General features: G+C 46.6%; 86 protein-coding genes and 1 pseudogene (2 of these 87 cut by a window edge). 45 read left to right on the top strand and 42 right to left on the bottom strand.

Annotated elements, in window-relative coordinates; translation table 11 throughout:
* Window positions 1–366: the end of a branched-chain amino acid transaminase gene (locus tag ACJJIQ_RS18190; RefSeq protein ID WP_445362650.1), read on the top strand. 588 nt of this gene lie to the left of the window's left edge; the window shows 366 of its 954 coding nt (coding positions 589–954); its start codon lies beyond the left edge, outside the window; the stop codon is at window positions 364–366.
* A 52-nt stretch (window positions 367–418) separates the two neighbouring features.
* Here ACJJIQ_RS18190 and ACJJIQ_RS18185 read toward each other — a convergent pair whose 3' ends face one another.
* Window positions 419–1,762 (bottom strand): UDP-glucose dehydrogenase family protein, encoded by a 1,344-nt coding sequence (locus tag ACJJIQ_RS18185; protein ID WP_444940579.1) that lies wholly within the window; start codon window positions 1,760–1,762, stop codon window positions 419–421.
* Between the two features lie 24 nt (window positions 1,763–1,786).
* Complete coding sequence (locus tag ACJJIQ_RS18180) at window positions 1,787–3,064, bottom strand: O-antigen ligase family protein (RefSeq protein ID WP_445362649.1); 1,278 nt, start codon at window positions 3,062–3,064, stop codon at window positions 1,787–1,789.
* A 344-nt stretch (window positions 3,065–3,408) separates the two neighbouring features.
* On the opposite strand from ACJJIQ_RS18180, the gene ACJJIQ_RS18175 reads away from it, so the two are divergent.
* Window positions 3,409–4,296, top strand: coding sequence for an ELM1/GtrOC1 family putative glycosyltransferase (locus ACJJIQ_RS18175; RefSeq protein WP_445362648.1), 888 nt, complete (start codon window positions 3,409–3,411; stop codon window positions 4,294–4,296).
* Here ACJJIQ_RS18175 and ACJJIQ_RS18170 read toward each other — a convergent pair.
* Both ACJJIQ_RS18170 and ACJJIQ_RS18165 read right to left on the bottom strand, forming a co-directional pair.
* Window positions 4,293–4,958: a YrbL family protein gene (locus tag ACJJIQ_RS18170; protein ID WP_445362647.1), complete on the bottom strand. Its 666-nt coding sequence runs from the start codon at window positions 4,956–4,958 to the stop codon at window positions 4,293–4,295. The two genes, ACJJIQ_RS18175 and ACJJIQ_RS18170, sit on opposite strands and share 4 nt — an antisense overlap.
* A complete protein-coding gene (locus tag ACJJIQ_RS18165; RefSeq protein WP_445362646.1) occupies window positions 4,951–6,081 on the bottom strand; it encodes a glycosyltransferase family 4 protein in 1,131 nt (376 codons plus the stop codon). Before ACJJIQ_RS18165 ends, ACJJIQ_RS18170 begins: the two co-directional genes overlap by 8 nt.
* 238 nt (window positions 6,082–6,319) lie before the next feature.
* On the opposite strand from ACJJIQ_RS18165, the gene ACJJIQ_RS18160 reads away from it, so the two are divergent.
* Both ACJJIQ_RS18160 and waaA read left to right on the top strand, forming a co-directional pair.
* Entirely contained in the window at window positions 6,320–7,240 is a 921-nt protein-coding gene (locus tag ACJJIQ_RS18160; protein WP_445362645.1) for a glycosyltransferase family 2 protein, read from the top strand.
* 103 nt (window positions 7,241–7,343) lie between these two features.
* Window positions 7,344–8,669, top strand: a complete 1,326-nt coding sequence (gene waaA / locus ACJJIQ_RS18155; protein WP_444895904.1) for a lipid IV(A) 3-deoxy-D-manno-octulosonic acid transferase — start codon at window positions 7,344–7,346, stop codon at window positions 8,667–8,669.
* A 14-nt stretch (window positions 8,670–8,683) separates the two neighbouring features.
* On the opposite strand, the gene ACJJIQ_RS18150 is transcribed toward waaA, so the two are convergent.
* Entirely contained in the window at window positions 8,684–10,207 is a 1,524-nt protein-coding gene (locus ACJJIQ_RS18150; protein WP_445362644.1) for a TolC family outer membrane protein, read from the bottom strand.
* Between the two features lie 350 nt (window positions 10,208–10,557).
* Between ACJJIQ_RS18150 and ACJJIQ_RS18145 the strand changes: the two genes are divergently transcribed.
* The 4 genes from ACJJIQ_RS18145 to ACJJIQ_RS18130 all read left to right on the top strand — a co-directional run bounded on the left by ACJJIQ_RS18145 (window position 10,558) and on the right by ACJJIQ_RS18130 (window position 14,835).
* Window positions 10,558–11,211 carry a paraquat-inducible protein A gene (locus ACJJIQ_RS18145; protein WP_445362643.1) on the top strand — a complete coding sequence of 218 codons (654 nt, stop codon included), beginning with the start codon at window positions 10,558–10,560 and terminating at the stop codon, window positions 11,209–11,211.
* Window positions 11,212–11,347: 136 nt separating this feature from the next.
* The gene (locus tag ACJJIQ_RS18140; RefSeq protein WP_413663550.1) at window positions 11,348–11,884 is read left to right on the top strand and encodes a paraquat-inducible protein A; all 537 of its coding nucleotides are present in this window, start codon (window positions 11,348–11,350) and stop codon (window positions 11,882–11,884) included.
* The gene (locus tag ACJJIQ_RS18135; protein ID WP_445362642.1) at window positions 11,877–14,261 is read left to right on the top strand and encodes a PqiB family protein; all 2,385 of its coding nucleotides are present in this window, start codon (window positions 11,877–11,879) and stop codon (window positions 14,259–14,261) included. Before ACJJIQ_RS18140 ends, ACJJIQ_RS18135 begins: the two co-directional genes overlap by 8 nt.
* A gap of 22 nt (window positions 14,262–14,283) precedes the next feature.
* The gene (locus ACJJIQ_RS18130; RefSeq protein ID WP_445362641.1) at window positions 14,284–14,835 is read left to right on the top strand and encodes a DUF4136 domain-containing protein; all 552 of its coding nucleotides are present in this window, start codon (window positions 14,284–14,286) and stop codon (window positions 14,833–14,835) included.
* A 69-nt stretch (window positions 14,836–14,904) separates the two neighbouring features.
* Here ACJJIQ_RS18130 and ACJJIQ_RS18125 read toward each other — a convergent pair whose 3' ends face one another.
* Window positions 14,905–15,957, bottom strand: a complete 1,053-nt coding sequence (locus ACJJIQ_RS18125; protein ID WP_444915365.1) for a glycosyltransferase — start codon at window positions 15,955–15,957, stop codon at window positions 14,905–14,907.
* Between the two features lie 37 nt (window positions 15,958–15,994).
* Window positions 15,995–17,035 (bottom strand): glycosyltransferase family protein, encoded by a 1,041-nt coding sequence (locus ACJJIQ_RS18120; RefSeq protein WP_445362640.1) that lies wholly within the window; start codon window positions 17,033–17,035, stop codon window positions 15,995–15,997.
* 145 nt (window positions 17,036–17,180) lie between these two features.
* On the opposite strand from ACJJIQ_RS18120, the gene ACJJIQ_RS18115 reads away from it, so the two are divergent.
* From ACJJIQ_RS18115 to parE, 6 genes are all read left to right on the top strand, one after another.
* A complete protein-coding gene (locus ACJJIQ_RS18115; RefSeq protein ID WP_445362639.1) occupies window positions 17,181–17,843 on the top strand; it encodes an NUDIX domain-containing protein in 663 nt (220 codons plus the stop codon).
* 87 nt (window positions 17,844–17,930) lie between these two features.
* Window positions 17,931–18,452: a DUF1249 domain-containing protein gene (locus ACJJIQ_RS18110; protein ID WP_445362638.1), complete on the top strand. Its 522-nt coding sequence runs from the start codon at window positions 17,931–17,933 to the stop codon at window positions 18,450–18,452.
* 41 nt (window positions 18,453–18,493) lie between these two features.
* Window positions 18,494–19,318, top strand: a complete 825-nt coding sequence (gene cpdA, locus ACJJIQ_RS18105) for a 3',5'-cyclic-AMP phosphodiesterase (protein ID WP_445362637.1) — start codon at window positions 18,494–18,496, stop codon at window positions 19,316–19,318.
* A gap of 344 nt (window positions 19,319–19,662) precedes the next feature.
* Complete coding sequence (locus ACJJIQ_RS18100) at window positions 19,663–20,337, top strand: hypothetical protein (protein WP_445362636.1); 675 nt, start codon at window positions 19,663–19,665, stop codon at window positions 20,335–20,337.
* Window positions 20,338–20,439: 102 nt separating this feature from the next.
* Window positions 20,440–21,033 (top strand): YqiA/YcfP family alpha/beta fold hydrolase, encoded by a 594-nt coding sequence (locus tag ACJJIQ_RS18095; protein ID WP_445362635.1) that lies wholly within the window; start codon window positions 20,440–20,442, stop codon window positions 21,031–21,033.
* Window positions 21,034–21,045: 12 nt separating this feature from the next.
* Complete coding sequence (parE, locus tag ACJJIQ_RS18090) at window positions 21,046–22,932, top strand: DNA topoisomerase IV subunit B (protein WP_445362634.1); 1,887 nt, start codon at window positions 21,046–21,048, stop codon at window positions 22,930–22,932.
* 437 nt (window positions 22,933–23,369) lie between these two features.
* Here parE and ACJJIQ_RS18085 read toward each other — a convergent pair whose 3' ends face one another.
* Entirely contained in the window at window positions 23,370–24,497 is a 1,128-nt protein-coding gene (locus ACJJIQ_RS18085; protein WP_445362101.1) for an ISAs1 family transposase, read from the bottom strand.
* Window positions 24,498–24,666: 169 nt separating this feature from the next.
* On the opposite strand from ACJJIQ_RS18085, the gene ACJJIQ_RS18080 reads away from it, so the two are divergent.
* The 4 genes from ACJJIQ_RS18080 to ACJJIQ_RS18065 all read left to right on the top strand — a co-directional run bounded on the left by ACJJIQ_RS18080 (window position 24,667) and on the right by ACJJIQ_RS18065 (window position 29,369).
* On the top strand, window positions 24,667–25,176 hold the full coding sequence (locus tag ACJJIQ_RS18080) for a hypothetical protein (RefSeq protein ID WP_445362633.1): 510 nt from the start codon (window positions 24,667–24,669) through the stop codon (window positions 25,174–25,176).
* Between the two features lie 83 nt (window positions 25,177–25,259).
* Window positions 25,260–26,201, top strand: a complete 942-nt coding sequence (locus ACJJIQ_RS18075) for an IS1595 family transposase (protein WP_445362153.1) — start codon at window positions 25,260–25,262, stop codon at window positions 26,199–26,201.
* 119 nt (window positions 26,202–26,320) lie between these two features.
* Window positions 26,321–27,271 (top strand): IS5 family transposase, encoded by a 951-nt coding sequence (locus ACJJIQ_RS18070; RefSeq protein ID WP_445362188.1) that lies wholly within the window; start codon window positions 26,321–26,323, stop codon window positions 27,269–27,271.
* A 1,477-nt stretch (window positions 27,272–28,748) separates the two neighbouring features.
* The gene (locus ACJJIQ_RS18065; protein ID WP_445362632.1) at window positions 28,749–29,369 is read left to right on the top strand and encodes an FG-GAP repeat protein; all 621 of its coding nucleotides are present in this window, start codon (window positions 28,749–28,751) and stop codon (window positions 29,367–29,369) included.
* A 119-nt stretch (window positions 29,370–29,488) separates the two neighbouring features.
* On the opposite strand, the gene ACJJIQ_RS18060 is transcribed toward ACJJIQ_RS18065, so the two are convergent.
* On the bottom strand, window positions 29,489–30,439 hold the full coding sequence (locus ACJJIQ_RS18060; protein WP_445362188.1) for an IS5 family transposase: 951 nt from the start codon (window positions 30,437–30,439) through the stop codon (window positions 29,489–29,491).
* Between the two features lie 110 nt (window positions 30,440–30,549).
* On the opposite strand from ACJJIQ_RS18060, the gene ACJJIQ_RS18055 reads away from it, so the two are divergent.
* Window positions 30,550–31,575 carry a hypothetical protein gene (locus ACJJIQ_RS18055; RefSeq protein WP_445362631.1) on the top strand — a complete coding sequence of 342 codons (1,026 nt, stop codon included), beginning with the start codon at window positions 30,550–30,552 and terminating at the stop codon, window positions 31,573–31,575.
* Between the two features lie 859 nt (window positions 31,576–32,434).
* Window positions 32,435–34,369, top strand: a complete 1,935-nt coding sequence (gene asnB / locus ACJJIQ_RS18050; RefSeq protein WP_444918377.1) for an asparagine synthase (glutamine-hydrolyzing) — start codon at window positions 32,435–32,437, stop codon at window positions 34,367–34,369.
* A gap of 138 nt (window positions 34,370–34,507) precedes the next feature.
* Here the strand turns inward: asnB and ACJJIQ_RS18045 are convergent, their stop codons facing one another.
* Window positions 34,508–35,299, bottom strand: coding sequence for an SDR family NAD(P)-dependent oxidoreductase (locus ACJJIQ_RS18045; RefSeq protein ID WP_445362630.1), 792 nt, complete (start codon window positions 35,297–35,299; stop codon window positions 34,508–34,510).
* Window positions 35,300–35,410: 111 nt separating this feature from the next.
* Here ACJJIQ_RS18045 and ACJJIQ_RS18040 point away from each other — a divergent pair, with 111 nt between their 5' ends.
* Window positions 35,411–35,767: a winged helix-turn-helix transcriptional regulator gene (locus ACJJIQ_RS18040; RefSeq protein ID WP_444918375.1), complete on the top strand. Its 357-nt coding sequence runs from the start codon at window positions 35,411–35,413 to the stop codon at window positions 35,765–35,767.
* A gap of 60 nt (window positions 35,768–35,827) precedes the next feature.
* Window positions 35,828–36,541: an NUDIX hydrolase gene (locus tag ACJJIQ_RS18035; protein ID WP_444918374.1), complete on the top strand. Its 714-nt coding sequence runs from the start codon at window positions 35,828–35,830 to the stop codon at window positions 36,539–36,541.
* A 142-nt stretch (window positions 36,542–36,683) separates the two neighbouring features.
* On the opposite strand, the gene ACJJIQ_RS18030 is transcribed toward ACJJIQ_RS18035, so the two are convergent.
* Together ACJJIQ_RS18030 and ACJJIQ_RS18025 are read right to left on the bottom strand one after the other, a co-directional pair.
* The gene (locus tag ACJJIQ_RS18030) at window positions 36,684–38,099 is read right to left on the bottom strand and encodes a nicotinate phosphoribosyltransferase (RefSeq protein ID WP_444918373.1); all 1,416 of its coding nucleotides are present in this window, start codon (window positions 38,097–38,099) and stop codon (window positions 36,684–36,686) included.
* A gap of 204 nt (window positions 38,100–38,303) precedes the next feature.
* Window positions 38,304–39,362, bottom strand: a complete 1,059-nt coding sequence (locus tag ACJJIQ_RS18025; protein ID WP_445362629.1) for a bifunctional nicotinamide-nucleotide adenylyltransferase/Nudix hydroxylase — start codon at window positions 39,360–39,362, stop codon at window positions 38,304–38,306.
* Window positions 39,363–39,555: 193 nt separating this feature from the next.
* Between ACJJIQ_RS18025 and ACJJIQ_RS18020 the strand changes: the two genes are divergently transcribed.
* Window positions 39,556–39,951, top strand: a complete 396-nt coding sequence (locus ACJJIQ_RS18020; protein WP_108734714.1) for a hypothetical protein — start codon at window positions 39,556–39,558, stop codon at window positions 39,949–39,951.
* A 57-nt stretch (window positions 39,952–40,008) separates the two neighbouring features.
* Here ACJJIQ_RS18020 and ACJJIQ_RS18015 read toward each other — a convergent pair whose 3' ends face one another.
* Window positions 40,009–40,923 carry a LysR family transcriptional regulator gene (locus ACJJIQ_RS18015; protein ID WP_413663530.1) on the bottom strand — a complete coding sequence of 305 codons (915 nt, stop codon included), beginning with the start codon at window positions 40,921–40,923 and terminating at the stop codon, window positions 40,009–40,011.
* 117 nt (window positions 40,924–41,040) lie between these two features.
* Between ACJJIQ_RS18015 and ACJJIQ_RS18010 the strand changes: the two genes are divergently transcribed.
* The gene (locus ACJJIQ_RS18010; RefSeq protein WP_445355539.1) at window positions 41,041–41,763 is read left to right on the top strand and encodes an SDR family oxidoreductase; all 723 of its coding nucleotides are present in this window, start codon (window positions 41,041–41,043) and stop codon (window positions 41,761–41,763) included.
* A 611-nt stretch (window positions 41,764–42,374) separates the two neighbouring features.
* On the opposite strand, the gene mmsB is transcribed toward ACJJIQ_RS18010, so the two are convergent.
* Both mmsB and ACJJIQ_RS18000 read right to left on the bottom strand, forming a co-directional pair.
* Complete coding sequence (gene mmsB, locus ACJJIQ_RS18005; protein WP_445355540.1) at window positions 42,375–43,268, bottom strand: 3-hydroxyisobutyrate dehydrogenase; 894 nt, start codon at window positions 43,266–43,268, stop codon at window positions 42,375–42,377.
* A gap of 18 nt (window positions 43,269–43,286) precedes the next feature.
* Entirely contained in the window at window positions 43,287–44,798 is a 1,512-nt protein-coding gene (locus ACJJIQ_RS18000) for a CoA-acylating methylmalonate-semialdehyde dehydrogenase (protein WP_445355541.1), read from the bottom strand.
* Window positions 44,799–45,124: 326 nt separating this feature from the next.
* Between ACJJIQ_RS18000 and ACJJIQ_RS17995 the strand changes: the two genes are divergently transcribed.
* From ACJJIQ_RS17995 to ACJJIQ_RS17985, 3 genes are all read left to right on the top strand, one after another.
* Window positions 45,125–46,168 carry a hypothetical protein gene (locus tag ACJJIQ_RS17995; RefSeq protein ID WP_445362628.1) on the top strand — a complete coding sequence of 348 codons (1,044 nt, stop codon included), beginning with the start codon at window positions 45,125–45,127 and terminating at the stop codon, window positions 46,166–46,168.
* A 252-nt stretch (window positions 46,169–46,420) separates the two neighbouring features.
* Complete coding sequence (locus ACJJIQ_RS17990; RefSeq protein ID WP_445362153.1) at window positions 46,421–47,362, top strand: IS1595 family transposase; 942 nt, start codon at window positions 46,421–46,423, stop codon at window positions 47,360–47,362.
* Between the two features lie 21 nt (window positions 47,363–47,383).
* Window positions 47,384–47,608 (top strand): DUF7661 family protein, encoded by a 225-nt coding sequence (locus tag ACJJIQ_RS17985; protein WP_445362627.1) that lies wholly within the window; start codon window positions 47,384–47,386, stop codon window positions 47,606–47,608.
* Between the two features lie 211 nt (window positions 47,609–47,819).
* On the opposite strand, the gene ACJJIQ_RS17980 is transcribed toward ACJJIQ_RS17985, so the two are convergent.
* Window positions 47,820–48,422 carry a GNAT family N-acetyltransferase gene (locus ACJJIQ_RS17980; protein ID WP_445355544.1) on the bottom strand — a complete coding sequence of 201 codons (603 nt, stop codon included), beginning with the start codon at window positions 48,420–48,422 and terminating at the stop codon, window positions 47,820–47,822.
* Window positions 48,423–48,884: 462 nt separating this feature from the next.
* On the opposite strand from ACJJIQ_RS17980, the gene ACJJIQ_RS17975 reads away from it, so the two are divergent.
* Complete coding sequence (locus tag ACJJIQ_RS17975) at window positions 48,885–50,360, top strand: DEAD/DEAH box helicase (protein ID WP_444919254.1); 1,476 nt, start codon at window positions 48,885–48,887, stop codon at window positions 50,358–50,360.
* Window positions 50,361–50,485: 125 nt separating this feature from the next.
* Here ACJJIQ_RS17975 and ACJJIQ_RS17970 read toward each other — a convergent pair whose 3' ends face one another.
* Window positions 50,486–51,787: an amidohydrolase gene (locus ACJJIQ_RS17970; RefSeq protein WP_445362626.1), complete on the bottom strand. Its 1,302-nt coding sequence runs from the start codon at window positions 51,785–51,787 to the stop codon at window positions 50,486–50,488.
* Between the two features lie 853 nt (window positions 51,788–52,640).
* Here ACJJIQ_RS17970 and ACJJIQ_RS17965 point away from each other — a divergent pair.
* From ACJJIQ_RS17965 to ACJJIQ_RS17955, 3 genes are read left to right on the top strand one after another with little or no spacing between them, the layout of a single operon-like run.
* On the top strand, window positions 52,641–54,998 hold the full coding sequence (locus tag ACJJIQ_RS17965) for an efflux RND transporter permease subunit (RefSeq protein WP_445362625.1): 2,358 nt from the start codon (window positions 52,641–52,643) through the stop codon (window positions 54,996–54,998).
* Window positions 54,979–55,794: an outer membrane lipoprotein-sorting protein gene (locus ACJJIQ_RS17960; RefSeq protein ID WP_445362624.1), complete on the top strand. Its 816-nt coding sequence runs from the start codon at window positions 54,979–54,981 to the stop codon at window positions 55,792–55,794. Before ACJJIQ_RS17965 ends, ACJJIQ_RS17960 begins: the two co-directional genes overlap by 20 nt.
* An 11-nt stretch (window positions 55,795–55,805) precedes the next feature.
* Complete coding sequence (locus ACJJIQ_RS17955) at window positions 55,806–56,990, top strand: hypothetical protein (RefSeq protein ID WP_445362623.1); 1,185 nt, start codon at window positions 55,806–55,808, stop codon at window positions 56,988–56,990.
* A gap of 69 nt (window positions 56,991–57,059) precedes the next feature.
* Here ACJJIQ_RS17955 and ACJJIQ_RS17950 read toward each other — a convergent pair whose 3' ends face one another.
* On the bottom strand, window positions 57,060–57,653 hold the full coding sequence (locus ACJJIQ_RS17950; RefSeq protein ID WP_445362622.1) for a TetR/AcrR family transcriptional regulator: 594 nt from the start codon (window positions 57,651–57,653) through the stop codon (window positions 57,060–57,062).
* Between the two features lie 352 nt (window positions 57,654–58,005).
* Here ACJJIQ_RS17950 and ACJJIQ_RS17945 point away from each other — a divergent pair, with 352 nt between their 5' ends.
* The 6 genes from ACJJIQ_RS17945 (at window position 58,006) to ACJJIQ_RS17920 (ending at window position 65,148) form a co-directional block, all read left to right on the top strand.
* Window positions 58,006–58,302, top strand: a complete 297-nt coding sequence (locus ACJJIQ_RS17945; RefSeq protein WP_413663518.1) for a hypothetical protein — start codon at window positions 58,006–58,008, stop codon at window positions 58,300–58,302.
* A 60-nt stretch (window positions 58,303–58,362) separates the two neighbouring features.
* Window positions 58,363–58,674, top strand: coding sequence for a cupin domain-containing protein (locus ACJJIQ_RS17940; protein ID WP_444911629.1), 312 nt, complete (start codon window positions 58,363–58,365; stop codon window positions 58,672–58,674).
* Between the two features lie 329 nt (window positions 58,675–59,003).
* Window positions 59,004–59,312 (top strand): DUF1272 domain-containing protein, encoded by a 309-nt coding sequence (locus ACJJIQ_RS17935; RefSeq protein WP_445362621.1) that lies wholly within the window; start codon window positions 59,004–59,006, stop codon window positions 59,310–59,312.
* Between the two features lie 191 nt (window positions 59,313–59,503).
* Window positions 59,504–60,466 carry a glucokinase gene (gene glk / locus ACJJIQ_RS17930; RefSeq protein WP_444892164.1) on the top strand — a complete coding sequence of 321 codons (963 nt, stop codon included), beginning with the start codon at window positions 59,504–59,506 and terminating at the stop codon, window positions 60,464–60,466.
* A 170-nt stretch (window positions 60,467–60,636) separates the two neighbouring features.
* A complete protein-coding gene (locus ACJJIQ_RS17925) occupies window positions 60,637–63,501 on the top strand; it encodes a TonB-dependent receptor (protein ID WP_444907118.1) in 2,865 nt (954 codons plus the stop codon).
* A 135-nt stretch (window positions 63,502–63,636) separates the two neighbouring features.
* The gene (locus ACJJIQ_RS17920) at window positions 63,637–65,148 is read left to right on the top strand and encodes a tryptophan halogenase family protein (protein WP_445362620.1); all 1,512 of its coding nucleotides are present in this window, start codon (window positions 63,637–63,639) and stop codon (window positions 65,146–65,148) included.
* Window positions 65,149–65,238: 90 nt separating this feature from the next.
* On the opposite strand, the gene ACJJIQ_RS17915 is transcribed toward ACJJIQ_RS17920, so the two are convergent.
* The 5 genes from ACJJIQ_RS17915 to ACJJIQ_RS17895 all read right to left on the bottom strand — a co-directional run bounded on the left by ACJJIQ_RS17915 (window position 65,239) and on the right by ACJJIQ_RS17895 (window position 73,330).
* On the bottom strand, window positions 65,239–65,538 hold the full coding sequence (locus ACJJIQ_RS17915; protein WP_444895935.1) for a hypothetical protein: 300 nt from the start codon (window positions 65,536–65,538) through the stop codon (window positions 65,239–65,241).
* A 31-nt stretch (window positions 65,539–65,569) separates the two neighbouring features.
* Entirely contained in the window at window positions 65,570–67,489 is a 1,920-nt protein-coding gene (locus ACJJIQ_RS17910; RefSeq protein WP_445362619.1) for a VCBS domain-containing protein, read from the bottom strand.
* Between the two features lie 421 nt (window positions 67,490–67,910).
* On the bottom strand, window positions 67,911–70,082 hold the full coding sequence (locus tag ACJJIQ_RS17905; protein ID WP_445362618.1) for a tetratricopeptide repeat protein: 2,172 nt from the start codon (window positions 70,080–70,082) through the stop codon (window positions 67,911–67,913).
* A 3-nt stretch (window positions 70,083–70,085) separates the two neighbouring features.
* Window positions 70,086–72,083, bottom strand: a complete 1,998-nt coding sequence (locus ACJJIQ_RS17900) for a DUF3857 domain-containing transglutaminase family protein (RefSeq protein WP_445362617.1) — start codon at window positions 72,081–72,083, stop codon at window positions 70,086–70,088.
* A gap of 398 nt (window positions 72,084–72,481) precedes the next feature.
* Entirely contained in the window at window positions 72,482–73,330 is an 849-nt protein-coding gene (locus tag ACJJIQ_RS17895; RefSeq protein WP_445362616.1) for a DUF3014 domain-containing protein, read from the bottom strand.
* A gap of 270 nt (window positions 73,331–73,600) precedes the next feature.
* On the opposite strand from ACJJIQ_RS17895, the gene ACJJIQ_RS17890 reads away from it, so the two are divergent.
* Window positions 73,601–75,247 carry an alpha-amylase family glycosyl hydrolase gene (locus tag ACJJIQ_RS17890; protein WP_445362615.1) on the top strand — a complete coding sequence of 549 codons (1,647 nt, stop codon included), beginning with the start codon at window positions 73,601–73,603 and terminating at the stop codon, window positions 75,245–75,247.
* Window positions 75,248–75,314: 67 nt separating this feature from the next.
* Here ACJJIQ_RS17890 and ACJJIQ_RS17885 read toward each other — a convergent pair whose 3' ends face one another.
* Window positions 75,315–76,166 carry a universal stress protein gene (locus ACJJIQ_RS17885; protein ID WP_444907127.1) on the bottom strand — a complete coding sequence of 284 codons (852 nt, stop codon included), beginning with the start codon at window positions 76,164–76,166 and terminating at the stop codon, window positions 75,315–75,317.
* 982 nt (window positions 76,167–77,148) lie between these two features.
* Window positions 77,149–78,090 carry an IS1595 family transposase gene (locus ACJJIQ_RS17880; RefSeq protein ID WP_445362153.1) on the bottom strand — a complete coding sequence of 314 codons (942 nt, stop codon included), beginning with the start codon at window positions 78,088–78,090 and terminating at the stop codon, window positions 77,149–77,151.
* A 696-nt stretch (window positions 78,091–78,786) separates the two neighbouring features.
* On the opposite strand from ACJJIQ_RS17880, the gene ACJJIQ_RS17875 reads away from it, so the two are divergent.
* Window positions 78,787–81,336, top strand: a complete 2,550-nt coding sequence (locus ACJJIQ_RS17875; RefSeq protein WP_445362614.1) for an alpha amylase C-terminal domain-containing protein — start codon at window positions 78,787–78,789, stop codon at window positions 81,334–81,336.
* Between the two features lie 86 nt (window positions 81,337–81,422).
* Here ACJJIQ_RS17875 and ACJJIQ_RS17870 read toward each other — a convergent pair whose 3' ends face one another.
* The 5 genes from ACJJIQ_RS17870 to ACJJIQ_RS17850 all read right to left on the bottom strand — a co-directional run bounded on the left by ACJJIQ_RS17870 (window position 81,423) and on the right by ACJJIQ_RS17850 (window position 94,042).
* Complete coding sequence (locus ACJJIQ_RS17870; RefSeq protein WP_445362613.1) at window positions 81,423–84,503, bottom strand: FG-GAP repeat domain-containing protein; 3,081 nt, start codon at window positions 84,501–84,503, stop codon at window positions 81,423–81,425.
* Between the two features lie 712 nt (window positions 84,504–85,215).
* Window positions 85,216–88,329: a PQQ-binding-like beta-propeller repeat protein gene (locus tag ACJJIQ_RS17865; RefSeq protein WP_445362612.1), complete on the bottom strand. Its 3,114-nt coding sequence runs from the start codon at window positions 88,327–88,329 to the stop codon at window positions 85,216–85,218.
* Window positions 88,330–88,796: 467 nt separating this feature from the next.
* A complete protein-coding gene (locus tag ACJJIQ_RS17860) occupies window positions 88,797–89,420 on the bottom strand; it encodes a hypothetical protein (protein WP_445362611.1) in 624 nt (207 codons plus the stop codon).
* A 215-nt stretch (window positions 89,421–89,635) separates the two neighbouring features.
* Window positions 89,636–91,549: an alpha-amylase family glycosyl hydrolase gene (locus ACJJIQ_RS17855; protein WP_445362610.1), complete on the bottom strand. Its 1,914-nt coding sequence runs from the start codon at window positions 91,547–91,549 to the stop codon at window positions 89,636–89,638.
* A gap of 51 nt (window positions 91,550–91,600) precedes the next feature.
* Window positions 91,601–94,042, bottom strand: a complete 2,442-nt coding sequence (locus ACJJIQ_RS17850) for a glycoside hydrolase family 31 protein (RefSeq protein WP_445362609.1) — start codon at window positions 94,040–94,042, stop codon at window positions 91,601–91,603.
* Window positions 94,043–94,228: 186 nt separating this feature from the next.
* Here ACJJIQ_RS17850 and ACJJIQ_RS17845 point away from each other — a divergent pair, with 186 nt between their 5' ends.
* Together ACJJIQ_RS17845 and ACJJIQ_RS17840 are read left to right on the top strand one after the other, a co-directional pair.
* On the top strand, window positions 94,229–95,746 hold the full coding sequence (locus tag ACJJIQ_RS17845) for an MFS transporter (protein ID WP_413663498.1): 1,518 nt from the start codon (window positions 94,229–94,231) through the stop codon (window positions 95,744–95,746).
* A gap of 177 nt (window positions 95,747–95,923) precedes the next feature.
* Window positions 95,924–97,327: an alanine/glycine:cation symporter family protein gene (locus ACJJIQ_RS17840; protein WP_108734679.1), complete on the top strand. Its 1,404-nt coding sequence runs from the start codon at window positions 95,924–95,926 to the stop codon at window positions 97,325–97,327.
* Window positions 97,328–97,394: 67 nt separating this feature from the next.
* On the opposite strand, the gene ACJJIQ_RS17835 is transcribed toward ACJJIQ_RS17840, so the two are convergent.
* The 3 genes from ACJJIQ_RS17835 to ACJJIQ_RS17825 form a co-directional block, all read right to left on the bottom strand.
* A complete protein-coding gene (locus ACJJIQ_RS17835; protein ID WP_238152069.1) occupies window positions 97,395–97,841 on the bottom strand; it encodes a L,D-transpeptidase family protein in 447 nt (148 codons plus the stop codon).
* On the bottom strand, window positions 97,799–98,122 hold the full coding sequence (locus ACJJIQ_RS17830) for a hypothetical protein (RefSeq protein ID WP_445361025.1): 324 nt from the start codon (window positions 98,120–98,122) through the stop codon (window positions 97,799–97,801). Before ACJJIQ_RS17830 ends, ACJJIQ_RS17835 begins: the two co-directional genes overlap by 43 nt.
* 585 nt (window positions 98,123–98,707) lie before the next feature.
* Window positions 98,708–98,959: a hypothetical protein gene (locus ACJJIQ_RS17825; protein WP_444918344.1), complete on the bottom strand. Its 252-nt coding sequence runs from the start codon at window positions 98,957–98,959 to the stop codon at window positions 98,708–98,710.
* Window positions 98,960–99,002: 43 nt separating this feature from the next.
* Between ACJJIQ_RS17825 and ACJJIQ_RS17820 the strand changes: the two genes are divergently transcribed.
* On the top strand, window positions 99,003–100,403 hold the full coding sequence (locus ACJJIQ_RS17820; protein WP_445362608.1) for an aryl-sulfate sulfotransferase: 1,401 nt from the start codon (window positions 99,003–99,005) through the stop codon (window positions 100,401–100,403).
* Between the two features lie 80 nt (window positions 100,404–100,483).
* On the opposite strand, the gene ACJJIQ_RS17815 is transcribed toward ACJJIQ_RS17820, so the two are convergent.
* The gene (locus ACJJIQ_RS17815) at window positions 100,484–101,542 is read right to left on the bottom strand and encodes a hypothetical protein (protein WP_445362607.1); all 1,059 of its coding nucleotides are present in this window, start codon (window positions 101,540–101,542) and stop codon (window positions 100,484–100,486) included.
* 296 nt (window positions 101,543–101,838) lie between these two features.
* On the opposite strand from ACJJIQ_RS17815, the gene ACJJIQ_RS17810 reads away from it, so the two are divergent.
* Entirely contained in the window at window positions 101,839–102,153 is a 315-nt protein-coding gene (locus ACJJIQ_RS17810; protein WP_445362606.1) for a cupin domain-containing protein, read from the top strand.
* A 901-nt stretch (window positions 102,154–103,054) separates the two neighbouring features.
* On the top strand, window positions 103,055–104,860 hold the full coding sequence (locus ACJJIQ_RS17805) for an Ig-like domain-containing protein (RefSeq protein ID WP_445362605.1): 1,806 nt from the start codon (window positions 103,055–103,057) through the stop codon (window positions 104,858–104,860).
* A gap of 402 nt (window positions 104,861–105,262) precedes the next feature.
* On the opposite strand, the pseudogene ACJJIQ_RS17800 reads toward ACJJIQ_RS17805, so the two are convergent.
* Window positions 105,263–106,051 (bottom strand): annotated as a pseudogene (locus ACJJIQ_RS17800) (helix-turn-helix domain-containing protein).
* Between the two features lie 246 nt (window positions 106,052–106,297).
* On the opposite strand from ACJJIQ_RS17800, the gene ACJJIQ_RS17795 reads away from it, so the two are divergent.
* On the top strand, window positions 106,298–108,109 hold the full coding sequence (locus ACJJIQ_RS17795) for an Ig-like domain-containing protein (RefSeq protein WP_445362604.1): 1,812 nt from the start codon (window positions 106,298–106,300) through the stop codon (window positions 108,107–108,109).
* A gap of 91 nt (window positions 108,110–108,200) precedes the next feature.
* Here the strand turns inward: ACJJIQ_RS17795 and ACJJIQ_RS17790 are convergent, their stop codons facing one another.
* The 7 genes from ACJJIQ_RS17790 to ACJJIQ_RS17760 all read right to left on the bottom strand — a co-directional run.
* The gene (locus tag ACJJIQ_RS17790; protein ID WP_445362603.1) at window positions 108,201–109,034 is read right to left on the bottom strand and encodes a polyphosphate kinase 2 family protein; all 834 of its coding nucleotides are present in this window, start codon (window positions 109,032–109,034) and stop codon (window positions 108,201–108,203) included.
* A 39-nt stretch (window positions 109,035–109,073) separates the two neighbouring features.
* The gene (locus ACJJIQ_RS17785) at window positions 109,074–111,599 is read right to left on the bottom strand and encodes a plasma-membrane proton-efflux P-type ATPase (protein WP_445362602.1); all 2,526 of its coding nucleotides are present in this window, start codon (window positions 111,597–111,599) and stop codon (window positions 109,074–109,076) included.
* 519 nt (window positions 111,600–112,118) lie between these two features.
* On the bottom strand, window positions 112,119–112,505 hold the full coding sequence (locus tag ACJJIQ_RS17780) for an Imm50 family immunity protein (RefSeq protein ID WP_445362601.1): 387 nt from the start codon (window positions 112,503–112,505) through the stop codon (window positions 112,119–112,121).
* Window positions 112,506–112,571: 66 nt separating this feature from the next.
* Complete coding sequence (locus ACJJIQ_RS17775) at window positions 112,572–113,009, bottom strand: DUF8479 domain-containing protein (protein ID WP_282931079.1); 438 nt, start codon at window positions 113,007–113,009, stop codon at window positions 112,572–112,574.
* A 144-nt stretch (window positions 113,010–113,153) separates the two neighbouring features.
* Window positions 113,154–113,486 (bottom strand): hypothetical protein, encoded by a 333-nt coding sequence (locus tag ACJJIQ_RS17770; protein ID WP_282931080.1) that lies wholly within the window; start codon window positions 113,484–113,486, stop codon window positions 113,154–113,156.
* Between the two features lie 2 nt (window positions 113,487–113,488).
* Window positions 113,489–113,989: a hypothetical protein gene (locus tag ACJJIQ_RS17765; RefSeq protein ID WP_282931081.1), complete on the bottom strand. Its 501-nt coding sequence runs from the start codon at window positions 113,987–113,989 to the stop codon at window positions 113,489–113,491.
* A gap of 1,161 nt (window positions 113,990–115,150) precedes the next feature.
* Window positions 115,151–115,343, bottom strand: partial view of an ankyrin repeat domain-containing protein gene (locus ACJJIQ_RS17760; protein ID WP_445362600.1) — the end only. It continues 299 nt past the right edge of the window; the window shows 193 of its 492 coding nt (coding positions 300–492); its start codon lies off the right edge, out of view; its stop codon occupies window positions 115,151–115,153.

Below are 115,343 nucleotides of genomic sequence, written 5' to 3'. Positions count from 1 at the left end.
GGAGAAAATGTCTTCATTGTTCGCGATGGGACTATATATACCCCGGAGCTGACTTCATGCCTGGATGGAATTACCCGCGATACAGTTATTGAGCTGGCACGGGAGTGCGGCTATAGGGTGCTAGAGAAGCGTATCACTCGGGATGAAGTCTATATCGCTGACGAAGCGTTTTTTACTGGCACAGCGGCGGAAGTATTGCCCATTAGTGAATTGGATGGGCGTTCTATCGGCAGTGGTCGCCGCGGCCCTATCACAGGGCGTTTGCAAAACCTTTATTTTGATGTGGTACATGGGCGTAGTGCCGCGCATCGGGGCTGGCTCAGTGATGTGGCGGGCCAGGCGGAAGTAAAAATGCGAATAGCATGACGGAAAATAAAAACCCGGCAGATGCCGGGTTTTTATTTTAAGTAAGGTTTACTTAGTAAGAGCTGGTGGTGTCCGGGCGCCCTACGCAGTAATAATCAAAGCCTGCCTCGCGCATTTCCTCTGGTTCGTACTGGTTGCGTCCGTCAAACACAACCGGGGCACTGAGAGCGCTGCTTACTTCATCGATATCAAGAGATTTGAACTGTTGCCATTCGGTCGCGACAATCAGGGCGTCGGCACCTTGTAAAGCCTCTGTCTTGGAGTCGCAAAGGGTCAGGTCTTCGCGATCGCCAAAAATTCGCTGACACTCCTCCATGGCCTCAGGGTCAAATGCCCGCACCTTCGCACCCTGCTCCCACAATCGAGCTAACAGCACACGGCTTGGGGCTTCGCGCATATCATCTGTATTGGGTTTGAATGACAGGCCCCAGAGCGCAAAAGTTTTGCCCTGAATATCTCCGTTAAAATGACGTTGTATTTTTTCGGCGAGATAGTGTTTCTGGCGCTCGTTGCGGGATTCCACGGCGGCGAGAATATCTGCAGCAATGCCCAGCTGTTGAGCCGAGGAAATCAGGGCTTTCACATCTTTCGGGAAACAGGAGCCACCGTAGCCGATACCTGCGTAGATAAACTGGTAGCCAACTCGTGGGTCTGAGCCGATTCCGGCCCGAACTGCTTCAATATCAGCGCCCACTTTATCGGCAATATTTGCCATTTCATTCATAAAGCTGATCTTGGTTGCCAGCATGCAGTTGGCGGCATACTTGGTCAGCTCCGCACTTTTTACGTCCATCACCAGGATTTTTTCGTGATTTCGGTTAAATGGTGCGTACAGGTGGCGAAGCTTCTGCTCTGATTCCTCTTCGGAGGTGCCGATAATAATTCGATCCGGGCGCATACAGTCATTGAGCGCCGACCCCTCCTTGAGGAATTCAGGATTGGAAATAATATCAAATGGCAGATCAGATCGGTCCCGCTTGGTGAGCTCTTCCTCAACAGCAGCCCGCACCTTATCGGCAGTCCCCACGGGTACTGTGGACTTATTGATAATATATTTCTTGCACTCCATGTATTTGGCGATGGTTCTTGCAACAGTTAACACATGGCGAAGATCTGCTGAGCCGTCCTCATCTGGAGGAGTGCCCACAGCGATAAAAATTAGCTCACCGTGTTCTACACCAAAGGCGGCATCGGTTGAAAAAGATAGATTGCCTGTGGTGATACTGTTTTTCACCATAGGCTCCAGGCCGGGCTCATAAATAGGGATAATTCCCTGCTTGAGGCGGTTGATCTTGTCCGCGTCTATATCGATACAAACTACTTTATTGCCAGCTTCAGCTAAGACTGCTGCTTGCACCAGGCCCACATAGCCGGTGCCAAATACGGTTACATTCATCAGTGTGACTCTATCTCTCAGCGGTTACTGTTTTTGAGGGTTACTTTCTTGGATAGTTTTACACTGGCTCAAACCCCGGTCTTCAATGCTGCTTCGCGCCAGCAGGATAGCCAGGGGGATCCAGTAAAAGAACCAAATATAATTGGGCTTAGCCAAAGGTTGCTGGGCGTATATCAGCATTGCCAGTACACCGAACAGGAACCAAGTGAAATACAAACCAGGAATCCAACTCAAAAGTCTTTCTTTGGATCTCACGGTCCACAGAGTTGCAAGCCCTTGCCAGATACAGGCTGCCAGCCCCAATAGCCCGCTAAAACGCGCGATATCCAGAAGAAAATTGTGTGGATGGGGCACCATCCTGTTTAGTGCAATAAATTTCTTATGCACTAAACCCTGGCCAAAAAGTGGGGCTTGCAGGAACTCCTCAAAGGCTTTTTGCCAGAGTGTCAGACGTATAGAGTAAGCGCTACCCCGGTGTAGGAGTGGCAAGTCACCATACAAGGCAAAATAAGTCAATGGCAAAACACAGACGATAGCCACAACAACTAAAATTTTCAGCAGGCGAGAAAGGTTGCCGAATACAACCAAGAAAATTGAAAAGCCCGCCATAACAATTGGGACTTTAGTTTGTGACAAAACTATGTAGATACAGGAAGTGAGTAAGCCTGCTCCTGATAACCAGCGCCAAATACGGGGCTCTTGGTAGAGACCATAGCAACAAAAAAGAGCGTGGAAGCCAAATAGCATTCCTGTTTTATCAATATTACCCTCAAGAGATATACCGCCAATCCGGCGGAGATCCTGGAGACCGCCATCAAGGGAATAAGCAATTAGCGAGGCAATACCGGATAGCAGTCCAATCACAATAAGCGAGAGTAATAGCTTATGGAGGACGTTGTCGCCGTACTGCTCCAACAGGAAGAAAACAGCGCAGTAGAATAGAGCTAAGTATAATACCAATTTCCAGTAGTAATCAGATTGCCTATAAACATCTGCGGTATCCGGAGAGGCCCATAGTGTTGATAGCGCTAGAGTGATTGGTAGGCTACAAAAGGTTAGGAATTGCCAAGAAATTAAGAAGTGATAGCTCTTCCTCCATGCCAGCAGCAGAAAGGCTGTGGGTAGTAAAGTTAGATAAAAGCTGGTTTGTACCCCTGAAACCTTGGGGGAAACATAGTAGCCACATACCAGCAGAAATAACCCAAGAAAGGCCCATTTGAGCAGACCTGAAATCCACAGTGAGCTTTGCTGGCGATAAACGGGCTGGGAAAGCTTGTTTAGAGTACTTCCAAGTTCAGGCATAGGTGCAAACTGTCGGCCATTCAGAAAATTTTGTATTTAGATGCGCGGAAATAGGCTGTATGGGTGAGTACTATATAAAAGTCTGTTGTCCATGAACGCTCTAATTTTGCTTTTTAGTGATAATTGTTGGGCTTTACACAAAGTAGTAGCGGATGCCTGTTTGGCTGAGCGCTTTAACGGGGTCTCCTGAGAGGCATGGATTCACCGGGGGCACCCTTTGGAACTCCCTGGAAGGAGTATACTGGATGTTTTGGGGCTCCCATAGCCTTGTTACAGTAGCTCCACTGGAATGCGCTAGGTACACTGCCTTGTATTCCGGCGTTTCAGTAGTTTAGGGGCCTATCTTGCAACTTATTATTTGGCGTTTTTTAGATGGCAACCGGGCTCATGAAAAGCAGAGCGCAGCTCTGATTGAAGGGGTGAGCAGGAGTTATATCGGGGAGGTGCAGGTTTTTGATATATCACCAGAATATACAGCCAGCCGTATTCTCCTGAAAGCGGGAGAGGAGCTGGAAGAGTTGCCAGCCCCCGACTTTTTGATCGGCACAGGTCGCCGCAGCCGACTTCCCATGCTGTCTGCCCGTTGCCGGTTTGGTGGTCGCGCGGTGGCAATTAACCGCCCTTTGTTGCCCTATAGCTGGTTTGATTTTGCGGTCGTCCCCGAACACGACCGTCCGCCCCCTCTACCTAATGTGATTGTGAGTCAGGGCGCACTGACTGAACCCCTCGAGAGCGATGTACTGCAGCCCGGAAGGGGGCTTATTTTATTGGGTGGGCCCAGTAAGCATTACGGTTGGGATGTTCTCTTAATCCGGGAGCAAGTTGAGAAATTATTGGCTCACCCTTTGAGTTGGTGTATCTCTGACAGTCGGAGAACACCGGTGGGCACCATGGAGCAGCTGGAGAAAAGTCGTGTTGAGTTGGTTGACTGGCGTTCTTGTCCGGCGGGCTGGCTTCAGAAGCAGTTGTCGGAAGCGGAGACAATCTGGGTCACAGAGGACAGTATCTCCATGCTATTCGAGTCGTTACAAAGTCGGGCCCAAGTCGGTGTAATTCGGGTTCCGAGTCGCAGAAAGTCCAATAAAGTACGTTCAGCGGTATTACGACTTTTGGATCAAGGTTTGGTTAGTGAAAAGCTCGAGGTGAAGGCAGGAGGCCAGCGTGACCCCCTGGATCAATACCTATTGTGTGCTCAAGCATTGTTGCGCCGATCAGGATTGCCAAGCCGTTAGCGCTTGAGCCCCTCAGCTTCAAATTTTCGCCAGGGGGTTTCCTTATCGGAGATCTCCCATTCGACTCTCAGCCACATACGCTCGATACGGCGACGGATATAGCGTCTTGCAAAGTAGCTGGAGACTTTTGGGAGGGGCAAAAAAGAAGCGCAACCTAACCCATCAATCAGGTAGGTTTGCAGTTTGCCCTGCTCTTTTCGCAGGACCAGGTTGTGAGCAATCAGGTTCTTGGTGAGAACCTCATATTCAAGCAGCCACTCAGAAAAACGTTGTAAAGATGTACGTACCTCGACATTGAGACCGTATTTGTTCAGGTATTGGCGCAGGGTGGGCGCTGGATTTCCATCACTGTCCAGAATCATATCGGTGACAGCTGCAGGGCCTAGGTTGGTCTCCTGAATTCCATACCAGCGTGGTAAATGCTGCCAGAGTTCCTCTCGATCACTAGCAAAAGCTCGCTGGCTATAGCCCTCCAATTCGCGAAGGTTATCATCGAAATAGGACTCTCCTCGCCAGGTTTTGTACCAGGGGGCTCGCCCCAATAGCTCCGCTGTTCGACCGGGGCGCATCACTTTGACACAAATTTCAGGCTGCTCCGGATGTCGGTAGCAAAAGCGATTGCCCCCACTGGCAAACGGCTCGCTTTGGCTTAAATCAATCACTCGGGTTCGCTCCGGTACGCTCTGTGAGTAGGCTTTTATAGATTTCAATGGTGTGTTCGGCCTGTCTTCCCAAAGTGAAATCGGTAGATAGGTGAGGCTTCTGTTCAGGGCCGTCGAGCAGCTCTTGAGTACGCACGAATAAAGCTTTTGAATCATTGATATCAACTAGCCCTTGAGGGAAACAGGCATTAAGCGACTCTGCCGGGCCCCCAATGTTATAACCGACAATAGGTGTGCCAATCGCAGCGGATTCTATAATGGTTCTGCCAAATGGCTCGGGTCGACGTGATAGGTTATACACCAAACTGGACGCACTATACCAGTGGCGTATATCACTACGATGACCAACCAGGGTAAGGTGGTTCTCAAGCTTCATTGAGTGAATTTTTTGCTCCAATTCATCGGCGTAGTGCTGCTTATTCTTCTCCGCTCCGCCGAGAATGATACCGTGGACATCAGAACGGTTTTGGACTAGCTGGTGAATTAGATCGATAAAGTCTTCTTGCCCCTTCCAGCGGGTCAGTCTGCCGGGTAAGAGGAGCCAGCGCTTGCCGGCAAGCTGGGGGAAATCCTGGTGTACTTTTTGGTACCAGGATTCCGATGGCTGGACATCGGGATTGAACTCATCTGTATCTACACCCCGGTATACGATCTGTGGGGGGCGCTTTAAATCGTTTGCATAGTTCTCCAGTAAGTAGCTATTCACACACTCTGAGATGGCGATTACCTGTTCGGTTTTCGCCATAATCGCACTATATCGATTTATCGAGTAAAGGCCATGAGCCGTACTGACGAGACGAGGGCGTTCAGCGGGGTCAAGGCTTCGCCAGGCAAGATAGGCTAGCCAAGCCGGAACCCTGGAACGCACATGGATGATGTCGGGCTTCTCACGAGAGATAACTTCTCGAAGTGGCCTGACCTGTAACAGGCTGAAGAGAGACTTTTTGTGGATTGGAAGTTCAATATGGGCTGAGCCTTCAGCTTCCAGCTGCTCAACCATGCTTCCCCCACTGGAAACGACGATTGACTGATGACCGCCTGCTACGAAGTAGCGGGCAAGATCAACGGTCCCCCTCTCAACCCCCCCAGAGTTCAGGGCGGGTAAAAGTTGCATAATTTTCATGGGGAGATATACCAGGACTTATGAGATTGATTTTTTGAATTAATTTGACTAATGGGTTGTGTTTCAGCGGGGAAGGTTAGGCACGAGTATATGATATAGAGCATAGATGCCCTGATAAAGCGTTTGGCAAAAGTGGTATTATAGACAGGTCATTCTTAAGGGTATAGGCTGATTCTTTTTTAACCCAGCTCACGAAGCTTATATCCGATTTGTCCTTGGTCGTAATCTGGAGTTTACATTGCACCCTTTGTTAGTGATCTGTATTTGTACTTATCAGCGACCAGAGCGGCTTCGCAGTTCTCTGCAAAGTCTGGCCAAGCTCCAGCTACCTACAGGCTTAAATGTGGCTGCACTGGTTGTCGATAATGATTCGGTCACTCAGGCTGGTAGAGAAGTTGTGGAGGAGTTGTCGGGAAGCTTTCCCTTCACCCTCAACTGTGCAGTAGAAGAGCGGCGGGGAATCCCTTGTGCACGCAATCGCTGTATCGATGAACTGGATAATATGGGGGCTGACTACCTGGTTTTCATTGATGATGATGAGTGGGTAGAGCCCGATTGGTTAATCCAGCTATATGATTACTCACAAAAGCTGGGGGGCAGTAGCGTGGTTTGTGGCAGTGTTGTTCGGCGTTGGCCGGATTCTGTGCCTGCCTATTACTCACGTATTTTTTATCGGCAGAAACGAAAGACTGGAGAACAGCTCAACTACTGTGCGACCAGCAATGTATTAATACCGATGAGCAGTATCCGCTCGCTAGGCCTGAGGTTTAATGAGCAGGACCCTCTAGGTGCCGGTACAGATGTGATTTTTTTCACAGAGTTTAAGGCCAAGGGCGGAAAGATTGTTTACTGCCTGGAGGCGAGGGTTTACGAGGCGGTACCGGAGAGTCGCGCCAATATGCGTTGGTTGTCGCGTAGAAAATTCTCCGCTGGTATCACTCTGGCAAAGCATAAACTTGCCAAAGGTCGCGGTCATACCAGCATCTTTGTATCAGCTCTGGGACAGCTGTTGATCTCCAGCATAGGCTGTATTTTAGGATTGATTTTCGGTGGAAAGCGCTTGGGTTCTGGGCCTTGGCTCCGCGCTTGCCGTTCAGCCGGCATGGCTTGTGGTGTTTTTGGGGTGCGCTCTGAGTTTTACCGGGTGGTCGATCACTAATGGCCTGAGGCCTTCCTTACGGGGGTGTTTTACCTGGAAGAGATAACCGTCATCATTGCACTTTCTTTGGTGGCAATATTGATCTTTAGGTGATCCCTGCTTCATGCAAATATTTTATTCCTGGCTCTTCCGCCTGTTTTTACCTGTTGTCCTTTTGCGTCTCTGGTGGAGAGGGCGTAGCCAGCCGGCCTATCGGTTGCGTTTAAGAGAGCGTCTGGGTCAGGTTCCAAAAAGGCACAGCCGGGCACCGTTAATCTGGGTCCATTCTGTATCTGTAGGAGAGACCCTAGCCGCCGTACCAGTGATCTCTAAATTGGCTGCGCTACATACAGACTGGCAGTGGTTGGTAACGACTACAACTCCAACCGGATCCGAGCGCGTACAAGAAGCCTTGCAGCCAATTCTTGGTGGCCGCTTACTTCACTACTACCTTCCCTATGACCTCCCTGAATGCCTGGTGCCATTTCTCAATGCGCTTAGCCCGAGTGCATTGGTGATTATAGAGACTGAGCTTTGGCCCAACCTACTCAAGCTCTGCTCGAGCAGGAAGATCCCAATTTTATTGGCCAATGCACGGCTCAGTGAAAAATCTGCACGAGGTTACGGGCGTTTTCCCTCTTTGAGTCGAACAATGTTAAACAACCTGGATCGTGTTGTTGCGCAATACCCTGCGGATATGCAGCGGTTTATCGATCTGGGATTACCAGCGGAGAGAGCAGTAGCCAACGGCAATATCAAGTTTGACCTCAGTATTGATATGGGCCTGGCCAGTGAAGCTCAGGCGCTGGCGCACCAGTGGCGGGGGGAGTCTTCCAGGCCTATATGGCTGGCGGCTAGTACCCATGTGGGTGAGGATGAGGTGATCTTGGATGCCTTCTCTATTTTGAAGAGAGAGATTAAAGATCTTTTACTCGTGTTGGTGCCCAGGCATCCACAGCGTTTTGATGGTGTTGCCCGCCTGTGTCGGGAGCGTGGCTTTGCCCTGGTTCGAAGGAGTGAAGGCACAGCCATTAAAGCTAGTGATGAGGTTATTCTGGGAGACACGATGGGGGAGTTACTGCGTTTCTATGGAGCCAGTGATATTGCTTTTGTGGGAGGTAGCTTGGTTTCTGTTGGTGGCCACAACATGATTGAACCCGCTGCCTGGGGTGTGCCAGTTATTTCCGGTCCCCACCTGCATAACTTCGCCACTGTATCCAGTTTGTTGCAGGAGGCTGGAGCCATGGTTGTAGTCGAAGACAGTGAATCGATGGCTTCACAAGTTCAGGCTTGGCTGGAAGATGTGGGGCAAAGAAAAGCCGCCGGTCAGAGAGGGAAAAAAGTAGCTTCAGAAAATAGTGGTGCTTTGCAGCGCTTACTGGGCGAGGTGGAGCGGCTGGCTACACAGAATGAAGACCAGAGAGAGAATAAAAATCCTGCTCTCTGGTAGATGCGTATACGCAGTTACTTCGAAGGTGCTGGAAGGCTGGTACCGCCAGTTTCCTCTACGCGAGAGACATTATTTGCCGGGTTCAGCATCATATCCAGATCCTGAAGGTCTTTAGGGGATAAGAGCCCTGCAGCTTGCTTCAAACTCAGTGAATTCAGAATGTAGTCGTACAGCGAGTTGGCGTAGTCAGTTTGTGAATCAAACAGGGTCCGCTGAGCCAGGAGCACATCTACAATATTTCGGGTGCCTACTTCGTATCCCGCCTGAGTGGCATCCAATGCACTCTTGGCGGAAACGACGGCTTGCTCACGGGCCGCTACTCTCGATACATCGGTGACAACAGCGCGGTGCAGGGTGCGCGTGGTTTGTATGGTATCTCTCTCTGCAAGAACACTAAGGTCCTGGGCCTGGAAGGCTTGGTTTCTAGCCTGGCGACGGTTGGCACTGAGGAGGCCACCAGTAAAGATGGGTACGTTTACAGTCACCCCTGCACTTGTTCCCCATTGGTCAATATCTTGGGGGTAACGCAAAAATTGGCTGCCTGTTATGTCGCTGAATCGATTTTTCTCGTTACCATCTTGAGTGAGTTTATTATATGAAAGCGAGCCAGTGACAGTGGGTAGGTGTTCACTGGCTTCTGCCCGAGCGTTATAGCGGGCGGCATCGGCTCCAAGTCGTGCAGCTTTAAGGACAAAGTTGTTGACGAGGGCAAACTCAACCCAATCGGCGCGATCTGAAGGCACCGGCGGAGCTACCTGGAAGTCATCTACCAGAGGAGCTACTTGATCATGGTAGCCTCCCGTCAATACTGATAGAGCATCAAAATTACTGAGGAGGTTGTCTTGAGCTGTTAAACGCCGGGCAACGGAACTGTCATAGGCAGCCTGGGAGTCGTAGACATCAGTAATTGCTGTTAGGCCGACTTCGAAGCGCTGTTGCGTCTGTTCCAGCTGTTTAGCCAGGGCTTGTTCTTCGGCAGCAGCTGCCTCGAGGACGTCATAAGCACGTAATACGTCAAAGTAGGCGGTGGCGACACGAATCATCATTTCTTGCTGGTTAGCACTGAATTCTGCTGTCGCCTGCTCTGTTAATCTCTTGCCCTGTTGATAATCGAACCAGGCAGGGGCATCAAAAATGGCCTGGGTCAGGCTGGCACTATAGGTTCTTTCTTGTAAGGAATTGCTAGTTTGGCTCCTAAAGTCCACTAGTTGGACATCACTGTCGTCGCCATTTTCACTCAAATCCAGTAACTGAGCAGAATTTCGGCTCCTATCAGAGTGAGTTCTAGCAGCTTCAAAAGTAGCATTCACCTGAGGAAGTAATAGTGCCCGGGCCTGGTATTTAGTTTCGATATCTGCATGGTAAGCGGCGCGATCAGCTGCTAATTGGGGGTCATTCTCCAGGGCCTGTGTATAGATATCCCACAGGGTGTCGGCTTGTGCCTGCATGGCGCCCAGGCCCAGCAGCGTAGCGGCGATTAGTTTTTTCAGCGGACGCAACTTGCGGCCTTGCGGCTCTGTGCGGTTACTTCTTTTCATCTGTTTCGACTTCCTGTGGAGGGTACGGTCTTCAAGCTTTTGCAAGTTATTTGGAGCTGGTGTCATGTAGTGGGGATATAGAGGGCTCCAGCTTGCGGTTATTACTAATATTGCCAGTCTCCCCAATAGCAGTCGCGAGAGTTTACCCGGGGTCAAACCGACCGTCGAGACGGCAATCGGCTTTTTGCTATATCTTCGTTAAACCGACACCTATGTGCGTTTATCGGTAATTTCTTGGCAATAACTAGGGCCCATTGAATAAGGTTGAGGGCCTATATTTCAATAGACGCGCCTCATAAGCATTTGGATGCGGCAAAAATTGTGCAGAATAAGGCAAGGACTGACTGTCCATGAATGAGGAGCGCAACGCAGTGCTGACCGATTGGCAGAGGGTCTGTCACGAATGCGATCTACTTTTAACCGGCGGCTTGGCGCCTCCGGGACAAAAGCTAATTTGCCCACGATGTCACTGTACTTTGCATCGCAATGGCAATCATAGTATTTACTACACTCTGGCTCTCAGTCTAACCGGCCTATTACTGTTCATCCCCTCTGTTAGCTTGCCGTTGCTCGACTTTTCCCTGTTCTCATTTGGTGCAGAAAGTACCTTGCTTAATGGCGTTTACTCTCTTTTCAAGGCGGGGTTTATTTGGCTCTCGGCGCTGGTGCTTTTCTGTAGCGTTCTGGCTCCGGTAGGTAAATTTGCCCTGTTGTTATTTATTTGTTGGGGCAGTGCTTGGGCCTGGCTTGACCGACCGGTATCCAATGCCGTGCGCTTTTACCAGAACTTAAAAGAGTGGGGCATGCTTGATGTCTATATGCTCGGAATTTTGGTGGCCCTGATTAAATTACGGGATTTGGGCAAGATGGAGGTAGAACCGGGGCTGTACTGTTTTGGTGCCATGATGCTACTGGCAAATCTCTCTTCCCTGAGTTTTGACCAAACAGCAATTTGGCACCGCTTAGCACAGCGTCGTGCGCTTAAGGGACAAACTTGTGAATAGCGTACCGAATAAAGGTTTAAAAAAAGGCTTAACCAGCTGCCTGTGCTGTCATCAATTAATTATTCTTCCCCAAAATGGTCGTTGCCGATGTCCGCGCTGTGGAGCGAGAGTACACAGCAGAATCGAAGGAAGCTTGATGTTAACTTGGGCTCTGACGATTACTGGCACTTTATTGCTTTTACCTGCCAATGTATTACCGATAATGACAGTAGTTTATTTAGGTGCCGGTGATCCCAGCACCATCATTAGCGGGGTCATGCAACTCTATAACTCGGGAATGTGGGGAATAGCTTTAATTGTCTTTGTTGCCAGTATTGCAGTTCCTGTGATGAAGCTACTGGGATTGGGATTGCTCCTGATCCAAATTCAGTTGCGCCTGTCCTTCGACCCCATTCAGTCCATGAAAATATATCGAGTAGTTTCCGGCATCGGGCGCTGGTCACTCTTAGACTTATTTATGATTTCAATTTTGGTGTCGCTAGTGGATATGGGATTTATTTCCCAGGTAACTGCTGGAGCCGGTGCTACGGCTTTTGCCTCTGTGGTAGTGGTGACCATGTTGGCGGCACGAACTTTCGATTCCCGTTTAATTTGGGATGCCTATGACGGAGATTTATATGAGTCTGCAGTAGAGCCAGAAACGGCTCATAGGAGCGCCGCAGAAAATGGCTGATGAGCTGCCCCCGCAGGATACGAGTGATGCGTCTCGCTTGGATGGAGGCGCTCAGCGGGGAGTAGTGCGCGCAAGCAGGGGATTACCCCTAGTGTGGATTTTACCTTTGATCGCGGGGCTGATTGCTCTCTGGTTGCTATATCAGGATTTGTCAGAGGGAGACGTTAAAGCCACTATTTTATTTCATTCTGGCGACGGCTTGGTAAAAGGAAAAACGGTGGTCAAATATTCCGGGGTCGATATTGGTATGGTCCAGGATGTGCGCCTTGTACCTAATGCGAAAGAGCTGAATGGAGCCGATGGCGTTCTGGCAGAAGTTAGTTTAAATCGCAGTGCAGAATATTTATTGGTAGAGGGCACTGAGTTTTGGGTAGTAAAACCCGAGTTATCTATTACCGGTATTAGCGGTTTGGAAACTCTACTTTCAGGCAATTACATTGCCGTTGAATCAGGTAGTGGAAAGCGCAAGCGCAACTTTGTTGCCCTGGATCAGCCTCCTGCATTTATCCGTGGGGATGGTTTGCGTGTTGTTTTGCAGTCCCGTCGTTTGGGCTCTTTAAGTCGTGGATCGCCAGTATATTATCGTCAGTTGCGAGTCGGTCAGGTAGCAGATTACCGTTTGGATCGAAACGGAACTGAAGTCAGTATCGAATTATTTATTCGTCGGGAATATGCCTATCTGGTTCATCGGGGCAGCCGCTTTTGGAATAGTTCAGGGATCTCTATTGAAGGCGGTATAAGCGGTATCAGTGTCAATTTAGAATCCCTGGCAGCACTTTTTGCCGGGGGCGTAAGTTTTTATACCCCGGAAAATCAACGTCAGTCTCCACTCGCTGTAAATGGTAGTGAGTTTGAGTTATATAAAAATTTTGCCGCAGCAGATGCGGGAATTCCAGTGACATTAAATTTCGATCAGGGGGTGAATGTTACTCCGGATTCTACGAAGGTTTACTATCAGGGCATCCAGGTAGGGGAAGTCAGTGGGACCAAGGCAAATCGCCGTTTGAATGGTATGGAAGTCAAAGTTCTGATGGATCCGACAACAGATGAATTGCTCACCGAAAATACCCGTTTTTGGCTAGCCCCCCCGACCTTCGATTTTACTGGCGGACTAAACGATTTAATCCAAGGTAATCGCATAGAAGTAGACTTGCGCAAAGGACAGCGCTCCCAGCGCAATTTCACTGCGCGAACCTCTGCGCCACCGATGGACCCCCGTGTGCCGGGGCTGCATTTACGCCTCACTTCACGCAATCCCGGGTCTTTGCAGCGGGGCGCACCGGTTTATTTTCGCCGTATAGAGGTAGGAAAAGTGCAGGGAATGGAATTGCGTAGGGATGGCGAGGGGGTAGAAGTATATGTGGTGATAGAGCCCCGTTATGCTCACTTTGTGCAGGGAGGCGTTCGGTTCTGGAATGTGAGCGGGTTGCGGGCTACAGCAAGCTTGACCGAGGGGGTGGAAGTGGAGGCAGATTCGCTGATGTCACTTCTGCGCGGCGGTATCGCCTTTGGTATACGCCGGGAAGACCTTGGAAAAGGCGGGCAGGCAAAAAATGGAGACCAGTTCCCTCTTTTCAGCAGTCGGGAAGCGGCTATGGAGGGGGGAATACAAATTCAAGTCAGCCTTGTCAGTGCCGAGGGGCTGAGAGTTGGAGCACCGTTGCGCTACCGCGGGGTACAAGTTGGAGAGATTACTCGCCTGAGACTCGATCGCTCTTTGGGCGAGGTGTGGGCCAGGGCCAAGCTTTATCACCGTGGAGAGCAGTTTGCTCGGGAGGGCACACGTATATGGGTGGTTTCCCCGCAAATTAGCATCGATAAGATCGCCCATTTGGATACCCTGATTACAGGGCGATACCTGGCGCTTGAGCCCGGCTTAGGTGATCCTCAGACAAAGTTTTACGCTTTGGAACAGGCACCGGAAGAGGATCTTGCAGAAACTTTTACCCGCCCTGGACTGGGAATTATCCTGGATGCTGCGAGGCGAGGATCTCTGGTAGCAGGGAGTCCGGTTTATTATCGTCAGGTAAAAGTGGGAGAGGTTACAGGTTTTTCCTTGGGGGAGTATGCTGATCGAGTGTATATCTATGTTCATATCGAACCCCAATACCAGCCCCTGGTGCGAGAGCACACGGTGTTTTGGAATGCCAGTGGCGTCGATGTGAATTTCGGCCTGAAAAGTGGGCTTAATATCAACACAGAATCGGCTCAGGCCCTGTTACAGGGGGGGATCGCATTTGCCACGCCAGAAGCCCCTTTTATGGGATTTGAAGTGGAGTCGGGCAGCCATTTCCCTCTCTACCCGAAAGCTGAACCCAAGTGGTATACCTGGAGTCCTAAGATAGAACTTTACGGCACGGTCGAACCAGTAAAATAAGTACGGGAATGTAGGAGTTTTTATGCGCTATTTATTAACAGGCTTGCTGAGTATCTTGGTATTGGCGGGTTGCCAGGAGATACAGGTTGAAAAAGCCGCTACCGGGGAGCCACCGGTTGCCTTTGCCACGTATAAATGGGGGGTAGCGCCGTTGAGTGGCTCAGAAGATGCCTCTGCCCAGCTGGTGGAGTTGGATGAAGAAATGCGCGATACCGTTGCCGCAGAGTTACAGCAACGAGGATATCGCCAAGTCTCCCAGGACCAGGATGCGGATATGGTGGTGGATTACCAGGTTGCAGTAGTCGATGAGTTTTTCTCCGGTGATACCCGGGATCCCAGCTGGGACAAACAGTTTGATAGCAACGCTCCACAGGATGTAGTGGAACTACCGCCCCTGACAGATGCCCCCTTGGTGATTATGAGTGTGGGTATTGGGCGCCCGGGCGGGGCTGTGATTTGGGGGGGGAGAGCCAGCGAATTGTTAACACGCCCCGATAGTATTGAGCAGCGTCAACGACTGATCGCCAATGGGGTTAGCGCTCTTTTGCGGGATTTGCCCCAGGCCTATCAATAAGTACGATTTGGCACGAAACGAAAAATACGATTTAGCAGCCACCGGGTATTCGGTGGCTGCCATTCACCGCTAGCGCCCTTTCTTCATCAGGTTTTCGTATAGATCGATATAGGAGTCGACGATAACCTGTTTCGCATAAGTCGTTGCGTACTCCTCGGCCGCATTTTCGATCAGGCTTTGGCGCAATTCCGGCGACTCGATAACGGACTTCATGGCTTTGGCCAGTTCATCGGCATTATCGATAGGGGTAATCAGACCGGTTTTGCCATTGGTAATCACTTCTCCAGGGCCCTGAGAGTCTGTCGCTACTATAGGGCAGCGATGGGCCCAGGACTCCATCACAATAGAGCCCAGGCCCTCATGTCGAGAAGGGCACACGAACATATCCGCAGTGCGCATCAGGGTGGTGACATCATTGCGCCAACCGAGGAAGCGAACCCGCTCTTCCAGGCCGAGTTGGTGGCATAGGGATTTCAACTTGCTCTCCTCAGGGCCGCTACCAGCGAGCCACAAAGTGGCATTGGGAACCTGGGTGAGTGAATGCAGGAGGGTGTCGAACCCTTTATTGATATGCAGGCGGCCTGCAGCCAGGATCAGGGGCCGGTCTTCCGGAGTATTGAAGCTGTTTCTAGGCAGCGGATTAACTGGTGTCTCATCGGCAAAATTGGGGATATGGAAAATTTTATCCTTGGGGATGCCTCCGTCCCTTAAATGCTGGCAGATACCTTTGCTGATGCCGATCCAATAATCTGCGTGACGGTAATACTTCAGGTTGTAATAGTGCCCTAGGCGGCTTACCAACCGGTATTTTTCAGAGTTGGGGGTGATTGAAGTGGCACGTCCCATCCAAGTCATCACGATATCCGGTTGCCATTGGTTCAGGGCATCGCGGTATTTTTTTCGGCCGAGAAAATCCAGCTTGCCACCAAATTTAAAACCTTCGGTTTCAACATTGTTGCTACGCAGTGCCTGTACCCGGTGATCGTGGTTGCGAATAAACGCTTTTTCTGTAATTTCGCTGCGGGGATTTAATCCACTGACGAGACGCACAAAGAAATTCTCAGCACCACCGTGCTCAGCACCGGCGAGTATCTGTGCGACTCGAATTGGGTTATTACTCATAATCTATTGCATCTGATCGAATAGGGTGGGTGCAACACTACCTGAGTGTGCCATCCAGATTGATATCTTGAGCCCAAGCATAGTCGTGGCTAAAGGGCTGTAGGCTTGTGGCTTCGACAATATACTGAGCGTAGAGCTTCGAGTTCATTTCATTGTGGAAAAATTCCCTGGCCCGTGCGGCCCAGGCGCGCCGCTTGGCATCGTCACCGTTAAATTCGCGGATTTTTTCCAGTAGGTCCTGCTCATCGGAGAAATAAACGACGCTCTCCGCAGGCAGCAAGTCATCAAAATGTAATTTATCACTGGTGAACTGCAAAATACCGTTGCCCGCCAACTGCGCCATACGTGCTGAGGAGTACCAGTAATGGGTATCCTGGCGATTGAAATTCAATCCCATTTTGGTTTGAGATAGAGCGTGGTCGTAGTCGCGGCCCCAAACGGGTGCCTCGCCGAAGCTGCCATAGGTTTTAAAGTTCAGCGAATTCCCCAAGGCATCTTTCAGGTTTTTAACCATTTGCAAACGCTTGGTGAAATTATTGCTGTTACTGCAGAAAAGCAGGTCGATGGCTAAATCTGTGCGTTCAGCGTTATTGAGGTTTTCAATCGAGGGTTCAACCGGGTTCGGCATGTGATAAACACGAGCACCAAAGCCCTCAAAAATTTTCAGTTCTCTTCGCCCGGTGGATACAAAAACTGCATCGGCGACCTCCGCGCGGTATTTGATTCGCTCGACATTGCTGGGAACAAAGAGGGGATCATTATTGCAGTGAGCGATAAAGCAATTGGGCAGGCGTTGCTTAATGGCCTTCAGGGTGTCGTTAGTAATCATATCGCAGTGGCCTGCGATGATCAGGTCTGGCTCAAAGGCCTCGACAGTTTCCATCAAGCGTCGGTTCGCCTTTTTTACACCCAGGTCGCGAATACCAAAGGGAGCCTCAAACGCGGCGATATCGCGGTCGCTGAACACTTGGGTGTAGTGGTCATTTTTAATCAGGCCGAAGGTAAGCTTTTGTGCCCAGCTAACCCTTGTCTTGCCATAGCGCCGTAGCTGCTGATAGGCGATATTCAGCACTCTCATGTTGTGTACTCTCGAAATTCAACACGGAAACCCGGATAGCCTCTGCAGTCAGCGGCTGGTACGGTGGGCGCAGAGTATAACAGCTGGTACCCCGGTCTTGTCGCGGAGCAGCGCAGCAAAACCGAAACCTAGGGAAAGACGAACCATGCCACAAGATAACAGTCGAACTGATTTAAACCCGGAGTTCACCGCTGATGCGGTAGACATAATTTCCAGGGAAACCGTGTTTAAAGGATTTTTCACTATGGTGCGCCTGCGACTGCGCCACCGCTTGTTTCGCGGAGGTTGGAGCAATGAAATAGAGCGGGAACTGTTTCAGCGCGGAGAGGCCGTTGGAGTTCTACTTTACGATCCTGTCAGGGACCTGTTGGCGCTTACCGAGCAATTCCGCACCGGTGCCCTGGGACGCCCAGCAGGGCCTTGGTGTCTTGAAGTGGTAGCCGGTATGGTGGAGAAAGGGGAGAGTGTGGAGGATGTAGCGCGCAGAGAGGTGTTGGAAGAGTCTGGATGCACTGTGGACGACCTGCATTTTATCCACAGTTATATCCCCAGCCCCGGGGGCAGCTCGGAGCGGATACATCTGTATTGTGCCCTGGTAGATTTGGAGCAGGCCGAGGGCGTATTCGGCCTGGCTGAGGAAAATGAGGATATCCGTTTGCGGGTATTTCCGAGGCAGAACGTCGTAGATGCGATGCGAGGGAATTACGGCCCGGGAGAAAACCCGATAGACAATGCCACCACACTGATTTCGGTGCAGTGGCTAGAGTTAAATCGGAAGCAGTTTACTCATATGACGCCATCCGCCTGAGCGGTCACAGCTCTTTGCGCTACTTTACCCGCACAAAAGGTAAACTGAGATGTAAGTCACGGCGACAAATGAATTGGAGTGTTGATAATGGCTCTAGTACGAGAGGTAGGTGCGCGCCAGCGCAGGCAGATGAAAATGTCGCCAAATGGCAACAGTAAAGCAGTATATCGCGTCGATTTACCGTCTTATCATGCCGACTGCGACGCTAACTACCTACGTCTACTGAGGCTGCTACCTGAGCTTTCAGAGAGAGAGCAATGGTGCTACCAAATCCCTGGTGGCAGCTTAAAGCTGAGAGTGGTAGCGAGATCCAGGTACACGACAGAAGTGTCACTGGACGCAGAGGTAAATCTCAGTGAAAGCCACTGGCTGGCATCTCCTAACCTAACCGCTCGTCTCTATCACGATGCGCGGATGGCAGAGGTGATAACAGTTAATGGCTGTGGGCCGGTAGGTGGTAAAGGAGTGGATATCGCTTACCCAAATCCCCGTATGCAGCGCGCAGATGAGAGGCCTCAGGCCAACCGTTTTCTCGGTGAGTGGCTTGAGTACTGTCTTGCAAATGGTCGCGCAGAATTTCAATTAGTGCTGGATGGCCGAAAAATTTAATTCTGCGGTAGAACACATGGATGTGATTACAAGGTGAGCAAGTGATTCGCGAGCACAATGAGCCTAGCAGGTCCGATGAGACCAATTCATATCGTCTGATCCAAATAACAGACCCACACATTGGCAGCCGGCCGGATTATCAATTACTGGGTTTGGATACCGGTCATACTTTGGATGAGGTACTGTCCGCAATCGTTTCCAGACAGCAGGCAGCGCAACTGCTGGTGGCGACAGGAGATATTAGCGCGAATGGGGCCGAGGCCTCTTACCGCCGGTTTCTTCAGAAAATGCGCAGGGTGCAGAAACCTTGGTATTGGCTACCGGGGAATCACGACTTAAGCTCTCGTATGAAACAGCTGGCCCCACAACGCTGTACAGAAGTGGTTGCCTTAGGAAATTGGCGCCTCTTGCTTCTCGATACCAGTGTTGAAAACCAGATATGTGGCGGTCTCAGCGAAGCTCAGCTTGAGCGTTTGCAGCTGCTGCTTTGGGAAACCCGGGAACACCCGGTAATGATCATGATGCACCACCAGCCGGTGCAGGTGGGTAGTAAGTGGATTGATGGCCATATGCTGCGCGATGGACGCGAGCAACTCTTGCAAATGGTATCCAAAGCGCCCCAAGTCAAAGCGCTCGTGTGGGGCCATGTACATCAGCAGTTTGATAACCATGAGGGCCGGGTCGGCTTACATGCGACACCCTCCACTTCTGTACAATTTACTCCGGGTAGTGGGCCATTTGCTGTAGACGACGAGATGCCGGGATATCGTTGGTTCGATTTATATGATGACGGTAGCTATAAAACCGGGGTCGAACGGGTTGAGGTTTCAAAATACTCTGTCGATTTTGCGTCTTCCGGCTACTGAGTCACCTCTCCTTGAAATGTGCCTACTTTTTTGAAGTCCCACTTTGTGGGATTTCTATCGTTTTATTTGAGAGTTTCTAGCTCGTCTTTATTTGTAAAGCCTCCCTTTACGAACTTACCATTATCTTTTTTGTCTTCTGACCGTACAATGAAATTTCCCCAGACTTATGATCATTGATGATATTTGTTTAATGGGGCAAACCAGAATCAATAGTAGTATTTGACAGTTGATAAAATACGCTAATAGGTACTGGGGTTTTATTTGTGCTACTGCCCCTCATTTCATGCGTATTTTGCAGCTACTCCGTCAGTTAAGTGGATAACATCGGGAAGTGAGGAATAATAATGAACAGAATATTTGTTTTACCGCTCATTGGCTTGGCGTTATTAGTCGGCGCCTGTGCACAGAACCCCAGTAAGGTGGGAGAGTCAAAGCTGGCAGTGCAGGAGGATAGCCAAGGTTTGGTTCCCAGATCCAGCTCGTTGGATGAAGTTGCCGCAGCCTTTGCTTTTGATATGAGCGGCTCCAAAGTGTTTATTGCCCCTGTGCAAATTGACTACACCAAGCGCTTTTCTTCGGTGCCGCGCACCCGCTACAGAGAGAAAGATTACGAGCTGGATGATAGGGACCTACAGCAGATGAATGCACTGTTGGTCAAAACGTTTGCCGAGAAGTTTCTCGAACCCCGTAACAGCGTGGTAGCAGAGGAGCAGGAAGAGGCAGATTACACATTGTCCTTATCCCTGGAGAAATTTTCGGTAGCTGCGCCACTGGACCCCTCTCCCTGGACCTGGCGCGTCTACACCGAGCAGAGTGCCTATGGCGTACTGGTTGGAACTCTTTATGATCGAGAGGGCAATGCAGTGATGCGCTTCCGGGATCGTCGCGATATCGGTGAGAACTTTGGTGCCTATGGCCCGGGTGGACGCTTGGAGCGCTTTACCAGTGTTACTTTCTGGTCTGATATGCGTGTAGATATGGGGCGGGCCTTTGCCAGTTTGAATCGCACATTGCTGTGATTCCCACACGGTTTGAGGCTTCTGGTTACATAGCGCCCCCGATTGACGATATGGGCGCTATAATCACCGCCTATGCAAACTAATGATCTTCAGGGAAGGCCGGTGCTGATATATCTGCACGGCTTCCTTTCATCACCACAGTCCTTCAAATGCCAGTTGATGCGGGAACGGCTCCAGGCCCAATACCCGCATGTTACCTTCTGTGCACCGCAGATTCCTCCCTATACAGGGGAGGCGCAGAAATCTTTGGTGGCTCTTGTGGAGGATCTCCTTCGGCAGTCCGATAGGGGGCCCATTGGACTGGTAGGGAGTTCTATGGGGGGGTTTTGGTGCACTTACCTTGGTGAGCGCTTCCGATTGCCCGCTGTACTGATAAATCCCGCAGTGCGCCCCGCGCGCTTTATTCCAGCCTATGTGGGGAAGGTTTTAAAACCCTATAGCGGTGAAGAAGAGGAATTCCGTCTTACCCAGGTTGATGTAGATGCCATGCAGTGGGTACAGGCTGAATTGGAGAAGCCGTTACAGAGTCGCTACTGGTTACTCGCCCAGCGCGGGGATGAAGTTCTGGATTATCGCGATGCGCAGGATTTCTACCAAGGGCAACGCCAGACCATTGAAGACGGTGGCGATCATAGTTTTCAGGAGTTCGCACGTTATTGCGACCCTATCACCGAATTTCTATTTAACGAGCAGTAATCAATAAGAATTATGGCTAATTATTCCGCCGAAGATATTGAGGTACTCACGGGACTAGATCCGGTGCGTAAGCGCCCCGGGATGTATACCGATACCGCACGCCCAAATCACCTGGCTCAGGAGGTAATCGACAACAGTGTCGACGAAGCTCTCGCCGGACATGCCAAGAAAATTGAAGTGGTGTTACACAAGGACCACTCGCTTTCTGTCAGCGACAACGGCCGCGGTATGCCTGTCGATATCCACCCTGAGCAGGGACGGCCTGGTGTAGAGGTTATCCTCTCCACTCTGCACGCCGGCGGTAAGTTTTCCAATGATAACTACCAGTTTTCCGGCGGCCTGCACGGCGTCGGTGTTTCGGTGGTTAACGCCCTCTCTAAAGTGCTGGAGGTTACTATCCAGCGAGATGGCAAAGTTCATCGCATTGGCTTTAAGGATGGAGAAAAGGCCTCCGACCTGGAAGTAGTAGGTGAGTGCGGCAAGCGCACAACAGGCACCAGTGTTCGCTTCTTACCTGACCCCAAGTATTTTGATTCCGCAAAATTTTCAGTGGTGCGCCTGCGACATCTTCTGCGTGCCAAGGCCGTGCTCTGCCCGGGCCTCACGGTTACGTTTATCAATGAGCAGGATCGTGAGTCTGATGAGTGGTATTACGAAGATGGCCTCAAGGACTATTTGGCCGCTGCAAACCAGGGTTGGGAAGTACTGCCAGCTGAGCCGTTTGTAGGCAGTTTTGCAGCTACTACTGAGGCGGCAGACTGGGCCGTTCAATGGTTGCCAGAGGGCGGAGAGGTCACCGCTGAATCCTACCTAAACCTGATTCCCACCGCCCAGGGCGGTACTCATGTCAACGGTTTGCGGGCCGGCCTGCTGGAAGCAATGCGCGAATACTGTGAAATTCGCAATCTGCTACCGCGCGGAATTAAACTGGGACCGGAAGATATTTGGAGCCAGTGTTCTTACGTTCTCTCTGCCAAACTGGCTGATCCCCAATTCTCGGGCCAGACAAAAGAAAGGCTTTCCTCCCGTGAAGCGACTGCATTTATTTCCGGTGTCGCCAAAGATGCATTCAGCTTGTGGCTGAACCAGCATACGGAAGAGGGAGATAAACTGGCGGAACTGTGTATTGGCAATGCACAGAAGCGAATGCGCTCCGCGAAAAAAGTTGCGCGTAAAAAAGTTACTCAGGGACCGGCCTTGCCTGGCAAACTGGCAGACTGCTCCAGTGGAGATACCACGCGTTCTGAACTCTTCCTGGTGGAGGGAGATTCAGCCGGTGGCTCCGCCAAGCAGGCGCGAGACCGGGAATTCCAAGCTATCATGCCCTTGCGCGGTAAAATCCTGAATACCTGGGAAGTTGACTCAGGGGAAATTCTCGCTAGCCAGGAGGTACATGATATTGCTGTAGCCCTCGGCGTGGACCCGGGCAGCGATAACCTGGAAGGCTTGCGTTACAACAAAATCTGTATCCTCGCCGATGCCGACTCAGACGGCCTGCACATTGCCACGCTGTTATGCGCGCTTTTCTTGCGTCATTTCCGGCCGTTGGTCACTAACGGTCATGTCTATGTGGCCATGCCACCACTGTTCCGAATTGATATCGGTAAAGACGTTTACTATGCACTGGATGAAGCTGAGAAACAGGGCATTCTCGATCGTATCACTGCGGAAAAGAAAAAGGGCAAGATTCAGGTAACCCGATTTAAGGGATTAGGAGAAATGAATCCTATGCAATTGCGTGAAACTACGATGGACCCCAATACCCGTCGTCTCGTACAGCTCTATATCGATACCGGTGATGATAGCAACCAGCTTTTGGATATGTTATTGGCCAAGAAGCGTGCTGGGGATCGCAAGCAATGGCTGGAAAGTAAAGGGAATCTGGCTGAAGTGGGTTAAGCTTTCTAACATAGGTATTGGTGTTGCCTTAGTGTACTAAGGCAACAGATCAATGCATATGATTAACATGGAGCGCTTTTCCTTTTGAGGGGCTCTATCTCTCTTTCAGAAATTGTATCAGTTATTCAACTTAATGGATGCTAATTCAGCTGCATATTATTTAATTCCTTCAGTTTAAATTTCTTGTTTTAGTATTATACTAATTTAAAACAGATAACTTCATTGATACGAAAATATATAGCCTTAGCATCTATGTGATATTTTCGATAAAAAGAAGTGCACAAATCCATTCTATTGGTTTTACTATTTTGTCATTTCTAATTACCTATAGTCTAAATTTTTTAAAAGATGAAGTAAGCACTATGTGACAAGTGCCTATATAATGTCTCAATAGTAAGGCTAGCAGTGTTGGGCAGGGCTGTCCCATATAAATCAGTCTAAATGGTGGCTGTAATTATCTTGTCCAAGGTTTCATTATCCCAGCCAGCCTTTTTCCGAAGCCTTTTAATGCTCATGTCTTTTTTAAAGCTGGGCTTTGCCGCTTGCAACTGATTGAGTGCCGAATGCCTCAAGATCGCCATGTTTTCTGGTGCATTTCCTGATCTGAAGCGACTATCATCCTCACGAAAAACCACATCTAAAATCCAGTGTAACGAGTTTTCAACACCCCAGTGAGAGCGAATAATATGATTGAGTTCTGCTGAGCACGGCTCTAAACTACTGATATAGTAGCGCGTTTCGCAACTAGTTCGCCCATCTACAGTTCGTTTCGCCTGGACTGCGATAACACTTCTTAGACCGTGCCATTGCTCTTTACCTTCGAGCCAATCAATACTGTTAGTAGAGAGACATTTTCTGGATTCTATTCGGCCTCGGCTCACCTCTTCCACACAATCAGTATCGACATGCTTGTGGTGCTGCATATCGAACAAATTATTAAAATGCGTGGTAATTTGCTGGTGCAGTTTGTCCTGGTTGCCCTTCACAGCAATCACATAATCGCCGCCTCGTTCGATAATTTTCTGAGTGATCGTTTTCTGGCAGCCCATGGCGTCAAGCGTAATAATCGCACCATTAAGATCAAGAATCTCCAGTAACTTCGGTATGGCCGTAATCTCATTCGACTTTTCTTCTACCTTTTGCTGAGCAAGGACAAGTCGCGCCTCGGACGCAAAAGCACTCACCATATGTATAGGAGATCGTTTACTGGCCTGATCGAAGCTGCGCCTTAGCGTCTTGCCATCGATCGCAATCACGTTACCGAGTTCTTGCTGAATACCTTGGACCCACTGCAGAAAGCAGCGCTTAAATTGTTCGGGGTCTAAGCTTGAAATAACACGGCTAAAAGTGTTTTTTGAGGGTATTCCGCTATTTAGCGGGGTGAATCGTTTTAGGTAATCTATCTTAGATTCTGCGAAATCGACAAAATCTCTACAGCTTTCAGCACCACAAATAACACCGCAAAACATGATAAGTAAAATATCGGGCAGGGCGTGCAGCTTGTGCCGATCAACTCGAGGATCTTCCATGTCGTCAAAGTGATGTAAAAGGCTAACGCTATCCATTTTGTCTGAAAAACACTCTATTTATCAAAAAAGATAGCTATTCTAGGTCTATTTTGTTCGTTTTTACACCGATTTATATGGGACAGCCCTGCAGTGTTGGGTATTTTGCAAGTCTAAAGCGACAGCATCAAAAGTTATATAATTAATGCCTGCTTGACGAGATTAAATTTTGAGTATGCTATGGGATACATTAAGTGCCGTTGGTGAGCTTGTCGGTGCCTTTGCGGTTGTCGCATCTTTAGTCTATCTTGCCGCTTTAATAAGAGTTCAGAATAAAGAATCAAAGATTGCTTCTATGCATGAGATATCCATTGCTCATCGAGAAGCTGTGGCAGCAATTTGTGACGGACCAATGGCAGACATCTTTGCGAAGGCGATGAAGGATTTTGATTCTTTGTCGAGTGCCGATACTTTAAGGATCATTGGCTTTGTATATCGTTTTTTTAAGATCTGGGAAGAAGCTTATTTCCAATACAAGGCAAACAGACTCGATTTTACTATTTGGGACTCAATGACTCGTCAATATACAGCATACTTATCAATGGAACCTTTTAAAAGGATATGGGAGTTGCGCTCTGAATATGTAGCTCCCGAATTCCGTGATTATGTCAATTCAAGAAAACCAGAGGATTTGGTTTTACCAAATTCAATTAGTAATAGGGGTGACTCCAAAGGTTAATCTTACCTAATTACCACTCTTGCTAAGTTATGCGTAACTGTATATAAATACAGCTATCTCGTTGATCTGCAAGGGAATACGCCATGGCTCGCAACAAGGTACAGTTTCAGAAGGGTATTAGTTTGACCCAATTCCTCAAAATGTACGGCAGCGAGGAACAGTGCTTCGATGCACTGTCGCAGTGGCGTTGGCCCAATGGCTTTAGTTGTCCTCACTGCGGGCATGACAAGCATTGCGACCTCGCTTATCGCAAGCTTAAGCAATGTAACCATTGTCGGCGTCAGACATCGATTACCTCTCGTACAATTTTTGACTCCACGAAGCTCCCCCTCACCACCTGGTTTCTCGGTATTTTCCTGATTACTCAGGATAAGAAGGGCATTTCCTCTATGGAGCTATCTCGACATCTAGGTATCTCTTACAACGCAGCATGGCGTATGAAGCAGAAACTCATGCAAGTGATGATGGAGCGAGACCAACGATACAAACTGTCCGGTTTTATTGAACTAGATGATGCCTATCTCGGTGGTGAGCGTACTGGATGCAAGCCCGGGCGCGGAGCCAAGGGTAAAACTCCCTTTGTGGCGGCCGTTGAAACAACCAAGGAGGGACGCCCAACCCGTATTAAGCTCTCAATTATCAAGGGCTTCAAAAGCAGTGAAATTTCAACCTGGAGTAAAAAGTACCTTTGCAGTGGCAGCACAGTCATCTCAGATGGTCTTCCATGCTTCAATGCCATTAAGGAGGCCGGTTGTGTACATGACAAAATTGTTTGTGGTGGTGGCCGAGCTTCTGTTGAAGAGCCTGAGTTCTATTGGGTAAATACAGTACTTGGTAATTTAAAGAGTGCGCTACGTAGCACTTACCATGCTATTAGGCCGAAATATGCACAGCGCTATTTGGCAGAATTTCAATATCGCTTTAATCGGAGGTTTGATTTGTCGGCACTCATTCCAAGATTGATTTACGTCTCTCTTCGGACACCACCGATGCCAGAAAGGTTGCTAAAAATTGGCTTAGCATAAGTGGTAATTAGGTAATCTTAAATCATGCCTTAATAGGGCTATGGTTTATCTAGGGAACCTCTGAATAATTCCGAGCCAGTTTGGTAGTATTCAGTTATCCGTCAAGACTACGATAGATTATGCACCAAGTCACCTTTGCCGAAGCAGAATATAAGCTAAAGCGCCGTATAACTCGCCGAGAGAAGTTTCTTTCTCAAATGGAAGCCCTCATCCCATGGCAGCGACTAGAGGCTCAGATCACTCCTTGCTATCCACAAGGCAAACGTGGCCGACAGCCATATCCATTAAGTGTCATGCTCCGTATTCATTGCATGCAGCTATTTTATAATCTCAGTGATCCCGCTATGGAGGATGCACTGTATGAAATTGAATCCATGCGTAGTTTTGCTGGATTGACTTTGAGCGGCCCAATTCCCGATGAAACAACGATTCTTAACTTTCGCCACTTATTGGAGCTCAATCAGATTGGTGCAGCGCTTTTTGATGAAATCAACAAGCATCTTGCTGAGAATGGCATGGTACTGCGTGAAGGCACGATTGTAGATGCCACTATTATCTCTGCGCCAACTTCAACTAAGAATAAAAAGAAAGAACGTGATCCAGAAATGCATCAAACAAAGAAAGGCAATCAGTGGCACTTTGGAATGAAGATGCATATCGGGGTTGATGATGTGCTCGGAGTAATACATAGCGTAGATACAACAGCAGCGAATTCGCATGATGTCACAGCCACAGAGCGAGTCCTCCATGGGGAGGAAGGAAGAGTCTGGGGTGACTCTGGGTACATTGGTGCGGAGAAGCGAGAAGAGTTGAAGGAGCGGGAGGTGGATTGGTACATAGCAATGAAGCCGAGCAAGCTGAAAACTCTTCCTGGGCGTGATGCACTCCGTAAGGCGGAAAAGATCAAGGCGCAGATAAGAGCGAAGGTTGAGCACCCCTTTCGCTACATTAAACGGGTATTTGGTTATGACAAGGTCCGCTATCGGGGACTGTTAAAAAATACTGAGCGGCTGTGCTTGCTAGCAGGCTTTACCAACTTACTAATAGGGAGAAAATATTTGGCCACCTAGGGGTGGTTCGCCTGAAACCCGCCTATTTAGGGTTTCAGATGAAAAATTAGCGGGCTATTACGCGAAAATTACGCGCTTGAGCGTAATAAAGTGAATTTTTCAAGCAGTTCAGCTTAATTCTAGAAAAATGCTTCGTTGATCAGAGGGGCCCTAGATGTTGTAAAAGGAATCGTCATATTAAATTTGGCTACTGGTAGCATCACTCTCAACAAGATCAATAATAATCCAATTGTGAAAGAGGTATTTTTTCTTTCTGAGTACCAATAGAAGGTTGTGTAACCGATAGTCAACCAAAATATATAATGAATGAATATTGTGAGGTCATGGGAGTTAGTAAATCCAAGGTGAAGCCGTGGATTCGAAAATTACATGCAGGGCGAGCTGGAAGAGTTGTTGAGTATCTAATATCTTGAGCTCCAAATAAATATTGGAATACTTACAAATTTTTGTTGCAATAAATTATCACTACATCTTTTTAAACTGTTTTCATGCATAAAAGGTATGAGATACGATAAAATAATACTTTATTATCTGAATGACTAGAAGCCCACATTTCTTATTTTTGACGTACGAAAATTTTTAAGCTGCCATCTCTTCATCGATTTATTTTGTGTAAACATGTGGGATATCTGGCTTCAAGCTGCTAAAAATTATCCGTATTTTTGTTGGCTGAGAAATTTTGAGTCACATTTCTTTGTAAGAACGTACCCTCAAGTTCGGACAGATGCCTAGCCATTAAAGACTTTTAGTTGGACCTATTGTTCTAATTCGGAGGGTAAAAATATATTTATTAAAAAAAGTTCACTCTGTCAGTTGAATCTTGTAGGCTGCTTAAAAGTATCAGTGTGTTTAGATGGCTGTTTCATTATGAGTGCCTTATAAAGTCTCGGTTGTAATGTGAAGAATGATAGTTTATAGATTAAATTAACAAATTATATTTATAGGCATTGCTATTGGTTTCGTATTGGTCGGTTGCTCCATTTGATGTGCAGGATGATTGGCGCAAACCCAATAATAAAAGGTAAATAGTATAGACGTTGATAAGTGTTTTACACTTTGTTTAGTAGTTATTACTGCCGGCTGCTAAATAAATAAAATATACATAATAATGTCTGCTCGTCTGAGTGCTTGATTTATATGTTTTTTTCATTCTGGTTAATTGGCTATTGTGAGTTCAAGAAGTGAATTTCTAAGTCTTAACTGGCAAATTAATAAAGCAGTCTTAGCCCTTAATCCTGTCAAGGCTCTAAAAGAGAATCAAACCTAAATCTATAAAAGGGGTTTTTTATTTACGAATATATTCGAAGTTTATTCTAATTTTACCTCTCGCAGTGGTTCTTGTTGGAGATATTTTAGTGCTAAGGCGATGCGAGAATAGTCTGTATTTTCGTGTTGACAATAAAAATTATATCTAATTAAGAGCTAAGGATAAGAGAGTTTTGAAAAATTATACGATGACCTATAAGGAAAGCATATAGTGAAATTTAATATTAACCTAGCAATCTTGATGTTCAGTGTATATCTTTCAGGTTGTAATGGATCTTCGAGCGGGGGAGATGATCCAGACACAGGTGGCGAGCTTACAGCTGCTACGATGGCGGTTCATTATGAGAAACCTAAAACGCTAACCTTTCGCTGGAGTGATGTTTCTGGGGCAACTTATTATCAGTTATTTGAAAATGCTGATGGGCACTCTGGGTTTGAACCTATTGGAAATCCCATTGCGCCAAAAGAAGAACGCATTGAATTAGTGGTGCCTTTATTCAAAAAGCTTAATGCTCAATACTTATTGCAAACCTGCGATGATCAGAGATGTATCGATTCTGATGCAGTAGCGATTGATCAGGATGTGATAGGTAGTATCGGTTATTTTAAACCCAGTAATACGGATGCTGACGATCAGTTTGGTTGGAATCTAGCAATTAGCGATGATGGCAACCTGCTTGCAGTAGGTGCTCCTCGCGAAGATAGCGGTGGTGACCAAGAGGATAACCTGACACCTGATTCAGGTGCAGTTTATATTTTTAGTCGGGAAGATGGCGAATGGACACAGCAAGCCTATCTTAAGGCCCCTCTGATCAACGAAGCATTTTTCTAGAATTAAGCTGAACTGCTTGAAAAATTCACTTTATTACGCTCAAGCGCGTAATTTTCGCGTAATAGCCCGCTAATTTTTCATCTGAAACCCTAAATAGGCGGGTTTCAGGCGAACCACCCCTAGGTGGCCAAATATTTTCTCCCTATTAGTAAGTTGGTAAAGCCTGCTAGCAAGCACAGCCGCTCAGTATTTTTTAACAGTCCCCGATAGCGGACCTTGTCATAACCAAATACCCGTTTAATGTAGCGAAAGGGGTGCTCAACCTTCGCTCTTATCTGCGCCTTGATCTTTTCCGCCTTACGGAGTGCATCACGCCCAGGAAGAGTTTTCAGCTTGCTCGGCTTCATTGCTATGTACCAATCCACCTCCCGCTCCTTCAACTCTTCTCGCTTCTCCGCACCAATGTACCCAGAGTCACCCCAGACTCTTCCTTCCTCCCCATGGAGGACTCGCTCTGTGGCTGTGACATCATGCGAATTCGCTGCTGTTGTATCTACGCTATGTATTACTCCGAGCACATCATCAACCCCGATATGCATCTTCATTCCAAAGTGCCACTGATTGCCTTTCTTTGTTTGATGCATTTCTGGATCACGTTCTTTCTTTTTATTCTTAGTTGAAGTTGGCGCAGAGATAATAGTGGCATCTACAATCGTGCCTTCACGCAGTACCATGCCATTCTCAGCAAGATGCTTGTTGATTTCATCAAAAAGCGCTGCACCAATCTGATTGAGCTCCAATAAGTGGCGAAAGTTAAGAATCGTTGTTTCATCGGGAATTGGGCCGCTCAAAGTCAATCCAGCAAAACTACGCATGGATTCAATTTCATACAGTGCATCCTCCATAGCGGGATCACTGAGATTATAAAATAGCTGCATGCAATGAATACGGAGCATGACACTTAATGGATATGGCTGTCGGCCACGTTTGCCTTGTGGATAGCAAGGAGTGATCTGAGCCTCTAGTCGCTGCCATGGGATGAGGGCTTCCATTTGAGAAAGAAACTTCTCTCGGCGAGTTATACGGCGCTTTAGCTTATATTCTGCTTCGGCAAAGGTGACTTGGTGCATAATCTATCGTAGTCTTGACGGATAACTGAATACTACCAAACTGGCTCGGAATTATTCAGAGGTTCCTTAAGTCTCCAGATCCTCAAGAAGCTGCAGAGTTTGGAACTGCATTGAGTCTTAGCGATGATGGCTATACGCTTGCAGTAGGGGCATTCAAGGAGAACGGGGAAAAAGATAATTTTTCTGCGGGCGCTGTTCATATTTTTTCCCGAAGTAATGAAGGTTGGGTCCATAGCGCCCGACTTCAAGCAGACAATCAAGGAAATAATGACCTATTTGGCTATGCCCTTAGCCTTAGTGGGAATGGTTCTACTTTAGCAGTAACCGCACCCAGTGAAGATGGTGGTCTTGATGGCGATTCTATTGAAGATTCTGGAGCGGTATATGTGTTCCGTAATGAGGAGGGAGGTTGGTCACAGTATGCCTACATTAAGGCTACTGATAGTTCTGAGGGGTTAGGTTTTGGTTCTTCGATAAGCCTTGATGATGCCGGGGCTTCATTCGCAGTTGGGGCTTATGCTGACAATGCAGAGGCAGGTTCCGTTTATCTATACCAGTTGGATGGTGAATCTTGGGTAGAAGATAGCAAGATATCGGCTAGTAATCCTGTCGCTGGTGATTGGTTTGGATTTGCGCTCAATTTAAGTGGTAATGGGCAAACTCTAGCAGTTGGCGCCCCATTACAAAGTGGATCTAACAGTGGCGCTGTCTACATTTTTTCTCGAAAAGAAAACGCTTGGGAGCAAACTGCCTATTTGAAAGCTTCCAATCCTCATGTATCGGCTTACTTTGGAGAGGCGGTAAACCTGAGTGATGATGGCAGTTTTATCGCCGTGGGAGCATGGGGAGAGAAAAGCTATAGCCAAGGATTGTTCGGAGATAGTACAGACGAATCTTCAAATAAAGCAGGAGCAGTTTATACCTATATATTTAATGGCGTAGACTGGTCTAGTAAAGCTTATATTAAGGCGAGCAACACAGACTCGGGAGACAAATTTGGTGGCTCTGTTGCGCTAAGTGGAGATGGAGCTAGTTTAGCAGTAGGGGCGAACGGTGAAGGAAGTTCCGATAGTGGTTTGCTCGCAAATCCTGAGAGCAATGAAGCTTATTCTGCAGGAGCGGTTTATATTTATTGATTGGACTGTATAATTTGTATTTATGTATAAAGTTAGTTGTTTGATTTTAAATGGTATTGTTATCATTAATCTAGACCGAACGGAATACGTACAATGTAAATTTTAGAGATCTTTATTCTAAGTATAGATTTTAGGCTGCTCAGGTAAATCAAAAGATTTTCCTAGAGCAGCAATATATCTAGAGTTTTAGCTAAAGCTTAGCTGGATAGTGAAAGAAAAGGATATCTTTAAAATTTATAACTCTCTTTAAGTCTGAGCTTGTAATCAAGCTCTGGTAGTAGGGTGTCTACAAGAGAGCTATTCTGCTCAATAGTTTTGCGAATTTTTAAAAGTTTCCATAGAAGCTTATTTTTGGTTTGATGCCAGATAAACCGAAAAGCAAGGAAAGTAAAAATACACTTGCTCGCTGTAATATATATGCCATAAATTTGATGGGGTGCTTTAAGTTAAATGTTGGAGTTCGGATGTGAGGAATATTCTATGAATAATCCCGCGAAAAGGTTTAATACTGTTTCTAGAGTGTTTAAAGGTCCGATTTCTATGTAAAGTGAAAATTCTGAATTTAACAATCTGGAACTCAAGAATGCACTGTATATTTATCGGCGGCCCATTTTGAAAGGGTATGGGGCTTCGATTTGAATATATGGCTATGATTATGTAAATCCAAATAAACTTGTTAGTTTAGCTGGTCAAACTCGTCTAGTGAAATGTAAGTTCGACCCTGAATATCAACCTCATATCTTTATTTAATACAATTCCTTAATGCAGAGTCATTTGACCTCTTTTTCGTGAGAATGGCGCGAAGCTCTTTTTTGCTAATCTGAGACAGTCCTTTGATCGATACTGGGGAGGCAGTCAAATGTGTGGGCTGCTAGGGGTATTCTCTATTGTTGCTACGTATAGCCGGGAACAGATCTCTCGTGCACTACAGACCCTTACCCATCGAGGACCAGACGGTGAGGGATTCTGGTCATCAGGTGATGGCCGAGCCTGGCTGGCGCATAAAAGGCTCAGTATTATTGACTTAGAGGGTGGTCAGCAGCCTCTGTTGAGCAGTGACGGGGAAATAATTTGTATTGTTAATGGTGAGTTTTATGATTATGTGAAAATAAAAAATGATCTTATTCGACGAGGATATAGTTTTCTCACGCAGTCGGATAGTGAAATTTTGATTGCTCTTTATCAAGAGTATGGTGTTTATTGCCTGGACTATCTTCGAGGAGAGTTTTCTTTCGTACTGTACGATAGAGGGAAGAAACTAATATTCTCTGCTCGAGACAGGTTTGGAATAAAACCTCTCTTTTATTACTGGGCAGATGGATGTTTAAGTTTTTCATCAGAAGTTAAGGCCTTAAAAGCCCTTGGCTTGCCGGTAGAGTGGAACCCTCATACTTACTGGCAGGAAATTAGTTTCTTGCATACTCCTGCTGCTAGCTCATTTATTAATATTTTTGAATTACCTCCTGGTCATTACGGTATTGCCTATTTGGATGATCTGCAATTTTCGACCCATCTTTATTGGGATCTCTATTTCCCTACGATTGTTGAGCAAAGAAAGACTCAGTTTAGAGAAGAAGAAGTTATAAGCGAAGTGCGAAAAAGATTCACTGAGGCGATTAAGTTAAGACTCAAAGCTGATGTGCCAGTTGCTTGCTACCTGAGTGGAGGATTAGATGCATCCTCTGTTTTAGGAATTGCTCAGAGCATGCTTGACAAGCCGATAGATGCATTCACCTTGTCTTTTGACCACCCGACTTATGATGAATCATCCGATGCCAGGTCCATGACCGAATATGCGGGGAGTAATTATCATCCAGTTGAAATTAATGGCGATATATTGGTTTCCTGTTTTGAAGAAACGGCCTACATCGGTGAAAAAATGTTCTTCAATGGGAACGCTATTACTAAATATGTGCTTAGTCGGGCTGTCCGAGATCTAGGGTATAAAGTCGTAATAACTGGGGATGGGGCTGATGAGGTTTTTGCTGGTTACGGTTGGTTTAGGCAAGACTTTATCGAGAATTACTTAGAAGATCTTCCCCAGGAAGAAAAAGAATTGATTCTAAAAGATTTGGAGAGTGGCGACCCTGTTTCTGATGGAGTTTTTATGTCCTCTGCGAGACTGCATCAGTCAAGGGTAGTGAAGTCTGCCCTTGGTTTCTTTCCAAATTGGATGCAGAGTTTTATGGATATGGGTATAAAAATATTTCCATTATTTTGTAAAGATTATGCTGATTATATAAAGAACAATCAAATTGCAGATACTCTCATGGAAAATTTAGGTGGCATGTCTGTATTAAAAAATAGACCTGTTTTATCTAAAAGCTTGTATACTTTTACCAAGTCTATGTTTCCTCATTTTGTCTTAACAATGATGGGTGATAGAACAGAAATGGCTCACTCGATTGAAGGTCGCCAACCATTTCTTGACCACCACTTAGTAGACTATCTATCAGTATTGCCAGAAAAATATAAAATTCGAGGATTAACTGAGAAATATGTATTGCGAGAGGCTATGAAGTCGGTGTTAACAGACAGGGCCTACAAGAAGCAAAAACAACCGCTATGGACTCCGCCTCTTACAGATAAGAAAAACAAGAAACTTCATGAGTATATGAAGGATATTATCCATAGCCGTGAGACTCTAGATATGCCATTTCTAGATCAAAAAAAGCTTATTAGATTTTTTGAAAAAGATGAGGGGCACTCGCAGGCAGACCAGAATGTAGTTGATGCTATTAAATTTCTTACCGTTAGTAGTATATTAATACATAAACGATTGGTGATGTGCTAGAAGTTAATTCTCTACTCTAGGCGGTTTTGATGGTTTACTCTGGATATTAAAATAAAATTTCTTTAGCAGGATTTGCAGTGCAGGAATTTCTCAAAATTGAGCCCGAATAAAATACTTCTATCCGGGCGTTTTGGTATTCTAATTTCTCCCAGCAATTACCCCGCCATCAGCGTCCCAAATGGCTCCAGTTACCCAACTTGCTTTGTCGCTTAAAAGAAAGTCTACGACATCAGCGATGTCCTTGGGGGTACCAACTCTGCCAATAGGGTGAAAGCTATCGAAGGAGGCAAGTACTTGGTCTATTTCCCCTGGATCGATAAAGGAATCATAAATAGGCGTCTTAACCACCGCAGGGGATACTGCATTAACCCGAATATTGTGATCGGCCAGCTCCATCGCCATATGTTGGGTGAGCGAATGTAAACCGGCTTTGGCCATTGAATAGGCAGAGGAGGGTGTCGCCTTTACGGATTGCTTGGCCCACATGGAGCCAATATTCACTACACTCCCTCCGCCGTTGTCAACCATGTTTCTTGTTACGGCCTGGCTAATAAAGAAGGTGGCACGGTTGAGGTCGAGATAAGTGTCGTAGTCTTCCCGAGTATGTTCAAGAAATGCAGTAGGATTAAAATATCCAGCGGCGTTTACCAGGTATTTAAAATGATGATTGCTGGATTTTATATATTCGATAATATTGCTGATATCAGCCTGTTGATAGAGGTCTGCCTGAAGTGCTTCTGCAGAGCCCATCTGAGTTAATTCGTTGTGGGCTCTTTCAAGTTTGTTGAGATTATTGCCAATAATAACTGTGTGAATTCCCTGTTTCACCAGCAGGTTTGCAATGGCGAGCCCCATACCACTGGAACCACCAACGATTAAGGCAACTTCTTTTTGTTCAGCAGAATCTGGTCTTTTAGTGGAGTCACTCATATTATTTCCTCACTGAGATATGCTCATTACGTGAGTGAAGTTTAGAAAAGAACCGGACAGGTTGAAAAGCAAGCACAAAATGGTGTACTAGTTACTTTTTGGTAAGTATTGATGAAATCAGAGAAAAATATGCTCACGCGAAAGCGCCCGCCCAAGAGAAGTGCCAGAATGGTTGAGACTATCTATGGTTGTAAATGGTCCCTTACTGTCTATCAGCTTCTGGCTAGAGGGGTAAATCGACCGGGGGAAATGGTTCGCAGCGTTGAGGGTTTGACCACCAAGGTCCTGAATGAATGTTTACGTAGAAATATGGAGTTCGGGATACTGGAGCGGATCAGCTATGCAGAGATTCCTCCCCGGGTGGAATATAACGTTACAGCATTTGGACAGAAATTCCTGAGAATTCTGGACGACTTGGAAAAGCTACAGGAAGAAATTGATGGCTCAGAATTACCTGAAAGTAAATAACTTTATCCCGCCAATACCTTCGAGTTACACTAAGTGTCTAAATGATACTTGTCGCTCCCTATGAATGAAGAAGACTATATAGCTCGCTATGAGAAGCGTAACTTTGACGCTCCTTTAGTTACTGTGGATGCAGTTCTATTTACCTATCACGAAGGTCTACTCAAGGTGCTCTTGGTGCAGCGTTCTACTCACCCAGAGAAAGGGAAGTGGGCTTTGCCTGGAGGATTTGTCTCTGAAATCGAAGATAATAGTCTGGAGGCGACAGCTAACCGAAAGCTAAAAGAAAAGACATCAGTTATACCGCCCTATTTAGAGCAGCTTTATACTTTTGGAGGGCCCAGCAGGGATAAACGGGGGTGGTCGGTAACGGTTGCCTATACTGCCTTGATTGCCCACCAATGCTGTGCAAGTGCAATCAATACTGTGTCGAGTGTGGACTGGTTGCCTTACTCTCAGATATCTCAATTATCTCTGGCTTTTGATCATCAGGAAATTATTAGTCGTGCCCATGAGCGTTTGGTTCAAAAAGCGCTCTATACGATTGTGCCTGCATTTGCATTACCGGAAACTTTTACCTTGCCAGAGTTGCAGCAAGTACATGAGGCAATAATTGGGAAACCAATACAGAAAAAATCATTTCGCAGGCGAATTGAGCAGGCCAATCTGTTAGTAGATACTGGTGAAAAACGTTCCGAAAAAGGTCGGCCTGCAGCGCTCTATCGTTTGAGCGAAAGCTCTGCTTATCATAAGTTTGTACGAAATCTGGAGCTTTAATAGTGTGATTTTTTGAATCCTCATGTCGATTGATTTTAATTCTCGTGGGAATTTTCGAAAATCGGTTGTGCTAGTAATATAGATGGAAGCGAGCTTGCGAATTTCAAGCTCGCTAATGATGAAAATTTTCTAAAAATTTATCTCAACTGGCAACAGCCAATATATCTCTACCCTCAACAATAACTGCCCGTTCCCGAATAGTTTCCAGATCTTGTTCTATAAGTAATTTCCCATTGCGGTAGACAGTTTCCAGCAGATTATTACGGCCGCCAATATCTTGCTCACGAATAGTGTAGGGCGTTCCGTCGGTACGATTTATTAATGCCAAGCGCCCTCTCTTGGAGCGCTTACCGCTATCGGTGGCGGGGTCTTTGTAAACATCCCGCCATAGGCCATCGACTCGAACCGCACTGGCTTTCATGGCGAACCTCATGGTATCTCGGTTAACTTTTTGTAAAAGCTCACCTCCCATACCGAAGCTAATATTTTCAGCGCTCTGTTTTCTGGCCTTCATTGCGCTGAGGATGCCCTCAATGGTGTGTAGAGAAATCCCGTCACCCTGGATCACCCGAATAAAGTCAGGAAGTACTCGGAAACCTTTACTATTAATGGTTGCTCCGAATATTCTCATCAAGCGCTCAATAGTCTGAGTGACTATATCAACGGGATCGCCGCTATCCGGGCGAATTACCAGGGTGCCGCCATTATTTTCTACCCTCTCTTTTAATTCACCGCCCCAGATATTCTCGATTGCACTCCAAAGATCGTAGCTGTCACTCACTACGGCGACCAGACGGTTGTCACCGCTGAATTGCGTCAGCATATTTTCATAGGCTTTGGCTTCCTGCTCGCGTCCCCAACTGGTCATGGTGCTGTGCTCTGCAGCGGGTATTGAAAATCCGGCCATTGGAGCTGCGTAGTAGCGGCGGCCGGCGAGTACGGCGGCAATGGTGTCTGTGCCTTGGAAATTTACCAGGTGGGCCAAGCCCCCAATCGCAGCTGTCTCTTCGCTGCTAGCACCGCGTGCGCCAAAGTCATGTAGCTTAAAGGGCAGTGAGTCGAGACCCTCAGCAGTTTCCAGTAAATATCGTTGAATGACCTTTTTGGCTTCCCGGCTTTGGGTGGCAACTGTGGTGGGGTACCAAATTGCGCGCAGCAGGGCGGTTTCGATATAGCTGGTTAGCCAGAAGCACTGAGGGTCTGTATTGACTACTTGGGCTAAGACATTCCTAGTCGGGATAACGCTGCCCTCGGGAACTGCTTGAATCTCAATGGGCAGGTAACCCTGATGCTCCTGGAGAATGTATTCCCATCCCTCGCGATTAAATGGCAGGCCATGGGCCAGACAGAGCTCCTCTGCCTCTTCGATGTGCTCTGCGTTGATCGGCGTAGTCAGGTACTGCTTGATAAATGCCTGTAGGCCAAAGAAAACAGCCTCTTTGAACTGGCCACCCCGGCTCTCGATATAGCTGCTGACATACTGGGTTCCCTCTGGGTACTGAAGGTAGTGGCTGGTTTTATAGCTGTCGACATTCAGGATTGGGTTGTACTGGTTCATCGCGGAAATCCTCCGTGAGTAGTTGTTAGCACCGGTCTCTCCAGTGCGGGCCTTGTCAATTATTGTCTAAAGGACACTAATAGAGCTAATAGTGTCTTTTAGATACTAAGTTGTCAAGTGTCGGCGTGTTTTTTCTGGGTATTGGTGGGGTAATGCGAGTTGTTGAATGTGCAAGAGGTGGCAATTGGCCACCTCCTACCTGCTTTAGGCGCCGCCAATCAGGGATTGAATGATGTAATAGTGGTCTTCAAATAGCTGCTGAGGGTCCAGATCAGCGAGGGGAACCCAGCGGGCATAGCGAGCGTCGTCACCGCCCTTTACCTTGGGTAGCTGTTGGCTGGGAGCCAGTTCTATGTAATAGGCGTGTGTGATAGTCCTTCCACGGGCCGAGCGATAGGGTTCATCGAATACATCCTGCCGGCGTATAGATCCTTTCAACACTGGTGTCGGGACTTTAAGGCGTGTTTCCTCTCGCAATTCTCGCAGGCAGGCATCGATCAGTCGCTCACCGGGGTCGACAAAACCACCGGGCAGCGCCCATAAACCCCGCCCGGGAAAAGCTCGTCGCTCTATCAGCAGGATATGGCCAGATTGGACCACTACAGCATCGACAGTAACGTGAGTTGGCGGATAGGGAGCGGTGGCCCAGGAGGATCTGTAGCGATGGATAAATGCCATTTCTTCGCGCATTTCGCCGTAGGCTGGATTGGTCTCCACAAACTCTCTTAAAGCGCCAATAGTGCCCTCTGGCAATTGCTTTTCTTGGTTGAGTGAATTCAACAAGCTATCGGCGCTGTCGGTAAATAGTGCCTCCCTAAAGGGGGTTGCACTGATTTCGTTGTGATTCTCCACCCCAAGGGATCCCCACTGGGGGAAGAGGTTGAGGTAAAAACCGCTCTGGTCTTTCTGGTGCCCGATTAATGCAATTTGAGGTGGCTTGTGGGGAATGGTGTGATGAGCGGTCACTATGCCGTTAACGGAGTTTTGTACATTGCGTACCCACAGCTCATCGTTATAGGGCACATCCATTAAAGGTAGGCAGGTCAGGCGCTTGTTGTCACTCTGGCTTAAGCTTTTCCTGATAAATTGTTCCCGCTCGCGATGAGTCCAGGGGTTGCGAGGGTTGCGGGGCTGGTTGGCGGAGCCAATCAGGATAATCAGGTGCTGGGCCTGAGCTAATCCGCACTGGACTACTTTTAGATGTCCGGAATGAAATGGCTGGAATCGACCGATGAAAACGGCAAAATCGTAGTGCTGGGCCATAGCAGCAAGCTCCTTGCTGTGAATAAACCCCGGTCTCTCCAGGGCTTGAATAATAGGTCTTGAAATATTATGTGTCTAATAGACACTAATGGCAAGTGGGCTCAAATTCAATTTTTAGCGATTTATCGAAGAGGTGGGGTTATATTCCAGTGTTCGAGCCGATTTACTTTTTTCGAGTGTGTGAGTAGAACTGATGTGCCGCTGGTTATTGTTCATTTCCTTATTGAGTTTGGAAGCCTTTGCGCAGGAAATAGAACCATTTACTACTGATGGTTGTAGCGCATTTCCCGATGGAACTTTTGATCAACAGGAGTTGTGGCTCGACTGCTGTATTGCCCATGATTATGCCTACTGGAAAGGGGGCACATACGATGAACGCGAGCAGGCGGATAAAGATCTGGAAGTCTGTGTAGCTGGAACCGGGGAAGAAGAAGTTGCACTAATGATGTTACTTGGAGTTCGGGTTGGCGGTACGCCTTTTTTACCCACCCCATTTCGCTGGGGGTATGGCTGGCCCTATTTGCGTGGTTACAAGGCTTTGTCACCGGTGGAATTACAGGCAATTAAAAAATCAGAAGGTGAACTTTGACGGTAATTAGGAAAAGCTAGTCACAGAGACAAATTGTTCGCGTTTATTTGAGGTACTTTATTCAATAGGGCTAACGGCTAAAGCCTGTAAATAAATATCTGCAAAACCCTCCTTGAGCCACTGCATCAAATTGCGCACCCGTAATAATTGGTGGCGTAGGGGCGGGCATACCATCGAGAGCTCGGTAGACTCAGACCAGCCGGGCAGAATTTCAACCAGGCGTCCACTGGCAATATCTGCCTGGACATAGATATCTGCCAGCCGGGTAATTCCAAGTCCCTCAATTGCAGCGCGGTGCATTACCCTTCCGCTAATCAATTTAGTGCTGTTTTCAACTTGCACAACCTGTTGGTTCTTACCTCGTGTCAGCAGCCATTGATCCACACTGCCGGAAATTAGCGGTACAGATGCTAAGTCAGCAGGTTTTTCTATAGGCCCATATTCTTGAAGGAACTTTGGGCTGGCTACGTATCGGGTTTTGATAGTGTGAAGTTTACGCACGATTAGAGAGGAGTCCGGCAAGCTGCCCATACGAATAACCAAATCGTACTGGTCTTGAATCAAATCTACTCGGGTGCTGGAAAAGTCTAGATGAACTCTAACTCCTGGATTGGCCTGCTGAAACTTGATCACCAGCGGAGCAATTAAGCTCTCTCCGATAACGCCACCAACAGCGTTGATGCGGATGTTTCCCTCCAGTCCTCCCTTTGATTCACTGGCCCACTCGGCGGCTGAATCCAACTGCTGCATCGCTTGCTTGCAACGCAAATAGTAACCCTCACCAATCTCGGTAAGACGCAGTTGTCTTGTCGTGCGGTAGAGAAGCTGTATATCCAGGGTTGTTTCCAGCTCTGTGACCAGTTGGCTCAAATTGGCCTTGGAAAAGCCGCTGTCCCGCGCTGCAGCGGTGAAGCTTCCGGCATCGGCCACCTGAATAAATGCACGAATAGCGCGCCATGAGATATTGTTCATAAAAACCAAACAATGTTTTCCGATTGGTTGGGCTAATCATATTAGTCGGAATTCCTATACTGGGTCTACTTAAACAAAACTATCCGCCGGGATAACTCATTGAAGGAGAGAGAGCCCATGTCCAAACCACTCGTTGTTATTACAGGAGCCAGTTCAGGTATTGGTGCTGCCATTGCCCAACATATGTCTGCTGGCGGGCATCCTTTATTATTGTTGGCAAGGCGTGTGGACAAACTGGAAGCTTTAAATCTGCCAAATACTCTTTGCAGGAAAGTGGATGTGACTGATATGGCAGCCTTGCGTGGGGCAATTCGTGAGGCTGAGACTCAGTTCGGTCCGGTTGACTGTCTGATTAACAATGCCGGCAAAATGTTACTGGGCAATATTGAAACCCAGAACCCCGATGAGTGGCGGCAAATGTTCGATGTGAATGTATTGGCCTTGCTTAACGGTATGCAGGCAGTTTTGGAAGATATGAAAACTCGCCATTCCGGGACCATTATCAATATCAGTTCTATTGCTGGAGTAAAAACATTTATCAATCATGCTGCGTACTGTGGTACCAAATATGCTGTCTCTGCTATTGGTGAAACCGTGCGCGAGGAAGTGGCGCCTACCGGGGTACGTGTAATGACCATATGCCCCGGCGCGGTGGAAACAGAGCTGCTAAGCCACACTACCTCAGCAGAAATTATTGAGGCCTATCAACAATGGAAAGAATCTATTGGTGGTGCAATTAATGCAGAGGATATTGCTCGCACAGCAATGTTCATGTACTCCCAGCCCCAGCATGTAAATATTCGCGAGGTTCAAATTGCAGCAACAGGGCAGGGACAGTAATTCTGATTTTGTACCGCCCAAGTACTAATCGTTTTTCCAAGTAATATTTCTTTTGCTAATATTTCCAACCTAATCCAGCTAATCGGATCTGGCTTAGGTTGGAATGAATTGTAAAAGATATGGAGATACCAGCGCGAATAACGATTTTATTTGCCCGTCTTATTTTATGTTCCTCTGTGTTTGCACGAAAAAATACTGATAAGTAGGAGTGTAGCGTAGGGAAAGCGGCAGAATCAGTGATGTCTAGTATCGTCAAGTTTGGCAAAAAACCATTATGGATGGTGACAGAGAAGGCGTCCATGATGGGCGTAAATCAGGGTAGAGTACAATTGGTGCTGCTCTCATCAATACTCTGGAAGCTGATGTTATCGTAGTATTCCTTATTAATCAGGGTGGCTATGCAACCAACTTGTTTAGGGGTAAAGGAAACCCTGAAGAACTGACGATTCCCAGTAATGCTGGACGCAAACAAAAGTTCTACTTTGCTATAGAGTGGGATCAAGTGCGTGAAATCCGAATTCTCGGTAAAGTCATGCAACCATAGCTAGTAACTGGCGCTGGAGAGAAGTGGAGTTGCGGCTGGGGTTGTGGATACCCAGCCTGCTACGCAGCTAATCCACTTCTTGAAATAGCTTTTGAATAGATGAGAAGTCCAAATCACTACCTCCGCGCAAATTGAGAATTCCATAGAGATTGCGCGCCATTGAGCCGAGAGGCGTATAGCTCTTACTCTGAGTGGCGGCTTCCTGAGCTAACCCCAGGTCCTTACACATAAGTCTTACCATAAAACCACCGCTATAGTTTTTACTCGCTGGAACTTCGGGCATTACTCCGGGATAGGGATTGTAATTTTGTAGGGACCAGTTGGCTCCTGAACTTTTTAACATAATGTCGGAGAGCACATTGGGGTCGAGTCCATTATCTATTCCCATTTGCAGGGCTTCAGCGGTACCAATCATATGAATAGCCAGCAGCATATTGTTACAAATCTTTGCTGTTTGGCCAGCTCCCGCTGCTCCGGCATAGAAAATATTGCTACCCATTGGCTCTAGAACTTCCCGGGCCCTGTCGACATCACCGGCCTCTCCCCCACACATAAAACTCAAAGTTCCTTTGCTAGCACCCGCTACTCCCCCGGAAACAGGGGCTTCAATGGCTTGCAGGCCTTTGATTCTGGCTTCACGAATAAGGCGCTTAGAACTGTTGGAAGAAATAGTGGAGCAGTCGATAATCAAACAGTCGCGAGAAATACTGTCGAGCAGTTTATCGGTATCAATATACAGGCACTCAACCGCTGCGCTATTAGGCAGCATGCTTACCACAAAATCTGCTTCCTCAACGGACTCTTGGGGAGAGGAACACTTTTTGATACCGCTTTCTACAGCGGTATCCAGTATTTCAGTGACCGGATCAAATCCTTTAACTTCAAAGCCCGCCTTGACCAGGTTGGTGGCCATAGGCAGTCCCATATGGCCCAACCCTAAAAATGCGACTGTTTTAGTCATGCTGCTCTCCGGTTAACATTATTTGAGCTGTATGGTTAAGTTGGTGTGCTCTGCATGCTCTATATCACTGTCAAACCAGCGTGCCGTAACAGTTTTGGTTTCGGTATAAAACCGTACAGCTTGTTTTCCATAAGCGTGTTGGTCACCATAAAATGACGCTCGCCAGCCGGTAAAGCTAAAGAAAGGTAACGGCACTGGAATAGGCATGTTAATACCGACTTGTCCCACTAATATTTCGTGTTGGAACTTACGTGCGGCAGCGCCACTAGCCGTAAATATTGAGGTGCCATTGCCATAGGGGCAGTTATTGATTAATTGGATTGCGTCTTCCAGGGAGTCGGCATTTACCAGGCAAAGTACGGGACCAAAAATCTCGTCGGTATAGATCGACATGTCCGAGGTAACATCGGCAAATAGGGTGGGACCAACCCAGTTCCCATTGGGAAACCCTTCGACAGTAATTTCAGAGCCATCTAACACACAGCGGGCGCCTTCCTTTTTGCCCTGGGCGATATACCCAAGCACCCTCTCACGGGCAGCGGGTGATATTAGTGGACCGAAGCCCGCTTGCGTATCCTTCCAATGACCGGGCTTGATAGCTGACATAGCGTCTTTAATGTCGTCTACCCATTGTTGTGTCTCTCCAACAAGTACAGCGACGGAAATCGCCATGCAGCGTTGCCCGGCAGCTCCGATGGATGATCCAACAATATTATTAATAGCCGCAGCCTTATTGGCATCGGGCATTACGACCATATGATTTTTAGCACCGGCAAAAGCTTGAACACGTTTTAGGTGCTGGGTACCCGTCTGGTAAATATGCCGCCCCACGGGGACTGAACCAACGAATGAAATGGCCTGAATGTCGGGATGTGTTAGAAGAAAATCCACCTGCTCCCTGCCGCCATGTACTACCTGTAAAACACCTGCTGGAGCCCCCGCTTCAGCAAATAATTCGGCCAGTTTGCAAGGCGTGACAGGGTCCTGTTCAGAAGGTTTCAGAATAAAAGTATTCCCACAGGCAATCGCAATTGGAAACATCCACAGTGGAATCATTGCGGGGAAATTAAATGGTGTGATCCCCGCACAAACTCCAATAGGTTGTAGATAGGAGTAACAGTCGATGGTGTTGGCAACATTCTCTACGGTTTCACCCATCATTAGTGAAGCGATATTGGCTGCATGCTCAACAACCTCAATACCGCGCCAGACGTCCCCTTTGGCATCCTCAAAAGTTTTACCTGTTTCCTCACTGAGGATTTCAGCCAGCAGTTCCTGATTTTCTTTCAGAAGCGCCTGGTACCTCAACATAATCCGTGCTCTTGCGGTAACCGGCGTATTTCGCCATTGATCAAATGTTTCTTTGGCGGAAATTACTGCATTCTCCAGCTCAATCTTGGTAGACAATGGCGCCTGTGTAAGAACATCGCCGGTAGCGGGGTTGGTTACATCCAGCCACTCAGTACTTTTGGACTGAATCCACTCACCACCAATCAATATTGGTAACTTGGAAGGAATATTCTTATTCATGTTAATTAAAGCGCCGAGAGGAGGGAATTTTATCCAACAGTTTAGGTGTTTATTCGCGATTAAAGAGGAATATCACGCTGCTTTTATGACTATCCACTTTTATTGAGTAGAAGGTTGATTGACCAAAAAATTAAAATAAATGTATTTGATTATCTTTGTAGAATAGATCGCAAATAATTAATACCCATAAGAAATGAAAAAATAATCTTGCACTGTACGGCTAGTATCTTGTGGCTGGCAATTCGGCTTTGGATTAATGCTCAGCTTAAACGTTGTTGTCGTAATGTAACTACTGAAGAGTAAAAGAGGATTATTCAATGTATTTTATGATAAAAAGAATACTGACTGTAATCGGATTAATGATATCTCCCATATTTGTTGGTGCTACCACTCTAAGTGACTTAAGTGCACATGAGCCTAGCTCTGATGAAACCTGGGCTGAGCAATGGTTCTATAACATTGCAATTCCCGATGTGGGATATTTCAAAGTTAGCTTACAAACCTATATTGCACCTGACTTTGCAGTTGCCAAGCCTAAAGCCTATATCCATTTAGCTTTTTCTTCAGAGACCGGAGCTACCACGAAGTATGATCTCTTTTTTGATGAATTGATCTTGAAGCACCCTGAAGGTATTGATGAGTTCTACTATGAAGTACCGGGAGTAGTTGTGGCCGATGAGCAGGGTGTACAGGTCTTACACCCAGATTTCCTGTTCAATATGGAGTGGGCTGGTGAACACCACCATTACTGGCATGGGTTAAACCCCGGTCAAACCCCTTTTGGATTTATTCCTGAGATACCTGGGGTAGGAGGAAAGTGGTTCCTATATACGGTCGGTACCCCAGTCAATTACAGTTATTTTGATGGTTCTATGTCTCTAGCCGGTGCTGGCTATGCGCAATTGGATAAGGGCTGGTATGACAAAGAACCCAGTGCCGGTATGATCTATTCAATGGGGCTAACAGATGACCTCTACTATATGATTACCGGAGCTAAACTGGGTGACTCAGAGATTGAAATGTGGGCGGGGCGATATGTTTCTGAAGAGTATGACCTGATTTTTTTACCGGCTTTTAATGGTTTCTCTGTTAAGCGGGAAGCAGATGCTTGTTCAGGTTATCTACAAGTTGAACTTAACAAAATTTCATACAAGTTAGTTGTCGAAGCAAAAGCAGACATTGCCAGCTTTTATCCACTGGAGTTTCCCTCTGTAATTATTTTTGGTGGTGAGCAGAGTTATATGAAATCCATGCAGGCAGATGTCAACTTCTATCTGTATCAATTTGGACAGCTGAAGGAGCAAGTTCAAATGCCTCAGGCCTTGCTCGAATTTAGTGGGCCATTGGCGTGTGATGATTTTTTTGACTAAAGAAGAGTGATATAAAAGAAGAGATTATTGGGTTTGCAGGAGTTAAATTAACTCCTGCAAATACTTTATTGTATCTGATGGAGAGTATATTGTATCCATGCAAAGAAAATAGGTTTGTGAAATTTGTGTGAGCAATTGCAAAGCCTTGAGGCATTTTAGTTGTACATAGTTCTTCCTAATTACCACTCTTGCTAAGTTATGCGTAACTGTATATAAATACAGCTATCTCGTTGATCTGCAAGGGAATACGCCATGGCTCGCAACAAGGTACAGTTTCAGAAGGGTATTAGTTTGACCCAATTCCTCAAAATGTACGGCAGCGAGGAACAGTGCTTCGATGCACTGTCGCAGTGGCGTTGGCCCAATGGCTTTAGTTGTCCTCACTGCGGGCATGACAAGCATTGCGACCTCGCTTATCGCAAGCTTAAGCAATGTAACCATTGTCGGCGTCAGACATCGATTACCTCTCGTACAATTTTTGACTCCACGAAGCTCCCCCTCACCACCTGGTTTCTCGGTATTTTCCTGATTACTCAGGATAAGAAGGGCATTTCCTCTATGGAGCTATCTCGACATCTAGGTATCTCTTACAACGCAGCATGGCGTATGAAGCAGAAACTCATGCAAGTGATGATGGAGCGAGACCAACGATACAAACTGTCCGGTTTTATTGAACTAGATGATGCCTATCTCGGTGGTGAGCGTACTGGATGCAAGCCCGGGCGCGGAGCCAAGGGTAAAACTCCCTTTGTGGCGGCCGTTGAAACAACCAAGGAGGGACGCCCAACCCGTATTAAGCTCTCAATTATCAAGGGCTTCAAAAGCAGTGAAATTTCAACCTGGAGTAAAAAGTACCTTTGCAGTGGCAGCACAGTCATCTCAGATGGTCTTCCATGCTTCAATGCCATTAAGGAGGCCGGTTGTGTACATGACAAAATTGTTTGTGGTGGTGGCCGAGCTTCTGTTGAAGAGCCTGAGTTCTATTGGGTAAATACAGTACTTGGTAATTTAAAGAGTGCGCTACGTAGCACTTACCATGCTATTAGGCCGAAATATGCACAGCGCTATTTGGCAGAATTTCAATATCGCTTTAATCGGAGGTTTGATTTGTCGGCACTCATTCCAAGATTGATTTACGTCTCTCTTCGGACACCACCGATGCCAGAAAGGTTGCTAAAAATTGGCTTAGCATAAGTGGTAATTAGGTAGTTCTTTATGAAAAAGCTTAAATTCAATGTTTTTGTTAGGGAAGTCTTGATCGAAAGGCAGTCGAATAGCTGGGCCACATTCTATCAGGGCAATGAAGGTAAGCGTCGCAGTGCCGGGATATTAATACCTTCAGAAATTAGTGAGAAAGATTTAGCCCAATACTTGGCAGATATCTGCCATGAATGGGCAAGTGAGCGGTACCCTGCTGTGGAGCGTATAAATACAAAATAAGTATATGGAAATTTGGCGGACGGTGGTGATCCAACTTTTCTTGAGGTCGTATTATAAAAGACCAATAACTGTAAGAAATTTGAGGTCGCCAAGGCTGTATTAGGAAAACGATGTACAGTTAAGTAGAAAATAGGTGAAGCAAGTACCAAGGGCACCTGCTTCATATAGATAAATAAATATAAATATGGACTTAAATTCTTAAATTACTCACTTACTCCAAATTTATTCGGGAAACTTCCTCTTTGTGACTAAAGCCATTAGTCTCAAGATTAATTTTCAATTCTAGTGTATAGGTGAGCAGGGTATAGTCTTTGGCATCGGCTTTACAGGTAAAGCCCATGGATTTTGCGAAACTGTCCACTCGTCTATTTTGTGCTGACTCAATCGAATAGATTCGTTCAAGCCCCTGATCCTGAGCGCAGTTGATGAGTCGCTTTAACATTAAGCGTCCCAAACCTAACCCCTGCCAGTCATCGCTCACCACAACGGCACACTCACAAGCGCGTCCGTCAACGTCAAGTGCGTAGTGTGCTATAGCAACGGCTCTCTGTGCTCTGTCGCTACTGCAGAGTGCAATAAAAGCTTCATGTACATGGTGGTCGTTATCTGTGAGTAACTCCAATAGCTTTTGGCTGGCTTTACAGCTTCCGCCAATAAAGCGATCGCGGCGAGTTTCTGGAGACAACTGTTCAATTAGTTCTTTCTCAAGCTGGCCATCACTGCGACAGATGGGGCGTATTGAGACTTTGCGTCCATTGCCGAGGGTGATCAGCTCAACTTGGTGTTCAGTATTCACACTGTTGTTGGGTGACATAACGGTTCCTATCCTGGCTGCTTTGAGCAGCTTTGTTTTACAAGTTCGCAACGGGATGGGGTACCTCAAAGATAGACGCTCGCGCTGCGAACGTGAAACTATGTTACGGTCCTGAAGACGACCTCCCCAACAACTGCTCTGTATAAATCTATAAAGGAAAGGAGTTTGGCTGGGTGAAACTATACAGTCAGCCTTTGTGTGGTATAGTACCGCCGCTGATTTTACTCAGCTGCGTCATTTGTAGGCCGGTGATCCGCCGGTAGCCCCTCCGGAACTTTTCAAAAATTCTTCCAGGAAATTTCTACTGAATGCCGCGCGCCGGTTACGAGGACTGGCGATTAGACGGCTGTACACGCTGGGAGCAAATACAGGCTCCCGATGTCGACTCCGATTTCTCTCTTCATTCCCTCAGGGGGAGTGAGTGTGTTTGATTGCGCCTGCGGCGCAGTTCGAGGTTTTTTTATGTTGTTTGAAGATCTGGGCCTTGCCCAGGAGATTGCCCGTGCCGTTGCTGAGCAGGGATACACTGCGCCTACGCCAATCCAGGCACAAGCTATTCCAGCGGTAATGAAGGGCAGCGACATTATGGCCGCAGCCCAAACTGGTACCGGTAAGACGGCGGGCTTCACTTTGCCGTTGTTGCACCGTCTTAGCCAGGGTGAGCGCGCTAGAAAAGGGCAAGTACGCGCACTGGTGCTCACTCCAACCCGTGAATTGGCGGCTCAGGTTTTCGATAATGTGCAGGGGTATAGCCAGTACCTGCCTATGCGCCATGCGGTGGTGTTTGGTGGTGTGAAGATCAACCCCCAGATTTCTCGTCTGCGAGGCGGAGCGGATATTTTGGTAGCTACCCCTGGGCGCTTGCTGGACCTGCACAATCAAGGGGCAATTCGCTTCGATCGCTTAGAAGCCCTGGTACTTGATGAAGCAGACCGCATGCTGGATATGGGCTTCATCCACGATATCAAACGAGTATTGAGGATTTTACCGGCTAAGCGTCAGAACCTTCTATTCTCCGCAACTTTTTCACCAGATATTCGTCAGCTGGCGAAAGGCTTGGTAAAAGATCCGCTGGAAATTGATGTCAGTCCACGCAACTCCACTACTAAAACGGTGCGACAGAAGCTCCATCCTGTGGATAAGGCTCGAAAAACGAAACTGCTTAGTCATTTGATTAGGGATAATAACTGGCACCAAGCTTTGGTCTTTAGTCGAACTAAACATGGTGCCAACAGGCTGGTAAAACAGCTCGAAGGTGACGGCATCCTGGCAGCAGCCATTCATGGTAATAAAAGTCAAAATGCACGAACTCGTGCCCTGGCGGACTTTAAAGCCGGCAAAGTACAGATTCTTGTGGCGACTGATATCGCAGCCCGAGGCATCGACATTGACCAGCTGCCCCAGGTAGTAAATTTTGATTTGCCCAATGTGCCTGAGGACTATGTCCACCGTATTGGCCGCACAGGGCGTGCGGGTGCTCAGGGGCAAGCGGTATCCCTTGTTAGCGCTGATGAGATTAAGCAGCTTCGCGATATTGAGCGCTTGATCGGCAAGCCAATTCCGCGTGAGGAGATTGAAGAGTTTGAGCCGGACCACCAGGTGCCCGCATCCGGTAATCCAAAGCGGGGTGGGTTGCAAAAGCCCGGCTCCAGTAAGCGCCCAGCGGGTAACTCTCAGAAGAGTGAAGGGCGGCGTGAAGCGCGCGGCAATAGCGAGGAACGTCGGGGCAACCGCGGCAATGGGCGCGGTAAGCCTGAGGGGCGTGGAAATTCTAGCAGCCGCAGTGGTAACGCCTCTGCGGGTAAAGGGGCCCCAGCCAAGCGCGCGGGCGGTAACGGTAAAGGGCGCGGTGCTGAGGCTGGTCGCAGTGATGGACAGAAACCACAACGAGCTCCGAGACGGCGTCCTACTACTAGAGGGCGCTCTGAAAGTGCCTAGTATTTTGCTGGACTCTTAATGCCGATAATAAGGTATTCACCTGCGAAGGTGTTGTAATCTTTAATATCGAGTTATAAGAGTAACAAGCATCTAAAAAAGAGCCCCAAAAGGGGCTCTTTTTACAATTACTGTTTTTTATAGTTCGCCATATAATCCAAAGTTAACAGGGTCAGCGCTTCAGTACCCTTGCGCAAAGCGTCCTCATCCACATAGAAAAGCGGTGAGTGATTGCTTGGAGCTTGGCTGGCATCCTGATCCCTAGGAGTTACCCCTAGGAAGTAGAAAAAGCCAGGGACCTCATTGGCGTAGTAGGAGAAATCTTCTGCCCCCGTGATTTTGGGTACTTCTACAACATTCTTGTCGCCGACAGCAGATCTCAGAATAGGCAGGGCCATTTCTGTCAGCCCTGCATTATTTATCGTTACCGGATAGCCTTCCAGAATCTCCACATCTGCGCTTGCACCGGAGCTTTCAGCAATTAACTCCGCAGTGGTTTTTAAGCGTTTGAAAATTTCTGCACGGTTATCCATATCAAAATTACGGATGGTGCCATTCAGATAGACACTATCGGGAATGATATTGTTGCGGACACCACCGTCAATACGTCCGAAAGAAACGACTGCGGGCTCTTTGGTGATGTCGATCTGGCGGCTGACAATGGCTTGGGTGCCCATTACGACTTGTGCGGCGGCGACAATAGGGTCCACTCCACCCCAGGGGCGTGAGCCATGGGTTTGGCGGCCATTGATGGTAATACGGAATTCATCGGCAGCGGCCATAAGCGGGCCCGAGCGATAGCCGATGACGCCGGTGGGTAGCGAGGAAGTGACATGCTGGCCAAAGGCCACGTCCGGTTTGTACTTCTTGAAGATCCCTTCTTTGAGCATCAACTCCGCGCCACCTTCTTCATTGTCCGGTGCGCCTTCTTCTGCGGGCTGGAATATAAACAAGACGTTTCCAGCCAGCTCATCGCGAAGGCCTGCCAGGACCTCGGCAGTGCCCATCAGCATGGCCACATGGGTATCGTGGCCACAGGCATGCATAACGCCAACATCTTTACCTTGGTAAGTGGTTCTCGCTTTGGAAGCGAAGGGCACATCGGTTCTCTCGGTGACTGGCAGAGCGTCCATGTCCGCGCGCAAGGCAACAGTTGGTCCCGGTTTTCCGCCTCTCAAAAAGCCCACAAGGCCGGTATGGGCGATACCGGTTTCCACTTCAAGGCCCAGTGCACGTAAGTGTTTTTCAATATATTTGGCTGTTTCAAATTCGCGATTGCCCAGTTCTGGGTTCTGGTGCAGGTGGCGGCGCCACTCGATCACTTTGGATTCAGTATTTTCCAGCAATTGCTGAGGCTTAGGGTCGCTTGCAGAAGCATGGGTAGCTAGCAGCGATGCACCGATTGCGATGGGCAGGAGCAGTTTTTTCACAGCACAATTCCTTCATTCTCATTATCGTCGCCCGATTCTACCCCAGATTTTGCGTAACCGACTCCCTCGAGCTGTCTTGCCTTTATATATTTTGAATTTCCGCTGTTGACATGATGAACCGAACGGTTCAAGATGTTCTGTATAGATTGTGGAAAGAGCTATAACCACAGAACAATGATGGCTGCAGGAGGTTCTCAAGGTTTTCACGAGACTGGGTGATACAGAAAGTGATACTGGTTGGTCATAGGTTGGGCAAGCTGTTGTACTGCTGTTTTAGTGGGCACAATAGAGTGCCCAGAAGTAGCTACGGTGTCCAAGGCTATTGGTATTGCTGACCAATCACTTTGGGCCTAAATACGTGATTAAAGTAATGGTTGGAAACAATTAGAGATGTTTAACTTGTCGAGCCCCCTAATTATTTCTTAAAGGATAATTAACGAGTTAATTTATAGTGATAATAATAGGCAGGTTACTAATATATCTGTATGTATCAGGCATATATTAATAATTATTATATTTATTGTTAGATTTACGATATTTTAAATTAGGTATTCTCTTAACTCTACGGCTCTCTTGTGGTCGCCCCTGTGTTGGAGAAAGGTAAGCTTTTCCTGATAGTTGGCTACCATTAATTACAAAGAAGTGGTTCTTATAACGCCAAAAGCGATAACTTTTTATTGATGTCTCGGCCATATTTACGGTTTGGCTGATGGCATTAGTGTGCCTTTTTATCAAATTTTGTGACTGATCTTATATTGGCTACTACGGGATTCTGTGGCCGTAAGTAAATACCCATTTACTTAGGTTGTTGATTAATTATTTTTTCATCAAGTTGTTTGAAGGAGCTGATTTAATGTCATCCCCCCAATTACCTTCGAATTGGGTCAGCCGTTATGCGGATTGGCTTATTCGATATCGATGGCTGGTAGCCATTGGCGCACTACTGTTAGCCTTCTTTGCGGTAAGCGGAGCAAGATTCCTGGGTTTCAACAATGATTACCGGGCATTCTTTAGTGAAGCTAATCCTCAACTACAAGCTTATGAGCAAATCCAGCGCACTTACACTAAGAATGACAATATTCTATTTGCGGTAGTGCCAAAAGATGGCAATGCCTTTTCCAATGATGCCCTGGCAGCCGTAGAGGAGATGACGGAGAAATCCTGGTTGTTACCCTATGCGCTGCGGGTGGATTCAATTACTAACTTCCAGCACACCATTGCCGAAGAAGATGACCTCCTGGTACAGGACTTGGTGGAAAATGCCAGCAATTTAGATGCCGAAAACCTGGCCTATATCAAGGCTGTAGCGCTGGCAGATCCCACCTTGAAGGAGCGCCTGGTAAATAGTGATGGTTCCGTTACAGGGATAAATATCACCTTCCAGCTTCCACAAAAATCCATGCATGAAACCCCGGAAGCGGCTGAAGCTGCACAGGCATTGATGGAAGAGATTGAGGCAAAATACGATGTAGAGGTTTATGCGACCGGTATTATTTTACTGAGTAATGCATTTTTTGAAGCCTCTCAGTCAGATATGAGCACCTTAGTTCCGCTCATGTACCTTGTGATTATTGCAGTTGTATTTTTGTTGGTGCGGAGCTTCAGTGCGACTTTTGCAGCGCTGTTGGTTATCGTCTTCTCCATGGCCGCAGGAATGGGTTTGGCCGGTTTTATAGGTGTTAAATTGACACCGCCATCCGCTTCTGCGCCCACCATTATTATGACTCTCGCAGTGGCGGATTCGATACATATATTGGTGAGTCTGTTTGCTGCAATGCGCCGTGGACTCAGCAAGCAGGATGCAATTAAAGAGAGCTTGCAGCTCAACATGGGGCCTGTGTTCTTAACTTCGATCACTACCGCCATTGGCTTTTTGTCGATGAACTTTTCCGATGCGCCTCCCTTCCACGATCTGGGTAATATTACCGCTATGGGTGTGATGGTGGCTTTCTTCTTATCGGTTACCTTACTGCCTGCATTGATGGCGATACTGCCAGCCAAGAGTCGCGCCAGTGAATCCAAAATTGGACGCTCCATGGATACTCTGGGAGATTTTGTGATTCGCCGTCAGCGCCCGATATTACTCGCGGGAGTCATTGTCTCGTTGGGATTACTGGCAATGATTCCAAACAATGAGATTAATGATGACTTTGTTGGTTACTTTGATGAATCTGTGGAGTTCCGAACCGATTCAGATTATATCAATGACAACCTATCTGGTATTTACCAGCTGATTTACTCGATCGAATCCGGTGACAACAATGGTGTTAGCAATCCGGAATTTCTTGCCAATCTGGAGCGTTTCACTGAGTGGATGCAGGCCCAGCCCGGGGTGCGCCATGTCAATACCATTGGCGATACTTTCAAGCGCTTGAACAAAAATCTGCATGCTGACGATCCGGCCTACTACAGGTTGCCTGAAGACCAGGAATTGGCAGCCCAGTATTTATTACTGTACGAGCTGTCTCTCCCCTATGGCTTGGATTTAAATAATCAGCTGAATGTGGCTAAGTCGTCGACGCAGATTATTGTAACTCTCGATAATCTCAAGTCGAAAGAACTCAAAGCGGTAGCTGATGCCGGCAGTAATTGGCTGGAGAAAAACATTGGTGTAACTGCCTATGGTGTAGGTCCGGCGATCATGTTTGCCAATATTGCCGAGCGCAATATGGAGGGCATGTTGGTGGGCACTCTGGTTGCGCTGGTATTAATTTCTGCACTGATTGGTATTGCCCTGCGCAGTGTCAAACTCGGCTTCTTAAGCTTAATTCCCAACTTGTTGCCGGCCGGCCTGGCATTTGGTCTCTGGGGTGCACTGGTAGCTGAAGTCAATGTGGCTGTCACTATGGTGACCGGTATGGCACTGGGTATTGTGGTAGATGACACAGTGCACTTCCTCAGTAAATACCTGCGCCAGCGCCGTGCAGGCTACAACGTGGAGGACGGACTGCGTTACGCCTTCTCTTCAGTGGGTGTAGCGATAGTTGTGACCTCAATTATTCTAATTGCCGGATTTATGGTGTTGGCCCAGTCCTCCTTCGGTATGAATTCCTCCATGGCACTTCTGACCGCAATTTGCATTTTGATGGCCTTGCTGGCGGATTTCCTACTTCTTCCGATTCTCTTGATGAAGCTCGATGCCAAGGCATACGACCCTGCTATTACCCCTATTGAAAATAAGGAGCAAAACTATGCAACCCAGCCGCTTTAAAAAACAGCTTTTGACACGGGCCCTAGCAGGTGCCCTGGCTCTGGCAGCTTTATCTGTTTCTGCCAGTGAACTGGATCTGGCCGCAGAAAAAGGTCTGGAAATTGCCAAGGAGGCGGACCGCCGCGACTTCGGATTCGGCGATCTCAGCAACAGCCTAACAATGACCCTGCGCAATAAATATGGTGAGGAGAGTGTGCGGGCTATGCGCACCAAAACTCTGGAGCAGGAAAATGACGGAGATAAATCCCTGGTGATTTTTGACAACCCTCGGGATGTAAAGGGCACAGCATTTTTGTCCTTTACTCATAAAGTGGGCTCCGATGACCAGTGGCTCTATTTGCCTGCTTTAAAGCGAGTAAAGCGTATTTCCTCCAGTAACAAGTCTGGACCATTTATGGGTAGTGAATTCTCCTATGAAGATATCGCCTCACAGGAGGTGGAGAAATACACCTACAAATATCTGCGCAACGAGTCTTTCGATGGCCGCGATCACTTTGTTCTGGAGTTGGACCCGGTTGATCCTAAATCCGGTTATTCCATTCAACACCTTTGGGTTGATACAGAGGAGTACCGCGCATGGAGAACCGACTATTATGACCGAAAAGGGGACCTGATGAAGACCCTCACGATTTCCGACTACAACCAGTACGGCGATCAATACTGGCGAGCCAATAAAATGGAAATGGTTAATCACCAGACTGGTAAATCCACAGAGTTGTTGTACGGTGACTGGGTATTTGGCAATGGTTTTACCGATCGCGACTTCACCAAAAATAGTCTCTCCAGGGCGAAATAGGGATTGCGCCCATGGTTAACCGAAAAATACTCACTTTGTTGCCACTATTGGCGGCGTTGAGTCATATGGCTGGAGCAAATGAGTTGAGCGGTTATGCGGGCCTGGAGGCTCGCGCATTCACCGCAGACCCTTTGGATTCAGCACAAAGTGATGCCGGTCTTTCTGCGTCTTTAAATCTCGAGTACTACCGGGATTTTGACGATGGAAACCAGCGTGTTGTGGCCAGTGTCTTTGGACGCTGGGACAGTGAGGATAGCGATCGCAATCACGCGGATCTCGGCGAGCTTTACTGGTGGAAAGCTTACGATAGTTTCGAGCTTTACGCCGGGGTGCGCAAAGTATTTTGGGGAGTTACTGAAACCGTGCATTTGGTGGATGTGATTAACCAGGATGATGCGCTGGAAAATATCGATGGTGAAGACAAGCTTGGCCAACCCATGATTAACCTCCTGATGGAGCGTGATTGGGGAACACTGGAGGTGTACGGTTTACTGGGCTTTCGCGAGCGCCAGTTTGCTGGCCGGGAAGGGCGATTGCGTGCTCCGCTGCCGGTGGATGAGGATGCTGCGGTCTATCAATCTGGCCGGGAGGAGAAGCACATAGATTGGGCCTTGCGTTACAGCCATGTGCTTGGAGATTGGGACCTGGGCCTCAGCCATTTTTCCGGCACTAATCGGGATCCATTATTATTGCTTACGGAAGATGGCTTGCTTGCGCCTTACTATGCACAGATCGATCAGACGGATGTGGACATCCAAACTACCCGTGGAGATTGGTTGTGGAAGTTTGAAGCTATTTCATTTAAACCTCGCGGTGAAGATCGACAGACAGCAGCTGTCGGCGGTTTCGAATATACATTTTATGGTATTGTCGAAACGGTCTCAGATCTTGGGGTATTAATGGAGTATCAATTTGATGATCGTACCGGACCTTGGTCTACGGCCAGTCAAAATGACATTGCGATAGGTGCGCGATACGCCCTAAATAATACCCAGGATACGGAGCTTTTATTTGCCGTAAGTACCGATTTGGATAACGGTAGTCGTTTTTCCAATCTGGAACTGACTCACCGACTAAATGACCGCTGGTTAATGGAAGCAGAGGCGCGTTTTTTCGGTAATGCCGATGAAGAAGACCCTACCTACAATTTGCGCAACGACGACTATTTTCAGTTGGAATTACGTCGCTATTTTTAAAAGTTAATTCTCACAGGAATACCCCCATTCCCACCCCAAAGAGGCAAGAAGTTTTGGGGTGGGCTTTTTTTAGGGAAGTGTATACTGGTCCAGAATTGTGGATAGCTGTTGGTAACTGTTTTTGCCTGCTGTGGTACTGCCCGTGCCTTTATTCAGGGCCACTACGCCTCGGCTTACCGCCATAACCATCGCGGCGAGGGCGGCACAATCGACACCGGCCTGCAATTGGCCATCGTCAATAGCCTTCTGCATACGGGTTTCGATCCGGTTCAGCATATCATTGGTACCCTTGGCTACCAGGTCAGAGAGAAATCCTTCACTGGCACCCACCTCCATAGCTGCCATAGTAGCGATACAGCCTTCTGGAGTTTCAGAGCTCTCCATACCTGACTGAAGCATTTCCAGGAAGCCGCCCATGGCTGTGCGGAAGTCCGGGTGATTCAAGGTATCCATAGCATCGCAGGCGTATTGGGTGTGGAAATGTTCCAGACAGCGGCCATACAACCCTTCCTTGCTTTGGAAGGTGTTGTAGATACTGGATTTATTCAGTCCCATGGCCGATTCAAGATCCGACAAGGAAGTTGCTTTGTAGCCTTTTTCCCAGAAAACGCGCATGGCCTTGTCTAGTACTTGTGACTCATCGAACTGCTTGCGCCCACTCATTTATCGTTACCAAACCTCAAAAAAATGATAGTGACACATCAATCTGGGGTGGGCAAGACGAGAGGGGGAGAGTCTCGAAATTATAGGGGTAAATAGGTTTTGGCATGAATAATCCAGCGGATTTGCCGGTTAATGAATAGGTGGTCAGCTTATTTTGTACAAAGGCCTGGTGCTGACTAATGGGCCCCTTTTAACTGGTTACTCAAAGCCTCTGCTGTAAGTGACCAGCTCGTCTTAACCTTTGATTGTTGTTGCCCCGAGGTGGAGTCAGGGCTACCTGCTTGCGGTTCCTAAAAATAGATATTTAACCTATGATTTCGGTTGCGAATGAATAGAGAAGGAATAGGAAATTATGGGTATTTTTGATAAAGCCAAGGAACTCGGTGAAAGGGTCAATGAGTCCGTAACCGCTTTTAGCAGTGATGAAGTAATAGCCAATACCGTTATCAAAGCGGTTGAGAAACAGGAGAAGGTGAATGCCATTCTCAAAGCCAGGGGATGCAATTATCGTGTTGCGGACATCGATCTGGGGATGGGCATTCCACCAACGGTGACTTTTGGGGTGAGGCGAGTTGATGAGCTGGCAGAAAAAAAGGCTGATGAAAATGGTGTCATGACTTCCCCTGCGCCTGAAGAATCCGCCTTATAGTTACCGACTCTCTAAATGATGGTTCCGGAAATTTTATAAAGCGATATTGGAATAAACATTATGAAAATAGTGCGTAGCAGAGATTTTACCGGTAGTAAGCCCTGGGAATCGCAACTTATCGCAAATATGAACGGGATTACCACTAAACTGCATTGGACTAATAAACCTTATATTTGGCATATCAATGATGGCCAGGAAGTCTTCGCTGTTCTCGATGGTCATGTAGAAATGTTTTACAAAGTGGCAGGTAGAACCGAATCGGAACTTCTTGGACCTGGTGATATATTCCACGCTTCTGAGGGCACGGAACATGTAGCTCATCCTGTTGGTGAGGCTCGCATTCTGGTTGTGGAATCTGAGGGAAGTGTCTAAGTTGGTTTTCCTTTCTTAGAAATTAATTAATGTGGTTATCTTATCAAGAGATAGTCATCAATTTGATGGTTTGGATAAGCATTTTGCAATGTTGATTTTGTAACAGTGGATCATGTCGGAATTTGTCGATTTACTGTCATTTTAATACCACTATTAGAGAGAGTAAGTCGTTAATATAAAAAGCTATTTAATCTTCCATATATAAAGTTTATACAGATTTTATGTAGTCATTTTTTGTTGGGATAACTTCCTTTGTGTAGGGAGGTTGAGCGAGAAATTAAGACTAATAAACTTCAAAAAATTATTTAGCGAACAAGGAGGGAACTGGGATGCTGGAGTTAAGGCCGAACTGTGAGAATTGCGATAAAGACCTACCGCCAAACTCGGAAGAGGCGATGATATGTACTTACGAATGTACTTTCTGCCAGCCCTGCGTCGATACATTACTCAGTAACGTCTGCCCTAACTGTGGCGGTAATTTTTGCCCCCGTCCCATTCGGCCCCAGGTTGCGCGGCGTAGCGGTGTGGGTATTAGCTATCAACCGGCCTCACAGAAGCGAGTCAATACTCGATTTAGTAAAGATGAAATCTGCTCGTTTACCGATAGCGTGAAAAATATCCCCCCCGCTGATCGCTAAAATAAAGTGACTGAAAGTTGCAGTTTGGTTTTCTGTTGCGAGGTTTATCGAGCTTATCTGGCTCATGCATGGGGTTATGCGGTTTCTTTATAGGGTGAGTTGTCCTCTGTAGTAAGCTTTGGGGCTGGCAATATTTTGTCTGACGCCTTAAGTTATATCGCCTTTTTTAGGGGGAAGTTAGAAGGATAACTATGACGAGTATCGTAGCGGACATCGGTGGGACCAACGCCCGATTTGCCATCGCCAAGCCTGTAGCAGAGGGTTACCAGCTGGAAGAACTCAAAGTCGTTGATTGCCAACGCTTCGAGGGATTTGATGCGGCACTGCAGCACTGGCTCAATGGGTTAAACCAGCCGCGCCCGGAAAAGGCGTGTATTGCAGCAGCCGGTCCGCTGGAGATGACTCCAACAGGTGGAAAGGTTTATATGACCAATCTGGGCTGGACTATTGACGCCGGGGAGCTGGCGCAAGAGTTTAGCTTTCCCCACCTAGAGCTGATTAATGATTTTGCCGCCTTGGCTCAGTCTCTGCCCCGTCTGGCCGAATCAGATTACCAGGTACTACGCGATACTCCCCGGCAGGCAGGTGCCCCTATGGCGGTGCTCGGTCCCGGAACTGGGCTCGGTGTTGCCGGACTGGCTGAAGCTGATGGCCGATACCATGTGCTGGCGGGAGAGGGCGGGCATGCCAACCTGACAGTCTCCACTGAGCGTGAATTGCAGTTGCTGCAAATCCTGATGAAAACCCAGTTACCCGTTTTCAATGAATGGGTTTTATCGGGCAATGGGCTGGTTAATCTCTATCGCGCAGTTTGCGAGCTGAACGGAGAGATTGCTGAGGACCTGACGCCCCCCGATATCAGCGCCCGTGGCCTTGAAGGTTCAGATCCGCTGTGCCGTGAAGCTCTGATAGATTTCCTCAATTTTCTCGGCAGTGCGGCCGGGGATGCGGCTTTGTATATGGGCGCGCGTGGCGGGGTATTTTTGGGTGGTGGTATACTGCCCAGGATCGCTGAATTGCTACCTGAGAGCGAGTTTGAGCAGCGTTTCCTGACGAAAGGGCGTGTCGCTCAATGGATGGAGGCCGTTCCGGTATACGCGTTGAATGCGGGTTATCAGGCCTTGATTGGCGCTGCAGTACAGCTTGAGGGGTAATTGCCCGGTACTTTTGTTGGGTTATGGCCTGACAAACGTGTATTAAATTACACCTGTGATTGATCTCACACTTTTTCCCGTCTCCTCCCCCCTCGGGGGAGGATGTTATGGATTAGGGGCCGCCCTAGGATGCAGGGTCTCAACATAACGATAAGTCCAGGGAGAAGATGATGAGTCTATCCAATAAAGGTAAAGGGGCGCTCAGACCCACTTTGCTATCTGCTGCCATCGCGGCCTCCGTGTCCACCTCGGTTGGGGCCTATGCGCAGGAGCAGGAAACACTGGAAGAAGTAACAGTTACCGGTATTCGCACCAGCGTTTTGGACTCCGTTGAAGCCAAGCGCGCCGCCGATGTTGTGGCCGATGTGGTAGATGCGGGCGCTCTGTCATCTCTTCCCGACCAATCAATCGCCGATGCCCTGGGTCGTCTGCCCGGCGTAACCACCGTGCGATCCAACGGTCAGTCCTCACAGCTAAATATCCGCGGTATGAACGGCGACTTCCTGCAAACCACCCTGAATGGTCGCGAGCAGGCCTCTACCAGTGGTTATACCGAAAGTACTCGCTGGATGTCTTTTGACCAGTACCCTGCTGAGCTGATTAATCAGGCGGCGGTTTACAAGACTCCGAAAGCCTCTCATATTGAAGGTGGTGTAGCGGGCTCTGTAGAGCTGAAAACAGCCAATCCTCTCGACGCCGACAAAGAACACAACTTTAATGCCAATGTGCGTATGTCGTATAACGACGCAGCAGACGACGTCGGTGCCGACGAATTCGGTGAGCGCGTCACGCTGTCGTACATGGGTAAATTTATGGATGACAAGGTGGGCGTAGCCCTGGGTTATTCTCACCTTGAGCAGCCGAACAGCTTTGTAAAGTCCCGCACGGGTGCAGACGGCCAAATCGGTTATGAGCCGGGGAACGATTTCGATGGTGATGGCAGTGAAGATGCTTTACCGCGAGCGTTCCAGTGGCAATCCGGTGATGGTACCGATACTCGTAATGGTTACCTGGCCAGCGTCGTTTTCGAGCCTACCGATAGCTTCAAGGCCCAGTTAGATTATTTTAAGTCTGACTTTGAGCGTGTTGATACTCGCCACGGTATTACGGTTGGCGGCCTGGCCAATACAAACTTTTACACCCTTTCCGATACCGAAGTGAATGGCGGTGTGGTTACCGATGGTACGGTAATTATTACCGACCCTAAGACAACTGATGATTCCAGCCCCTGGTTTGAATCCCGCTCTGAGGATCAATCCACCCAGGCTGACAGCGATAGTATTGGTCTGAACCTGGAGTGGAATTTAGGTGATCGCCACACCCTGGCCGTTGACTACTCCTACAGTAAGGGCACCAAGACGCGCAAGGACCAGATTGTGTCCATGCACGCTTACGACCTGACCTACGATGACGATGGTAACTTAGATACCTGGGAGGAAGCTGCTGGGCAGAGCTTTGCCTATTCCCTTAATGGCGACGGTATTCCCTCAGGCGTTTTCTCCGGTGTAGATTTCACCGATCTGGATACCATGCGTTTGTCGCGCTACGAAGAGTACCCCCACGAGTACACTGATAAGGTTGAAGCCTTCAAGTTCGATTACAAGTTCGATTTGGAGTGGCGAGCCATTGCCTCTATTGAGGCAGGATTCCGTGTCTCTGAGCGCACTTTTGACTCTGAGCGTGGAGCCTTCCTTTACGGTAGCCGCGATGGCCAATTCAATGGCTACTGTGCGGATAACCTGTCCGACATCGATTGTGAGCCGCAACTACTGGACGGCTATGTCAGTGTTGAATCCACCAGCGGGATACCACAGTTCGTAGTCAACGATATGGATGCCCTGGCTTCCAGTATTTTTGGAGCCGGTAACTACGAAGGTAAAAAGGTATTTAGCCAGGACTGGACTTTCGTTGAGTCCGGGACGATGAAAGAGGAAGTTTTTGCCTACTACTTGATGGCCAATATCGATACTCAGCTGGGGAGCATTCCAGTAACTGGTAATTTCGGTGTACGGGTTGTTGAAACCGATGTGAAGTCCAGTGGTATCCAAAATGTGGGTGCTGGCAATGGTATCGAAATTACTGATGACGTGGGTGTAACTTCAGATAGCTTCGACTATGTTGAGTACGGCCCCGAATACACAGACACCTTGCCTTCCCTTAACTTGAACTTTGAGCTGACCGAGCAGGACTACATTCGCTTTGCTGCAGCTAAAGTGATGGGTCGTCCACCGGTTGGGCAGCTGAAAGGCGGCGCTGGTTCCTGGAACAGCGTTAATAACGAGACTAACGATACTGAATACAATGTATGGACCAAAGGTTCTCCCTACCTCGATCCTTTCCGTGCAAACCAGTTTGACCTGGCTTATGAGCACTATTTTGAAGATGGCGGTGCGGTAACTGCAGCCATTTTCTGGAAAGATATCGAAAGCCTGGTAGAAAAGCAGTATATCTACCTGGATAGCCAGGCAGATCGAACGGCGCTGTTTGATTCCCTGGGCATTGAAATTCCCGTTGGTCTGGAAGCCGGCGCTTTCGAAACTTACGTGAACAACGACAAGGGTGGTTATATTCGAGGCATTGAGCTTGCGGGTACCAAAACCTTTGATCAGCTGCCGGGTATTTGGGCTGGCTTGGGTATGACCGCCAGCTATTCATATACTGAGAGTGAAACCGAAGTGAGTGGCGGTAACCTCTATGGTGAAAACCTGCCGTTGCCGGGCCTCTCTGAAAATGTCTGGAGCACTACAGTATTTTGGGACATCGGTAATTTCAGCTCCCACGTCAATGTTCGCTACCGGGATGAATTTATCCTGATTATGCCGATACCGGGAGGCTCTACTCCGGCCTTAGCTGAGGCGTACACTACTGTTGATGCTCAGATATCCTATGCATTCGATAATGGTATCGATGTGGTTTTCTCAGCAAACAATCTTACTGATGAGGCTGATGTGAAATCATATGGAGTAGATGGCGTCCTCGGTGAATACACTGAGTTTGGGCGTCAGTTCTACCTCGGCTTGAATTATAGCTACTAAGTATCGCTGATTCTTTCGGTGTAAAACTGAAGGTGTGATAAGAAACCGCCCGCTGAGCTACGCTTGCCGGGCGGTTTTTTTTTAAATATTAAAGGGCCCGACAATAAGTGCGGTACCGAGTTTTTGAGAGTCGCCATGAGCAATCAACGCAAAAAAATAATTATTCTTGGCGGGGGCACCGCTGGCTGGATAACCGCTAATCTGATGGCGACCCATTGGCAGAATAAAGGGTTTGAAATCACCCTGGTGGAATCACCGGATATTGGAATTATCGGTGTGGGGGAGGGATCAACTCCGCCGCTAAAAGGTTTTATGGAAACTATAGAAGTTAGCGAATCTGAGTGGATGCCAGCTTGTAACGCTACTTACAAAGTGGGAATTACCTTTAGGGATTGGTCGGTTAAACCGGGCTTTACCCAGTATGTTCATCCCTTTGTCGGCCAGCCTGACCAATTTACTATCCCGGCATTTTTTCATAATAGTTACCTGCGCAGGAAGGGGGTTGACCTGGAGGGACACCCGGACCACTTCTTTCTGGCCACAGAGATGATCCGGCAAAAATTATCTCCAGTCGCGCCGGAAAACTTCCCTTTTGAAATTGCCTATGGCTACCATTTTGATTCTGGTTTATTGGGCCAGTTCCTGCGTCGTGTTGCAGAACAGAAAGGCGTTCGCTATAAGGTGGCGACAGTGGCTGGCGCCATGCTCGATGCACAGGGGAATATTGATTACCTGAAAACTACTGATGGTGAGGTTCTTAAAGCGGATCTGTATGTGGATAGTTCCGGCTTTCGTGGAAGTCTTATACAACAATCCCTGAAGGTTCCTTTTATTAGTAGCGCTGAGAGTCTGTTTAACGATTCTGCGGTTGTATTTGCTACAGATCAGGAGAAAGAGTATGCACCGCATACTATTTCTACTGCGATGAAATATGGCTGGGCCTGGAAAATCCCACTGACTAATCGCAATGGCAACGGCTATGTTTATAGCTCTAGCTTTGTCGACGATGACAAAGCAGAAACGGAATTTCGTGCTTACTTGGGGTTGTTGGACAGTGATGTCGAGGCGCGTAGATTAAAGTTCAAGGTGGGGCGGGTTGCCCAACACTGGGCCAAGAACTGCCTGGCGGTGGGGCTCTCCCAAGGCTTTATTGAGCCTTTGGAGGCAACGGCGCTTGATATGGTTCAGGAGACTGTTGTGCGCTTTATAGAGGCCTATAACAAAGGTGATCATACAGATAAGTATAGGGATGATTTTAATAATCGTATCAGCGCTCGTTTTGATGCAGTGCGGGACTATATCGTCTGTCACTACCGTATTAGTTCGAGAACAGATACGGATTATTGGGCTGCCAATGGCACTAATGAAAAGATATCTCCCTCCCTGCGTTCAATCTTGATGTCCTGGATGGCAGGCAAGAATATTACTGATGAACTACTGGATCAAAAGCTGGATGTCTATTTCCCGAATGTATCCTGGAATTGCCTGTTGACTGGCAAGGGGATTTACCCGGGGCAGGAACAGTTGCGTCCAGGTAATGAGTTTGCACATAAATATAAACTGGAAGAAATCAAGGATTTTAACCGCCGCTGTGCTCTGAACTTTATGCCGCACATGGATCAGTTAAATCAATTAAGGGTGGGGTAGAAGAAAATCTGGAATAGTGCTCGGGTTATCTCTGAGCACTATTCCACTTCAATCAGATAGGGAGGTGAATCGTTTTTAATTAATAAATGACTATTCGCTATCCTTTACTTCTATTTTCTCTGACTCTTTTATACGTAGTATGTGCTTTTCTCCACGCTCACCACGAATTTTAACTCGATCTCCAGATTTCATACCTTTGAGCTTGGCCTCATCGGCATCCAGGAAAAAGTAGCGGCCAGTCTGCTCATCTTTCAGGGAAAACTTACGCTCGGATTTTCCCGTTTCAAAATCTTCAGAGATAATTTCTTCCAAGGTGCCAGTTACAATCTCCTCTGCTTGTACAAACAGGGAGAAGCTCAATGCAAACGCTATTAGAATGAATTTTTTCATAGTATTTATCCTACGGTAACGGATTTATAGTCTAATCACTGTAACTGACTAAGATAGTGGCCGACTGTTTGTCTGAGGCCATAGATTGAAACTCAATGGTTAAGCCAATATTTGAGTCGGTAAAGCTATCTCCTGGCTCCTTGAGTTCTGCTACATGGTTAAAGAGTCTATTATCGAGATAATGAACGGATACTGAATTTTCCATATGAGACGATGGGTTCAGTATGTCATGGCCTACATGGTAGTTCACGTAGTAGTAGTCTACCCCATTCTGACTACCTGCACTCTCAACTTTCAGCTGCTGGGGCAGATTTCCTGAGAGCTCTCCCGCAGTCAGCTCAATAGCCTCAATCTCCACCTCTTCTGTGCTGCCGGCGGTCTGGGTTACCGTTTGGGTATATTCGGGGAATAAATCATACCAGCCCATGTACTCTCGGTGACCACTGCCAAATAAGCGCGAAGTCCAGGCATTCCCCATAAAGCTCCCATCTGTTCCATACTCGCTTTCGCCACTATCGAAGGTATCGCCATCATTGTTGTCATCATTGCCGGCATGGCTGAGTCCAATATTGTGGCCAAGTTCATGGCCCATTATTATCTGGTCTGTATAAGCGGTAACGATGCTCCACTTACCACCAACAGAGGCGACACCAGCCCCAACCAGCCCAGCACTCTTGGCCTTTGGCGGGTAGATGTAAACACGGTGGCGCCAGTCGCTTAGGTTGACAGGGTTGTTATTGTCATCAACTAAATTGGCTTCTGCCCATTTTGTTGCATTGTCACGCCAAGTGTATCCTCCGTCTGTATATTCTCCTCCCTGGCTGGAGCGGGCTGCCGCATCGTCAACACTTAAAGTGCCACCGTCTTGGTTATCTGGGATGTTGTAAATGATACAGTCAATGGAGCTGTCTTCATTGCTACCTTCTCCATAGCAGTAATGCTCCAGGGAGCTGTCGCTGATGCGATGGCGCAGGAATTTTAGTTGTCCCAATGAATTCTTTAGGTAGGTATTATCGATAGAGTCTTCATCGTTAAAGACCATATTTGCAATATCAGAGATATCAGTGGTATCTGTAGGTACAGCATCAGAGAAGTTCATGAAAATGAATACGATACTGCTTTCATCAGGCTCTAAAGTGACGACAGAGAAGGTAATCGATTGAGTAGTGCCATCGCTAAGTTGGAATGAAATGGTATCTTCTGTCGTTTCACCATTTTTTAAACTGTCTGCAGAATCATTCAGGCTGTATTCCCAATCTCCGTTGCTGTATAACTTGAAATCGCCGTAGGATCCGTTAAGAGTTTCCTCGACAAACTCCGGAGTATTGCCATCGACATCCTCCAAAAGGAATGTTCCCGAAGAAAATTCCTTACCTTCAACAATCAAAGTGGCCAGTGGGCTGGCGGGGTTGAACGTGTAGGCATCGTCGTAACCGATTATGGAAATGGATATAGTGGCTTCTGAATCACTGGAGCCGATACCAATATTAAATGCGTCGGTCACTAATTCTGAGCCAGCAATTGGATCGGATAGTTCACTGTCCAAGGTATAGGTCCAGCTGCCATCGCTGGATATTTCAAGCTCTCCGTAAGTCCCTTGAAAATTTCCGGATTCAAAGGTTTGATTGCTGTTTGAGTTATCGACTAGTTGCCCTGAAACCGTTGTCTCGACATCTTCACTGACGCTGCCGCTGTCACCGCTTATGCTAGGGGAGTCATCGCCGTCGTCGTCATCCGAATCTGAACTGTCATCATCATCAGAGCTGGAGCTGTCATCATCAGAGCCAGTATTGCCACCGTCATCATCGCCGTCAGAGTTTGCCCCTGAATCGCTATCGCTGCTTACTGGAGTGCTGTCAGGTTCGTTGTCATCGGAGCTTCCGCCCCCACCACAAGCAGTAAGAAATACAGATAAACTGATAGCCGTGAGTAACTTCAGTGAATAGGTCATATCGCCTCGATAGATCCGTTAAACCAAATGTAATTGGCGCGGAGTATAAAGAGCTGTCAGTCATATTCTGTGATAGCTTGCTTTTGAAGTAGGACTTTTCTTTAAACAAGAAATGACGCTATGGATCGTCCCTAGAGGAAGCCTGTATTTTTAAAATAAATAGTAGAGTAAAATTTTATGAGGAATTTGAGATTTCTCAGATTGCGAAATTTAAATCCAGGAGCTTGTTGGCAAAAAACACAAAAAATGGAAAGAAAAAATATAATATACTTAGGGTCAAATGGGATATGGATGTCGATATTCGAGCTAATAACGAGGGCTCACGATATGTCTCTCATGAGACGAATTATCTTCTTTTAAATACGTGGCAAGTTGAAGGTGGTCAACTATTCGGTGTAGATAGTTGACCACTTAACTGTTTTTATTCTGTAGATAGCTCACTTAGAAATTGTTTTAGGTGTGAGATATTGCAATCTTTTGTGTCGCTACAGCGTTTCAGCATCTGCTTTAATTGCCGATCATCACTTTGTTCGGTAGCTAATTTCAAATAGTGAAGTACTTGGTCAAGGTTTTTATCGACGGACTCTCCTAGGCTGTAAGCTTCAGCTATTTTAAGTGAGGCCAAACCATGACCTCTTTGGGATGCCTTCTCGTAGAGGGATAGCGCTTCATCCAGATTGGCCTCCACACCGAGTCCCTGTTCATACATACGGGCTTGGTTATAGTATCCATACTTTGAATTTTTGCTCGATGCCTGTTCGAACCAATACAGAGCTTTAGAATAATCTTTGATAGCGCCATTATCAGAACTCAGATATATAAGTCCCAGCTTATTCATGGCGGTAGCCAGTCCACCCTCCGCTGCTTGAGTGTAATAGTAGATTGCTTGCTCCAGGTCCTTTTCTACTCCGTTACCTGCCTCGTAGAGTCCGGCCAACCTGGCACTGGAGTTGGCTGAGCCTTCCGCAGCTGCGAGCCTATAAAGTTGTGCTGCATGAGTCGGGTTTTGTTCCACTCCATAACCATTTTCGGCGGAGTAACCCATATTGGTAATACACTCCAGGTGGCCGGCCCGTCCACACAATAAATACCAGGCATAGGCAATATCGGCGTTGGCATCTGCAATAATATTCTTGGAATGCAGGATCCCCATTTTTAATTGTGCAGGAAGATGATTGCGATATGCCGCAGCTTGATAGTCCCTGATAGATTGATTGATATTAACCGGTTGGCCATGGGCGCCTAGTTGTGTGATACGCCCTCTCTCAAAGAGTGCGGCGGGGTTTCCTGCAATTGCAGCCTCACTGAGAAGCGCCATGCCCTTACTGGTTTCTTTTTTCTTCTCCAGCAGGTAGCTGGCATAAAAAAACTGGGCTGGGGAAAAGCCGTTACCGGAAGCTTTTTGAATAAGCTGTTCAAATTGATAGTAATCATTCTGTTCAAGGTAACCAATAGCCTGGGTAAAGTGGGCTACGGGGTAACCTTTATTTGCGCTGGCTTGCAAGAATTGTGCAGCACCGGATTCATTAGCTGAGTTAAATTCCTCTGACGCAAAAAGGGAGTAGAGTTCATACTCCGCCTGGCCTTTCTTCAAATGTTGTTCGGCACTGGAGAGTAGTGAAGTTGCTAACTCTTTGTCCGGATCAATTCCCAGGCCCATAAAGGCTATATAGGCTAGGTAAACCTTCGCCTCTTCGAGGCCCAGATCCGCAGCAGCAACAAATAATTGTGCGCACTCGTTAACTGCGAATTTTTCAGTTTTGCCACTGAGACACAGCCGCCCTAAACTGATATTGGCGGAAATGGATCCCATAATAATAGCGTCCAGATAAGCCTGTTCAGCCTGTGGATACTGCCCCTCCGCATGAAACACAATGCCTTCGGCGTGTCGAGCGGCATAATCTGTAGAGGCTAGTACCTGGATCACATCTGTATAGAGCTGATCTGATGTGCCGGCAAATGGATACCGGATCGCGATCAGTCGATGTAGAAAGCGGGCATTATCGAAGTAGATTTTCGATACCTGATAACCGCCTACTTCCTTTACGTTATATACGCGGTATATAGCATTGCGACTATTTGCAAATTCAAAATAGCTATCAATAATTTCATAGCCGGATATGGTGAGCAGGTCTTCTGCATCTGCCCAGCTTCCGACCTCAAAGGCACTGTGGCTATACTCACCACTGCGTCCGGAGAGGATGCCAGTAGCAATAAATTCAAACAGGTTTTTATGGTAGTTGGCGGCTTCTAACTGTCCCACAGACTCATAGCATTCTGCAGCGCTGAGGTGGGGAGTCAGTGACAGGATGTTGTTGTTTGTTACGGCCTTCCAGTCCACGGCTTCACAAGGCTTATCCCCAGATTCGATCGCAGATAGCTCCGCCTGGTAGCGCTCTCTGGCCACGATATTATTCAGGGGTTGCTGAGACTCAAGATAGGCAACCCAGAAATCCTCATAAGCAACTGTATCTGGAGCGCTAGCAATTTGTTCGGTTAGCAGCCTTATTTCGTTATCGCCGGGCTCGATGGAAGTGTGGGCCGCACAAGAGGCCAGTAAGTAAATAACGGGAGCAAAAAGGAATTTTTTCATTATTTACTTCCTGATCAGTGACTTAACCAGGTTTTTCATTGCCTTACTGGTTTCCTGGGTATTCGAATTATCGCCCTTGGCCCAGAACTGATATTGAAGTGCTTCATCCAGTTTATCGAGCTGCTCCATATACTCGGCAATATCCGTATTGCGGACATGGTCCGCTTTGGATTTAAAGGCGTAGTTCACCGAGATATTATTGCCAATATGATCGGAGGTTCTGGAGAAGGTGAACCAGGGATTGTCTATCTGTAGATCCTGGGATTCCTCTCTCCACAAAACCTCTCCAGTAATTTTGGCTACTGCTTTGTGGTTGATATCCACAGGATGTGCCAGCGCTAATGGGCTTTGGCGAATACGCTTCTGGGGGCTGGTAATATAAGAGGCGATACTGGTGCCATACAGTGAGAAAATCTTCCGAGCAGAGCTCAACTCGGCAAAATCACTGATCTCATATAGCTCCGATACCTGAAGTACATTTTCACCCCGATTGTCCTGGTGCTTGATATTGGATGTGATTTCAATACCGGGGTAGTAAGTTGCCATAAAGTTTGCGTAATTACTCTTTATGTATTCAGAGTCCGCTGACTGGAAAAATTGACGCATCTGCTCCGCTTTGAGAGCGCTGTAGGTGGACTCAACAGTTAGCCCTGCGGTATTGGCCCCGGCATTGATTTCAAAATTTTCGGTGACATCCAGTTGCAGAGTGCCGTTGGCGGGATAAACCGTGGTTACTTGTTTTAATGCTCGGGTTCCCTTTCGAATGGGGAGTGCCAATTCATAATCAAAGAAGCCTTTGCTCTTGATATTGGAGCCCTGTCCGGAAGCGGTGCCGTCAACCCAATAATCTTGTCCATTGAGCTCAATGACGCTGATTACATGATCAAAAGAACTGGGAGAGGGGATATCATTGGCAAGGTCACGCCCGCGTCCTGAAGACACCAAGGCGGGGTAAGAGTTAACCCCCAGGTGAGACAACATGGCGGTTATTAATATGGCCTTGTCTTTACAGTCGCCATAGCGCTTATCCAAAGTCTCTCTCGGCGTTCGCGGTTGGTGTGAGTTGATTCCAAACTCGATCCCAAAGTAGCGAATATCCTCCTGAACGTAGGCAATAGCCTTGCTGACAGCTCCCTCAAGGCCTTCCTCTGCGCGCCATTGATCCAATTGCCGGGTGAGTTCCTGTGGCAGGGAGAGGTCAATATCGTAGAGTGTCATTGCCCAATCGTTTACTTCAGCCCAACTGTTATAGCCTGAATATTGGATGTAGTTGAATGGGTCATGCCAGTGAGGGTATTCCCCCTCCTGAAGTATCGGAGACACCTGCTTCAGGTCCAGTGTGTACTGGTAAGTGCCGTTATTGCGGGTAACGTTCACCGGTACTTTTTCATTGTTAAAACGGTAATTGAGCTTGTTGTCACTGGTAATTTTTACATAGCGCCTGTCGATGGCATCCGGCCATGACAAGTAGAAAGTACCAAAATCCCCACGTTCAAAAATAGGGTTGCTTCCCTCGAGTGTATAAGCGTAGGAGATTTTGTCACCAGGTCGGATATCCTCAAGGATATAAAGCGCATTCCACATTTCAGAGTAAAGTTTGCTGGATAACTCCTGCTCAGACTGGAATAACTTGAAGTCCTGTTTGTCCAGGCGATCAATCACTTGATCATTGCGGGTGACGGTAATTTCGTGAACGACCAGCTGCTGGAATGCGGGGTAAAAACTAATGTTCAGTTCCGATACCTGTTTAACCCCCTGCTGATTGAGGGGCTCCATCACCAACTGAAAATAGTATTGGTGTTGTTCGTTCGTATGGGATATCTGGGAGTTGCTCAGGTGATACCTAACACTGCCTTCGGGTGCAGTGACACTACTCGAGAGATCGACGGCATCCACCCAAGTGGGTGTTGGGGCTATGTTAATTTCAGGGGTAGCCTGGGCCAGCGACACAGCAAATAAGAGAGTCACAGCCAGAATTTGGCCGAAGGAACGATATTTCAAAATGAGCCTCGATTGTTATCTACAGCCTATACCGGCGGAGACAGAATAGATCTTGGGTGGGGAGTAAGCAGAAGGGGCACGCGGGGCACCCTACGATTGATTCGCTCCTGTTGAACCCTGGATCTTTCCCTATAGGGCAGTGCCTGTTGCCGTTTGGCAGCGGCGCTCCGTTACCGCTTGGTGTTGGGATCGTTTAGTGAACAGCCGGTAATATACCCCAATGGCTATGGGCTGAGTATCGGATGGATATGACCGCTGGCGTTTTGAATAAGTTTTTCGGCGGTTCAAATTGATGAAGGCAGGGTTTGTTGTGTCCGGGCGATAAAACGGTTAAAAAACAACCGAATCTTGAAGGTGGGAGGCCACCCAGCTTGTAAGCTGAGTGACCTGAGATCTGCTTATTGGGTTTGCTCCTGAACGGGCATTTCTTCGAGCTTAGCCTTTATCTCTTTCAGCTTTTCCTTAACTCGGGCTGCATTGTCGGGGCCCATGCGGATCATCAGCTTTTGTATTCCAGGGAGTTTTTCCAGTTTTGGATCGGCAAATTTGTAATACACCGACGGGCGTATCAATTGAATAGGGCCTTCAACATCTGGCGCTGCCAGTACATTGTCGATTGCTCCAATCACCACCTGGTGGAATGACTTGTTGCGAATCCCCAGCTCGCCGTAGGCCTGGGCTAAACGGGGGTACCAGTATTGATACAACGTAATGATGGCATCAGTGTTAGCCAGTGCGAACAATCGTACTGGTTGGTCGTAACGGCGATAGTTCTCCGGGGACAGCTGGTAGCCTTCAGCGGATGACCCGGTAACGGTGATGGGGCCGCGAATGGTTTTCAGAGGGCGATGCTTGTGAATCAACTCACCACGGGATGCTGCGTTGGCAGCGGCCACCCATTTACGTATTACTTCATCGGGTACCAGCCAGCGGGATAGGGCGCCGTCGGGTGCCAAGGTCATTAATTCGTCATATGCGGCCTTATCGCTCTCGTTCAGGGGGGGAGGCGGCTCTCTGCCGGGCTCCTCTTCAATGACCGGCTCCTCGGGCGGCTGGGCTGGTTCCTGACTCTCAGGTTGTGCCAGGGCTTCCGGCTCGGGAGCAGTTTGGGGTTCTTCGACAACACCGATGGTGGGAATTTCTTTTTTCTTTTCCTCGCCGGTCCAGAGCCAATAGGCTGCTGCAGCGACAACGACCACCACAATAATGCCGATGATCCACCCTTGCCTAGATTGTTGTTCCGACATTCCCTGCCTCCTTTGACTGCTAACAGAATGTGACGCTTGGACCACGACAAAGCGCTGCGGTTTCTCGCGATCTGCTGGTTTTACATTACTCTGCAAAAGCGCCGCTCGCAAAATAGTTTTACTATGGGGTAATTGCACAACCTTATTGCCGGTCTTATACCCTGCGCAGCACCTACGCCCCCGCGCGGGAGGATGTTTGATTTACTGGGCCTATTAGAGTGGTCTGGGGAGCTTCTGAATAATTCTGAGCGGCGAATAAAAGAGAGAACAATGGGAAAATTCACCAGCTTATTGATTGGCCTGATGCTGGGTGGTGTACAAGCTGCCGTGGCTGCAGAGCCGGTAGATCCTTTTTGGCGCAATGCGACGGTCTATTTTATGTTGCCGGACCGTTTTAATAACGGCGATAGCAGCAATGACTTCCCCTACGGCCGCAAAGACGATGCGGCATACCTGCGTGGCTTTGAGGGAGGGGATCTGCGCGGCGTTATCGAGAAAATTGAAGCGGGGTATTTTAATGATCTCGGAGTCGATGCTATCTGGATGGCCCCGGTGATTGAGAACATCCATGGCTACAATGAGTCCGATAAACGCACCTACGCTTTCCATGGCTACTGGCCTAAGGACTGGACTGCCGTAGATGCCAACTTTGGCACCGAAGCAGAACTGGCAGAATTGATTGAGGTAGCTCACAGCCAGGGGATTCGCGTATTGCTGGATGTAATTCTCAATCACACCGGGCCAGTCACTGAACAGGATTCCAGATGGCCCTCGAGTTGGCTGCGCAATAGCCAGCAATGCGACTGGTCTGACTATGCCGGCAATGTTGAGTGTGCAATTCACGCGAACCTGACGGATATCCTCACGGAGAGCGAGAAAGATGTCGAGTTGCCGCCGCAACTGGTGGCAAAGTGGAAAAAAGAAGGCCGCCTGCAGCAAGAGCAGCGTGAACTGGATGCCTTTTTCGAGCGCACTGGCTATCCCCGCGCCCCCAAATATTACCTGATCAAGTGGTTAACCGACTGGGTACGTGAATACGGTGTCGATGGTTTTCGTGTGGACACGGTCAAACACGTAGAGCCACAAGCCTGGGCAATACTGAAAAAGGAAGCAGGCTTAGCCCTGGCGGAGTGGAAGGCTGAGAACCCGAAGAAGAAATTGGATGATCGCAATTTCTTTATGGTGGGCGAGGTTTACCATTTCGGCGTTAACAGCTTTGGTCCCAGTGTCGGTCGTTCCTACGATTATAGCGATCGGAAAGTAGACTTTTATCAGTACGGTTTTGACAGCCTGATTAACTTTGATTTTGCCCAGGTTGCGGGCAAGCCAGCGGAGGATATTTTCTCCAGCTATTCTTCCGCCTTGAACAGCGGTGAACTAAAAGGGTTCGGTGTCCTAAATTATCTAGGCTCCCACGATGACCATCACTCATTTGACCGCGAGCGTCAGCACACACTGAGTGCCGCAAGTAAACTGATGTTGGCGCCCGGTGCAGTGCAGATTTATTACGGTGATGAACTGGCGCGCCCCATGATTGATGATCGCGCATTTGGCGACGCCTCTATGCGCACCAATATGAACTGGGATGACTTGGAAAAGCCGGAAACCCGTGCATTGCTGGCTCATTGGCAGAAGCTGGGGCAGTTTCGTCGATCGCACCCGGTAGTTGGCGCTGGTGTACACCAGAAGCTGGAGGATAAGCCTTATACATTCTCCCGCACCTTATCTGGTGAGCAGCCGGTAGTTGTGGCGATGGAACTGTCCGCGGGTGAGAAGAGCGTATCAGTTAAAGGTGTGTTTGCCGATGGTATCGAACTGACCGATTACTACTCGGGTAAGCGAGCCAAAGTTGAGGATGGCAGGGTGAATTTCGATACAGAGGGAACTCTGCTACTGCTATCTGCTAAATCGCAGTAAATCCAAAAAAGAAAGCCCCTGCAGATAGCACTGCTGGGGCTTTCAGCATCCTTGAAAATGGGATGACTTAATCGTTATCCATCGTTGTTGTGGTGAACTGGTTACATACCATCACATCAACGTCTAACTGGCCAATTACACGCTCGGCAGTATTGCCACGCAGGAATGAACCGGTCTCGCCGTACTGATTCATGGTTCCCATCACGACCAAGTCTGCATCGATCTCACGAGCCACTTCCTCAACAACATCACTGGTATAGCCGCGCTTTACGTGAATGCGATGGGTGGGGACACCGGTTTTATCGGCAAGCTTGGCCAAAGCACCGCGATCTGGGTAGAGCATGGAATCCAGGAAGGCGTTTACGAGGTGTAGCTCTGCCCCGTAATGACCTGCGATATAGGTCGCGCGTTCGCTGATCTGGCGATTGAGCTCGCGCTGCTCGAGGGTTTTTGCCTGGTAGTTAACGGTAGCCAATACAACTTTGCGCTCGTCTTTGGCGCCGGGGCGAATCAATACTACTGGGCAGCGCGCTGTTTTAAGGACTCGCCATTTGGATTCGGCGAAGGTAAAGCGACGGCTGCTCTTCGCGTGTACTGGTAGGTAGATCATTTCTGCGTTGCAACGCTTTGATTCCTGCACGATGGCCGCCTGCCAATCACTGGACCAGCAAACAGTGATCTCACAGGAAAGACCAGCTTCTGAGATGGGTTCACGAATTTGTTCACGGAACCACGACTCATCGCGAAATAGGTGGTCGTTAACTGCACGGGTATCCACCGCTTCACCATCAACTGCGACGAATACAGCCAGTCGCGGCTGAGGATTGCGTCCACGTGAAGTGATCAGGGCTCGCTCCAGAGCTACATGCTTCTCATCGTTAGGGTCCACTACAACGAATACGGTGCTTTGCTGCTCCATTTTTTCTCCTCAACTAAGCGTGTTACTGGCCAGTGCGACCTGCAGTTGACCAAGAGGTCTAATCTATCATGATGGGGTGGTCAGCCCGAGTACCTGACTGTCCCATTTGTCGAATTTGGCGCCTATCTCATCGAATAATTTTGTTGCGCATAATGGCGAAGTTGGGGGTGGGGGTATTGAGGTAGATCAAGATTCTCAGATGTATGTCTGAGCTTGCTGTTATAGAAGTGAAGATGACTGGGTAGCGAGGTATATTCTCGTTACTAGCTTTACCGATGGTACTGAGGCCATGTTACTTTTTAGGAAATATAAACGTTGAGTAGATATTTCAGTTTCTTGTCAGGCCTTGCCTAGACTCTACTTATAAACGATGATACCCAAGATTGGTTTTTAATTTAGCTCAAACCTTTTCTCCACCTAAAGGGCCCCATACATTTTTGAAGCGTTAGAATCTGTATTACATCTTTTGTATACATCGCAGGATTTTGGGATTAACTTGATTTTCTCTGATTCTTTAGTCGGTACCATACTACTCATCTATATAATGGTTCCGTACAGTTATGGCAGTAGTTACTGACGTAAATCTCTCCTATCCGTTGAGGTTATTACAAGAGTGCCCCTGCGCTAACAATAAAATTGTCCCATTCTTTAAATTATTCCAAATTTTTATAAACTTCATTTTACACAAGGTAGATGTTATTACTAATAAAGTAGTAAGGGATAACTTCTTCGTTGGTTTAATAAATAGCTTTTCACAAAGCTACTATAGTTTTACCTTGCGTATTTTGTTGCTGGGTGTATAGCGTCTATAGGCTTATCTACAGTGTCTGAGGGAGTTGGCTCGTCTACTATTCTTACTAGTAATTTTATAAATTAGTTTGTCGGACTTAGTGATGAGATTTAACGGCCACTAAGCACTTCCTCTTATTTAAGCAGTTCTACATTGCTTAATTTTTAGCCTTTCAAGTTACCTAATTACCACTTATGCTAAGCCAATTTTTAGCAACCTTTCTGGCATCGGTGGTGTCCGAAGAGAGACGTAAATCAATCTTGGAATGAGTGCCGACAAATCAAACCTCCGATTAAAGCGATATTGAAATTCTGCCAAATAGCGCTGTGCATATTTCGGCCTAATAGCATGGTAAGTGCTACGTAGCGCACTCTTTAAATTACCAAGTACTGTATTTACCCAATAGAACTCAGGCTCTTCAACAGAAGCTCGGCCACCACCACAAACAATTTTGTCATGTACACAACCGGCCTCCTTAATGGCATTGAAGCATGGAAGACCATCTGAGATGACTGTGCTGCCACTGCAAAGGTACTTTTTACTCCAGGTTGAAATTTCACTGCTTTTGAAGCCCTTGATAATTGAGAGCTTAATACGGGTTGGGCGTCCCTCCTTGGTTGTTTCAACGGCCGCCACAAAGGGAGTTTTACCCTTGGCTCCGCGCCCGGGCTTGCATCCAGTACGCTCACCACCGAGATAGGCATCATCTAGTTCAATAAAACCGGACAGTTTGTATCGTTGGTCTCGCTCCATCATCACTTGCATGAGTTTCTGCTTCATACGCCATGCTGCGTTGTAAGAGATACCTAGATGTCGAGATAGCTCCATAGAGGAAATGCCCTTCTTATCCTGAGTAATCAGGAAAATACCGAGAAACCAGGTGGTGAGGGGGAGCTTCGTGGAGTCAAAAATTGTACGAGAGGTAATCGATGTCTGACGCCGACAATGGTTACATTGCTTAAGCTTGCGATAAGCGAGGTCGCAATGCTTGTCATGCCCGCAGTGAGGACAACTAAAGCCATTGGGCCAACGCCACTGCGACAGTGCATCGAAGCACTGTTCCTCGCTGCCGTACATTTTGAGGAATTGGGTCAAACTAATACCCTTCTGAAACTGTACCTTGTTGCGAGCCATGGCGTATTCCCTTGCAGATCAACGAGATAGCTGTATTTATATACAGTTACGCATAACTTAGCAAGAGTGGTAATTAGGTCAAGTTAAGTCATGCCGAAGATCAATATTTCAAGCACAAATTTCTACTACGCCCCCTACAGGGAGGATGTGCTCTCAAGCACTGATTATTAGCCTTCCAAAAGCCCGAAAAGTTGTGATTTTGGGTTTGCAGTAGCACAGGAGGTGCATATTACCGCTGTTGTTCGGTATTTGTTCACATACTACCGGTTTATTGATGCCTTTGGTGGTCTGTGGATATCTCAGGATGAGTGATCAATTGGTCGGGTATTGAAATCCAGCGGTTTAGATACTGCGTAGTTGGGGTTTCCAAATATCTGGCTTGAATTGCAAAAAATAATAAATGGTCACCTGTGATGATAAGCCTGAATTTTCCTTCGCCGTTTGCGGTGCTTCCCACAAATTCTTTTCTTGAGCGAATGCCTATTGGTTGTGTCGCCTGAGGAGAATATTTCTAGCTCCTACTGTGGGGCGAATGCAAACCAAGTATTTGCAAGCGCCTGGGAAAAGGCGTGCTTATAGGTTGACCCTACTTATGTAGAAATGGAGAGCCATTAATCATTGGTGGACAACTGACCCTGGGGTTCTCCTTATACAAAAAAAATAACGGCTACAGATGAGAGAAAAAGGAAAGCTAAAATGAAAAAACAATTTCCGTTAAAAGGACTTCTGGGAGGTGCGAGTATCGTACTCGGAGCCATATCCAGCACCCATGCCAGTGCAGGCACAGCCTTTGTGCATATGTTCGAATGGAGCTGGAATGATATTGCCAATGAATGTGAGAATTTCCTGGGTCCAAAAGGTTTTGACGCAGTACAGATCTCTCCTCCCCAAGAGCACATTTCTTACCATACCTGGTGGGCGCGCTACCAACCGGTAACCTATACCAACCTCACTAGCCGTAGTGGTACTGAGGGAGAGTTGCAGGATATGATTAATCGCTGTCATGCGGCAGGGGTTAAAGTTTATGCGGATGCAGTGATCAACCATACTGCAGTTTGGGGCGGGAGTGGCACAGGTTGGGGAGGGACTGATTGGTCCGAGGCTAACCATCCGGAATTTTCCTCATGGGATTATCATGATAACTGTACAATTGACGGCTATGGTGATGCTAATACTGTTTGGAATTGCAGATTGGAAGGCATGCCAGACCTAAACACAGGCAATAACTATGTTCAGCAAACAATAGCGGATTATCTGAATAAATTGCAGGGTATGGGTGTTGATGGCTTCCGTGTGGATGGTGTTAAACATATGTCCCCCAGCGACATGTACGGAATAATGAGCAAGGCCGGCAATCCGTGGATTTTTTCTGAGGTAATCGGCGCAGCTGGCGAAGCATCTGAGATCCAGCCGTACAATTACACTTTCCTGGGCCATGTGACTGAATTTAAGTATGGCACTGATGTGGCCAGTAATTTTAGTGGACAGATAAAGAATCTCTCCAGTCTCGGTGAAAGTTGGGGGCTGCTTAACTCTGGCGAGGCCGTTACTTTTATTGATAATCATGATCGTGAGCGCGGTCATGGTGGTGGGGGCAACCTTACTTATAAGGACGGGGCGAAATACAATTTGGCTAATGTATTTATGTTGGCACACCCTTACGGCTATCCCAAAGTGATGTCTGGTTACGAATTTACCGATGAAAATGCCGGGCCACCGAGTAATGGTCCCGATAGTTGTGAAAATGATGAGTGGGTCTGCCAACACCGATGGGGCAATATTGCCAATATGGTGGGTTTCCGTAACTATACCGATGGCACCAGTATGGAAAATTGGTGGGATAACGGAGATAACCAGATTGCCTTTGGACGCGGTGATAAAGGCTATGTCGTTATCAATAACGAGGGTAATTCTTTCAGCCAGACACTGTATACAGGCCTTCCTGCAGGGGACTACTGCAATGTCCTGGCGGGAGATGATGAGTGCAGTGGCGATGTTATTTCCGTAGGCAGCAATGGCTATGCCACCTTCAATGTTGCAGCTTATTCCGCTGCTGCCATTCACGGTGGGCAGCTATCTGGTTCCTGTGGTGAAGAATGTTCTGGGACGGGTTTCCCCAGCCTTTATTTCCGTGGCACAGCTAATAATTGGGAAGCAACAGCTTTTGAATTGGTAGCAGATAATACCTGGCAATTGGTGGTTAATTTTGATGGCCAGGCAGACCAACGCTTTAAGTTGGATATCTATGGTGACTGGGCCGAAAATTACGGTGACGATGGTGCTGATGGCGCGTTGGATCAAACCGGAGAAGATATTTATACCTCTGTAACCGGTAACTACCTCATTGAAGTAAATGATGAGACTCTGGTCTATTCGATCACCGAGGTCTCTTCCCAGCAGGCACCCACTGCAACTGTGACTCCAGTATCCAGCACAGTAGAAGTCAATCAGAGTGTCACCCTGGATGCCAGCAGCTCTACTGATAGCGACGGTAGTGTGATTTCCTATAGCTGGAGCAGTGGTGGTAGTTCTTCCTCGACGACTTTGAGCTTCGCCAGTGCGGGCACTTATACCGAGACAGTCACTGTTACTGACAATGATGGCCTGACCGATAGTGTTACGGCAACCATTACCGTGACTGATCCCAATGCTGGTTATGCTCAAAACTTTACGGCATTAAATTTCCGCGGTACGCCCAATAGCTGGAGCACCCAGGCGATGACCCTGGTTGCAGACAATACCTGGCGTGCCACTGTGGTGTTTGATGGCAGCAGTAACCAGCGCTTTAAGTTTGATGTCAGCAGTGACTGGGCTGAAAACTACGGGGATAACAATGCGGACGGCTCTCTGGAGGAGGGTGGGGATGATATCTACACCGATGTATCAGGTACCTATATTGTTGAGGTAAATGATGAAACCCTGAGCTACAGCCTGACCTGTGCAGACTGCGGTAGTTACGCATCCAACTTTTCCTCACTTTATTTCCGTGGCACACCAAATAGTTGGGGTGCTGAGGCTATGGAATTAGTTGCCGACAATACCTGGGAAATCCAGGTAAATTTTGATGGTCAATCTCAGCAGCGTTTCAAGTTTGATGTTAATGCTGACTGGAGTGAAAACTATGGCAATAACGACTCCGATGGCGACTTGGAGCAGGGTGGATCTGATATCTACACTTCTGTAAGCGGAAGCTACAAGGTGCAGGTGAATGATCAAACTATGATGTACACACTGATCACTTTATAGCTTCTGGAGCCAAGCAAGTTGGAATTACGGCCTGCTTGGCTTGTAGTATTTAAAGTGTGGAGGCTGGTTAATTAAGAAGTAGAATTCTATCGTGTGATATTTATCGAGCCCTCTTCAGTGAGCCAGCCTAACTCATAAATACCATCATTGTTGCTATCGACAAATCTTAAGCTATTTTCGATCATCATAGGGCCTAGTTCCGGCGATGTGGAAATGATTTTTCCGGTCCATGGGTCCATTTCGACAATATGATGCCTCTCGTTTTTTTCGATATTCAGAATTATATTTCGGTGTGAAACACCGTAATTTTGTACGGCAATAGAACGAACTTCATATCCGTCTAGATAAGTTAGTCTCATAAACTCCAGTTTATTATTGAGTAACATAATCCATGTCTCGGATCTATATGATATTACGGCAAAAATTTCATCGATGAAATCTCCATCTAAATCCCCTGTGCTTATTTTAGTAATACCCGCATATTCACTAAGGGAGGGAGTTTGATTTTCAGGAATGTCAGTAAAAATATTGAACTGTGCAGAAATTGATTGGTAATCATCATCGCTAGTGAGGAGGCTGAGAATTTCCTCATCAGCCACTACAATGTCTAAATACCCATTGTTGCTAGCATCAAATAGCTTTATATCGACACCACCACCAGACTCATGATTCCAGAGTAATTCGTAGTTTTCCATATCGTAAGCGTAGATATGAGCGTCTTTAGTGGTTGCTATCATACTGGTATTTTCATTGCTACCAAGCTTGCCTGCTGTGAGAGCAACTATTTTTTCACTCATGGGGCTGCCGGACCAAATAATAGATTCCGAAAAAATGTCATAAAGCCCGGGGGTTTTCTCATTAACAAAAGCAATTTCTTTAGTGTTGTCATTTTGAAGGTCTAGCGTAATACCTGCTGTTGTTTCATTTTCAATCTCCGGTATTGCAGCGCTAAAAGTGATAATATTTGTTTTGGGATTTAAAGACATTATGTGAGAGTTTTCCCAAGGGATCATCCCTAAACTTAAAGAAGATATTTCAGAGTTATCTGCGGATATTGATTGTATATCAACAAGTTCCTCTTCGAGGAATCTGGGATTAATTCCAATTTCCCACTCTAGCTCTAAATTATCGTCACCAGATAGATTTGAATAGATTTTTAATTCATGGCGATTGTTAAAGAAATATTCTAGTTCCGGATCATTGTCCAGATTGGCCACTCTCATATTGTCCCCCCAAACTGAGGGCGATGAAGTCCAGTTAGGGATAAGTTTATTGGAATCCATATCAAAAGAATAGAGTTGCGGTCTACTAGCACTATTCTCCGTTGCAAGAATCCTTGGAGTTGCATCATCTGGAGATAAAAAAGTCGTGAAGTAATAAGAATTGACTTCATTTTCAATTTTAATTGTCTGAGTATTGGCGTCGAAAAGAGTTAAGAAACCTGAGGTTGGGTGGACGCTGATTATTTCACCGATCCCATCCATGTTGATATCTACAATATCAAGATTTGGATTGTCCTTATCAGCATCTGTAAATCCATCTTCATAGCGCCAGCTTAAAGCATAATTGCCATCGATGTAGTCAAACACATAACCGCCGCCAAGTACAATTTCTAACTCGCTGTCACTATCTAGATTACCAACAGCAAATATTTGGCCTAACTCGAGAATTTCAGATTTCCATTCTACCGAATAGTTATCAGTGTTAAGAATAACCAGTTGCATTTTATCTTTCATTACATTGTACATTCTGATTAGGACAATAACTTCTAGTTCCTGATCGTTATCTATATCTGTAACGAATATTTGTTCTACTCCATTACCTGTGAGAGTAGCTACTCTTTTTGGTTTTAAGTTATCATCAAATAGAAATAGCCCTGTCGTATCATGGGCGGTATAATTGTCTCCAATAAGGCCAGCAAAAAGGTCATCTTTCCCGTCGTTATTCATGTCTGCAAGGGTTAGGCTAGATATATATAAATTATTATCATCTTCTTCTGAGTTAGTGCTTTCACCATTAATTAAAACATAGGGGTGCTCCCACTTAATGGAATATTCGCTCCCATTATAGCCAAAGGCAAACAATCTACGTTTACTATTAGTAGCTACAATTTCCTTGATTCCATCGCCATCAATGTCTCCAATTGCCACATGCTGTGGTCTGGCCGTGGTTATAATATAACCATTTGATAAAGGTATTTTTCGTTCTTCATCTACGACTTTTAATGTTCTACTTTCATTGTGAATGTAATCATTTTGTGACAATGAAATTTCCCAATGAACGTCCATTTCTGTATCAAACATCGGCCCAGTAGGCGTCCAATCAACATTACCCTCTTCATCAATTTCCATGCCATTTGGACGAGCTAGAAACTCTAAGTTATAGGGATCGTTATCGAGGTCCTCTACTATCACCTGAAAGGCTGTTGGAATTCCATACTGGACAACGTCCGGCATATTTACAATAGACATTACAGGTAGTGTATCTTGAATCTCTGTACTAGTCGTTGCTTCACTTGTAAGCTCTCCATCCGAAACAATCACTTTTACTGCTACTTCATCATTCTTCAAGAAATGAGTAGAGGATAAAAGATTAGTTGTGATATCAGAAACTTCCTCATTGTTGACAGTCCAAGAATATTCAATATTTAAGGGGTCGTTATCTATATCTGAAATACTGATTATGGCTTCAATATCAGTATTCGTGAAAGCAGGTAAGTCTGAGAAACTTAAACTTTCAATTATGGGGGCTCTATTTTGAATAATGATGGAAGTAGTTTGCGAAACAGAATCTTCACCGTCAGTGATATAAGCTTCTATACTAATTGTATCCCCGTGATTAAAATGGGATGCAGCTAGTTTAGATTCTGTTACTTCACTGATAGTTTGATTGTTATTTTTCCAGGTATATGTAACTTCCAGTTGATCTCCGTCTTCGTCTGAGGCGTCAAGTTGAACAGACAGAACACTATCGTTATAGGCTGGGTTTGGAGTGATAGATAAACTGTTTATAACCGGAGGTGCATTACTAGCTCCACCGCCTTGTCCCGATCCTCCACTATTTGAATCACTACTGGATGATCCTCCGCCTCCACATGCGGTAAGTATGGAAGAAATTAGCATGATGCCTACGGTGTTAGTAATAAGTTTATCATGAAAAATACACACATCACTCTCCATATGTAAGTGTCAAGTTTAGTTCTTTGAGCTGATAAAGAATTAGTATTTTAGTTCCGGTTCTGATGGGCTTGGAAGTACACATTATGAACAGATAACAATTTAATTTATATGCGTGTTGATTGGATAATTGTGGGACTTATCACACTTTATTAATGAGTTTAATTTTGGGTGATGTTTATTGGTACGTTTGCCTTATTTATTTGCGTAGTGAATTAAACTAATCTGAGCGTAATCTGGATAAGTTAAGTGACTGATTTTTACCTAAGTGTTGCTTTTTAATAATTGTTCTGTGCTTTTCTAAATCGTTAAATTCATCAGTCTTATTTATTATTAGCTGTCTCATTTAGATGTGTAATTCTATAAATATTGAAGCTGCCCGGAAGTATAGTTGGCGGAATGATATTCTTGAGTTTGTGACGGCAGCACTAAGGATTGATGGATTGAGGTTAGCGGTTAATATCAGTATAAATTTAAATCTGAAGTGGGTTATGACTGAGATTAAACTATTGTGATAAGGACACCGACGCTGACTTAAACTAGGGCTTGATATCTGCGCTTCTATAAGCATGAATTGCAAAGTGTGGGTAAATGATTCAACCATCTATTAATTATGTAGCTCGTTCTGAAGTCAAGCAGACCTGAATTATGATCTGCTTGGCTTTTGAAATGTATAGAATTTTATTAGTTTAGCAATTGCATTCTACCGCGTTATAGTTACCGATCCTTCTTCCGTCAACCAGCCTAATTCATATTGTCCATCATTGTTGCTGTCGATAAAGCGTAAACTATCATGAACCATTCTGGGGCCTAGCTCAGGTGAGGTCGAAATTACTTTTCCGGTCCATGGATCAATTTCTATAATATAGCGCCGGCCATCATTTTCAGAACTGAATAGTATATTTCGATGTTGGGTGCCGTAATTTTGCACTACAAAAGAGCGAACATCATGCTCTCCTAGATAAATTAGATTCTCGAACTTTAGGTTGCCGTCTAGCACCATAAGCCATGACTTGTAAACTCTTTTTATTAAAACAATGATTTCATCCACAGAATCTCCATCTAAATCAGCTATGTTTATTTGGGAATTCTTTGAGAATTCATAAATGGGTGTTTCTTGACCTTCAGGGATATCATTGAAAATGTTGAACTTTGTTGAAAATGATTGGTAATTATCATCGCTGGTTAGCAGCCTGATGTTTTCATTGTCAGCCGCGACTACATTGAATTGTTCCGCGTTTTCTGTGTCAACTAGTTTTATATCAACTCCGCCACCAGTATCATGGCTCCAAAGTAATTCGTAGTTATCAATATCATAAGCATATATACCATTATCTTTAGTAGTTGCAACCATGCTAGTTTTTCTATCATCGCCGAGTTGGCCAGCGGTGAGGGAAACTATTTCTTCATTTATAGGGTTGCCAGACCAAATAATAGACTCTGAGAAAATATCGTAAAGGCCTGGGGTTTTTCCGGTTACAAAAGCAATTTCATTAGTGTTATCTTTTTGAAGGTCCAATAAAACAGCAGCTGTTGTCTTATTTGTAATCCCCGGTATTGTGGGGCTAAAAGAAAAGCTATTCGTAACAGGATTAAAGGCCATTAAATGCGAGTTGCCCGAGGAAATTGTTGCTAGACCTAAGGCGTATAAGCTGGAAGTGTTTGTAAGTGTAGATTTCACATCAACAAGTGTGTCTTTCAAATTTGTTGTATGTTGTTTAGGTTGCCACTCTATTTCTAGCTCACTATCATCTGAAGAGTTTGAGTAAATTATAACGTCGTTTCTATTGGTAAAGTAAAATTCCAGTTCTGGGTCAGAATCCAGATTGCCCACTCTCATATTCTCACTATAGACCGAAGGTGATGAAATCCACTTAGGGATAAATTTTTGTGAGTCTATGTCAAATGAGTAGAGTTGTAGCTTTATAGGAGAGGTCTCTCTTACGAGGATTCTTGGTGTTGCGTCCTCAGGAGAAAGAAAAATTACAAAATTACTATGTTTAATTTCATTCTCAAGTTTAATTTCTTGAGTGTTTGCATTGTAAAAAGTCAAAATTTTGGAAGTTGGATGAGTACCGATGATTTCACCGATTCCATCCATGTCGATATCTGCGATATCAAGACTTGCACTATCATTATTTGATGTAAATCCTTCTTCATAATGCCAGCTTAAAGTATAACTACCATTGATATAGTCAAATACGTAACCTCCGCCAAGTACAATCTCTAGTTCACTGTCGCTATCGAGATTTCCGACAGTAAATGTTGTGCCTAATTGAAGAATTTCGGATTGCCACTCTACTGAGTAGTCATCAGCACTTAAGATAACCAGTTGCATTTGATCTTTAAAGTCATCTGGCTCTTCCCCTCGAAAAGAATTGTATAAATCAACAAGGGCAATAATTTCTAGAGTCTGGTCGTTATCTAGATCTGTCACATAAATTTGTTGAACTTCGTTGCCTGTGAGAGTAGCTACTCTTTTGGGTCTTAAGTTATCATCGAATAAAAATATACCTGTCGTATCATGTGACCGTATAGCGTGTCCTTGCAATCCTGCTAAGATCTCTTCCCTTCCATCATCGTTGAGATCTATGAGGGTTAGGCAGGAGTAATATAAATCGTTGTAATCATGAAAGGTGGGACCTTCGCCCTCAACTAATGCATAGGGGTGCTCCCACTTAATAGCATATTCATCGCCGTCAGAGCCTAGTGCAAATAATCTACGTCGACCATTGGTAGCCACAATCTCCTTGATTCCGTCTCCATCAATGTCTCCAACAGCTAAATCTGGAGAGTCAAACGTAGTTTCAATATATCCATTTGATAAAGGCACTTTTCGCTCTTCATCCAAAACTTTTATCATCCTACCTTCGCTATGTGAGTAGTCCTCTTGTAACAGTGAAAGCTCCCATTGGATATCCATCTCTTTTTCGAACATTGGTCCAGTCGGTGTCCAACTGATATTATCATCTTCATCAATCTTCATACCATTTGGGCGGGCTAGAAACTCTAGGTGATAGGGATCGTTATCTGGATCTTCTACTACTACCTGGAATCCTACAGGTTCGCCATACTGAACAGTGTCTGGCATGTTAATGATAGACATTACTGGTAGTGTATCCTGGATATGAGTGCTAGTTGTTACTTCAACGGTTAAATCTCCATCTGAAACGACTGCTTTTACAGCCACTTCATCTCCTTTCAAAAAATGATTGGAGGGCAAAATATTAGTTATGACATCGGAAACTAACTCTTGATTTACAGTCCAATGATACTCAATTGTTAGGGGGTCATTATCTACGTTTGAAATATCGATAGTGGCTTCGATATCGGTAGTGGTAAATATAGGTAAATTTAGAAAGCTTAGGCTCTCAATAATGGGGGCTCTATTTTGAATTGTAATATATGTGCTTTGTGATACAGAGTCTTCACCGTCTGTGATGGCTACTTCTACACTGATTGAATCCCCATGATTAAAATAGGATGGGGCTAGATTAGGTTCTGTTACTTCATTGATCACTTGATCATTGTTTTTCCAGGTATATGTAACTTCTAGCAGATCTCCGTCTTCGTCTGAGACATCCAGTAGAACAGATAGAGTGCTGTCATTATAGGCTTGGTCTGGTGTGATGGATAAATTATTAATAACTGGGAGAGTATTATTGTTAGTGCTCCCTTGACCTGGCTCGCCACTAAAAGGAGTTTCGGTGCTTGAGTCATCGCTGGAGGAGCCCCCGCCTCCACAGGCAACTAGTGTCAAAGAAATTAGTATAATGCAAAGGTTATTCACTATACTCTTATAGTAAGAAATAGACACATCACTCTCCATATGTAGGTGCCAATTTTAGATTTTTTCACCTATTAATAGGTGGTAAATGGGTACCAATTATTTTGGTGTTAATTCTCTCTATTATGGATAGGTAAAAATATAAATCATATGGAAGGCAACTAGGTATTTGCGGGGTTTATCACATTTTTTAATAATTTTTACTTATTTGTAAATGTTGGTACGATCGCTTTGTGAGTATTCTGATAAGGTTGCGTCGTTTAAATCTACGGAAGGATATTGGCTGATTGGATTAATAGTATGGTCTTTAAGTGTATAATTTTTAAAAAGCTACTATCCAGTTGGTTGGGTAGCTTTGTTGGTAAGAGCTCTTTCTAATTCACGTTGATGGTTTTAATTATTTTTCAATAATATTGAATAAGCAAGTTGTAACCTTAGGTTACTTACTCTTCTCTTGTTTAAATTTTAAGTTTTACTAAATGAATTTTATGGATAAATTACTTGCTCGCTTTATCCTTAGCTATCAGTGCTTGTTGTAGCGCCTGCAATTTTGCAATCTCTTCTTGATTTAACTTTGGGTTCGATTCACAACGAGGATCGGTTTTTTGCAGCAAGGTCAGTATTTCTTTTGTTAATGGTATGGGTTCACAGCCGTGTCCGGTCTCGCAAATTAAATCCCACTGCGGTTTGGCCTGGACATGACAGGCAAAGCAGTTACCTCCAAAACGGTTAACTACATCAACAAAACCTCGCTTACGGATTTTGCTGCCTTCCTCAGAAACATCCAGTTCAAAAAACTCCCAATCTTTAGTGGCGGGGTTAAAGTCTTTTTGGTGTTTGATCATCACTTCCCCGGGGACTAACTGGACCACTGATCCAGGAGGATAAACACCTCCAGTGCTGGAGTTTGCGACCTCTAGAGTCCCATCCAGATCTCCCAGTAAATTATCCACATAAAACCCCCGCACCTTGGTCATATCTCGGATGCAGTTAAAAGTCTCGTCTGTTACCTGGATAGGTGCTTCGTTCTGTTCAGCCATTGTAGGAAGTGCTACTGATGCTAAAAGTGCAGCCAAAATTAGGTTTAGTGGTGAAAAATAGCGGCTATGTTGTCGGTTCATAATGTCCCCTTGCATATCAATTTCGGCTTTTATTTAAATTGTGCACAATATAATGGTGAGCAATATACATGGAGTAGTTTTTATGTCAAGCGAGTTACCTGATGAGTATGGTTAGGGATTGTCGGGAATATGTTGTGAGAAAGGGGATAAGGTGGGTATAAATTGCTGTGCTTAAGCGTTCTTGGAGGGGAGTAGTCCCCTCCAGGGCTGAGTGGCTATTTCTGGGGAACAGCGGATATTGCAAAGATATGGCTTTCGTAGGGTGCCAACTGGATCTTTGTGGAGGCTTGGTCTTTTTCCAAGATAAGGTTTGCCACCTTATTGGATATCTGGCTTTCAGCCAGGTAGCTGCCCGGTTGTAGTTTCCAGGCCTCTAGAAGTGCTGTAGGCAACTGAAAATTAAACTCCACTGCCCTGTTATCGAAGTTGGCGATTACCAACAATTTTTCATGCTCACTCCAGCGGGCAAAGGAGAATTGTTTTTCCCCATAGCCAGAGTTTTGCTTGCGGTTGTAGCTGTGCAAGTCCAGGTAATCGCCAAGTAAGGCCGGGCTCTGTTTGGAGAAATTAAGCAGGCGCTGGTAGAAGCTGCGCAGCTCTTTTTCTTCTTTTGTCAGCAGTGCAGTGTCAAAAGCGCCCTCATTGTTCCAGCGGCGCACACTGGGTACTGACCAGTAGTCGAAAATGGTGGTGCGGCTGGCTTTACCGAAGCCGGCATCTTTGTTGGCGGGCTCTCCTAACTCCTGGCCAAAGTAAACCAAGGTAGGGGCTGGAGAGAGCGCGGCAGACACCAGCATTGCAGGTTTACCAGCCTCTGGGTTGCCAGAAAATTGTGCGCTGGCAATACGCTGTTCGTCGTGGTTCTCCATAAAGCGCAACATATGAGAGGAGATGTCTACCAGGCTTGCCTGTACCTCTGCGATTTTATCTGTGCTGCCCTTGTTCTCCATGACCGCACGAATAGCGTCGTAAGTACCGACTTTATCGTAGAGATAATCCATTTTGCCCAGATGCAGATAATCCCGATAGCGCTCTGGAGTATAGATTTCGGCAAGTAACAGTGTGTTGGGGTTGCGCATTTTGATGGAGGAATTCAGGTAGCTCCAGAATTCTACCGGCACCATACCGGCCATATCATAGCGGAATCCATCGATGCCAAAGTCCAGCCAGTAGTGGGTGATATCGCGGAATTTTTCCCAGGTGTCCGGGACTTTCTTGTCTGCCCAAAACTGGGCGTGGGCCCGGTAGTCGCGCTCGGCATACTCCTGGGGTAGCTCAGAAAAGTTCTTGCTGTTATCGGGGCGAACGCCAAAATTAATTTTGACGGTTTCATACCAGTCGTGCATGGCAGGTTGTGCACTGCGCGCGCCATTACCGGTCCATTTAGCTGGACTCTCTACAAACTGCCCATCGACAAGATCATTGGCTTCGCCATTGAGTGGCTGATAACTGTCTTCTGCAACGGGCACGCGGAAGTCTTCGCCCACCACATAGTAGAAATTGTTGTTGCGGGCGTAGGTGACCTGGGTGTTGTCGCCAGCTCCAAAATCCTGCACGCCTTGGGGTTTATCGAGAGAATGATAGGCGCGGGCTACATGGTTAGGCACTATATCGATAATTACTTTCAGGCCGGCCGCGTGGCTGCGTTCCACCAGTGCGCGGAATTCCTGTAATCGCTCTGCTGGGTTATTGGCCAGGTCTGGGTTTACGCTGTAGTAATCCTTGATGGCATAGGGAGAGCCGGCGCGGCCTTTGACCACATCTGGATCATCGTTACTGATACCGTATTCCGTATAGTCGCCAACGAGCGCGTGGTGCAGGGCGCCGGTGTACCAGATATGGGTGGCGCCCAGCGCGTGGATTTCATTCAGTGCTTTTGGGGTAAAGTCGGAGAACTTGCCCACACCATTCTCTTCGAGTGTGCCCCAGGGTTTGTTGGTACTGTTAGTGTTGCCAAATAAGCGCGGTAGCACTTGGTAGATAACGGCTTTTTTCTCCGCAACTTTTTCAGCGGTCTGTATTTCTTCCGGGCTGCTCTCCTGGCTGCAGCCGGCAGTGCCGAATAGAGCAGCGCCCAGTAGGGAAGCCGAAAGGAGTTTGGCAATAAACAGGGGATGTAACTTCTTCATTGTTTCCTGATGACTTTAAATTTATTTGTCAGTGAACAGCGGTTTGCTGAATTATTGATTTTTGAGCACTAAATCCAGCGGTTCTTTGTGCCAGTCAAATTTAACCAGCAGTTGCTGCTTGCGCTTGTTGTACCAGGCCCCACGGGGTGCCTGAGCAAAGTCTTTTTCACTGTCGAAAATAGGCAGGGATTCGCCGGTAACATCAAGCTGCGCAGGCACTTGTTGCCAGTTGTGGATCTTTAAATTGACCTTGCGGGATTCCGGCATACCGGTATAACCGTCTCCTTCACGCTTAAAGGCGAAGGTTAAACCCTGCTGTTTGTTTTCAGCTGAGAAATGCAGCTTCTCGTATTTGCCTTTTTCAAAAGCCTGCGCGGTTGCGCCATCATCTTCATAAACATAGCGCTCGGACTTTGCTGCTGATGGGTGCGCGTAGTAGTCCAGGATCAGGTTTTTACTGGAGTAATCGCGGCTGCTGTGAATATCGTCAATGGTGGGAATAATGGCGCCGGCCCGCACCAGTACAGGAATCGTTTTCAGGTTCACCTCTACCAGGGCCTGATCGCCAGAATATTGTTCATCAGTCCAGTAATCGAACCAGGTGCCGCCGGGCAGTTTTACCGCGACCTCATCCACATCTTCTTCCACGACCGGGGCAACGAGGAAGTCCTGCCCCCAAAGGTAGGCATCCTTGTAGTCCAGGAGAGATAGGTCACTTTCGTTTTCGAAAAACAGCGGGCGCATCAGCGGCATGCCGGTCTGGCTGTTTTCGAAGGCGAGGGTGTAGTTGTAGGGCAGCAGGCGATAGCGTAGTTTTACATACTCGCGCAGGATATCGCGGGTGCGGCGATCGTGGAAAACCGGTTCGGAAGCAATATGCTCCTGGGCGTGCGGGCGGTAAACCGGTTGGAATACGCCGTACTGTAACCAGCGGATATAGAGTTCGCGGTCAAACTTCTCACCGCCGGCAAAGCCGCCCAGATCTGAATGGGTGTAGCCAAAGCCCAGCAAGCCCATACTCAGAGCCAATTCCACCTGGGGCTGTAAGCCACCCCATTCCCGAGCGACGTCGCCGGTCCAGGGGATCATTCCGTAGCGCTGGGAGCCGGCAAAACCGGCGCGCATCATAATAAAGGGGCGGCGCTCAGGGTGCTTTGCCGTTTGGCGTTCGTGCAGTAATTGCGCCCAGGCGTGGCCGAAGGCGTTGTGGATCTCATCGGCCATACCGATTGCGTGAACGGTATCGGAGGGGTGAACTTCCGGTTCACCCAGGTCGCCCCACCAGCCGGCTACGCCCTGTTCCAATAACCCGTCGTAAATATTCCAGAACCAGTCGCGGCCATCTTCGGAGAAGACATCGATCAGGCCGGTATTGCCGAAATAGAAATCAAAACGCTTGGATTCTCCGGCCAGGTTTTTGGCCAGTGCATTATTCGCCACGGCTTCCTGCCAGCGTTCGGAGGTGGAGAGGACAAAAGGCTCGGTCACCAGGATGGTATTGATGCCGCGTTCTTTAAGGTCGGCCATCATCTTTCCTGGTTCGGGAAAGGCTTCCTTGTCCCAGGCCAGGTTGCCCATATGACCTTTGATATCTGGGCCAAACCAGTAGAGGTCTAACACCAGGGCGTCCAGGGGGAAATCTTCTTCGGCAAACTTATCCACGGTTGCGCGGACTTCAGCTTCGCTGTGATAGCCAAAGCGCGAGGCGAAGTTACCCAGGGCCCAACGGGGTGGCAGGGGCTGTTTGCCGGTGGTGGATACATAATTTTCCAGCAACTGTGGATAAGTATCACCGGCTACCACGATATAAGCGGTGCGCCCGGCTACAGCTTCAAATTGCAGGATATCTTCTTCGTTTGCGCCCAGATCCAGGGTGCCGGTGGCAGAGTTGTCGAACAGCAGAATGTATTTGTTGCTGGATAGTACTGCTGGCAGGGAAAAATACATCTGGTTGGATTCGGTGGTATATCCGTAATGGGCACGGTTATACAGAGGCAGGCGTTGACCGCGACGGTCCATCCCCATAACCCGCTCTCCGCCGCCCAGCAGTTTTTCCTCTGGCGACAATGCGAAACGGAATCCGCGCATCGTCTCGGTGGCAAAGAAGCCACTCTCTTCACTCAGGATTTGTTCGCTACCGCGCAAGTACTCGATTCGGAAGGGAGACTTGTGGATGACTGCAGTAAGCGAGCCAGTGTGGTAAACGAGTTTGTCCCCTTGTTGCTCCAGCGTCGCCCCGGATCGGCCGGCAGAATTGGTGGCCAACGCAAATGAGGGCAACTGCTTCAGGCCTTCGCGGCGATAGTGCACCGATAGCGCTGACGGACCAACCGGGGTGAGGGTGACCTCGCCCTCACTCGTCTGTACAGTTAGTGAGTCTTCGCTCATGGTGTGATCGCGGTAGTTGCGCTGTTCAGCGGCCAGGGATTGAGCGCTCAGGCAGAGTGTAGCTGCGAGGCACACCAGGCGCAGGAGTGGGAGTTTTAGGATCATCGCGCGGGACTTCAGTTGCTTGATTAGGATTCACAGTTTCGTGTTGGCCCGGCGTATACGCATGGGCCTGAGTTTATCCTAAAGCGAAGGATCTGGCCCGCATCCTCCCCTATGGGGGAGGATGGATGCTCCGGGAGTGCGTGTGAGAATGGCAGAATAAGCATAACTAGTGATGCGGTGACCTCTATGACCCAATCAGCAAGCAGCGCCGTTGCGCCGCAAGCCCAGCAACCGCGCTTGCCCTTTTGGCAGGTGTGGAATGTCAGTCTCGGTTTTCTCGGGGTGCAATTTGGCTTTTCTCTGCAAAATGCCAATGCCAGCAGAATCTTGTCTGATCTGGGGGCGGACCTTCACTCCCTGTCTCTATTCTGGATAGTGGCGCCGCTAATGGGACTGATCGTACAGCCGATCGTGGGTTCAGCTTCGGACCGGACCTGGAGTCGCTTCGGTCGCCGCAACCCCTTTATCCTTTTTGGTGCCATCGCCGCAGCCCTGGGGATGGCGTTTATGCCCAATGCCGGGATTGTGGTGGCGATAGTGGCCCCCATTATCTTTGGCGGCGTTATGTTGGCCCTGATGGACGCGGCCTTTAACGTGACCATGCAGCCTTTCCGCGCCCTGGTGTCCGACATGGTGCCATCAGAGCAGCGCACCCTGGGGTACTCGATACAGTCTTTGCTGATTAACATTGGCGCCATCTTCGGCTCCATGTTGCCATTCATCCTGACTAATGTGATTGGTCTGGAAAATACTGCCCGTGCGGGAGAGGTGGCGCCCTCCGTTATATGGGCTTTCTATATCGGCGCCACAGTGCTTCTGGGCAGTGTGTTGTGGACTGTGCTGCGTACCAAGGAGTATCCGCCAGAGCAGTACAATGCCTATAAAGGTCTCGACTCCGCGCAACTGGAGCAGGAGAGACAGCAAAAAGCCCCACTGGCAAAGCGCTTGATCGGTTTTTTCCAGCTGCTAATTAAAATGCCGCGCACCATGCGCCAGCTGGCCCTGGTGCAATTCTTCTCCTGGTTTGCCCTGTTTATTATGTGGGTTTACACCACGCCTGCGATCACTCAGCACGTTTGGGGAGTGGAAGCCAAGTGGTTTGATCCCGCCTATCTGGAAAGCGTCAAAGAAATTCCCGCACATATCGCTGCCGCTAAGGGTGCTGCCGGTGACTGGGTAGGAATTATTTTTGCTGCTTACTCCTTGTTTGCAGCGATCTTCTCTATTGTCCTGGCCCGTTTGTCTCAGGTGCTGGGGCGTAAGCTCACTTATTCCCTATCGCTGGCACTGGGCGGTTTGGGATACATCAGTTTCCTGTTCTTCCAGGGGGGCGATCCCACACAGGTGAATCTGTTGATTACAGAAGTTTCCGTACCCAGTGGAGCCCTGGGATTATTGCTACCGATGGTGGGTGTGGGCATTGCCTGGGCCGCTATTCTGGCGATGCCCTATGCGATCCTCTCCGACTCGCTGCCGGCGGATAAGACCGGTGTTTATATGGGGATTTTTAATTTCACTATCGCCGCACCACAAATTGTTTCTGCCCTGGTAGCTGGCTTGATATTGAAAACAGTTTTCGAAAACCAGGCAATTTACATCATTGTTTTGGCGGGGGTGTGTATGTTGCTTGGCGCTATATCGGTGGCGCTGGTGAGGGAGAGTTCAGAACCCGAGCCCGCATTAAAGGCAACTACTACAGCTTGATAAAAAGTTGTAAAAGATTGTTAGAAAAGCCCCTGTTAGGGGCTTTTTTATTGCTGGGATTCCAGGTTTTCCCAAATTTTTCGCATTTGTGGGGCTGCGGAGTTTTATGGCAGCATTTTGACAGTCTGGTGTGAGCGTACCTAGACTGGGCGGACCTCACCGGAAATGAATTAAATTATGTCGATATTCCCTGCAATTGATCAGGCATTAGAGGCTTTTGCCAGTTTTGTCTGGGGTCCCCCCTTATTGGTGCTACTCGTTGGTGGAGGCCTCGCGCTATTAATCTATTCTCGTGGCCGTCCCTACCGCCATCTTGGACACAGTATTGGGCTTTTAAGTGGCCGATACGATGACCCCAATGACCCTGGACAAGTGAATCACAGCCAAGCGCTATCCACAGCGCTGTCGGGAACCCTGGGACTTGGCAATATTTCTGGGGTTGCCATCGCAATTACGATTGGTGGACCTGGGGCGATTTTCTGGATGTGGGTAACTGCCCTGGTGGGGGTGGCTACCAAGTTCTATACAGCGACGCTGGCGGTGATGTTTCGCGGTCGCGATGCCTCCGGGGAACTGCAAGGTGGCCCCATGTATGTTATTCGCGAGGGGTTGGGCCGACGCTGGATGCCGCTCGCAGTACTGTTTGCCGTGGCGGGACTCTGCGGTATGTTGCCGGTGTTTCAGTCCAATCAAACCACGCAGCTACTGCGGGAGTCTTTTGCTGAGCCCTTGGGCTGGGTAGCGCCCGGAGGTTCATTCACTTTTGATTTTGTTATTGGCTTATTAATTGCTGTTGCATCGGCCTATGTTATAGCCGGTCGTATCCAGCGTATCGGTAAATTCTCCGCAAGAGTAGTGCCGGGCATGGTGCTGTTTTATCTGGGCATGACCCTTGTGGTGATTGCCAGCTTCTGGGAGCAGGTACCGGCAGCATTTGCGCTGATCTTCTCGGATGCTTTCAGCGGTCAAGCTATTGCTGGAGGTACTCTGGGTTCGGTCATCACAGTAGGGGTGAGCCGGGGCGCATTTTCCAATGAGGCGGGTATAGGCACAGAGTCTTTGGCCCATGGTGCAGCGAAAACCCGTGAGCCCGTTCGAGAAGGCGTGGTTGCCATGCTGGGCCCCATTGTAGACACACTGGTTATCTGCACTTGTACTGCCCTGGTGATACTACTGACTGGCGCTTGGCAGCAGGAAGGGGATATTGCTGGCGTTACCCTGACTGCACAGGCATTTTCTCAGGTGTTTGGGCAGTTCGGCCCAATTTTGCTACTGCTAATGGTCCTTCCGCTGGCTTTCAGCACTATCGTTACCTGCTGGTATTACGGCATGAAATGCTATGTTTTTCTTTTCGGTGGCCGCTGGCAGGGTCTTTATACCGGACTCTACATGGTGCTGATTATATTGGGTGCGGTGGCTTCTTTAAGTGCGGTAAACAGCATCATCATCGGGATGTATGCGGTAATGGCGATTCCAACAATGGTGTCTACTTTATTGCTGGCAAGGCATGTTAATCGAGCGGCTCACGATTATTTTACCCGTATGGATTTAACAAAGAGAAAAGAGGCCGAGGCCTCCTAATTAAAAAAGGCGGACTAAATAGTCCGCCTTTTTTATGGTTGGTAAAAATTTACCTGTTACTTCCAACTTAAGGCACCACGGACACCTTGGTACCAACCTTGGCGTGGGCATAAAAAATCTTAGCCATATGCCAGGGGATACGAATACAGCCATGAGAGGCGGGATATCCCGGGACGTGGCCGGCATGCATGGTAACGGGGCCATTGATACGCATCATGTAATCCATAGATGCCCCGCGGAATCGAGAACCCGCAGGTTTGCGGTGGCGGCGCACATCCACATTGCTGCGCATTACATAGCCCCGTGGGCTGATGTAGTGACCGTACAGATTTGATCGATGGCTGTATTTCTTCTGTGAAATACGGAAGTTACCGGTAGGTGTGCGGTGTCCGGGTTTGCCAGTAGATACCGGGGACATACCGGCCAGACGCCCGCCCTTATAGAAGTATGCCATTTGATCACTGAGGTCGATCACAATACGCGGTGTTCCCTGAATATTGGATTTAAACCACATATGGCGGCTATGCCGTGGATTCGCCGCGTATCTGGAATGTGTTCCGTATCTGGAGTGAGCCCGATAATTCCTGTTGTATCGGGAATGCGCCCTGTAATTTCTGTTGTATCGGGGGTGTGCTCTGTAGTCCCGGTTGTGCCTTGAGTGCGATCTGTAATTCCTGCTATGCCGTGAATTTGCTCGGTAGTCCCTGCTATACCTGGAGTGTGCTCCGTAGTTTCCATGTCCATGTTGAGCGCTGTATCGCGAATTATAGCGGGAATTGGAATAATCCACGGCATAGGTCAGTGGGGCAAGAATTGCAGATCCCACAATCACTACGGCAGCGGCGAATGATGATTTTTTGCGTAGAGATCCCTTCTGTTTCGTGGAAATGGATTGATGATTTTGCAGCGAAGATCGGCTATGCATTACACACCTCTCTACTACCAGTGGGCCGTGTAAACAACCGTGGATTTTGAATCCAGCTACAGTTTGTCTTAGGGCAAGTATTTCTGCCCTACTACAGGGACAAGTCCATAGCTGGTGATTTCCCCAAAGCAGATAACCGTATACTCGGCCTCGGCTGCGGGTTGGTACTGCGGCGGCATGAACCACTACAAGTCCAAGGGATGGTAAGGTGGGTCTTAAGGGCTGGTGACAACAAAAAGGAATATACTGAGGTTCTCTTAGAGGATGCTCTTCTATTTGTTAGTGATTTTTAGGGATTTTGTCTTAGTTGCTAAGGTTTTATGAGTAATCTACCGTAACTTGCGAGTCAATTTCCAGCGTTCTTGAACCACGCCAGAATAATAGAAATAGCGTTCAAAAAGTTTTTATTATTTATTTCATCTTAGTAAGTGTCGCGACTATATCGTTATCCAAAATTATCCCCATTTCTCATTCTTGTTGTGCGGGCCATTGCGCATTAGAAAATTGAATGAAGAAATTTCCTTTTCGGGATCGCTAAAATATTTCTTTCTGGTTTGAAAACCAAGTAAACGAATCCACCCTTTTTGCGTTATGTGATAGCTGATTATTGGAAGCTCCCCTGAAAATGAAATACCAGGGTAGGGATGATTACTTTTAATATTTATTAAATAGGATTTGGCTATGACTGGAAGATCGACGTTACCCATATTTTTTCTAGTATGTATTGTAATGCTGTACAGCAATCCGGGCGTGAGTGTTGAGGTAGAGCAAGCGAATGAAGCTCTGCTTGCTTTGGATGACGAAGTAGAATTAACCCTTTCGATGCATCCACTAAATAGTTTAATGGTGAATGCGCAAGTATCGACTAGCAGTGAGTCGCGAGTGGCGATCAGGATCAACTCGGCGGTAACCGACCGTCGGCGAACAAATTATACCGACTGGGGCACAGAGCATGATATGACCCTAGTAGGTTTAAGGGCCGATACCACTTACCGTTTTACTGCACTGGCAATGCTGGAAAGTGGAGACGTTGTGCAGAGTTCGACTATTTCTTTCAAGACTGGTTCGTTACCTGAAGGCGCTCCCCCAGTTGAGGTAACTACATTTACAGAGCAAAGCGAAGGAGGTGTAACTATTTTTGCACCTTCAGGTGACAGGGATAATACCTTTTGGGGATTCGATGAGGAGGGTGAGGTTGTCTGGTACCTTCACGGAGATGTTCCTCTAACCGGAGCTCCGGTAGTGCGCAATTTACAGGATGGCAATTTAATGTTGCTGTTGGATCAGGAAGCAAGGATTATCTCCTTTGCTGGTGAAACGCTGCAATCATTTGAGCTGCCAGCCTATCACCACGATGCAATTCTTCTTGAAAATGGAAATCTACTGGTATTAACAAACGCCTATGAAACAATTGATGGTCAATTGATAAAAGGAGATGCGATTCTTGAAGTGGATGGGCAGGGCAATACTGTATGGGAATGGTCTGCATTCGATCATCTCGATACTCAGCGTTTCCCCGGTGAGTTAGCCAATCGAGAAGCGAGCAATGGTGCGCTGGATTGGACTCACTCTAACTCGTTACACTATATTTCTGCCGATAATTCGATTTTACTGTCAAGTCGCTCTCAAAGCTGGGTGGTCAATATTGATCATAATAGTGGCGAAGTAAACTGGATTATGGGTAGGGATTTGGATGCTTCCGAGGGATTTCTTGAGAAATTATTTTCATTGCAAGATGGCACCTGGATGGCTTCTCAGCATGCAGCCATGCTTGCGTCAGACGGAGACATTCTGATTTACGATAATAGGAATGAGTCCGAATACAGTGGTGAGGTCTATAATAGCCGCGCAGTGAAATTCTCTTTAAACACAGAGGAAATGGTGGCAGTGCAAACTTGGGAGTACGTTGCACCAAAGTACACCAATTCTTTAGGGGATGTAGATGAACTTCCCGGTGGGAATATTCTACTTTGCGCGGGCGGCCCATCCAGTGCTAGTACCGGCAACAATAGAGATGCATATATTGTTGAAATCGCCGGCGATCAGACTGCAGAGACGGTTTGGGAGATGATAGTCAATGATACGAGTGTATATCGTGCTGAGCGTTTTACTTGGAATGATATATCAGTGGTAAGTGATTTATCGCTTTAGATCCTCTAAATAGTTAGGCGCCAGTAACATACTTTGTTGCTGGCGATCCTTATTAAAGGACTTCTAACCAGATTTGGCAATCAGTGCTCTATAGCATTGATTATGTTTCTAAAGCGGTATTCCCCCAGTAACTGTTGAATATCACTAGATAGGGCTTGAAGTGTTTTAATTAAATATGGCTTTAGCGTGATAATGTTAGGCTTTTTTTTGGGAAGTTTATGATTTGATGGAAACAGTTCTTCACCTCCTTCGAGGAACTCATCATTTATTTTTTTATTTTCCTGTGAATATCGATCTAAAAAATTAGCTCTATCTTCATCAGAGTTCCATAGGTGTGGTGATCTTGGTAGTGTTCGTTTGATTATATTTTGTGTATTGCTAGATTTTATCCATTTCAATAGTTTTGCATTTTCAGATTTTGAGTGTATTTGCTGGTTTAATATCTGTTTTAAAGCGGCCTCTTCATTTGATAGGCTCTCTCTTATGATTTTGTTAGAGTTTGGTAGGCCGGAAATCCCTAGAGCACGAAAGAAATTAACTGGTAGGTCGCCATTACATAGCTGCTCGTAAATGAGTATTTGTATATTGGGAAAGAACTTTTTGAATGCTGCTATATTTTTATAAAAGTTCAGGTTTCTCCCTTCTATCTTTGATAGGAACTCCTTAAATGACAGTTTCGCTAGTGGAGATACTCCTTTCATAATATGTTCTTTGTAGAGAGACTGGGCAAAATTATCTTGTCTGCGCAAGGTTAAGATGATTTTAGTTTGCTCTGGGGGTATTGTATTGGAGAGTTGTTCTAAATAATGGTGCCGAGCCTCAATCCAGGCGCAATCTTTTGATTTGTAAGTATGTCGACAAATAGGCTCTGCACTAATTAATAGATCTAGGTTATTTTTTTGCGACTTTGATTTCCAGTCATATGCTAGCAATTTTCCTCTTGATATAGGCGGGCTTTCAGGATGATCAGAAAATGAGTGTGCAAAAAGATGGTGACCCTTATCTATGCTAATTAAATTACGATGAATAATGGGGTATAAAATACCTTTACTTCTTAACAGTCTTCTATATTTATAGGCGTAATGTTGTATTGCTGTGGTACCGGTTTTGTGTAGCCCTGAATGTAAATATATAGTCATTATATGTTCTTTGTATTCTATAGATCGTGATCTGGTATCTGTTGTTGTTTAATAGTTGCTCATATTTGTTTCGAATGATTTATTTTATATTTCATGTGAGAGTTGTATTTTTGGGGTGTCAAAGAGCTAATGTTGATGGTTTAGCAAAAAATATTCTATTTTCTGGTCTCGGGCTCATTTTGATTTCATTTGGCGTATTTTTTTCTATATTAATCCAAATTGTGGAGCCCGTTAGTTCTAGTATAGTTGTATTTTTGTAAATTTTTTTCATGCCGACTTAATGTTAGGGGAGAGTTATGGGTAATTTTTTCACTCAGCTACCAGGTGATCACTCTAAGGAGCATTTTGAGAGTTTGCTAGAGGGGAAAAGCTGCAGGGTTGAGCGGATTATATCTTACGGGCAGTCCTCGCCTGAAACAGGGTGGTATGATCAAGATGAGCATGAGTGGGTGTTAGTACTTTCCGGTTATGGTGTTATAGAAATGGAAAATGGTAAGAGGCACCACCTGGGGAAGGGGGATAACTTGTTGATTAGGGCAAATCAGAGGCATCGGGTGGTGGAGACAGCTGAAGAAGAAGCCACTATATGGTTGGCAGTTTTCTTTCTGTGAGGCAGTTATCTTTTAAGATATAAATCTTTAAACATTGAGTTGTGAACTCCTATCGAGGGTTCTTAATCTATCAATGTAAGTCGGATCTAAAGTCCACAGACTACTTAGTGGATTTAATGATAGGGGTAGATAGTTTTCTGACTGGCAGGTCAGCCTGTGCTTATCTCCATATACCGTAGAGGCCTGTTAAAATTTTCGATGCTTTGCTTAAATTGCACAGCTTTAATTTGGTCTGATCGTTTGATACCAAGTCAAATCCTTCTCTGCCAGGTAGTGTATGCTGCCTGGTTTTTTCTTTTAGTATTATCTCAATTAACACTGACCGAAAAAATCATATAGAACTTCCAGATTTCTATAGCCAGATCAGCGGCTAGGTTATTAGGTGGTTATCCCTCATATACTTCTATTCTAGAGGTCTTTCTTTTATAGCTCAGGTTTCGGGAAAAGTCAGTGTGTAAGAGACACGTTGTGTATGAAAAATATCTTCCTTTCTTGCTTGGCTGTGATAAATGTAATTTAGAATATCTTCTCTGTCGGTAAGGCAAACTCTAGATCTGTTATTTGAAGTGATACATCTGTAGTAGATAATGCTGCTCTCATTTTAATAGTGGCGAAATCAAGCGCGAACAATTGTCTTGAGTTGATCACGCTTAGATTGACATCAGTGAGCTGAAATTAATTCCTTTCCACTCTGGGGGAAATCCTTTCATCAAAAGCCAAATATTGTTGTGAGACACTGGCACTAATTAGAAATATTTACTTAAGGTTTTGTGCCAATTTCCGCCATAAAACGCGTTACTTCTGACAATCGATATAAATTGCTTGTTCACGTGTCACTTCTTCGTGAGAAATAAATTAGCATGTTCCTGTGTTGATAAGTAATTATTTTCTTGGGGAAGAAATGAAAGTTCAGTTTTTAAAAGCAACTCTCTGCCTTGCTATTGTCTCATCACTATACGGTTGTAACGGAGGATCAGGTGGAGGTAAATCTCCTGAAGAGACAGGTGATATTACTGAACCAACTTTAACCCTTATTCCTGCAGGTGGAAGTACTATCGAAGAAGGTGACAAGGTGTTACTGAATTTTGATGAACCTGTAGAGCTAGGTGATATCTCACTGTCTGGTTCTATGCAGGAACTCGGGGAACTATACCAAGTTAGTGAAGATTCATTAGAACTTAGGCCGAACGATGTTTGGGGGGAAGGGGAAGAGCTATCCCTAGTAATTAATGCTCAGGACGGCGCGGGTAATCAAATGACGGAGATTGCCGTCAAGTATCAAGTTGAGAACATTGCCCCTACTGTAAATAGTATACTTCCGCAGAATATTCGCCTGGAAAAGAATGATTTTTTCAAACTGCAATTTTCTGAGACTATGGATATAGATAGTCTTCAATTAAGCGGGATATTACTTGAAGATGACTATAAGGTTGTTTGGTCTGCTACCGTCGTTAAAAATGATACGCTAACCATTACTCCAAAAGAATACTGGATCGCCGGACAGAAACGCACAATCAACGTTGATGTAATGGATTTAGCAGGAAATCCTATTCCTACAGTAAACAGCAGTTTTACTGTGCCGATGTATTTCGATAATTTTGCTCCAGCGTCAGTGGTGATTGGTCAGGATAATTTTTCAGACACAGTTTCTGGGATCAGCGCTAAAAATCTTGGAGTCTTTCCTACTGGCAGTCCTGCTGTTAGTTCTGATGGGAAACTATTTATAACGGATCGAGAAAACAATCGTGTCTTGGCCTTTAATAAAATACCTTCCTCAAATGGGGCTTCTGCTGATTTTGCTCTAGGTGTCGATAGCCTGGATAGCTCCGATTCATCGAATGATAGAAAGACGCTTCAATGGCCAATTCAAGCTAGTATTAATGACGGTAAGTTAATTGTTTCTCAGGCGATGGGGGAAAGACGGCTTTCGCTTTATAATCAAATCCCTATGGACGGGGCAGCAGTCCCTGAAGTGGTTTTAGGACCATGGGGCGAGGTAGACGATGGATGTAATAGCTTTAACACACCAGTATCTGCCATTTTAGTTGACGGAAAAATTATAGCTGTAGATGAAGTTAACTCTCGCGCGTTGGTTTGGAATAGCATTCCAACAGAAGATAATACAATTGCAAGCTTAGTTATTGGTCAGCCTACAATGGAGAGTTGCTCCGCTAATACCAGTTTGGATGGTAATAGTGGGGGGCCAACAGCTCAAACTCTTGCCTACCCTAGTGCAGTTTGGAGTGATGGAGATAAGCTTGCAATTTTAGATTCTGACAACAATCGAATTTTGCTCTGGAATGAATTCCCCACAGAAAACTATGTCGCGGCAGATGTTGTACTCGGGCAGGAAAATTTTGGTGTTGATGAATGGCCGGATGATGCAACGGAGAAAGATTTACGTTATCCATGGTTTGGAATTTGGTCAAATGGAATGCAGCTATTCGTCACTGATACAGAGAATAACCGAGTGTTAATTTGGAATCAGTGGCCTGAAGAAAATTATACTGCAGCAGATTTTGTCTTGGGGCAAAGTGATTTTGTGAAATCTGCTTATAATGACTCTAACCAAAATGGAGTTCATGATACCGATGAACTACCCAGTGCATCCACTTTAAGTGCTCCAACAGGAGTTTTTGGTAATAAAGATAATCTGTTTGTTACTGACTCAGGGAACAAGAGGGTGTTGGTGTTTAAGTCGCAGTAGTGCTTTCTAGATTGGCTTGACTGGATTGAAACTATGGTTAAGGGAGGTGGTAAATAAATTTATCATCTCCCTTACTTTTTAGGATTTTAGTTTATTACAATTACTTAAGTTGGTGATACTTGATTTTTATTCTTTTCAGGTTAACAGTGGGGCAGAAACTAGAGCATTAATTTTTTAATGCTTCAGAAATAATTGATGCTATGGCCAAGTCCATGAACCAATTGTGATTTGCAGGGATAACAAACCAGGGTGCATATTCGGTGCCGCATTGACTTAGCTGTAGTAGTTCAGACTTGATCTGACAGTTACCGGTTTTTCAGGAGGTGCTCCGTAAGGTCAAATTCAGTTTTCGAGCTTTTCCTTCCAGATACTTTTTCCATCTTCAAGAGTTGCTAACGGTGTTCAACCGCAACACTTCTTACCCTGATGGCTTCTCTAATTATTGTAATATGTGAACCACTCATCCAGATTCTTTTGTAACTCTTCTATTGATCCATAGATCTTGCGGCGTAATGAAGGTTGGTAGAATTCTTGTAAAATGGTCTTATGGAAGCGCTCACAGATCCAGTTAGTTTGTGAATGTCTGGCTTTTGTCTTGGTGTGTTCTATTTCGTTCACACTTAGCTATAACTGGTAGTCGTGCTGTTCCAATTTGCCATAATACTCAGTACCGCGATCAGTTAGGATATGCAGCACTGGTAGATAATGTAAGGCATAAAACGGTAGTGTACGGTCATTGCCGCAGTGATTGGTGTTTTGGTGGTGTACAGCTTGCAATGAGCCACTTTTGCATAGGTATCGACATAGGTTTTTGGTAAACACGCCCGACGCCCTTAAATGTTCCTATATAGAAGGTATCCTGCGAGCCCAGATAACCTGGGTGTTGAGTATCAATTTCATCACAGGCTTCATCATCATGCCGTTTTCTCTCCAAAGCCTGAACCTGTGACTCTGTGAGGATCAGTCCCTCCTCTTCAATAACTATGTCAACACGGTTCTTGTGGTTGGACACACGCCGGCTCTTCTCAAGAAGGGCGTCCATGCCGGCACTAAAACGGTTTCCTTATACCTATAGAAAGTATCTCTCGATACACTTAGCATCTTGCAAGCTTTGGAGATATTGCCAAGTTCTTCTGCCAAATTTAGTAATCCGGTCTTGTGTTTTATGATGCGATCATCAGTATGGATCATGGGGTTTATCCTTGGTTTTGTTTTTAGGTTTAGGCATCTGCATCAAAACCGGTAAACCCCTCTTTTTCAAGAGAATGTGTCAGATTTGGTCTGAATTAATCCAGCTTAAGGTTGTGCGCCAATTTCCGCCATAAAACGTGTTACTTCTGACAATCGGTATAAATTGCTAGTTCACGTATCATTTCTTCGTGAGAAATAAATTAGCATGGTCCTGTGTTGATAAGTAACTATTTTCCTGGTGAAGAAATGAAAGTTCATTTTTTAAAGGCAATTCTTTGTCTTGCTATTGTCTCATCGCTATACGGTTGTAACGGAGGATCAGGTGGAGGAAAATCTCCTGAAGAGACTAGTGATATTACTGCACCAAGTTTGACCCTTATTCCTGCAGGTGGTAGCACTATCGAAGAAGGTGAAAGGGTATTACTAAACTTTGATGAGCCAGTAGAGCTAGGTGATATCTCACTGTCTGGTTCTATGCAGGAACTCGGGGAGCTATACCAAGTTAGTGAAGATTCATTAGAGCTGAGGCCGAACGATGCTTGGGGGGAAGGAGAAGAGCTATCCCTAGTAATCAATGCTCAGGACAGCGCTGGCAATCAAATGACGGAGATTGCTGTTAAGTATCAAGTTGAGAACTTTGCCCCTACTGTAAATAGTATACTTCCACAGGATATTCGCTTGGAAAAGAACGATTCTTTTAAAGTGCAATTTTCTGAGACTATGGATGTAGATAGTCTTCAATTAGGCGGGATGTTACTTGAAGATGACTACAAGGTTGTTTGGTCTGCTACCGCTGTCGAAAATGATACGCTAACTGTTACCCCAAGAGTATACTGGATCGCTGGGCAGGAACGCACAATAAGCGTTGATGTAATGGATTTAGCGGGAAATCCTATTCCTACAGTAAACAGCAGTTTTACTGTGCCGATGTATTTCGAGAACTTTGCTCCGGCGTCAGTGGTGATTGGTCAGGATAATTTTTCAGACATGGTTTCTGGGATCAGTGCTAAAAATCTTGGAGTCTTTCCCGCCGGTAATCCTGCTATTAGTTCTGATGGGAAACTATTTATAACGGATCGAAGAAATAAGCGTGTCTTGGTTTTTAACGAAATACCTTTCTCGAATGGGGCTTCTGCTGATTTTGCTCTAGGTGTCGATAGTCTGGATAGCTCCGATTCGTCGGATGATAGAAAGTCGCTTCAAATGCCAGTTCAGGCAAATATTAATGATGGTAAATTAATTATTTCTCAGGTTGAAAGGGAAAGGCAGATTTTGATTTATAACCAAGTCCCTATGGACGGGACGGCAGTCCCTGAAGTGGTTTTAGGAGCATGGGGCAAGGAAGTTGATGGATGTTATAGTCGTGACGATGACAAAGCAACATCTGCCATTTTAGTTGATGGAAAGCTTATAGCTGTAGATGAAATTAACTCTCGCACGTTGGTTTGGAGTAGTATTCCAACAGAAGATAATACAACCGCAAGCTTTGCTATTGGTCAGCCTACAATTGAGTTTTGCACCGCTAATACCGGCCCGGATGGTAATAGTGGGAGACCAACAGCTCGAACTCTTGCGGACCCTTCTGCAGTTTGGAGTGATGGAAATAAGCTTGCAATTATAGATTCTTTAAACAATCGAATTTTGCTCTGGAATGAATTTCCTACAGGGAACTATAGTACAGCAGATGTTGTGCTTGGGCAGCAAAACTTTAGTATTGATGAGAGGCCGGATAATGCAACGGAAAAGGATTTAAGTTATCCCTGGTTAGGAATTTGGTCAAATGGAATTCAGCTATTCGTAACCGATACCGAGAATAACCGAGTGTTAATTTGGGATCAGTGGCCTGAAGAAAATTATACTGCTGCGGATTCTGTCTTGGGGCAAAGTGATTTTGTGAAATCTGCTTATAATGACTCTAATCAAGACGGAGTTCATGATACCGATGAACATCCCAGTGCGTCCACTTTACGCCTTCCAACAGGGGTCTTTGGCTATAAAGATAGCCTGTTTGTTACTGACTCAGCGAACAATAGGGTTTTGATTTTTAAGTCGCAGTAGTGCTTTCAAAATTGATTGTGCTAGATTGAAGCTGTGGCTAAGGGAGATGGTAAATAAGTTTATCATCTCCCTTACTTTTTGGGGTTTTAGTTTATTTCAAATTCTTAAGCTGATGATACTTGGTTTTTATCTCTTCCAGGTTGACGGTGGGTGCAGGAAACTGGGGGTTCAATTTTTTTAATGCTTCAGAAATAATTGAGGCTACAGCCAAGTCCCGGAACCATTTGTGGTTTGCGGGGATAACAAACCAGGGCGCGTACTCGGTGCTGCATTGATTTAGCATATCTTCAAAAGCACAGATATACTCATCCCAATATTTTGCCTCAGTATAATCACTTTCGCTGATTTTCCACTGTTTGGCGGGATCATCAATACGTTGCTTGAATCTCTCCAACTGCTCATCCTGGCTGATATAAAGGAAAAATTTCAGTATTATTGTGTTGCTTTCAGAGAGTAATTTTTCAAAGTTGTTAATTTGTTCATAGCGTTCGCTCCAAATGTCCATCGGAACCAGACTATGCACTCGCTCAATCAGCACACCTTCATACTGAGAGCGATTAAAGATTGATATAAGTCCATGAGCGGGGGTTACTTTGTGATATCGCCATAAGAAATCATGCTCGCTCTCTTCTTTTGAGGGTTCCTTAAAGGAAATCGCTCTACACATTTGTGGGTTTGTTGCGCCTAATACATGCTTGATGGTGCCATCTTTCCCCGAGGCATCTATTCCCTGCAAGCAGATAAGTAGAGATGTTTTACGCTCAGCGTAAAGCTTGTAAGTGAATGAACGTATCTGCTCATCCATACGTTGGGTATCTGGGAGTGCCTCTTCACGACTTTCGTAACAATGTTTGAAGCCCGGATCTATTTCGGAGAGCTTTATCTTGCTGCCAGGCTTTACCCTGAAATCTTCGAAACAATTCATGGTTCGATTGCCCACCTTCGTTAGGCCTTTTGGGATGGCTCAGATATCACTTAATCTTCGATAAAGAAGTTTCTTGATCAGGTCCAGGAAAAACATCCAGATAATCATGTATAGCCATACTAGGCCGATTATAGTCCAGGGTATCGCCGGTACCAGCCAGCCGAATCCACACATCAGCACGGTAAATGCTTGGGTGCCAACAATTGCGATAAACAGAGGGAATGCGGGTAGTGGTTTGGAAAAGAAAGCTGTACGAGAGCGCACAACGAATAACAGTAGATGTCCACCCGCTACGATCTGCAAAAATACGATAGTTTGAATTTGCTCTTTATTTAATGCGATCCAGGATTGCCAGTTGGTGTTATTGAGCCATTCCATTCCAATAAAGAGAATACCCATTGTTTGAGCAATAGAAAAAAGGCCGATAATGCTGGAGCCCAGTAATAGGTCTCGCATTTGCCAATGCACAGGCTCCTTGGGAAGCAGAGTATTATCGTAGGCAATGGTCATAATGGGGATGTCATCAAGAAGAGCCACTAGTACGATCATAACCGGGGTTAGGGGCGAGAAGCCGAACATTATGGTAGCAAAGACAACCACCACCATAATATCCAGGGTCATCGATACCCGGAAAAGTACGTAATTAATAATGCGTTCAAATATTTTTCGGGCTTCATCGATGGCATCGACGATGGTAGATAGCCCGGGAGAGGTCAGGATAATGGCTGCTGCCGCGCGTGCGGCGTCGGTTGCACCGCTAACGGCGATACCGCAATCAGCTTGCTTAAGGGCCGGCGCATCGTTCACACCATCGCCAGTCATGGCAACCTGGTGACCCCTACCTTGCAATGCTTTCACAATGGCATATTTATGTTCGGGAAACACTCGCCCAAATCCATCTGCACGCTCAACGGTATCGACGATAGTAGATGGCAGGTGGTCCATATCCTGGGACTTTGTAAACACACTACTGGCAGCGAAAATATTTGTTCCAATACCGACTTGGGTGGCGATTTCCTTGCCGATAGCCACATCGTCGCCAGTAATCATTTTTACTTGAAGCCCGTGTTCCCGTGCGCGCTGAATAGTGTCTTTGGAGTCATCCCGAGGTGGGTCTTCAAGAGACAGAATACCCAGGAATTGCCACGAAGAGGCGTTTGCCTTCTGCGCAACGCCGAGGGAGCGCAACCCCCTGGAGGCCTGTTGTTGCACACATGCAGTGGCTTTGTCGGCCTTCGCACCACTCAAGTTGCATAAGTCGACAATAGCCTGGGGGGCCCCTTTGCTGAAATATAGGGTTTGCCCATCCTGATCTTGTACTTTGACTTCTGTGCGTTTGCTCACCGGATCAAAGGGAGTGAATTCCTCAACCTTATATTTCTTCAGTTTTTCCTTATTTTTCAGGCCGGCAAAAATTGCTTGATCAATTGGATCACTGGCGCCTGCTTCAGATGCGATAGCGGCGGCAAGAATTAACTGGTCGTTGTTTTCCGCGCTGAATAAGGTAGGTTCTTCGAGGCACAATTGGTTCTTGGTGAGGGTGCCAGTTTTATCTGAGCAGAGGATATCAACACCAGCCAACTCTTCGATGGACTCCAGCCGCGAGACGATCGCTTTTTTACGGGATAGCGCCAGGGCACCGAGAGCATTGGTCACAGTGATGACCGAAGGCATGGCAACGGGAATCGATGCGATCAGCAACACCAGTACAGTGCGAAGAATATTGATGATATCTGACCAGTGCCATGTTTCCGCGACCACGATATCGCGGTATAACTCTGTGCCCACCAGAATAACGGCCAGCACCAAACACAGCACGATGAGGAAGTCACCGATATGGGTGACGGCTTTCTGCGAATGTGAGGCACTTTGCCCTGCGCCGGCAACAAGTTGGGCGGTGCGCCCAAAGAATGTATTGTGCCCGGTACCAATGACAACAGCGGTCATCTCCCCCCGTTTGGCGATACTGCTGGAATAGCCAATATCACCGATGCTCTTACTGACGGGTAGAGATTCTCCGGTAAGGGCGGCCTGATCAATACTGATGGATTTCCCTTCAGTAAAACGCACGTCAGCGGGCACGACTTGCCCTAGCTTGATTCGTACTATATCCCCTGGGACCACCATCGCCGCATCAATGGATTGATACTCCCCATCCCTTAATACATTGGCTTTGGGGGCCATACTGGCCTTCAGTGCTGCCAGCGCATTGGCAGCTTTGTGTTCCTGCCAAAACCCGGCAATCGCGTTGTACAACAGCAGGGCCATAATGATGGCGAAATCGGGCCAGTGGCCAATTAATGCAGAGAGCAATGCGGCCGCTTCAATCATCCAGGGAATGGGTCCCCAGAAAAATCGCAAGAACTTAGCGAGTGCGCTTTGCTCCCTCTCCTGAATGGTATTGGGACCATATTTTTGCAGGCGGGCGCTGGCTTCATTTTTTGTGAGGCCGGCGGGTGACGTGTTTAGTTCATTGTAAACTGCATCAATATCAGCGTTCTGCAAATCTAACGATTGCTGATCGCTGTTGTTTTGATTATTTGGCGATGATTCTTGACTTTGCACTTTGGGTTTCCCAATGACAAAGGTTTACCTATGGAGTCTGTTCCAGCAATGGATATTTCAATCTAGCAGTTTGCGCCACTCGCTAAGTGGACATTGGTGACGGCGGTAACAGAAATTTGAAGGCATAGAGTCAAAGGCAAAAAAGCCGGTATCCTACTGGCGTGAAAAACCACTACTCCTGTGGGCCATTGAAAGGGGTATATCAGTGACAGCTGATTAAGCTGCAGGATTAGCCTATCTCGATAACGTCTCGGTTTTTCTCCGGGGTTTCGAATAGTAAATCTTTGCTAGTCCTTGTCCAACAGGCTCAAGGTATAGGCTATATGCAGGTGCTTTCCGTATATGCCTAAGTTCTCTTTAGCTTATAGTGCATGGCCGAATCCTAACTATACAGGGTGTCTACTAAGCGTGGGTAAGTCTTAAGCTTAACGTCCAGCACACGGGAGGCCGAAATAAAGCGAAGCGTAATGTAGGCCGTCCTGCCCGGCGTCTTTTTTCGGGTATTCGTGCTGCTGCTTGCTATGCATTTTGATACGCCGAAACCTTTGTAAAGAACAAAACATCGCAAACGCAGCTAAAATATGCACCAGAAGAAGATGAAAATTTGAACGAATATAGATCACTTTCCTTAATTTTTTTTACCCTAAATTCGCCGATATTCTCTGACGCCCAATCTTTCATGTGAATCTGTGTACAGGCCCCCAGAACAATTGTTACTTGAACTGTATTAAGTTTCTGATCGCTCCATTTTCTTGGAGCGTTTTCTGGCCATTCGCGAAGATCAAACTCGATTTTGACATCTCGATCTTCAAATGACATCCGTATAAGCTCTACAACTTCTCCGAATACCTGGTCTTGAAAGATCCTGTCTAGTGCCTCTCTTGAATTAAGATAGTCTAACCACATATGGTCACTCTATGGATTGCATAACGCCGCTAGCAAGGGCAGCCGGAGATTTACTGCCTGGCGTTGTTAACCATTTTTACAATCTGAAGGTTGATGAGAAAGGTTGAGGATTTGCTTGCCGGCTTTTCCAAGGTATCTGAAATTTACGGTAACTCCGTGATCTACAAATTGCTTCATATCCGAAGATGAGCAGTAATTGTTAAGTACTTTTGGAGACAGATTCTGTTCTAGAGTAGATGCATCAATTTCATCAAATGAGTAATTGGTAAGCGTATAAATATATGTGAATGTGTTATTTAAGCCGACAGTGCTGTCTAGGCGCGTTTCTGAATCTATGATCATCGGCAACAGCTTATTTGTCTCTTCGGCTACTTTCTTTAGGCGATCATTCTGATCTACATTTTCTTTAAATAGATCTTTGACGGCAAAACTCCCTAAGGCAGAACCTATTGCGGTAGCTGCGGTTACTAGGATTATATTCTTTTTGCTTATCTTATTTTCCATTTTACTCTAATTCACTCACTTCTATGGTTAACGCTCCGCTCACCTGCACATACTGCGGAGAGCGTTTTTGTGTAAAGTGGCGCTAGCGACACACAAAAACGAGCGTAGCAGTATGTGTCGGTATGCAGCAGTTTGTTAAGGATTCTAGCTCTCTAGGTCACCATATTCGGATTGTATGTAATAATATGTTTTCTCATAAATACCCATCATTACATCATCATACTTCTCCTCATGAGCTGGATCGTAATTTTCCTCTTCGTCATCAGTGAAAGGATACATTAAAATTGCTTTAGACATCTCAATATCAGCCAAACGCATTAATAGCTTTGCTTCATTCTCATCAATTGATAAATATTCTGAATTGTCCAAATCAATATTTTTAAACACATGCAACAGAGCGTCATATCCTTGATTAACTACAATTTCATTTAGCTCTTTAATCAGTTCGTTAGGGAAATAAATATTTCTTTTAGACATGCTTAGATTGCCTCTGCCTTCTTAAGGGCACCCGGAAACTCTTCGATTATGCGACCAGTGCCTTTTTCTATCTTCACCTTTGTTGACTTTAACTTACTAGCCAACACTTTTAGTTTTTCAGTAAATTCAGCAAGTGACATTTTGCGAGAAACATTCAGAAGCGGATGTGTGAAGTCTTTTACATTAAAAACCAACCCCTCAGGTAAACATTCTCCTCTTGGTAGGACCCAAACGTAACCCGATATTACTGGATTTTTGGATAATTTTTTGATGTTACTAGCAAATGAGAGTCCCTTGCTCGGATTTGGAATGACCATCTCTATTTCATGGTCAGGGTCGTGGATGACAGTAATATCTTTCACTCTTGGGCCACTGGCTCGCACTATTTTTGAGTCTAATGTATTACCACCACCACGATATATTCCAGCCACCCCGTTATAGAACTTCCAAAGGTCATCAGGTCCCAAGATCGTATATTTACTATCTTCTAACTTTTTCTTCATACTCTTCCTCCACTTGTGAAGAACTTTAGATTTTTTGCCCTAACGTTGCTAGCAAGGGCAGCCGAAGCGAAGCGTAGGCTGTCCAGCCCAGCCTCCGGCTGGGCGATCTGGCCTGGTCTGGTTATAGCTGGCGCGCACTGAATAATCTACTTGCTCTCTGCCAGTCAACTTAGGCTGGCCACAACCCAATAAATTTACAGGGAAAAATACCATACTTTCCCCACCAATTAACTATCTGATTGGCACTCCACAATGCGGCAGCTAACTTGCAGAACTTGTTGACTTAAAATGAAGGACTTGAACGAAACTGCGGTACCAGTTTGCAGGAGAACTCTCTGGCGAAGCGTGTTCAGGTAGAGATTGTTACTTGCAGCAACTACAAACTATCTAATAATTGACCGCCACAATAACGCCTTAAGAAGGGGCTGCCGGTTAGGCAGCCCTTGGTACGCCCAGCATGGGCGTGAACTAATGGGGTGAAAGTCCCCTGTAGGAGGATCACCATTTAATGGGTCCATTAAATGCTAACTACTAGCGAATGGCAACTGCAATACCGCGAGGTCTTGAGGGGAGGAAGCCGCTAGCAAAACTACGAATTGACGGGCAGAAACATCATATAAGGCTTAGCCTGGAGGCGAGGTGGCCAAGGACACCGAAGCCATGTGATCTAACGGGTAGAGTAAATGATGCAGTTGTGTAGTGAAAGTTCACGTTCTTATCTGGGGAGATCTGTTTAACCTGTTGCTGTAAAGCTGTCAACGTGGCCGCTGACTCATAAGTAGACCCAGCCCGCTAGCCACCATCGCGGGTGTAGATAAAAATGGTGGGACACAGAAGCGCCTCGGTCAGCAATGATCAAGGTGATTAAACAGAAGTCAGCCGAGAGCATAGTAGCCGAATGCCAAGATTAATACCTTGGACAAGGTGAAGGCCTGAACCTAAATCCACGAGTTGAAAGACAGGGCTAGCCTACTGATATGTTTCCAGTCGGTTAAAGTTGATGTAGCGCACAGCCATGACACTCAACTCAAATGAAGAGCTGCTCGACGCTATCGTTGGGTAGAGATTCATTACGGATAGGGAACCGCCCATTGCGGACCCGCACGATGGGTGGTGTGGGGGCCGGTAGCTAGAAACTACCGGCTACCCGATTTATGCGCTTTATTGGTATTTGGCAAACAATTCTTTAACATTTGAATCCTCACCATGCGAAATAGTATTCACGTAATTAGTAAGTTCGATGGTCTCGCTACCAGCGACTAACAACAATTCTGTAGCAGACAGACTAAATGGCTTTTGTAGAAGAGTTTGATGCAGCGGAGTTATTCCATCTTTGTTCTTAAGCTGAACGTCG

It is taken from the genome of Microbulbifer maximicatervae (SeqCode), from assembly GCF_052468295.1.
The sequence above is the reverse complement of the archived record's forward strand: the minus strand, read 5'-3'. Positions and strand labels throughout refer to the sequence as shown.

What these genes read in the sequence shown, in the direction of transcription:
- ACJJIQ_RS18185 (WP_444940579.1), bottom strand. Translation starts at nt 1,762, where the DNA reads ATGAATGTAACCGTATTTGGCACCGGCTATGTGGGCCTGGTGCAAGCA.
- ACJJIQ_RS18180 (WP_445362649.1), bottom strand. Translation starts at nt 3,064, where the DNA reads ATGCCTGAACTTGGAAGTACTCTAAACAAGCTTTCCCAGCCCGTTTAT.
- ACJJIQ_RS18165 (WP_445362646.1), bottom strand. Translation starts at nt 6,081, where the DNA reads ATGAAAATTATGCAACTTTTACCCGCCCTGAACTCTGGGGGGGTTGAG.
- waaA (WP_444895904.1), top strand. Translation starts at nt 7,344, where the DNA reads ATGCAAATATTTTATTCCTGGCTCTTCCGCCTGTTTTTACCTGTTGTC.
- ACJJIQ_RS18150 (WP_445362644.1), bottom strand. Translation starts at nt 10,207, where the DNA reads ATGAAAAGAAGTAACCGCACAGAGCCGCAAGGCCGCAAGTTGCGTCCG.
- ACJJIQ_RS18145 (WP_445362643.1), top strand. Translation starts at nt 10,558, where the DNA reads ATGAATGAGGAGCGCAACGCAGTGCTGACCGATTGGCAGAGGGTCTGT.
- ACJJIQ_RS18140 (WP_413663550.1), top strand. Translation starts at nt 11,348, where the DNA reads ATGTTAACTTGGGCTCTGACGATTACTGGCACTTTATTGCTTTTACCT.
- ACJJIQ_RS18135 (WP_445362642.1), top strand. Translation starts at nt 11,877, where the DNA reads ATGGCTGATGAGCTGCCCCCGCAGGATACGAGTGATGCGTCTCGCTTG.
- ACJJIQ_RS18130 (WP_445362641.1), top strand. Translation starts at nt 14,284, where the DNA reads ATGCGCTATTTATTAACAGGCTTGCTGAGTATCTTGGTATTGGCGGGT.
- ACJJIQ_RS18125 (WP_444915365.1), bottom strand. Translation starts at nt 15,957, where the DNA reads ATGAGTAATAACCCAATTCGAGTCGCACAGATACTCGCCGGTGCTGAG.
- ACJJIQ_RS18120 (WP_445362640.1), bottom strand. Translation starts at nt 17,035, where the DNA reads ATGAGAGTGCTGAATATCGCCTATCAGCAGCTACGGCGCTATGGCAAG.
- ACJJIQ_RS18115 (WP_445362639.1), top strand. Translation starts at nt 17,181, where the DNA reads ATGCCACAAGATAACAGTCGAACTGATTTAAACCCGGAGTTCACCGCT.
- ACJJIQ_RS18110 (WP_445362638.1), top strand. Translation starts at nt 17,931, where the DNA reads ATGGCTCTAGTACGAGAGGTAGGTGCGCGCCAGCGCAGGCAGATGAAA.
- ACJJIQ_RS18100 (WP_445362636.1), top strand. Translation starts at nt 19,663, where the DNA reads ATGAACAGAATATTTGTTTTACCGCTCATTGGCTTGGCGTTATTAGTC.
- parE (WP_445362634.1), top strand. Translation starts at nt 21,046, where the DNA reads ATGGCTAATTATTCCGCCGAAGATATTGAGGTACTCACGGGACTAGAT.
- ACJJIQ_RS18085 (WP_445362101.1), bottom strand. Translation starts at nt 24,497, where the DNA reads ATGGATAGCGTTAGCCTTTTACATCACTTTGACGACATGGAAGATCCT.
- ACJJIQ_RS18075 (WP_445362153.1), top strand. Translation starts at nt 25,260, where the DNA reads ATGGCTCGCAACAAGGTACAGTTTCAGAAGGGTATTAGTTTGACCCAA.
- ACJJIQ_RS18070 (WP_445362188.1), top strand. Translation starts at nt 26,321, where the DNA reads ATGCACCAAGTCACCTTTGCCGAAGCAGAATATAAGCTAAAGCGCCGT.
- ACJJIQ_RS18060 (WP_445362188.1), bottom strand. Translation starts at nt 30,439, where the DNA reads ATGCACCAAGTCACCTTTGCCGAAGCAGAATATAAGCTAAAGCGCCGT.
- asnB (WP_444918377.1), top strand. Translation starts at nt 32,435, where the DNA reads ATGTGTGGGCTGCTAGGGGTATTCTCTATTGTTGCTACGTATAGCCGG.
- ACJJIQ_RS18045 (WP_445362630.1), bottom strand. Translation starts at nt 35,299, where the DNA reads ATGAGTGACTCCACTAAAAGACCAGATTCTGCTGAACAAAAAGAAGTT.
- ACJJIQ_RS18040 (WP_444918375.1), top strand. Translation starts at nt 35,411, where the DNA reads ATGAAATCAGAGAAAAATATGCTCACGCGAAAGCGCCCGCCCAAGAGA.
- ACJJIQ_RS18035 (WP_444918374.1), top strand. Translation starts at nt 35,828, where the DNA reads ATGAATGAAGAAGACTATATAGCTCGCTATGAGAAGCGTAACTTTGAC.
- ACJJIQ_RS18030 (WP_444918373.1), bottom strand. Translation starts at nt 38,099, where the DNA reads ATGAACCAGTACAACCCAATCCTGAATGTCGACAGCTATAAAACCAGC.
- ACJJIQ_RS18025 (WP_445362629.1), bottom strand. Translation starts at nt 39,362, where the DNA reads ATGGCCCAGCACTACGATTTTGCCGTTTTCATCGGTCGATTCCAGCCA.
- ACJJIQ_RS18020 (WP_108734714.1), top strand. Translation starts at nt 39,556, where the DNA reads ATGTGCCGCTGGTTATTGTTCATTTCCTTATTGAGTTTGGAAGCCTTT.
- ACJJIQ_RS18015 (WP_413663530.1), bottom strand. Translation starts at nt 40,923, where the DNA reads ATGAACAATATCTCATGGCGCGCTATTCGTGCATTTATTCAGGTGGCC.
- ACJJIQ_RS18010 (WP_445355539.1), top strand. Translation starts at nt 41,041, where the DNA reads ATGTCCAAACCACTCGTTGTTATTACAGGAGCCAGTTCAGGTATTGGT.
- mmsB (WP_445355540.1), bottom strand. Translation starts at nt 43,268, where the DNA reads ATGACTAAAACAGTCGCATTTTTAGGGTTGGGCCATATGGGACTGCCT.
- ACJJIQ_RS18000 (WP_445355541.1), bottom strand. Translation starts at nt 44,798, where the DNA reads ATGAATAAGAATATTCCTTCCAAGTTACCAATATTGATTGGTGGTGAG.
- ACJJIQ_RS17995 (WP_445362628.1), top strand. Translation starts at nt 45,125, where the DNA reads ATGATAAAAAGAATACTGACTGTAATCGGATTAATGATATCTCCCATA.
- ACJJIQ_RS17990 (WP_445362153.1), top strand. Translation starts at nt 46,421, where the DNA reads ATGGCTCGCAACAAGGTACAGTTTCAGAAGGGTATTAGTTTGACCCAA.
- ACJJIQ_RS17985 (WP_445362627.1), top strand. Translation starts at nt 47,384, where the DNA reads ATGAAAAAGCTTAAATTCAATGTTTTTGTTAGGGAAGTCTTGATCGAA.
- ACJJIQ_RS17980 (WP_445355544.1), bottom strand. Translation starts at nt 48,422, where the DNA reads ATGTCACCCAACAACAGTGTGAATACTGAACACCAAGTTGAGCTGATC.
- ACJJIQ_RS17975 (WP_444919254.1), top strand. Translation starts at nt 48,885, where the DNA reads ATGTTGTTTGAAGATCTGGGCCTTGCCCAGGAGATTGCCCGTGCCGTT.
- ACJJIQ_RS17965 (WP_445362625.1), top strand. Translation starts at nt 52,641, where the DNA reads ATGTCATCCCCCCAATTACCTTCGAATTGGGTCAGCCGTTATGCGGAT.
- ACJJIQ_RS17960 (WP_445362624.1), top strand. Translation starts at nt 54,979, where the DNA reads ATGCAACCCAGCCGCTTTAAAAAACAGCTTTTGACACGGGCCCTAGCA.
- ACJJIQ_RS17955 (WP_445362623.1), top strand. Translation starts at nt 55,806, where the DNA reads ATGGTTAACCGAAAAATACTCACTTTGTTGCCACTATTGGCGGCGTTG.
- ACJJIQ_RS17950 (WP_445362622.1), bottom strand. Translation starts at nt 57,653, where the DNA reads ATGAGTGGGCGCAAGCAGTTCGATGAGTCACAAGTACTAGACAAGGCC.
- ACJJIQ_RS17945 (WP_413663518.1), top strand. Translation starts at nt 58,006, where the DNA reads ATGGGTATTTTTGATAAAGCCAAGGAACTCGGTGAAAGGGTCAATGAG.
- ACJJIQ_RS17940 (WP_444911629.1), top strand. Translation starts at nt 58,363, where the DNA reads ATGAAAATAGTGCGTAGCAGAGATTTTACCGGTAGTAAGCCCTGGGAA.
- ACJJIQ_RS17935 (WP_445362621.1), top strand. Translation starts at nt 59,004, where the DNA reads ATGCTGGAGTTAAGGCCGAACTGTGAGAATTGCGATAAAGACCTACCG.
- glk (WP_444892164.1), top strand. Translation starts at nt 59,504, where the DNA reads ATGACGAGTATCGTAGCGGACATCGGTGGGACCAACGCCCGATTTGCC.
- ACJJIQ_RS17925 (WP_444907118.1), top strand. Translation starts at nt 60,637, where the DNA reads ATGAGTCTATCCAATAAAGGTAAAGGGGCGCTCAGACCCACTTTGCTA.
- ACJJIQ_RS17920 (WP_445362620.1), top strand. Translation starts at nt 63,637, where the DNA reads ATGAGCAATCAACGCAAAAAAATAATTATTCTTGGCGGGGGCACCGCT.
- ACJJIQ_RS17915 (WP_444895935.1), bottom strand. Translation starts at nt 65,538, where the DNA reads ATGAAAAAATTCATTCTAATAGCGTTTGCATTGAGCTTCTCCCTGTTT.
- ACJJIQ_RS17910 (WP_445362619.1), bottom strand. Translation starts at nt 67,489, where the DNA reads ATGACCTATTCACTGAAGTTACTCACGGCTATCAGTTTATCTGTATTT.
- ACJJIQ_RS17905 (WP_445362618.1), bottom strand. Translation starts at nt 70,082, where the DNA reads ATGAAAAAATTCCTTTTTGCTCCCGTTATTTACTTACTGGCCTCTTGT.
- ACJJIQ_RS17895 (WP_445362616.1), bottom strand. Translation starts at nt 73,330, where the DNA reads ATGTCGGAACAACAATCTAGGCAAGGGTGGATCATCGGCATTATTGTG.
- ACJJIQ_RS17890 (WP_445362615.1), top strand. Translation starts at nt 73,601, where the DNA reads ATGGGAAAATTCACCAGCTTATTGATTGGCCTGATGCTGGGTGGTGTA.
- ACJJIQ_RS17885 (WP_444907127.1), bottom strand. Translation starts at nt 76,166, where the DNA reads ATGGAGCAGCAAAGCACCGTATTCGTTGTAGTGGACCCTAACGATGAG.
- ACJJIQ_RS17880 (WP_445362153.1), bottom strand. Translation starts at nt 78,090, where the DNA reads ATGGCTCGCAACAAGGTACAGTTTCAGAAGGGTATTAGTTTGACCCAA.
- ACJJIQ_RS17875 (WP_445362614.1), top strand. Translation starts at nt 78,787, where the DNA reads ATGAAAAAACAATTTCCGTTAAAAGGACTTCTGGGAGGTGCGAGTATC.
- ACJJIQ_RS17860 (WP_445362611.1), bottom strand. Translation starts at nt 89,420, where the DNA reads ATGAACCGACAACATAGCCGCTATTTTTCACCACTAAACCTAATTTTG.
- ACJJIQ_RS17855 (WP_445362610.1), bottom strand. Translation starts at nt 91,549, where the DNA reads ATGAAGAAGTTACATCCCCTGTTTATTGCCAAACTCCTTTCGGCTTCC.
- ACJJIQ_RS17850 (WP_445362609.1), bottom strand. Translation starts at nt 94,042, where the DNA reads ATGATCCTAAAACTCCCACTCCTGCGCCTGGTGTGCCTCGCAGCTACA.
- ACJJIQ_RS17845 (WP_413663498.1), top strand. Translation starts at nt 94,229, where the DNA reads ATGACCCAATCAGCAAGCAGCGCCGTTGCGCCGCAAGCCCAGCAACCG.
- ACJJIQ_RS17840 (WP_108734679.1), top strand. Translation starts at nt 95,924, where the DNA reads ATGTCGATATTCCCTGCAATTGATCAGGCATTAGAGGCTTTTGCCAGT.
- ACJJIQ_RS17835 (WP_238152069.1), bottom strand. Translation starts at nt 97,841, where the DNA reads ATGTGGTTTAAATCCAATATTCAGGGAACACCGCGTATTGTGATCGAC.
- ACJJIQ_RS17830 (WP_445361025.1), bottom strand. Translation starts at nt 98,122, where the DNA reads ATGCCGTGGATTATTCCAATTCCCGCTATAATTCGCGATACAGCGCTC.
- ACJJIQ_RS17825 (WP_444918344.1), bottom strand. Translation starts at nt 98,959, where the DNA reads ATGGGTAACGTCGATCTTCCAGTCATAGCCAAATCCTATTTAATAAAT.
- ACJJIQ_RS17815 (WP_445362607.1), bottom strand. Translation starts at nt 101,542, where the DNA reads ATGACTATATATTTACATTCAGGGCTACACAAAACCGGTACCACAGCA.
- ACJJIQ_RS17810 (WP_445362606.1), top strand. Translation starts at nt 101,839, where the DNA reads ATGGGTAATTTTTTCACTCAGCTACCAGGTGATCACTCTAAGGAGCAT.
- ACJJIQ_RS17805 (WP_445362605.1), top strand. Translation starts at nt 103,055, where the DNA reads ATGAAAGTTCAGTTTTTAAAAGCAACTCTCTGCCTTGCTATTGTCTCA.
- ACJJIQ_RS17795 (WP_445362604.1), top strand. Translation starts at nt 106,298, where the DNA reads ATGAAAGTTCATTTTTTAAAGGCAATTCTTTGTCTTGCTATTGTCTCA.
- ACJJIQ_RS17790 (WP_445362603.1), bottom strand. Translation starts at nt 109,034, where the DNA reads ATGAATTGTTTCGAAGATTTCAGGGTAAAGCCTGGCAGCAAGATAAAG.
- ACJJIQ_RS17780 (WP_445362601.1), bottom strand. Translation starts at nt 112,505, where the DNA reads ATGTGGTTAGACTATCTTAATTCAAGAGAGGCACTAGACAGGATCTTT.
- ACJJIQ_RS17775 (WP_282931079.1), bottom strand. Translation starts at nt 113,009, where the DNA reads ATGGAAAATAAGATAAGCAAAAAGAATATAATCCTAGTAACCGCAGCT.
- ACJJIQ_RS17770 (WP_282931080.1), bottom strand. Translation starts at nt 113,486, where the DNA reads ATGTCTAAAAGAAATATTTATTTCCCTAACGAACTGATTAAAGAGCTA.
- ACJJIQ_RS17765 (WP_282931081.1), bottom strand. Translation starts at nt 113,989, where the DNA reads ATGAAGAAAAAGTTAGAAGATAGTAAATATACGATCTTGGGACCTGAT.